The following is a 115,343-nucleotide window of genomic DNA, read 5'->3' on the forward strand; positions in this document are numbered from 1 at the left end:
GCCTGATTCACCTCGAAGAAAAAGCGATCGAGGACGAGCTGCGCGGTTACCTCGACGATGCCCAATTCCTCCCCTATCGCAGCGTTTTCAAACAGTTCGGATTCGGCGATCGCGTCCAGGCGATCGTACTGAGTCAGATTTACCCGTTTGAAAACTACCTCGACAACGGTAGAGCGATCGTGAAAATACGCAAGGGACGCAAATCTGGCAAGCCTACTAAACGCTACTTAAGCCTCCGACGATTCATGAAAGCATTGGGCGTGGCACCCACCGAAAATTCATCGGGTGACAAGCAGAATCGTTCAGTGGTCGGAGGTTCAGATCTGTGCCGTCGTAGTTTATGGCAGTGGATTTTTACTCGGGTCGAGCCTCATAAGTCAAGGGGAACCAACCCCATACTCAACGAACTCGGTAAAGACCTGGATGAATATAAAGCGATGGGCAGGCCGATCAAACTAGCCAGAATCACCGTTGCCGCTAAAGCAGTCAAGTTATTATTTAAAGAACTCCTACTAACCCAACGGGATTAACAGATCTGTACGCCAGTCGAAAGGCTGGCTTTTTAATAAAATGGAAATCGTCTACAGTGAACAAGTAGATAAATAACATCGAGATTGAGATGTTATTACTGTTTCCGAGATTAGCCACGAGTAGCACTGTTTTTTCTGGAAACCTGACCGTCTGCTCCAAAATCTCACCAAGATTACGAAAATTACCTTTTGTAGAAAAGATGTGATTGTCAAGCTCAGAAAGAGTGATGAAGTCTTTCGAGATAACCTTAGCGACAGTTTCTTGAAGCTCAAGCTCAAAGTCTTTCAACTTGATTTTCTTAACCCTATCCAGAATCCGAGGGAAAAGTGAAAAAAGAAGAACTACAACCGATGCCCAAACCATTATAAGGGCTGGTGTTGTCGCAATAGGTGGTGGAGCAACTATCTTCAGAAATGCATACCAAGCTCCAGCGATGATCGCTGCAACAAGAAGGAATTTAAGTGTCGACTGGATATATCGCCAAAGGACTGGCCCTCGCTTCTTAAAAAATGGCCATAGCTTCATTTTGATCCGCATGATTTCGTGGAAATTTTATGGCGTATAACGGCCTGCGGCTCACCGGACGCCAATACACTTGCATCACAAACGATTGAGTAACAACGTTCCGTGTGAAGCCGCTTGTTAGCTACTAAGTTTTTTCTCAGAAATTACCTCACGCATAGTTCTCGAAATTTCTATAAGTAGATCTAACTTTTGAACTAGATCTCTCAAGGCAACCCTAGTAATTTTTGCAAACCTTATTTTCTCAATCAATTCGTCATTGTCTGGGTTTTTAATCCATGTCCTGTCAAGTTCCTGCTCAAAATTATTACTTTCTTTTGTTCTGTCAAGTTCAAGTTGACTATTGTATTTTTCATGATTAACTAACAATGTATCGTAATTTTCTAGCAGCGTAATTGCAGGTCTCACGGAAATCATTTCTACTCTTTTAAAACAAAGAGAGTGCAAATTAACAACGTAGTCTAAAATATTTCTTGGTACATGCGGTCTTACGGAACTCCACGCTTCCTCCCAAGGTCTTAACTGTTTCATGAATTCCACATGATTTTCATTAATTAATTTTACCGATTCCTTGGGAGAATCTATCCATCGGTCTAGAACTCTTTCTATCCACCATTCATAGCTCATACATCGTATTTTAAATAATTCAGTTTGTTTTTCAAATTCCTTAAATACTTCATATTCGGACTTAGTTAAGCTAGCATCAATCTCTAAACCTAGTCTTCTGTCAGAAGATTTCAAAGTTTGCCTTGAAATGTATATGTTTCCAATTAGTGTTATCAAAGAAACTACTGCCGCAATAATTGCAACAACAATGGCTACTTCCATATGTTATTTCAACGTATTCACTCGTGACATGGGCTTATTATTTACGATGGTTGTTTTTAATTTTCTGAGTAGCGGCTAACTATTTATTACTATGCAAAATGCTGGATAAACAACCCTTATGGGTTGTTATCCTACTATCTGCAGAATAAATCAACCACTGGTGTTATTATCCATGCTTTTGTTGGGTAATGTCCCGATCTAGGGTTTTATTTAACAAAATGCAAAATAACGTACCAAAACCTATCCTGAAAAATAAATTAACCGTAACTGCAAATACTGGCTTGCGATCTGAGCCTCCACCCAAAAAACTCCTCGATCGCGTGCGGGATGCAATTAGGGTCAAGCACTATTCCTATCAAACTGAAAAGAGTTACGTGCAGTGGATACGGCGCTATATTTTGTTCCATAATAAGCGGCATCCCAGCGAGATGGGTGGCAATGAAATCAATGCTTTTTTGACGCACCTGGCTGTTGTCGAAAATGTTGCGGCTTCCACTCAAAACCAGGCTCTAAGTGCCATTCTTTTTCTCTACCGCGAAGTTTTGCAACAGGAACTCGATCTCAATCTTGATGCTGTGCGTGCTAAGCGTCCTCGCAGATTACCAACGGTTCTTACCATTGAAGAAGTGCGTGAGGTATTGCAGAACATGGACGGAGTTTGCCAACTGGTAGCAAAGTTACTCTATGGTAGTGGTTTACGTGTCAATGAAGCCTTGGGACTACGAGTCAAGGATATAGATTTCGCCCAAAAACAATTGCAAATAAGGGATTGCAAAGGCATGGAAAGCCGCATAACGATGCTGCCAGATTCCCTTGTTGAATCTTTGCAAGATCATTTGCATTCCGTGAAGTTAATTCATCGCCAAGACCTGGAAAGGGGACGTGGAGAAGTACATCTGCCGTTTGCCTTAGAGCGTAAGTATCCGAATGCGGCAAGGGAATGGATTTGGCAATATGTTTTTCCGAGTAATAACCTTGTGAAAGACCCACGTTCAAAGGCGGTTCGCCGTTATCATTTACATGAAAGCAACATCCAACGGGCATTAAAGGCAGCAGTCAGGAGTACCAATTTAACAAAACGGGTGAGTTGCCATACGTTTCGCCATAGCTTTGCCACGCATTTGCTGCAAAATGGCTACGACATCCGTACCGTGCAGGAATTATTGGGACACAAAGATGTCAAAACGACGATGATCTACACGCACGTCCTCAATCGTGGGGGGCGAGGCGTACGCAGCCCGCTAGATGCATAGGCTCAGCCTACTCCAGGCAACGTGCTAAATTTAAGGCTGATTAATATGTAAAAGGTTTTCATGGCGACGGTGCGCTTGTGTGGTGTGTCCAAAGCATTTGGGCAACATGTGGTTCTTAAGGATATAGATCTGACGATCGCAGATCGCGAGTTTATGGTGCTGGTAGGGCCGTCAGGCTGCGGCAAAAGTACGCTCCTGCGCCTGATTGCCGGACTAGAAACGGTTACCGATGGGTCGATTTATCTGGGCGATCGCGCGATCGACGGTCTGCCCCCCAAAGCCAGGGATATTGCCATGGTGTTTCAAAGCTATGCCCTGTACCCGCACATGAACGTGTACGACAATATTGCATTTGGCCTACGCCGCCAACTAAACAAGGGCAATACGATCGCACCCTTCAGCCCGCAGAAAAAAGCCGCAATCGATCGCCGCGTGCGCCAGGTGGCGGAGTCGCTACAAATTACCGCATTACTCAACCGCAAACCCAAGGAGCTATCGGGCGGACAAAAGCAAAGAGTTGCCCTCGGTAGAGCGATCGCCCGCGATCCGCAGGTTTTCTTGATGGACGAACCGCTCTCTAACCTCGATGCCCAACTGCGCTACGAAACCAGAGGTCAGATCGTACAGTTGCAAAAACAACTGCAAACCACTACGATTTACGTGACCCACGACCAAACGGAAGCCATGACTATGGGCAACCGCATTGCCGTACTCAAGGATGGCAAGATCCAGCAGGTAGACACCCCCCTGAACCTCTATCGCAAGCCCGCCAACCAGTTTGTCGCTGGCTTTTTGGGTTCTCCCACCATGAACTTTCTGCCCGTGCATGTTGATGCAGAGGGTTATCTCCACAGCGATTATTTCGCCCAGGGAATAGAACTAAACGAACTACAAAGAAAAGCGATCGCCCCCGATCGTCCCCTCATCCTCGGTATTCGTCCCGAACACCTCCAACCTGCCGATCTCCAGAACGCTCATCTCTGCGGATTCGTGCAATTAGTCGAAGCGCTTGGCTCGGAGACTAATTTGGCGATTGAGATCGACGATCTTTCGGTAAATGCTAAGGTGTCTGCCGATCTTACCTATGCGATCGCGGAAAAATCTGGCTGGCGTTTAGATGTCAGCAAGCTATACCTATTCGATCGCGAGTCGGGAGATGCTTTGCTTCACGCTTATTAACGTGAGGTCTGTTGACTCCCCTTCTCCTGCCTTGGGAGAAGGGGTTGGGGGATGAGGGAGTATGAGGTTCGGATTGGCAGCTACAAAATCTATGGCGATAAAGGCAATGTCACATAACAGCTCGTACCCTCGCCACCCTTACTAGTAATATTAATGTTACCTCCATGCAAGTCTACGCATTTTTTAACTACGAGCAGTCCTAGACCTGCACCAGGGATTTTACCAACGTTCTTACCGCGATGGAATGGCTGATATAATCGCTCGAGATCTTCAGGTGGAATACCGATTCCATTATCCTTAATTTCCAGGTATAGATTGTTTGCTCTCAAGTTCAGGCGAATATGGATCGTGCTTCCTCGATGCGAGTATTTAATTGCATTGGAAATTAAATTAGACATAATTGAACGCAACAATTCTTTATCTAAGCAAACAGATGCTATTTCGGTGTGACAGTCGAGGACGATCGCGCGATCGCTAGCACTTGCTCGCATCTCTTCCATCAAATGATGGCAAAAAGATTCCAAATCGATTTGTTGGGGTGTAAATTCCAAACTGCCAGTTTCAGCCCGGTTGATTGTTAAGATATCATCGAGGAGTTGAACCATGTGCTTGGCAGCGCTTTGAATGCGATGCAGGTTGCGCGATCGCTTGGTGATGTCATCCCACTCTCGATCGTTACTCTCTAAAACTTGTGCGGCAGCTAGAATGGTGCTGAGGGGAGTACGAAATACATGAGATGCCATTGAGAAAAAACGGTTTTCGATTTGACTCAGTTCCTTTTCAGGTTCTAAAGCTAACCGCACCTTATCCAGATACTTCTGCTCATCTGTGGCTTGCTTTGATTCCTGATTTTGCTCTGGGACATCCACAATTGCTGTCCTTAGACTGTCATTTAGTAACTGGGTCGAATAGCGGAGCGATCGCCGATCGTTGCTTTAGCCAGGTTGTAGCTATAGCCGTAACAGATCGATTATTACAGGGGGGGTGGGGGCTGCGCCCCCACGCAGGGGTGCAACCCCTGCACCCCATCCTAAGCCTGTCGGCTATAGCTATAAGTACTACAGCCGATTGACTGAAAAAGTATCGCATTGTTTGATGTCGCCGGACTCAAGTCCGCGCCTGAACCAGGTTACTCGCTGTTGCGAGGTACCGTGGGTAAAGGATTCGGGCACCACATGACCCTGCGCCTGCTTTTGCAAATAGTCGTCGCCAATCTGAGTTGCCGTGTCTAGAGCTTTAGCAATATCGCGATCGCCAATTAACCCGCGCTGCGCTGTAAAGTGTCCCCAAACCCCGGCATAGCAGTCGGCTTGCAGTTCGACTCGCACGGATAGCTCGTTGGCTTTTGCTTTGCTGGAGGTTGATTGCAATTGCCTGACCTGGCCTGACGTACCCAATATGGTTTGGATGTGATGCCCTACTTCATGGGCGATCGCGTAGGCTTTGGCAAAATCGGCATCGTTACCCGTAGCTGTTGCTTGCAGGTGTTCAAAGAAAGCCATGTCTAGATATACTTTCTGGTCAGCCGGGCAATAAAATGGCCCAGATTCCGTTTGAGCCGAGCCACAGGCAGAGTTAACAGCGTTACGAAACAGGACTAGCTTGGGTGGTTGGTAGCGAGCTTTGAGTTGCTGTTGAAAGATCCGATTCCAGGTATCTTCGGTATCGCCCAGTATCGATCTGACAAAAGCCGAGTCGCGATCGTTGATGGGTTTGGTTTGCGTCTGCTGGACGGGGGCAGTGGAATTGCCGGAAACCAGACCCAGGATCTCAAGCGGGTTAACTCTGAAAATTAGCCCGGCAAGCACGGCGATCGCAATAGTGCCAAGACCGACTTTCCCGATCGCCTGCCGAGGTGCCTGGCCGGACGAACCGCGCTCATCCTCCACATTGTCGCTCTGGCGCATTTCATCCCACTTCATAATGACCACCTGTCCTGCTTAATGCCACTTTTATAGAGAATAGCATCGACCAGCAGGCTGGAGCCTGTGCGATCGCTTTTCCTTAAAGTGTCAATAAATGGCGATCGATTAAATAGGCTAATTAAGGACGATCTCGGCTTTAACGAGACCGGAATCCCGTTGCAAGCGGAACCCGACTTTTTCGGCCACTCGCTGCATCGCCTCGTTCTCAGGCAAAATATCCGCAGTGATGCGCTCCAGGCGTTCGTCTCGCCCGACCTGGATCAATTGGCGCAGCACCTCGGTACCTAATCCTTGCCTTTGAAAGGCATCGCTGACCATCAGTGAGAATTCCGCTTCATTCACGCCATGTAGTTTGCTCAAACGGCCTACCGCCAGAATTTCATGCATCTCCGTTTCTGGGTTCTTGTAATCCGCTACCAGGGCCATCTCGCGATCGTAGTCGATAAAGCAGAGGCGCATCAGCCGTTCGTGGGCAATCCGCTGGCTCAGCTTCATCAAGTGGAAATAGCGAAGATAGACGCTTTGCTCGGATAGGGTTTTATGGAACCGCACGGCAAGCGGTTCGTCTTCTGGCTGAATCGGTCGAATAGTCACTTTCGTACCGTTATGCAATTTCCATGCCATAACGTATTGGGTGGGATAAGGTCGAATCGCCGATCTGGGCAAGTCCTCTAAGTTTAGATGTGGCTCGTGGATGACGACGCGGGCATCTAAGGCGAGCAGCGACTCGCGATTCTCTTTCTTTACCGTTGATGCCAGCAAAGGATTGATATCTATTTCCTTAATCCAGGGCTGCTCTACAACAAGCTGGCTGAAGCGTACCAATAGTTGCTCTAGGGCTGCGAGATCGACGGGCGGGCGACCTCGCACGCCTTTAAGCGCGCTGTAGATGAGAGTTTGTTCCAGCATCCGTCTTGCCAGGGTTGTATTGAGAGGAGGCAGAGCGATCGCGCGGTCTTTGAAAATCTCTACTAATTGACCGCCCGTTCCAAATAAAAGAACTGGGCCAAACTGAGGATCGAGACTGCTGCCAATAATCAATTCATAGCCGCCATCGAGGTCGATTGTGGGTTGTACGGTAACTCCAGCAAAGTGCTCCAGGCCAACCTTCTGACTGACCGCAGATTTAATAGCTCGGTAAGCCCAACTGACAGCATCGGCATCCATGAGATTTAACCGCACGCCTCCCACATCGGTTTTATGGGTAATGGTGTGGGAGTAAAGTTTGAGCGCCACTGGATAGCCGATCGCATTGGCACGATCGATTGCCTCAGCTTCGCTAACTGCGATGTAAGTTTTCACGGTGGGAATACCGTAGGCTTCCAGAATTTGCTTGGATTCAAGTTCCGTCAGTAAAGTGCGTCCTTCCCGATGCGCCCGATCAATTAATTGCTGCGCTAACTGACGATCTGGCAATCCATCGCGATCGTCTATCAGGATCGGCGTTTCGTAGATACCACGCAGGTTATAGCTGTATTGCCACATATAATTAAACACCCGCGTTGCCGAATCAGGGTAGGCATATGTGGGAATGCCAGCGCTATTGAGAATAGCTTCACCTGCCATCACCTCAGCCCCACCCATCCAGCTTGCTAAAATCGGCTTGCCCTGGAAGTCTGTAGAGCGATCGCGGACGTAGGATTTTAAATGCTCCGCCGTCTGGGTGGGATCGGTCATGGACTGGGGCGTGAGAATAACAAGCGTGCCATCGCTGCCCTCATCTTTGACGATCGTTTCCAAAGTTTTGGTAAAGCGCTCCGGCTCTGCATCTCCTAGAATATCGATGGGATTGCTATGGCTCCAATAGGTGGGTAGTACTCGATTGAGATTGGCGATCGTATCTTCCGAGATTTCTGCCAATTCACCGCCGGTAGAGATCAGCATATCGGTTGCCAAAACTCCCGGCCCGCCAGCATTGGTAATAATTGTGAGGCGGGGGCCTCTAGGACGCGGTTGTTTTGCCAATACTTCCGTCATATTGAACAGTTCGGAGACGCGGGTGACTCTAAGTACTCCGCAACGGTGAAAGGCAGCATCCAGTACTTTGTCGCTACCAGTGAGCGCTCCTGTATGAGAAGCAGATGCTTTTGCTGCCGCTTCAGTACGTCCGGCTTTAATTACGATAATTGGCTTGGTCAACGCCACTTCTCGGGCGGCGGAAAGGAACGATCTGGCATCCCCAATCGATTCCATGTAGATCGCAATACTTTTAGTGTGCGGATCGTCGCCGAGATAATAGATCAGATCGCCCCACCCCACATCAAGCATGGAGCCAATTGAAACAAAAGCACTAAATCCCACATTTTCGCGGAAACTCCAATCAAGAATGGACGTACAGAGCGCGCCACTTTGACTGATAAATCCCACATTCCCCGGTCGCGCCATGCGCGGGGCAAAAGTGACGTTTAAACCAGTATGGGGATTCATGAGTCCCAAACAATTGGGCCCAACAATTCGCAGCCTGCCCTTGCGGGCTCGCTCCAGGATTTGATGCTCTAGTTCGATGCCCACTGGCCCGATCTCTTTAAAGCCAGCCGATACGATAATCGCGCTCTTAACCCCAGCATCGACGCACTCTTGAATAATGTCGGGTACTGTGGCAGCGGGCGTAGCGATCGCTACTAGATCGATAGGATCGGGTATGGCAGCAATCTTGGGATAGGCTTTGATCCCCATCACGCTACTGTGTTTGGGGTTAACTGGGAAAACAGTGCCGCCAAAGGGACTGCTAATGAGATTCCATAAAAGGGTGCGACCGACGCTGCCAGGGCGATCGCTAGCACCGATTACAGCCACGGTTTTGGGCGCAAAGATCGAGCTGAGTGGTTGGCGCTCGGAACGCAGAATATCGTAAACCGGATCGGTCGTGAGTGAGATAGGAGTCAGCATAGAAGTCCGTGTATTTGTGTCTGTATATGTTAGATCTCTAAATCGACTGAAAACTTGAAGCCCTGCTAACTGCAATTCTCCTGGAATAGCATCTGATGCTACTATATAATGCCAATTCGCAAGCGATCGCGATAGATCCTACAGACTAAAGGGGTAACACCCCTTTTGGGGGACGCACCCCCTACACCTTATCTGAAACTTCAACTATAAATTAATATAGTCTGTAGTGAGAGACGAAGGTTGAGGATTGTATGACGAAACAAACACAATCGTAGCAATTATACTCAATCAGTTTGCAACGGTTTATACACCCGCTCTCGGCACTAAATTTGCTGGAGCATTGAAGTTTTAACCACCTTCAACACCCAATACATCATGAGTTAGGCCGACCAACCCTAAACCTGAGAGTTGCGGATGACATCGCGCCAAGCCTTGACTGCTTCTGGTTCTTCTTCTGGTCTGATGTAGGTTGGCAAAAGGTTGATATCCAGATTGGGGAATAACTCGCTGCGGGTGATGGTGTCGTAACCAGTTCGATCTTCGCGTAGACGGTACAGAGCTAGTTGTCCGTCTTGCCAAAACCAGACTTCAAGCACCTGCAAACCCTTATAAATTTCTAGCAGATCGATATTGCCGCTCGTAACCACAATCTCGATCGCTAGATCGGGGAATTCTTTACGATTGCCAATGCAATAGCTTTCATCCGGCTCTAGACCTCGCATCTGAGCCGCCTGCTTAAATGTAGCCGAGCCATAACTGTATAGAGGAATATCTACCTCCAGGGCGTAAATTTCCAGAAGCCGCGCCAGGATCTTCTTGAGGGCTTCATGCTCTAAAGAAGTAGTCATAATCTCCAGGTTTCCCTCCAGGTAGGTAAGTCGGAGATGAGGGCGATCGCGAAATATTTCGACCAACTGCTCGTAGGCTTGCCAACTAATTTCGTGCAGCAGAATACGCGATTCCGCGATCGCTGGACTAACCAACCTCTCTAGATCTGCCTGAGGAATATCTAAAGTGACTCTCATAGGCGAATGTAAAACAACTATAAAGCTGGTAGCTAAAACCTACTAATATAGCTATAGCCAACAGGCTTAGGACGGGGTGCAGGGGTTCCACCCCTGCATGGGGGCGCAGCCCCCACACCCCCATGTCCTAACAGATCTGTCTATGGCTATAACTAAACTCTACAGTAACAGAGGTTTGAACTCTTTGTTCGCCACCAATTACAGGCTTTGATGGAGCAGCATCGGCGGCTTGCAGCGCAGCGCGATTAGTAAATACTGGTTGAATTGGCGAAGCATTATTTACCTGGATGGTGCGGACGGACTGCTCTTTGAGATTGAGCGCGCCGAGCACGGCATCAGCTTGCGCGTCTTTGACCGCATCTTGCAACGAGGCATTACGGGTTGCACGAATTGCATCTTCGGGTGCAATAAAGCTAATTTGATCGACGCGATTGGCACCAGAGTTAACGGCTGCATCCAGGGTGGTGCCCGCTTCGTCGAGGGAGGTGACGAAACTAACGCTGGCTTGTCCCGTAAAACCTACCTGGCGCTGGCGATTATTTTCGAATTGTTTTAGTCCTTGCAAAACTTGGATGCGTCGATCGGTATTTTCCATGAGTCGATAAGTTTGCGATTGGCTGGGTTGAGACGAACTTTGACCGCTTTTATCATGAGTTTTGATAGCCGTTAAGGTAAGCTAATCAGCCCGCGCTTCAGCGCCACAATCACGGCTTGAGTGCGATCGCTAACATTCAGCTTACCGAGAATATTGTTAATGTGAGATTTGACCGTTCCTTCTGTAATTTGCAGCGTTGCGCCAATCTCCATATTGCTCATCCCTACTGGGATCAATTCCAGAACTTCGCGTTCTCGCTTACTCAATACAGGGCTACTCATCCGTTCTGCTAATCTCATGCCGATATCGGGTGGGATGAACGATCGCCCAGCATGGACTGTCCGAATGCACTGTAATAGCTCCTCAAGGGGAGTATCTTTGAGGAGATAGGCTTTTGCCCCTGCCTGCAAGCCTCGGTAAATATCCTCGTCGCCATCATAGGTTGTGAGGATAATCAGGCGAGCTTCGGGGAACTGCGAGCGAATCTGCGCGATCGCTTCTGCTCCGCTCATTTCTGGCATCCGCAAATCGACTAATCCGATATCAGGTTGGAGTTGCGCAAATAATTCCACCATTTCGCGGCCATTCCTGGCTTGACCGACAACGTGAAGGTTTGCCTCTGGGTCAATTTCGAGCATTGTGGCAATACCTGAGCGTACCACCGGATGATCGTCGGCAATTAAGATGCGGATGGGAGGTTTCTGGCTCATAATGCACTGTCCTCTTTCTATAGAACTTTTATCTTGCGCGTCGTTGGCAAGGGTGCTGTTAATGGCACGATCGCCACCACTTCTGTTCCTTGCCCCACTTGGCTATTGACGATCGACTGCCCGCCTAGATTCTGAACGCGCTCCCGCATTCCCACTAGACCAAAACCCAAACCATTATGGCGATCGGGAGTAAATCCATCACCATCATCCTTTACTTTCAATCGAATGACTTGGGCATCAAAGGTCAATTCCACAGAAATTGAACTGGCATTGGCATGTTTGATCGCGTTAACAGTCGCTTCCTGCACAATTCGCAACAGATTCGTTTCGACATCGTCAGGGAGGCGATAAGGAGGGGCTTGAATCTGGCACTGAACTTGGAGGTTAGTACCCGTTGTCAGCCCATTGACCAGGCGTTGTAAAGTATGGCTCAAACCTTCTCGATCTAATAGAGGTGGACGGAGTGCCCAGACCGATCGCCGCGCTTCTGCTAACCCTTCTCGTGCTAAATCGTAGGTTGCGTCGATCATAGCTCGAACCTTCGAGTTGTTTGCTACTACAACTTTTGCCGTTTCCAACTGAAGAATTACCCCTGTGAACACTTGTGCGAGCGTATCGTGAATCTCGCGGGCAATGCGGTTGCGCTCTTCTAAAGTTGAGGCTTCTTCAGCGCGTTTGCGTTCGCGTAGTTCAGCCTCTCGCTGTTCGCTAATGTCTGCGATCAGACCATAGTATCCTTTCACTCGATTACTATGACCGAAGTCAGGGATTAAAGTAGCGCTGATATACTTTTCGCCCAATGGATTGGGAATTCTCGCTTCAAATGTTGTAATCTGCCCTGCCAATGCTCGATCGATAAACGGCTCAGAAATTTGATAAGCCACTTCACCCAGGAGGTCGCGGATATGCTTGCCCAGAATTCGATCGCGAGGACAACCAAACCAGACCTCATAGGTTTGGTTGACAAACCGAAAGCGCCGATTTGCATCGACATAACAGATACAAACAGGTAGCGCATCGGTGATCAGTCGCAGTTCCTGTTCTCGATGGCGCAGAGCCTCTTCAGATGCTTGTAGTGCTGCTGTGCGGTGCGCTACTTGATGTTCTAAAGTCCGATTGTAGTCGAACAATAGCTGCTCTGCCTGTTTGCGCTGGGTAATGTCTTGAAAGGCGGCGATCGCATAAGCGACATTGCCCATTCGATCGAAGATCGGAGTTCCCCGACCTTCTATGGAGACGATCCGGTCGCTGTGGCGGATTTCTAAATCTTCGGCTGTGGTTCGATCGCCTCTGAGCGCTCGCACGATCGGCAATGCTTCTGTGGGATAGTGACGATCGGTACCAGCCACATAGATTTGATATATCTCCGCGATCGCTTCAGTAGGGACTGATGAGATCGCGCCTTTGCCCAATAACTGAATCGCCTTCTGGTTTGTGTAATAAGGATGACCTGCTGCATCCAGCACCGCAATTCCCACAGGTACCGCCTCCAGGAATTGCTTGAGTCGGCTCTCATTCTGCGATCGAGCTTCGTTCAGAGCTTGCAGTTCGATAAAGGAAGTTTGAAGTCGATCGGCCATCTCATTGAAGGATGTGGCAAGTTCTCCTAAATCGCCCGATCGCTTAATTTCGACAGTCTGTTCCCATTCTCCTCTGGCGAGTGCTTTGGCAGAGCGACTGAGGCTGACCAGTGGGCGAGTAATCCATCTAGCTGTGAGAATACTAATAGCAGCTCCAACCATTAAAGCGGCAATACACAATAGGATAGTGATGTAGGTGTTGGCTTGGATGCGCTCCATGAAATCGGCTTCTGGAATCACCGTTACAATCAGCCAATCTAACCCCCGTGGATCTTTAAACGGTAGTACCTGGACAAACTGTTGTTTGCCATCCATATTGAAATCTAATAGCTGAGAAGACTGAATTCGGTCGAAACTACTAAAGCGATCGCGCAGGTATTTTGCCGTTGCCTGTACGGTTCTATTCTGATTGGACATTGCGTTGAAGCGTTGAGCCGGATTAGAATGACTCCCGCTAGTCGCTCTCTCAGTCGAAGTAGAGACTAGCATTCCCGATCGCTCGATGATAAAAGCGGTGCCGCTCTTGCCAATCTCCAGGCTTTCTAGAAATCGGTTCATCTCTTGCGGCAAGAAAAAATCGGTCGCACAAACTCCTCGCAACGATTTATTCGTCGGATCGTAGATTGGCATACTGGCCGTAATTGTGGGTAAACCCGTGGCGAAACTGGCATAGATAGGACTCCAGGTTGGCTGACCCGCAACCACTGCTGCCTTGTACCACGGACGCAGCCGTGCATCGAACCGTTTTGTAGCTTTGCGCAAGAGGAGATCGCGCTTGCCCTGGGAATTTAAGCTGTAATAATGCGAAATATTATTGGTAGTAGCGTTACTAATCCAAAGCTGCAATGAGCTTTCTCCTGCCAGTCTGCCAGTGCCAATAGCCCCTCCGATGCGATCGCTACCACAATAAATCAAGCTAGTGGAAGGAAACATCAGGGTTTGTTGCCAGAATTGATCCTCTCCCTTGGCATTGTCTACATCAATGCTATTCTGGGCAAAAGCGATCGCATTAAAGCGATTGATAGTATGCGGAATCTCCGTATAGGTTCTAAGTTTTTCTTCAATCCGATTTGTAATGCCGCGCCGCAGTTGACTGGACAAATCGCTAACAGTTTGCTGTCCATTTCTAAACGAAAAATAACCGACTAAACCAACGGTTAAAAGAGTTTGCCCTACAAACGGAAGAATTAGAACGGCTTGTAAGGGCACAGTTTTCGAAATTTGGAGGATTGCATGGTTAAGTCGTTTGAGTAACATAGCAAGCTTCCTCATAATTGTTCGCGAATCCAATTCGATCGCTATCGTAATTGTGAGCTATAATCGCGAATTCGTCAAATTATGAGGACATACACAGGCAACATATTTGACTTTAAAACCGTAATAAGTACATTCAACTCTTCAGCATATAGTTTCTCCCCAAATTTGTAAGTGATAAAAAGTGTGAATTTGTAAGTGAGAAAAAGTGTGAATTTGTGTGAGAAAAAGTTGGTTCATCTACCAAATGAATGTAAAAGCAAGTAAATAAACAAGCCCAGTATAGGTTTGAGAGTCGTATTGCACATTTTTACAGATCGGCCAAACTCTAACTTTAGTTAGAGTTGATTTTGCGCTTTAGTTGGAGTAAAAGATGTATCTCCCGCTGAATGTAAATTGTGAGTTAGTCATCTACTATGTAGCCATGGATGAGGAACAAGTCAGTGATTCTCAGGCTTGAACTCAGTTTGCAGTAGAGTTTGATGAATATATCAGGTTCAAACTTTCTATCTATCTTTCAAATCAACGATTTAACCTACAAGGAGTCTTAATCATGAAACTCACCTATCGCGGCATCTCTTACGAAGTTTCTGCCCCTATCCAGCCTAACTCCGTTCCTAAGGAACAACCCAAATTTAAACTCATTTATCGAGGCAACACATTCGACTACACTCCACGTCCTATGGTGGTGCCTGAAGCGGAAGAAACAGATTGGTCAACTGTAACCCTAATCTACCGAGGGAATACCTACGAGCGTAGACTTCCCCCGCCCAAACCCTATCAAAAGCCCCGTGCGATCAACTGGCGTTGGCAGTTTGAATAATGTATCGTCTAATACCTCTTCATCAGAATTGCTACTAATCCAATATTTCAAGTATGAGGTGTAAATGTTATGAGCTTATTTACGCAATTGCCTAAAATATCTGCTTTCACAGAATCAGATCGCCAGAAAGCAGACAAATGGCAAAAGTACAGCGACTCAGACCAAATTCCAACTGAACAGAGCGATCGCTCTGTTAGCAAAGTTCAGTCGATCCTAACTCTAATAGGGAATCTATGGCAGAACGCGATCGCATCCCTAACTAAAGAACCGGAAATACATGAACGGCAGGAAAAAGATCGCAGCGATTGGCATGAATACGACCCATGGACAAGCGAATGTTTCTTAAGAGACCGTTTCTTTAGAGATCAACTCAACGATCTCGATCGTTAAGGAGCCAAAAGTGATGTATACATTGAATCTCCAAACAGCCATCCAGTGGAAAGATTACTGCGACTTAGAATTAATTCCAACTGAACAGAGCGATCGCTCTGTTAGCAAAGTTCAGTCAATCCTAACTCTAATAGGGAATCTATGGCAGAGTGCGATCGCATATCTAACCAAAGAACCGGAATTAAAGTTATGGCAAAACAAAGATCGCTTGGGTCACATGCATTGGCACGCTAATGACCCAGTGACAGGGAAATCAGTTTCCTTTGCTTCTGAGTTGGAAATGCTGAGCTGGATTGAGAACCTTTATAGTCGCGATCGCTGGTAACGAACTATATGCTCCATTCGCAAAATGATTTGTTCTGAAGATGCGATCGTTAAACTCAGGCACGAATGCCGAACTTTATATTCCCAAAAACTCAATTTCTTAAAGGAGAAAATCATGACTCACGCAATATTGCAGACAAAAATCAATGCTACAGCAATTCTTGTTGGTGCAACATTAGCTGTAATAGGTGGTGTTTTACCTGCTTCAGCCAATGAACTCCTGAATGCCCACAACTCGTACCGATCGCAAGTCGGTGCACCACCCCTCACTTGGTCTAATACTTTGGCAAGGCAGGCTCAAGACTGGGCAAATCACCTCAGTTCCAACAGAAAATTCGAGCATAGCAGATCTGGTCAAGGAGAAAACCTTTGGATGGGTACATCACGTAAGTTTAGCTTTACACAAATGGTTGGGAGTTGGGGTGGAGAAAAGCAGTATTTTGTCAATGGAACCTTTCCTAATGTTAGCAAGACTGGTGATTGGGCAAAAGTCGGTCACTATACTCAAGTAGTTTGGAGGAATACTAAGGAAGTAGGATGTGCTGGTGTTGACGGGCGTGATGGAAATTATAGACTCGTTTGTCGCTACTCTCCTGGAGGAAATGTTAAAGGACAACGTCCTTATTAATTGAGTCAGCAACCTGTAGGATAAATCAGCAGGAATGTAATCATAGTGGGCATTCCTGCTGGTAGAGCTTTAGGAGCCAAATGCTTACTGGCTCTTACTTCTCTCGTTATCTTTTTAAATGTAATCTCACGTAGTGTAAGTTCATGAACGAGAAGTAGAGAGCATCTAGATGTGGAGAGAAGTAAGCACAAAGAGAACAGTGATTAACAATAGCATATGAGGTAGAGAAATGAATTTTGGTGACATATTTACAATTGCCAAGAATTTTCCAGTAAAAGCCCTAAAAGGTTTTTTCATTGGTTGCTTAATAGGTCTAATAACTTGGTTTGTAAGTAGTATTTTTAAGGGAACATTGTATTATCCCATGTTATTTATTGGGTCTTCTGGAGTTGGGTTATACTGTGGTTTGTTTTTTTCAAATCAATTGACAAAGTTTGGGGTAATCTTTGTGTTTACTACTCTAACTTACATAGCTATGAGTACTAACATTAGAGATGTGTTTGGAGGGAATGAGCAAGAACTTCTAAGTTATATAGCAACCTATGGTTTTCTTTGCCTCATCTTTGGTGGTGGGATAGATAGTATTTCCACCTGGAGTAATGATGAAAGCAAAAAATCTTGACCCATAAAGAAAATAACTGATTCTCAATTTTGCATAACCCCAAAGATATTTTCATCAGTCAATTGAAATTCCTTGGATAGTGCGAACATAATCTCGGAGGTTGAGCGAAAGAAAGTACGATCACCTTCCCAAAATTCTTGCAATAGAAATGCGATCGCTTCAAACAAACCGTCATCCAGAATACCTGGAGGACATTATCTTCAAGGAGAAGAACAATGACTACTATTAACTGTTTTCCAGTCGAATCGAAAAATAGACCAACTGTGATTCTTAATGCTCTTTCTGTTGGAGTGCTAACTTCAATATCTCTAACGCTGATTGCATTAGCTGGAGCACCATTGGTTTTGGCTCAAACCCCTGTCATGCCAAAGCCAGATCGTAATGGCGATTACTTTGGTAATGAAGCACTCATCCAAGGCACAGTACCGAGACCATATTCCGCCGGCTCGTTATGGCAAGTCGTCGTTCCAGGGGGGGTAGATTGTCATAGCGGTGTTGGGTTAGATTATGGAATTACACGACAGTTCAAGCGAGGAGAGCTTTTGCAGGCAGATTTAGGTCGTGGAGGTGCTGACGAAGTGTTAAGGAATGCAAAAGATAGGAATGGTAAACCCTGGATGCGTGTAAGAAGCGCTTCAGGAGAGAACTACAACTGTTATGTCAGAGCCAACAATGCCTCTATTCAGCCTTATCAAGGAAAAGGAAAAATATAACGATCACCACTTTCATCGAGTGCGTTAACGAAGTGTAGCGCATTCTCTAAATCTCTTTAAGGAACACATTCATGACTATTGCAAATGCAAACCTAGAAGGAAGTTGGACACTTAAAGCAGCAGTGCCTCCCGCTTCTACCAAACACGAAAATTACAGCTGAATTTAAGGATGGCAAACTTAGCGGCAATGGAGGCATCAATCAATATAGTACTATTTACACAGTTGAACCCCTAGATCGAACTTCTGGTAAAATCAAGATTGAGAAGATAACCCTGACAAAAGTAGGTGGTAGTGAGGAGGTGCTCGCACAAGAAAGCAGCTATTTTCAGGCACTAGAACAAGTTCGCGAATACAGTGTAACCGATCGAGGCTTAACCCTCTCATATACCTCCCCGTGGCATTATTTAGGATTCATTCAGCAGTAATCGATCGTGCATTCGACTAAACCGCAACAGAGCGATCGCCTTCTCAAAACTTTTGGTACAGAAGTGCGATCGCACCACTTGTTGGTCTAGATTCGGAAGGGGTGCGATCGCCAGTTGAGGTAATTATTACTAAACTCCAGTTATCATGGAAATGAAGCAGATCGAACAGAGGTTTTAACCATGAAACAAATAACTCTACCTATTAATTTATCTCAAGAAGGAATTAAACAATTTTGTCAACGTCACTCGATCCGCAAGTTGTCTTTATTTGGCTCAGTATTAAGGGATGATTTTACCAGAGAAAGTGATGTTGATATTTTAGTGGAATTTGAACAGGGGAAAACTCCGGGTTTAGCTATTATTACGATGGAAGATGAGTTATCAAATATGATCGATCGCCAGATAGATTTAAGAACACCAGCAGATTTAAGCCGTTATTTTCGCAAACAAGTCTTAGCAGAAGCGATAGTTATCTATGAGCAGAATTGATGATTTGACTCGGCTAAAACACATCAGAGATTCAGCACAAGAGGCGCTTTCTTTTGCAAATAATCGCACTAGAGAAGATTTGGATTATGATAGGATGCTATCTTTAGCTCTAGTAAGATTAGTTGAAATCATAGGTGAAGCTGCAAATAATGTTTCTGAACCATGCCAAACTAAGTATTTTAAAATACCTTGGCGACAAATTATTGGCATGAGAAATCGCATTATTCATGCTTATTTTGATGTAGATTTAGATATTGTCTGGCAAGTAATAACTCAAGATTTAGGTTCACTTTTGATTGAGGTTAAAAAGGCAATAAACGATTTAGAGATATGAATTATGATATATTGCTCCGGCAATGAAAAAGAAAGCATAGGATAATAGAAGTAAAGGCACAAGGAGGTTTGACATGGATAAACCAGATGGCCGACACCTATCGATAGAGACGCAAAATTACCTTCGACAGCAAGCGATCCGGTTGCGAGAACAAGGGAAACGAGTATGTGATATTAGTGAGTACCTGGGGATTCATCGTAACACGATTACGGAGTGGTGGTGGGCGTATCAAGATTACGGAGAAGCAGCCCTGTTTCAGCAGCGACGAGGACGAGAGGTAGGGGAAGGGCGCAGTTTAAGTGCCTCAGAGGAAACAACGATTGAAGCAATGCTGCGGGGACACAGCCCGGAGGAATACCAGATCGAGAGCGCCTTGTGGAGTAGACGAGCCGTAAAAGCCTTAATCGAGCAAGAATTAGGTGTGGAGATGCCAATCCGCACAGTGGGGAATACCTCAAACGATGGGGCTACAGCCCCCAGAAGCCGATCGAACGTGCCTATGAGCAAGACCCCGCTGCCGTGAAACACTGGTTACAGGAAGAATATCCCGCGATTGAGCAACGGGCACAAGCAGAAGGTGCCGAAATCGAGTGGGGAGATGAATCGGGACTCAGTTCTGATGAGTATGGGGGGCGAGGTTATGCACCCAAGGGGCATCCCCCTGAAATTCGTCCTAGTAAACGCGAGCGGACACGGTTGAATTTCATTGCTAGCATCAGTAATCAAGGCACGATTCAATTTATGCTTTACACCTGTACCTTGACAGCCCCAGTATTTATTGAATTTCTGCAACGGTTGATTGACAAGCGTTCAAGCAAACTGTTTTGGATCGTGGATCGCCATCCCGTCCATCGAGAGCGCCCCGTGCAGCAATGGTTAGAACAGCACTCCCAGGAGATCGAGTTATTTTATTTGCCTTCCTATGCGCCGCAGTTGAATCCAGTAGAGTATTTCAATGGTGATGTGAAACAGGGAGTTCACGCCAAACCTCTGACGCGAAACCTGGGTCAATTAAAACATAGATTGCTATCTCAACTGCAGAAATTGCAGAGATTGCCTGCCCACATTAGGAGTTACTTTAAGCATCCATCTATTATTTATGCTGCTCTATAGATTGCATTCTATTTTATTGCCAAGGCAATAGCTATAGCCAATAGGCTTAGGACGGGGTGCAGGGGTTCCACCCCTGCACGGGGGCACAGCCCCCACACCCCCTGTCCTAACAGATCTGTCTAGGGCTATAATAGAGAACAGGTTAGAACCAATGATGATGCGCGAGCGCACTCTCGTTACTCTAGGTTCAGTTGTGCGATCGCCCTCCAAAAACTTGTAACACAAAAGTGCGATCGCATCTCTCAGTATGTAGAAGTGCGATCGCTGGCGGGATTTTGTTGGCATCAAATACTTCTCTCATCTGAGGCCACTAATAACTAAACTCTACAGTAACAGAGGTTTGAACTCTTTGTTCGCCACCAATTACGGGTGTAGGCGGAGCGGCATCGACAGCTTGAAGCGCAGCGCGATTAGTAAATACTGGTTGAATTGGCGAAGCGTTATTTACCTGGATGGTGCGGACGGATTGTACTTTGAGATTGAGCGCGCCGAGTACGGCATCAGCTTGTGCTTGTGCGTCTTTGACCGCATCTTGCAACGAAGCATTACGGGCGGCGCGGATGGCATCTTCGGGCGCAATAAAGCTTATTTGATCGACGCGATTGGCACCAGAGTTAACGGCTGCATCCATTGTATTGCCCGCTTTGTCGAGGGAGGTGACGAAACTAACGCTGGCTTGTCCCGTAAAACCTACCTGGCGCTGGCGATTATTTTCGAAGACGTATTTGGGGTTGAGCGTGATATTTGTAGTTTGCAGTTTCTCGACATTAAGCTCTTGCAGCTTAGCGACGATCGCATTAGCTTTACGGGCAATTTCCACCTGCACATCCTGCGCGGTTTTGGCTTCTACTTCCACACCAAGCTGGACGCGAGCTTTAGTAGTTTGCACGGGGCGATCGCCCTGTCCGGTTACAACTAAAGTTCTGGCAGGACGAACTTCTTGAGCGATCGCCGCAGGTAAATCCATCACGCTAAAACAAATTAATAGAGGCAAGACTGCGATTCTAGCAGCTTTGGCGATACTTTCCATATTTTGCTTTACTGGCTTCACAGGTCCGTTCATAAATAATCCCCACTAAAAATTTTCTACTAAATCTTATATCTACGCAATCTGATTTGATATGGGTGTGTGGGGGCACAGACTCATGCAGGAGTAAAACCTCTGACCCCGTCCTAATACTAACTTGTTGCTATAGCAATTAAAAAGGCAGGCTGCTTGCCTGCCCCCCTGTGGTTGCCGAGTGCTCAATCAAGTGTTTGACAAATGGTTGCTCACTCTACTTGACAAATTCACAGAGAAAAACTACATGTGCTGAAATGTTAAGTCGCAACTGGGAAGAATTTGTTCCCAGTTCTTGCTCTAAATCGCAATTAACAATTAAGCAGTTACAGCTTTAGATTCAACTCCACCTAAAGATTCCAACACGATATCTGCAAGGTCGTTGATAAATAAGGGATGGACGTTGAGTGCGGGAACGCGCTCAAAGTGGTGAATGCCAACAGATTCAGCAACTTCACGGTATTCCATATCAATTTCTTGTAGCGTCTCGATATGCTCTGAGATGAAACTAATGGGAATTACGAGCAAATCTTTGATGCCGCGCTTAGCCAACTGGGCGATCGCTTCTTCAGTGTAGGGCTGCAACCACTCAACAGGGCCGACGCGACTTTGGTATGCCAGAGTATGGGCGTTAAAGCGTCCGTAGTGCTGGCGCAGCGATCGCATGATCAGGTCAACGCAGTTTTCGATTTCGACTTGATAGGGATCGCCGTACTCGCTTACGTACTTCTTGGGTACGCCGTGGGCGCTGAAAAATATATGTACGCGATCGGGGTCGTCAAAGGCGTGCATCTTCGTATCGATCGCCTCGCTCATGGCTTTAATATATCCGGGACGGTCGTACCAGGATTCAATCGTGATGCGCTCGATCTTTTGCAGTTCTTTGTCATTTTCCCAGAGCCGATCGATTAGCTTAAAACTGGAACCGCTGGTACTGATTGAAAACTGAGGATAGAGCGGCAATACGATCAGCTTGGTGATTCCATCCTGCTTTATTTGCGCCAGAGCTTCCTCGGTGTAGGGCTTCCAATAGCGCATTCCCACATATACTTTAACAGGCTGCCCGCGATGTTCTAAAGCGGTGGCGATCGCTTCTGCCTGCGCCTCAGTAATTTCGCGTAGTGGAGACTTACCACCAATAAGGGCATAGTTTTGTTGGGACACGGGTGCGCGTGTCGCTGCAATCAGTGTAGCAATGGGTTTTTGCAGAAATCTTAGCGGAAGGCGGATCAAATCCGGGTCAGAGAACAGATTGTAGAGAAACATGTAAACATCCTCTAGCTTATCTGGCCCTCCGAGATTTAATAGCAAAACACCAACACGGCTACTCATGCGGCAGATCCTGAATCTTAGATAATTATTAATAATAGCTTAATACTTGTTAATAATTATTGTTATAAGTGATTTGTTATGGTTTACATGCCGGGCATAAACAAAAGTAAGTAAGAAAGTGATTCCAGGGTTGTGAGTGCAAATCTGACAGCAACAATTATAGGGTTGGTCGTTGCCTTATTCGGGCCAGTGTTATTGGCTGTCGCAGACGCTCGATTTATTCCACCGCAGTCCCCATTGTTTCTGCAGATGCTTGCGATGGGCATGTATGTTGCTATTGTCGGTTATGGCAACGCGATCTCGTCGCGATCGTAATTGCCCATGTTATTACAGATTTGTCGGGTATCGTTATTATGCCATTGTTAGCAAGGTTGAAAGTATAGCGAAGTAGATATCCTATAGCGGTTTTCAGATGAAAACGAGAAGGGGGTTTGGGGGCAACGCCCCCAAGAAGGGGTTTCACCCCTTCACCCCGTCAATAAAACCTGTTCTCAATTGAAAAACGCTATATTTTCCGGCTAGTCCCTTATTGAGATTGGTGCTGTAGTAGAAACCATAGCTGCTGTTAGTTGGCTGGGAGAAACCGTAAAGGGAAGGCGATGAATATCTGATTCCGGTCGGCAAGCGACGATAGCCGCAGTTTCTAATTCCCGTAATGTCACGTCCGCTAAACCTAAATCTGCTAAATTTTTGGGTAGTCCGATATCATCGTAGAACTTGAGTAGCTGGTGTCTGGCAGTGGTAGCTAATTGGCTGCCTTGAAATTCTTCCAGGCGTAACTGCACGAGAATACCATAGGCTACCTTTTCACCGTGCAAAGTGCCGTGGGATTGCAACAAATGCGTCAGGCCATTATGGACGGCATGGGCGGCAACTGTGCGACACTGAGCGCCACCAACCCCACCAATTACACCTGCTAGGCAAACCGTGGCATCTACAACCTCGCGCCAGACATCTCCACCCAGATTTTCGATCGCTTCTTTGGACTTTTGCAACAGAATATCGCGCAAGATCCTGGCTTCCTGCACCGCTGCAATTACCATGGTGCGATCGCTGCTACCACTACTGACTGATGCTTCGTACCATTTGGCGATCGCATCGCCTATCCCTGCCACCAGCGTACGCTGTGGTGCCGTCGCAATCAGATCGTAGTCCACTACCATTAAGTCGGGACAGCGACCGAGCGCCACGTCATAACTAAATGCCCCTGCTTCGCTATAGACATTACTCAAAGCCGTCCAGGCCGCGCAGGTAGCACCTGTTGTCGGAATCGTCACTACAGGCAAATTAGCTAGATCGCCTGCAAGTTTGGCGGTATCTAAGGCTTTACCGCCGCCCGCACCAACAATTGTGGCGATCTGATGGGTGGAGATTTCCTCGCGTAAAATGGCGAGGTTAGTTTCCGTACAATCCGCGATCGCGGGTGCATAATGAATTGTTGCCTGAGTTGCGATCGCGGCACGCTCTAGATGGGGAGCAATTAAATCTTTTGCCCTGGCTCCCGCCACGACCAAAATACTACGACTAACCCCATACCGCCAACGAGATAAGTAATCGCCAAGTTGTGAGATAATTCCCTGACCGCGCCAAACTTGTGCTGGAGCGATCGCCAGCATTGGTAAGCTATCAATAGTATTTGCGACCATTTTGGAGTATAAGCTCATTTAACCTAATACAGAAATTATATCGAAACTATATCCAGCTTAGTTATCCAGCTTACATAATTAGCCATGCATAATCTAACTTCTCGTCGGTGGTTTTTAGGCAGCGTGTCGGGCGCGATCGCCATGACCGCGCACCAACTAGTCGGTCAGTTACAGGCAAGTGCTGAGTCCCAAAAAGCAAGTACCTCTGGCGTAGCGATCAAGCCACCCATGCTCAGGTCGGGCGACACAGTGGGAATGGTAGCACCTGCGAGTAATGTCTACGAGCAAGAGGAAATTAAAATTGCGATGGAGACGATGGAGCAGTATGGATTTAAGGTCGTATTGGGCAAGCATATCAACGCTCAATATGGATATCTCGCTGGCAGAGATAAAGAGAGAGCTGAGGATATTAATGAAATGTTTCGCCGCTCTGATATTCGCGGTATAGTCACGTTTTCCGGTGGCTATGGCTGCAGCCGCCTGTTACCTTTTCTGGATTACGATCTAATTCGCCAGAATCCCAAAGTCGTGGTCGGGCATAGCGATATTACGGCTTTGCTAATCGGAATTTATCAAAAGACAGGTCTGATTGGATTTCACGGTTCGTCGGGTCTAACGGGTGTAGGCGACTATGCGATCGCCAGTTTCCGCCAGGCAATTATGAACTCTGGCAAAATTGGTAGAGTTGCGGCACCACCAGCTAATGGTAAATCGGTAGAAAGGGATAATCGTCTAGTCACGATCGTTCCGGGTCGGGCTACGGGGCAACTAGTGGGAGGGAATCTCACACTGGTAACGAATCTGATTGGTTCGCCCTACGAACCCGACACTAAGGGCAAAATCCTATTTCTAGAAGATGTGGGCGAAGAACCCTATCGCATTGACCGCATGTTAACGCAACTGTGGCTGACAGGGAAATTGCAGGATGCTGCTGGCATTGCCCTGGGACATTTTAAAGATTGCGTTCCCAAGGAATTCCAACCGAGTTTCTATCAGACGCTAAGTTTAGAACAAGTTTTGCGCGATCGCTTTGAACCCCTAGGCATTCCCACACTATATAACCTCATGTTCGGCCACATTCGAGAGAATGCCGTACTACCGATTGGTGCAATGGCAACCCTAGATGCTACAGCCAGAACCCTCACTGTTGAGGAGAATGCAGTTGTCTAGCAACTGCATTTATAGCTAAAATTAGCCGCCTAACCATTACAATTGACCGATTTCGACAATTTCGGAGAGCCTTGCATCAACATTTCAGCCAGCGACGTGATATATAGCAGTTTTCAATTCGCTTTTTTCAGTGACATTCGTCTGAGTAATACTAATAGCTACATCGCTGTTTGGGTTTGGTATTATTTTATTGAGTAATAAGAGATGAACCTATGACCACAAGTAACAATAAGAACGACAGAATAGATCGAATAGAGGAACTCATAATCAAACTTGCTAACACTCAGGAGCGACTGGCTGAGACAATGGGAAATAGTCATGAGTTCATGTCGGAAATCCGAACTACGATGACTGAAAATATTACGCTACTCACTCAGGCAATAGTCGATTTAAGACAGCGTCAAGATGAAACGGATCGGAGGTTTTATGTTTTACTAGAGGAGTTTCGCCATCTGAATCGCCGCAACCAAACCTCTCAAAACTAGGGCAAAATAGGCACTGCAACAATATCCTGGCCAAACATCATTTGACGAGTTTGACGAATTGCACGAGAGTCGTTCGCTTTATAATTCTTGACCGCAGAAAGAATTCGCAAACTAGAACTTTTCCAGCGATCGCCAGTAGCGACTCATTGGAAAGTGCAATACTGGAGACCAGAGACTACTAAGAATTGCAGATCCCAAAGCAACCCGTTGCTGAAGCATCCAAACCGCGACAAAATTTTTCTCTATCAGAGCTAGTTGAATTGCCAGTGATGTCTCAGTAATTACCGTCATGCCAAACACGATCAACGCTACAGAGATAAAGTCTTCTTGCATATAACGTTGCTTTTGCAACATAGCAGTCAGACTGCCTGCGATACCCATACCAATAGCATGGGTAGGAGCTAGTATCACCTGGCTCGGAATTGTAATTGCATCCTGCAGAAACCCTAACGCTACACCCGCGATCGCGGCAATTAAGACCGGACGCTTCAAACTCCATGCCACCAGCCAGATTAATAACCAGTTAGGTCCTAATCCCATCAAACTCATGCCGGGTAGCCTTGTATGTAAAGCTAAGGTACATAGCAAAACTGACAGTAAGGTAACCAGCCAACTAACTATAAAACGGGACTTTGCTCCAGGGGCCTTGAGGTTATGTAACGACATTAAATAGAGTTCATGAATTAACTTATTGTCTGGGGTTTAATCTATCTTCGGAATTGGATAGCTCGGATACAGATTCAGTGTAAGGGTAAACTCTCACAAACTCCAACGGCCCCATAGGTACAGAGAACTCTACTTGTGCTTCAGGCGCTGGTTGCTTATCTAAGTTGACAGACTTAATCCTGCCCACCGGAATTCCCGCTGGAAACATAGAACTAAAGGGTGAGGTGAGGACAATATCACCGGGTTTGACTCCCGGATCGCGATCGAAAAATTCCAAAATCGCCAGATCTTGCGCTTGACCGTGCAGCACCCCCATACTACGAGTGCGACTGATCGTCACGCCTACCTGACTAGTCGGATCGCTAATTAACAGAACGCGGCTGCTATTTGGCGAAACGCTGGCAACTCTTCCGACCAGGCCGCCTGGGCCAACTACTAACGCACCGATATTAATCCCATCACTGCTACCGCGACTGATTACAATCTGCTGCCACCAGGAGTCACCGCTACGACCAATGACCGAAGACCAGATACCGCGTCCTGCTAACCTCGATTTTGTCCCCAATAACGCCTTAAGCTGACGATTTTGATTTTCAATCTCAGTGATGCGGTACTGTAACTCGCGAATTTGAGCATTCGCAAGCACCTCCTTATCAGAATATTCAAACTGAAAAGGACGACTTAATAACTGGTAGATCTCCATTAGAGCAACGCCTTGGGTTTGCCTAATTGCCCAGGCAATTGCCAGCCCTAAGCTCGCAAGCAATACCTGTAACCTATAGCGCTCCCACCAACGGCGAATAGACTCCATAGTCTAGAAATTACGGATGCGATTCGTCAGGACGCGACTCAGTCTCTTATAGTCTTCTAGCACGTGACCCGCACCCATCACTACGCAGTTTAATGGTGCCGGTGCAATATGAGTAACGATACCAGTTTCATGACTGATCAAGGTATCGATACCATTTAACAAAGCACCACCACCAGCAAGCATAATGCCGCGATCTACAATATCCGCCGCTAGCTCGGGTGGAGTCCGCTCCAGGGTGCGCTTAACAGCCTCAACAATCACTGATAAAGGCTCTGCCATGCTTTCCCGAATCTCGCTGGCTTTAACAGTTACAGTACGAGGCATTCCAGATAGCAGGTGCAAACCTCTGACCTCCATCGAGGCATCGTCATTTGTGGGGTAGGCAGAACCTATTTTAATTTTGATTTCTTCAGATGTTCGCTCGCCGACAACTAGATTGTGCACTTTTTTCATGTAGTTCATGATTGCTTCGTTAAGCTCGTCGCCAGCGACCCGCACCGACTCGCTAAGTACGATGCCCTGTAAGCTCATGACGGCAACTTCTGTGGTACCCCCACCGATGTCGATAATCATATTGCCAGTTGCTTCAGTTACTGGTAACCCCGCCCCGATCGCCGCTGCTACCGGCTCGTCGATCGGATACACTTCTCTGGCACCAGCCCGACGCGCCGCATCCATCACTGCGCGCCATTCCACGCCAGTTACTCCACTGGGAATGCCGATCGCAATGCGCGGATTAAATATGCCGCGTTTGACGCGCTGGATAAACGCCCGCAGCATCATTTCTGCCGCATCAAAATCGGCAATTACGCCGTCGCGTAATGGTCTGACGGCAATAATGTCGCCTGGGGTACGACCAATCATCTTATTGGCTTCATCACCCACTGCGTAGGCAGTATTGTCTCGCTTATCGATCGCAACCACTGAAGGCTCTTGTAAGACTATGCCCTCGCCTGAGACATATATAACAGTGTTGGCAGTACCTAGGTCGATGCCAATATCCTTTGAGAAGCTACGTAAGATACCCACGTCAGGTTATTCCAGAGAGTAAAAGTTAAAGTTCACCGGCAGATTCTAGTACGATCTCGGCACAAAGTCTAGTCGGTCGCCCCCTCCGCATAGGTGCGGAAACGCTCGAGATCGGCTTTCAGCGTGGACTCTACCATTCGCCCTAAAAATAAATTGTCCATGACTTGCCCGATGATACCAGGTATAGCGTAGGCAACTGTTAGCTTTACAATCGTACTATGATGGTGGCGATCGTAAAACCTGATCGCACCTCGGTTGGGCAGGCCGTCAATCGATTCCCATTGCACGATCTGATTTGGTATTTGCTTGAGAATGCGCGATCGCCAGGTAAAGGTAAAGCCGTTAGAACCCAATTCCCAATTAGATATGTCGGGGCGATCGGGCAATATTTTGACTGACTCGATCCACTTCATCCAGCGCGGCATCTTCTCCAGATCCGACCACATCGACCAGACGCGCTCGACCGGACGATCGACTTCAACTTGTACCGTATGCTCTAGCCAGTCGGACATGATTGTAATTATTGGGGGAGTATCGAGATAGTCATAACTGTTATTATAGCTTTCAGCAGCCAGCGGTTATCTGAAAACCGCTATATATGCCAGCTCACTTGCGTTGGGTTAGACCTTCACCTACTAAAGACAGGCTTACCACCATCAGCGTAATTGCGAGTCCAGGAAAAAATGCCGTCCACCAAATATTTTCCCCTGTAGATAGGGCATCTAAGGCTTGCTTGAGATCGTGTCCCCATTCTGGTATGTCATCGGGTACGCCCAAGCCTAAAAAGCCCAACCCTACCAAAGTTAAAATGGCATCCGCCGCATTTAGCGTAAATAATACGGGAATGCTTTGAATTACATTTTGTCCTAGATAACGCGTCAATACCGTCCAGGTGTTAGCTCCCAAAGCCTGCGCCGCTTCAATATATTGTTCGTTTTTAACGCTAACAGTTTGATTGCGAATCACGCGGTAGTACTGCGGAATATAGGCAACGCTGAGCGAGATTGCGGCATTCCACACGCCTCCTCCTACTACAAAAGCAATGGTCATGGCAAGCAAGAGACTTGGTAACGTATAAATGCTGTCCATTACAAACACCAGTCCTCGATCCAGCCAGCCACCGCGATAGCCGCTGATCGTACCGAGCGGAACGCCTATGGCGAGACTGAGCAGAGTAGAAGCAAAAACTACTTGCCACGCTACGCCCGCCCCTGCAATCGTGCGAGCCAGTACGTCATGACCGAGGGCATCAGTCCCGAACCAGTATTGACTGGATGGGGCGGCATTGGTGGGATTGCTGAGAAACTCATTGGGATCGGCCAGGATACCCCAAGCCTGAAAGATTGGCATCAGTAAAGGCATTAGCATGAAAGCTAAGGCAATTGCTATACCTATGTACGTCAAACGATTAGAAGTTGAAGTTTGGGACATTAATTCAGCGATCGATTATCCAGTTCGGTTCAGAGCGGTTGAGTAATTTAGCAAAACTATAGTAAACCAACGAGCCTCAGCTACGATAAATTCTCCTAAATTAACTATTACACCTCTCGAAATCTAGCGACAACCTGATATTGTTGAGATCGGCTGTGCTGCAATTAAGTACATCAGGCACGTCGGGATCGTCCCAGTTGCAATTACCCTTCCGCCTCCGGCACCTCCCCTTGGCAAGGGGAGAATGTGTGGGGTTATGAACCTGCAAACTTGAGATACCCCCAGCACGTTATCCTTCTAATCGCAACCGTATAACATGAATTCTCAGCAACTTGGCAGCAACCAGAACAAGCTAATGGTAGGCTGCTGGCAACTTGACGATCGCAGTTGGAAGAAGATCTCAGAACCCGATATTGCCCATGCCATAGATACCTACATTTCTTTGGGCGTTAACGCCTTTGATACGGCTGACATTTACGGACGCAGCGAGGAAATTTTGGGAAATTTACTCAAAAAACGCGACTGTCAAGTTTTTACTAAGGCCGTGTTTTTTAGTGGCATACCCTCTGCCATGCAAGTACGCAGCAAGATTGAAACATCCCTGCACAGGCTGCAAAGAGATACGCTTGACTCCGTGCAGGTTCACTGGCATGACTCTAACCTCGACTTTGCTTCTACCTTTGATACTCTGAATGAGTTGGTGGAGCAAGGTAAAATCCAGCAAATAGGGGTAACTAATTTCAATACCGCCATGCTGGAGAAAGCTCTCAAATTTGCCCCAATTCATACCCATCAAGTCCAATACAGCTTGATCGATCGCCGCGTGGAAGCCTCGATGCAAGCTTTATGCCTCAAGCATAATATTCAATTACTAACCTATGGCCCCCTGGCGGGAGGCTTTTTGTCCGACAAATTTCTCGGCATGAAACAGCCGCATCTTCAGTCAGATCACGCACGGTCGTTTTACTACAGCAATACGATCCAATCTCACGGTGGTTGGCCGAGTACTTTTAGCATGTTAGGGACTCTAGCTGAAGTTGCGCAAAAGTACGATAAATCCATTTCACAAGTAGCACTCAACTGGGTAAGTCAACAACCCGGAGTTGGTGCGGTAATCTCTGGGCTAACTCTGAGTCGCCAGCAGATTCAAAGTAATGTTGAGGCGTTTGGTTGGAACTTAGAAATAGAAGATATCGAACTACTATCAAGGCGATCTGCCGAGCTATTCATTCAACCTGGCGATATTTACTCCTACGAGCGCAATTGACGCTCATCATAGCAAGCTTTCTATGTCTCCACGTCGATAGCGACTGGTACCGCTGCGACTGCGGGAGCTTGAGGATGCCCGCGATCGCTTCATTAAACTGCTTACTTCAGACTCGCTGCATCCCAATAGGGCGGCAGCAGCGGTGGCATTAATCCACTGTTGGGCAAACATATCCAGTAATGCTTCATCGTCCATGTTACGGATCTCAGCGAGCAATTGCTTTGCCAGCATCCAACAGGCGAGCGTATCTGCCTCGGCACGGTGCGATCGCCCCACATCAAAATTAAAATGTTGCACGAGGGCGGGCAGCGATCGCGATCTTAATTCCGGTAACAGAAGGCGGGCTAGTGCTAAAGTGCAGAACTTTTGCTCGGGAGGAAGGACAAATAAAATTCCCAAGCGATCGTATTCCGCTTGCAAAAAAGCATAGTCAAATGGCAAATTATGTGCGGTGAGAATGCCCTGTTGTAACATTGGCAAGCACTCCCTCCACACTTCAGCCGCAGCAGGTGCACCATCCACCATAGACTGATAAATCCCAGTCAAACACGCGATCTGTGGCGGGATCGGTACTTGCGGATTAATTAAATAGGTAACCTGTTCTTGAAAGCCATCTCGAATGCTTGCCCGCAATACGGATACTTCAATTACACGGCTGCGATCGACACCGATTCCTGTGGTTTCCACATCGACGACAGTGAAGGGTTGCTCGCAGATATAGCGATAGTAGGCAAGTAAATTGGCCGAACTCAAAGCTGTTTGACTGAGGGTGTCGAGCACGATCTTTCTCTCACAATCCTAATACTAACTGTAATTGCTGGCGCGGTCTGACTCGCTCCGGTAATGGCTCGGGATTTTCCTTTACCGCCGCACAATACCTGGCATAAGTACAGCGATCGCACTGCTCCCCTGGTGTTGCCTGCCAGCGATCGTCATGGCGCAAGCGCATGGCTAACTCGCCGATCGTGGTTTCTACTCTTGCTCTTTGGGCTGGGGTAGCCTGAAATGTAACTTTCTCTCCCGTTCGCAGAAATATCAAACTGAGTTGCTTGAGGCTCTGGTGGTAATGCTGTTCCAGGGCTAAATAGTAAAGCCCCATTTGTAAATCTAATTCAATTGGTTCGGGTAATTTGGTTTCCTTAGTAGATTTATAGTCGATCAACTCCAGCCCCTCCTCTAGCCAATCCAGGCGATCGTAGCGACCCGCAAGCGCAAATTCCAGGTTATCGATCTGTAAGCTACCTTGAATTTTGCCCTCAACGGCAATTGGTCGCGCGATCGCTGTCTGGGTGGCAATATAGCGGTGGTAGTACGCGGTTAAGATGGATTGCCCTTCATGAACCTGGGCATCGGATAGTCCCTTGCAATTTTCCGCCCAGCAAAAATCTATCCACTCTAAACTTGGAATCGGATGGTGGTAGTGCCAGTCGCGGTAAATTTGGGCTAGAGCCTGGTGCAATGCCGTGCCTAATGCCGCCGATCCAAAAAAAGATACATTTTTTAATCCAAGCTCATACCTGTAATGATATGACTGGGGACAGCGGTGATAAGTTTGCAGTTTTGAAGCAGACAGAAAATACGTCATTAGCTTGTGTATTGGGCATTTGAGCGCTTGCTATCAAGCATTGTAACCGAGTTTTTGAGAAGCGATCGCCCCTTTTTTTGTCCTGGTTTTGTGGGAATAGAATGTAAAAAAACAGGCAAATTTTCCAAAAAAATCTATATCAATTCTGTAGAGTGCTTGACTCAGAGCGAAATTGCGGTAACATAACCCCATGAAACCTATGTATGAGAGTGAATCAACTCTATGAATAAAGGCGAATTAGTCGATGCTATCTCCGGTCGTGCGTCAGTCACCAAGAAAGATATTGAAGCTGTCCTTACAGCAACGCTTGAGGTAATTGTTGATGCAGTCTCATCTGGAGACAGAGTAACGCTGGTTGGTTTTGGCTCGTTTGAGTCCCGCGATCGCCAAGCACGGGAGGGTCGTAACCCCAAAACTGGTGAAGTAATGACCATTCCTGCCACCAAAGTACCAGCCTTCTCTGCTGGTAAGCAGTTTAAAGAAAAAGTAGCACCTCCCAAAGCGGATGCAAAAGGCCCAGCCAAGAAAGGCAAAGGTAAATAAGGTATCCGTTAAAAGGAAAGCCCCTGAAATAAATGCAGGGGCTTTTTTCTTAACATTCATGAATTGTCTTATAGCGGTTTTCAGATGAAAACGAGAAGGGGGTTTGGGGGCGTTGCCCCCGCGCAGGGGTGGAACCCCTGCACCCCTGAGCCTATTGGCTATAGCTATAAATCTCTATATCGCATTTGCAACGGTCAGTCGTCAGAGATGATATTTAGCGATCGCAAAAGCACTTGTACTTTGCCAGGGAACGCTTTTACGCATCAAATTGAGCGCTAGCAGATCTCGAATACTCTTTACGTCTGCATGGGAAAGTTTATGTCGCAGGCGATCGCTGTAGGTTGGTTTAGTTTCAGAAGTACCGAACCAGCGATCGATTAAGTCTGGCGTGACATACATCGGTGCGATATTCGTTTCTACCTCCATCTGTACCGATAAACCGTTTTCAGTAAATCCGCGCTCTAGATCGCCAGCGTCCCAGTTCAACATCGGATCGGATGCTTGCTGATAAATAGCTTCCTCGGCTTCCACCCAACGGTCGTAGAGTTTAGGCTTGAGATTTACCTCGATCGAATTTGTCTCCAGCAAACGATAGATACGTTGCGTATGGAGAGGGATAGCCTCATGTAAAGAGATCGCTCCCTCCGGTAGCAGAAATTTAGCCAGTATGGCGATCGCCCCGGATTTATCTGCTTCTCGCATCAGGGCATTGTGACCCACGATCCGATCGAACCGGATACCTGTTGCCAATTTAGCGAGCGTATTTGGCAATTCTGCGATCGCGGCAGTGAAGATTCTGGGTCGCGTTAATTCTGGTAAAGCGGAGGCGCGATCGCGGAGAGTATCTGCTTCTGCCTCGCGATAGGTGCAGGCATAGACCCCACCTTCTGGTACCTGGCGTATCGCTTCCCATGTCAGTAGACCGCTACCCGCATTCAAATCCAGGACAACATGATGGCGCTGCAATTTGGCTCGCTCGAACAGGCGATCGCGGACGGCAGCTAATTTCTCACCCGTACTTTCAATTGTACGTTTTAGCCAGCGTTCCACCGCCGCATTGGGGGGAGAAAGGGTTAATCCTTCTGGTAGATCTTCTTTTACGTTATCCGCAAATGTCGCTAATTGTGCTTCCCGCTGTCGCGCGACCCGATCGGCGATTTGTGCTTCGGCACCGCGATCGGATGGTTGATAGAAAACTTGTCCTTGCAGGCTGGCAGGTAAATATTGTTGCGCCACCCAGTGGTCGCGATAGGCATGGGGATAGAGATAGCCCGCTCCGTGTCCGAATCCCTGCCGATCGCGACTGGCATCCTTGAGAGGATTCGGAATATCTGCCTGCTGTTCCTTCTCTACGATCGCGATCGCGTCGAAAAACCCCATCACGCTGTTGGATTTTGGTGCGTTTGCCAGATAGAGCGTCGCTTGGGCGAGGTGATAGCGCCCTTCCGGTAGTCCCACGCGATCGAATGCCTCAGCGCAGGCATTCACGACAACTACAGCCTGCGGATCGGCCAATCCCACATCCTCGCTGGCGAGAATCAGCATCCGCCGAAAGATAAAATGCGGATCTTCACCTGCATAGGTCATGCGTGCCAACCAATAGAGTGCCGCATCGGGATCGGAGCCGCGCAAACTTTTGATGAAGGCACTAATCGTATCGAAATGAGCGTCACCTTCTTTATCGTAGAGAACTGCCCGCCGCTGAATCGATTCTTCCGCTACTTCTAACGTGATGCGAACAACTCCGGTGGCATCGGATGGCGTGGTCTCCACCGCTAGCTCCAGGGCATTGAGCAGCGCTCTGGCATCACCATTGGCAATATTAACCAGATGCTCTAGCGCGTTGGATTCCAGATCGATTTGTTTCTGACCGTAGCCGCGCTCTGGATCGGAGAGTGCCGTCGCGGCAACCCGCCGCAGATCCTCTAGATCGAGTGGCTTCAGTTGAAACAGCCGCGATCTGCTCACCAGAGCCTTATTCACTTCAAAAAAGGGATTTTCCGTCGTTGCTCCAATCAGAACGATCGTGCCATTCTCTACCCAGGGCAGCAATGCATCTTGCTGAGCTTTATTAAATCGATGCACCTCATCGACAAATAGAATGGTGCGGCGACTGTAAACGCCTTGCTGTTCCTGAGCCGCCTCGATCGCGGCGCGAATCTCCTTTACCCCTGACAAGACAGCGTTAATGGCGATGAAATGGGCGTGGGTGGTATTGGCAATAATCCTCGCCAGCGTGGTTTTGCCCGTACCGGGCGGCCCGTAGAAAATTAGCGACGATAGGCGATCCGCCTGGATGGCGCGGCGGAGCAATCTTCCCGCACCCAGAATATGCGACTGTCCGATAAAATCGTCCAGCGATCGCGGGCGCATCCGCGCTGCTAGCGGCGCTTCCTGTTCGGTTAATCGTTGCCGATTTTGCTCGAATAAATCCATTGGGTTAGGGCGATCTGCGGTCAGCCTGAGTACACGATCGGAAAGGATGGACATTGCCCACCTTACTGCATACCCAGTAATTCCATTAACTGAGTTTCTGATAGTTGCGCAATACCGTGTTTTTCTGCTTTAGCTAATTTATTACCAGGATTTTGTCCCACAATAATGTAGTTGGTTTTGCTGCTGGGCATAGAGTTAATGCGCCCTCCTGCCCCCTCGATTAGCGTTTTGACCTGTTCAAAGCTAAGCTTAGTAAAAGTACCTGTAATCGCAAAAGTTTGACCTTCTAGAGGCCGATCGGGGTTAGCTGTAGCTGAGGCTGCGGATTCGGGTTGCTCTGCCTTAGTCGGCGATGATTGAGGAGGAGCAGTGGATTCTGATGGTGTCGATCGCGCAGTTGTCTCCCCTGGCACCTGCTGTGGAGATGATATCTCCTTTAGCTGTTGTTCCAGAAAAGCCACCACATCCCTCGCCATCTTCATTGCTTCTTCCATCTCCCCCTTTTCTCGCTGGAGCGTCTTGACCTGCTGCTCCAAGCCATTAACTACCTGACTGGCCTCTTGTAGCCCCTGGCTCATTTTCTCGCGTTCCTGAGTAAGCACATCAATTTGCTGGACTAAATCCGGCGCGGGTTCGGCGATCGCAGGCAATTGGCGATTGCTTAATTCATCAATCTGCGCTTGCAGCGCCACCGCACGCTCTCGATCGCTCTGCAATTCCGCCACCAAGCGATCGCGCTCCTGTACAACCGCTTCCATCTGCGCGAGGCGGTTCTGAAGATTAGCAGCAGTCGATGTTTCAGTTTGGAGTGTCGATTCCAGTTGGGTTTTCTCCTGTTGCATCTCAGCCAGATGCGCTTGTGCAGTTTCTAGGGTGCGCGCGAGGCGATCGCGTTCCTGAGCAAGCGACTTTATCTCCTTCTCAAGTTCCTTTGGTTTCGCCTTACTTTCCTGGAGTTGTTGCGTAAAGGAAATCTTATCCTGCTCTAATTGACCGATCTGCGATCGAACCCGTGCTAAATCCGCTTGAGAAGACTGAAGATTGAGATTCAGTTGCTCTTGCGATTGAGTTAACTGCACAATTTGCGATTCCAATGCGGCAATAGTAGATGCCCGTTCCTGCGCGATCGCTTGTACATCCTCCTTTTCAGTTTGCAGCGCTTCGATCTGCGTTCTCAAAGGATTTAGCTCCGTCTCGGTCGATTGGAGGCTGTTTTCCAGTGACTGAATTCGCGTTTGGTACGAAGTGAGAGCTTGTTGAGATTCCGATAATTCTGCTTGCAGGCGCGCTTGCGACTGAGATGCCTGTTTAGCTGCTTCTACTACGGCATCGGCAGTAGCTTCCTGGGCGGCGTGCAGAGCCATCTCCAGCTCGCCATTTCGCCGTTCCAAGTCCTGGATTTGTTGCTGGAGCGTAGCAAGCGAGCGATCGCCAGTTTGCGTAGTTTGGCGCAGGCGCTCTTTCTCTTGGGTCAGCGTATTAATCTGAATCTGAAGTGCTTTCAACTCCCGTTGAGCAGCCTGTTGGGTGGTTTGCAACTGTGCTTCTAACTCCTGCACTTGCTGTTGCGCCCGTTCGGAATTTTGGGCGGCTGCTTGCAGTCGATCCTGAAGAGTTGCGATCGCAGTTTGATATTCCTGTTGCGCCTGCTGAATCTGTGCTTGCAGAGTCTGATTCTGCTCCTGTCGAGCAGATAAATTAGCCACAGCTTCCCGCTCCCGAGTTTCTACCGTTACGACCCGATCCTGTAATGTCGCGATCTCCTGGTGCGCCTGTTGTAAACCCAGATCGATTTGCTCCCGTTGCTGGCGTAAATCTTGAATTGCGTCCTCTAGAGACCGATTCTGTGCCTGACTGTGGGCTAGAGCATTCTCTAGATCGTTCTTTTCCCGCGTTATTGTCTCAATTTGCAACTCTAAATCAGCGACATTTTCCTCAGCTTGAGTTAGATTCGAGTTTACCTGCTCGTTGGTCTGAGTCAAGTTTTGCAGTTGCTGCTGTAGCTCTGCATTCGCAGTTTGTGCTTGGGCGATCGCGCCATCGAATTCTGCTTGCTTTTGTTGCAGTTCGCTCTCAATTTGTTCCTGCTGCCGCGCGATCGCGGTTAGTTGCTGTTCCAGTTCGGCAATTTGACTGTTGTTTTGTTGCTGGGCAGCTTCCAATTGCTCTTTCTCCTGTTGGAGTTGCAGCACGGTACGGCTTATTTCAGCAGTATCGTTTTGGGCGATTTGCAACTCTTCCTGCAAAGTATTTTGAGCTTGTGAGATGCTCTCCAAGTCCCGTTGGAGATTCCGACTGCGTTCTTGTTCTGCCTGCAAGCTTGTCTCCAGTTCGGCATAGCGTTGAGCTTGCTCTTCAAGCCGCTGCGCCAAGCTATTAGATAGCTCTTGAGCCTGTTGCAATTCGCTTTCAAGCTGTTGCTTTTCCTGACTGAGAACCTGAATTTCCGACTGCTGTCGATTTGACGTTGCCTTCTGCGATTCGCAATCTAGAGTTAGAGTTTCTTTAGTCTGCGTGAGGGTTGTGACCTCTGACTCCATTGCTGCAACAACTTGTTTAGCAAGGTTAACCGCTTCCGTTAGATTCTGGTTATCGCCAGTTAAAGTTTGGATTTGGCTTTGCAAGGCTGCTTTTTCCGCCTCTTGCTGTTGCCGCACCTGTTCTGCTTGCTCTGCTTGAGCCGCCTGGAGTTGTTTCTGTTGATGACGGCGAAAGCCATAGCCAATTAATAAGGCTACCAGAACTATCGAACCTGCTATGGCAGAGATAATTTCAGAATCCATGACTCAAAATACTCCAAAACTCGAACAGGGGTTCTCTATAGCGGTTTTCATTTGAGAACGGGTTTTATTTTTGGGGTGAAGGGGTTCCACCCCTTCTTGGGGGCAACGCCCCCAAACCCCCTACTCTTTCCGATCTGAAAGCCGCTATACCACCCATTTTAGCGCTCGATTGCAATTTGGATCGCAATACTAACTTGCGAGATGCTTCTACGTTTCCCCTTTCGCTTCCCGTCCAAACTAATTAACTTCGCCCTCCCCCCATCGCTCAACCACGATCGCATAGCGGTTTTCAATTTAAGAACAGGTCTTATGTTTGGGGTGAAGTGGGTTCACCCCTTCTTGGGGGCAACGCCCCCAAACCCCCTACTCTTTCCGATCTGAAAACCGCTATATCTATTTGTTTAAATAGTTCTAAGTTTGTCTGAGAGTTATCAATTACGACATCAGCAAGGGCAATTTTTTGCGCTAGTGGTATCTGGCTGGCAATGCGCTGCCGCGCTTCTTGCAGCGTGAGGCGATCTCTTTGCACGAGTCGTGCTAGCTGTTGCTCCGCCGTACAGGTAACTACCCAGATTTCCGTGACTAGATTCTCCATGCCCGCTTCAAATAGCAATGGTACGACCATAGCAACTGTTGAAGGTTGATATTGTTTGGCGGTTGTTTCTAAACGCTCTCTTACATAGGGGTGAATTTGCGACTCCAGCCACTGGCGCTCTGCGGCATCTTGGAAAATAATTCTACCGAGTGCGGCGCGATCCAGGGCGCGATCGCTTGTCAACACGCGATCGCCATAACGAGAGGCGATCGCGGCAACCAGCTCTACACTTAAGGCTTCGCGAGCATAAATATCGGCATCGAGTATGGGCAGATCGTAGGCTGTATGCAGATAATTAGAAACGGCAGTTTTTCCAGTCGCAATTCCACCCGTAATCCCAATAATGCGCTGTTGCATCGATCGATAAAAATTAACAATAAAAACAAAACAATATGTCCTTAGCAGAAGCTAAGGACATAATATCGTGACAGTTTTTAAAGAACACAGTCTACCAAAGCGCTGGGACGGTAATGCGCGGGCGTACGGGTGGCGGTGCTGGCGGTTCGTATCTGGGAGGCTCGGGAGCAGGAGCTTGTGCCTCTAAACAAGAATTATCTGTCCCCGCTGGCAACTCTAGTCCAACGGAGCGATAGTAGGTACAGAATGACGCTAGAGAGGTAGTGTAAGGACTGGTGAGATCGCGGGTGCGAATGTTGTCGTCATCCAGGGTCTGTAGGTCAAGCATCTCCCTGAAGATCGTCCGGAAAGCTGTAAACTCGCGCTCCATCTTCTGATCCATAAACTCAAACTGTATCCACGGTGGGGCTACGTTAGTAGATGAAGTTAAGTCTAAAACTTTGGTGATTGCCTCGTTATAGGTGGGCGAAAAATCACGAGGGTAGTAGTCCTGATCCGTTAATAACGGATCGGCAAAGGACGGAGCTGCTATAAGTGAGATAGCGGATATTGCTAGTGCTGAGGTCAGCAGATAAGAGCAAGTTCTCATAAAGTTCATCCTCACAATTTGTCTAAACCAGTTAGAAGGTTAATTATTTTTAATCAATCTACCAGATTAATTATATATCTCGCCATAAAAACTGTTAATTTGTACTAATTTCACCTTGATGGTTAGGAATTTATGACTACAGATACCGATGTGGCAGCAATTAGAGCAAAATTGCTGGAGCTATTTTGCCGTCTAGCTTATAAAAGTGGCAATTTTACACTTTCCTCCGGGCAATCTAGCTCTTATTATGTCAATAGCAAGTTGGTAACTTTGCACCCTTATGGGGCACTGTGGACGGGACAAATTGTGCTATCCATGTTGCCACCGGATGTAGTTGCAGTAGGTGGGCTAACTCTGGGAGCCGATCCCATTGTTTCTGCTGTCAGCGTCGTATCAGCCTATGAAAACCGACCGATTGCAGCTTCGATCGTACGCAAGCAACCCAAAGGTCACGGCACGGCTGATTGGATCGAAGGGCCTGTCCTAGATGCAGGTGCGAAGGTGGTAGTGTTAGAGGATGTGGTTACGACTGGTAAGTCGGCAATGCTAGCGGTCGAGCGGTTGCGGCTGGTTGGCTATCAAGTCGATCGCATTATTGCCCTCGTCGATCGCAACCAGGGTGGTGCGGAACTCTATGCCAAGGAGGGGCTAGAATTTAGCACGATTTTCACGATCGCGGAAATTCAAGCACATGTCGCACAACAGGGATAAACACGGGGATAGATCGAGCATAAAAGGTATGAATAAACATCGCTCCCGCCGCTCGGGATTTGGGGATTGGTTGGAGAGGCGGGCTTGTGTCCCTGAATTTGCGGGCGGCATGTTAATGGGAATGACCTTCTTCTTCTTCTTAGCAGCCACTAACACGCTAGCAGGCTGGCTCTATGCTATGAGCGGTGTGGGTCTTGCCATTATGTTAATCGGCGGTGTCTTGCCCGCTCGCATTCTGAGCAATATCCAGGTAGAACGGTTACCCATCGATCCCGTTAGTGCGGGGGATATTCTCACGGTGGAACTCTGGTTGCACAATGCTGGAAAGCAGAACAAGGCTCTATTAGAAATTCGCGATCTCCTGCCCAAAGGGATTACTCGCATAGAATCGCAATCCCATGTAATTGAGTCAATCGATATCGGCGATCGCTACCGTTGGCTCTACTCGATTACAACGCTACAGCGCGGTGTATTTCACTTCGATCGCCTGGAGCTAGCTACTGCTAGCCCATTTGGTCTTTTTCGCAGTCGGCGATCGCAGTCGGTACCGCGCCGCGCGATCGTCTATCCTACGGTGCTGCCCCTCAGTCAGTGTCCTTTAGTTGATTTCATTGGCAAAGATGATAGCCCCAGACTGTACAGTCTGGAAAATCTACATCACAGTGCCAATGAGGGCATTACGCGCACGCTCCGGCCATATCGTTGGGGCGATCCGATTCGATTGGTGCACTGGCGGACCAGTGCGCGGTTTGGGGAACTGCGAGTGCGGGAGTTGGAATTGACCGTGGGAGGACAGGAATTAGTAATTGCGCTGGATACACAGATAGGATGGCGATCGCCGGATTTTGAGGAGGCTGTCATTGCCGCCGCTTCATTATATTTTTACGCGCAGCGGCTCAATCTCAATGTCAGGTTGTGGACGGCTGCAAGCGGTCTGGTACATGGCAATCGCGTAGTTTTGGAGACCTTAGCAGCGGTTCAGATCGATGCAAATCCTGTAGAGATATCCGATCCATCGCAACTGCCACCCGATTTACCCCAGGTGTGGATTACGAGCCAGCCGCATAGCTTGGCAGAATTGCCAACGGGCAGCCGCTGGCTGCTATGGGGAGGCGGATCGCCCAGCAGCGCTAAATTCCCAGGCATCAGAATCGATTCTATCGACAAAAGCGATTCTGGCACCGATCCCAGCAACGACAAGGAAGCAAGCGATCTAACCTATCGTCATCTTCAGGCACAGCTACAGACGCAACTGGCAAGGACTGGTAACTAGGGCTTTCTGAAAATTGCTTGCCAGCGCGATCGACCCGCCGCTGTTATCCCACACAGCATGGCAAGGATATTTTGTCTATGGATCGCGATCGCTTAATCGCTTAATTGCGGTTTTCAGATGAAAACGAGAAGGGGGGTTGGGGGCGTTGCCCCCAAAAAGGGGTTCCACCCCTTCACCCCGTCAATAAAACCTGTTCTCAATTGAAAAACGCTATATCTAATAGTGGAAGAGCGATCGCAAAACTACTTCTCAGCCTAACTAAAGGAGGTGGCAATATTTTAGATAATATAAATAAAGTTGGACTTGCGAGGTGTCGAACCATGACCATCTCTTTAGAAAGATCTAGTAAACCCACTATACTCCAACGGTATGATGCCACTTGGCAAGACTATGTAAAGATACGAGATAGCTCGGATATCGACTGGATTAAAATTGCCTTTTATAAAGGATGGTTGTGGGTTGATATGGGTCATATAGGGCTGAGCCACGCTCGTTTTACCGATTTGATGACAGCAGTTTTCTTTATTTGGGCATTTCTGCACCCCGACCCGGCAATAGAGTCCTTTGGAGGGTGCTTAATCGATCTGCCAGAAACCCATGCTTGTGCCCCAGATTTGATACTTTACAAGGGTGACAATATTCCCCAATGGCAGGCAGATGAACCACGACGAATTGATTTGACGCGCCATCGACTGCCCGATCTGGTGGGGAAAATTGCGGACACGACGCTCAATATCGACCTCGACGAGCAAAAGCAGCTTTATGCCAGTTTAGGGATTCCTGAATATTGGGTAATTGATGTCAAAGGAAGGCGGCTTTTTGCATTCGGGTTAGGTTCTACAGGCGTTTATGAGATAATTCAGGTTTCGCAGGTGTTGACGGGATTGCCGATCGCCCTCGTAGAGCAAACAATAGAGCGATTAGTCACAGAGACAAATACAGCAGCAGCAAATTGGTTAATGCAACAGTTGCAGAAGAAATAGATTGCATTTTTCAGACAATCTCCCTGCCTTCAAGCAGCTTGCACGTTCAAACTACTGCCATCTTCCAATTAACCATCCCAACCCCAGTCCCACCCAACTACTGAAAGTAATCGTCCAGAAAATCTGGATGCGGTGAAAGCCTTTTTTAGTCATCTGCCACTTCGCCCAAAATAGTGGCGAGAACCAAAAAGCTGACAGGATAAACGTCATCACGATAAAGGTAATACCGCTACCTAATGTATTGACCAGGGCTATTACCCGATCGTCATCTCGACTCCAGGCCGTTCCCTTAATTAAGGCAGTATTTAAAGCTAGCGGCAACCCTACCAGCCATGTTGCGGCGAGAATGCCAGGGATCGCTAATAATAAAGCGATGTTGATGGCGGCAGCTAAGAAAGCAGCGATCGCGGCGGCAATCAGCCAACTGCTCAATGGCGAGACAACTACTGACAATTCCCAACCGTAGAGGGTATACCAAAGAACGACTGCTAACGCGGTTAGCCAGGGTAGCTTTTCGATCGAATTCTTCACTGACAAAATTTACCAATAAAATTATAGCCGTATGCAGATCTGTTAGGACAGGGGGTGTGGGGGCTACGCCCCCCCGCAGGGGTTTCACCCCTGCACCCCGTCCTAAGCCTGTTGGATATGGCTTCTATAGCAATAACCAAACAGGTTTGAGATGTAATTATGAGGGTAAAACCCCAGCGCCTCGTTCCGAACAATCTTTTAGTTACTACGAGATTACAACTGACGAAAACTAACCCGCAAAAGATCCTTTGGATGTGGGGTTGGTACTGTCACCATACTTAAATCCTGGTCTGGCAACAGTTCCCAATCGCAACTACGCAGTAACATTGTTGCAAATATCTTCATTTCTAATCTAGCAAATTCTTTGCCCAGACACTCTCGCAATCCGCCACCAAAGGGGACATAACCAAATAATTTTTGTTTGTCAGCAGCGCGATCGCTGTCGAAGCGATCCGGGTCGAATTTCTCACATTCGGGGTATAGCTCTTCTAATTTGTGAGCCTGGTTAATTTGGTAAAGTATCGTCCAACCTTTGGGAATCTGGTAGCCGTTAAACTCACAAGACTCGATCGCTTCCCGAAACCCGCCGCCCACAGGTGGAATTAAGCGCAATACTTCCTTTAAGACGCGATCTAGATAGGTCATTGATTTTAAGTCGTCTAGAGTCAAGGAAGGCGATCGCTGTAATTTTTGCAATTGTTGCTGTTCGTTTCTCGCCTTTGCCATCACTTCTGGATGTTGGGCCAGGAGCAGGCAAAATGAAGCGATCGCCGAAGTTAAGGTTTCATGTCCGGCAAATAGCAACAACAGAATCTGATCTTTCAGTTCCTCCAAACTCAAGCTATTTCCCTCTTCATCCCTGGCTTGGAGCAAGATCCCCAGAGCGTCGTTGCCAAAATCCTGAGCCTGTTGGCGTTGCAGCACGATTTGCTCGATGTAATTTAGTAATAACCGCCGACAACGCAAGGCCCTACCGAACTTCGTCCAAGGTAAAGGTAAGGGGATAGTAAACAGACCATCGCACCAATCTTTAAATAGTTTGCCCAAAGGGGTTTGCGAGCCGTTCTCCGTACCGACTAACAATGCACTGGCAATGTCGAAGGTGTAGTTGCGCAATTCGGGGTACCAGGTTAAGGAGCCAGCCTGTTGCCATTTGTCCAGGTAACTGGCAGTAATCTGCTCGATTGTGGGAATATAGCTGGCGAGGGCGCGGGGTTGAAAGGCTTGTGCCAATAATTTACGGCGGGCAGCGTGCAAACTACCTGTCTGCGTTGCCAGAGAGGCAGAACCAAGCAGCTTTCTGGTGCTGTACGGCCAGGTGGCGACAAAATATTTATTTTCATTCGTAAAGAGAAACTGATTTGCTTCCGCACCCACAATAAAGACGGTGACACCTCCAAAAATACGGGTTTTGAAGATCGGGCCGTATTTAGCTTGTTGCTTGCTGGAGAAATCGGGGTCGATCAGAAAGTTGATGGTTTCACCAATGACTGGCAATCCTAAACTACCAGGTGGTAATGGCAGAGAGTCTGGCGATCTTGGCGATCGCTCTCGGGCTTCTTGGGTGCTGGTGCTTTCTGTCATCTTTGCTTCTGATTTGAACCGATCGCTATAGCTATAGCCAACAGGCTTAGGACGGGGTGCAGGGGTGAAACCCCTGCGTGGGGGCGCAGCCCCCACCCCCCCTGTCCTAACAGATCTGTCTATGGCTATATCTACTCTAGCCTGGAACGATAACTGGTATTGCCTGGGGAATGACGCGAAACTGAGCTGGCGTGTATGTGGTTAGCTCGCCATCGGTGTTAATTGGGCGCGGCTTGCGGGTAGAGATAGTAACCTCTCGGCAATGTAGCGATCGCACGTTGCTCGCCCTACCGTGTTCGCCGCGCCACAGTGACGGCAACAGGAAAGCAATTTGCCACCAGTGCATCACCTCCAAGCTATAGAGATCGAGCCTGTGGTCATCAATGGCAGCGTCGGCAGCAACCGCCATACCACCACCATAGAACCTGCCATTACCAACGGCAATCTGGAGGGTTTTGACCTTAACTGATTCGCCACTCTGACTGATGATGGCGGAAAAGGGGCGAGATTGCCAGATTGCTTGCAGGGCAGCTTTGGCATAGGCAAGTACGCCCCAGCGACTTTTGGCTTCTTTGGTCAAGTGGTTGGTAATTTTGACGCTCAAACCGAGGCTGGCTACGTTAAAGAAATACTTGCCATTCACCCAACCTAGATCGATGCGGCGAACCTGACTCGTGGCGATCGCTTTACAGGCATCAATGGGTGAGGCTGCGATCCCAAGCGTTCGTGCCAGGTCATTGGCAGTACCGAGCGGCAGAATTGCCAGAGGAATTTGGGTGTCTACCAAACCAGCCGCCGCTGCATTCAGCGTACCGTCACCGCCTCCTATGACGACTAGATCGACGCGATCGCGATATTGGCGAATTAAATCCGATAAAGCTTCAGGATGCTTGATGGGTTCTTCAATTAGTTTGAGACCTAGTAATTCCAGTTGCGCTGCGATCGATACAGCATAGCGCTGCCCGTTACGCGAATGTCGGTTTACCAGTAATAAGGCATTGTAATAGTTCATGACACTCGAAAGCTATAACTAGATGGACTTTTACTCTTCAGGCCAAAAGGTGTCGGTTAGTACTGCCGCCCTGCCCTCAACAATTCAATCGTCTGCTCTATCCAGAGATTAAAGTCTTCTTCATACGCGATCGCAGGCTTGCTGAGTGTCATTTCACTGCACCCCAAATATTTTAGAAATTTATGGTTACTGTAAAAAATCCGTTGACGTAGGGGGCAGGTTTGGCCAGAGAGCTATTGATACAAGTCAACAACTTTTAGCCAAACCTGCCCCTACATGCAGACATCAACGAAAATTTTATAGGTGGAATTTATTTTAATATGTCCGGAGGGGCATCTATTTTTCCGGAATTGTAGTCATCCCATACTTGATTCAATAATTTGCGCCTGTCTGGGGTGACATCATCGTAGGCTTGGAATTCTGCTTTGAGCAACTTCTTAAATAAAGGCCGCTTGGCAAGACTCAATAATTCTTGCAATTCCGCCTCGGTAAAATCGGACTCCAGGCGAGCAACGTATTTAGCCTCAGTGCGTTTCCAGCCCGCACCCTGCACTAAAACCTGATGCAGCCAGGTATAAAACTTGGGTCTGCTTGTCGGCCCAACTCCCATATCCACAATACCCATGAAGTGTAGATCGTAGCGCTGAGCTATACCAAATTCAGTAAGAACTTCTCTAGCCAATTCTTGTTTTGATTTAGTTGCTGCGGCCACTTCCGAGCGCACTTCCTTTGGTGTTTGCGCTTGGGATACTTGTTGGGAATTAGCCGTACATGCTGTCAGCAAAAGACAGCTAGCTAGCAAAACTTTTGGTAACCAAAAACTAACTTCGATTGCCTTCATAATTCAGTAAGTTAGGATCTCAAGCCTGATAATCTAGTTATTAGCCGTACTCGTTAACAATTAAATTCCGTTTTTACTGTCAGAATTTTAGATAGCTCATGTCTCTTAGAGTATACGGCGATCGCCCGATCCAAACATTACCAGGACTAAAAACGCGCCCCACGCCCAGCCGCGTTCGAGAAGCCGTATTTAACATTTGGCAGGGTAGAATAGAACATTGCCGCTGGCTGGATATATGTACGGGATCGGGAGCGATGGCAGCGGAAGCTTTGTTGCGCGGTGCAGACGCAGTCGTAGGAATCGAACAATCGGGGGGAGCGTGTAAACTAATTAAACATAACCTGGAAAAGATCGTTAGGCCAGCTCAGTTTTTTAACATCCATCGCGGTGACGCGCTCAAAGTTATTCCCAAGTTAGTATCTCAACCATATGCTCAATTTGACCTGGTCTATTTCGATCCGCCCTACCAAAGCGATTTGTACGAGGCTGTTCTTACCGCCCTTCCTCCCCTACTCGCTACCGATGCCACAGTTGCTGTGGAACATTCTCCCTCTCGCTATTTAGCTGATGCCATTGGCGATCTGGTCAAGCGCGATCGCCGCAAGTACGGTCAAACAGCCATCACCTTCTATGAATTAACACAACCCATAGCTATCATCTAAGCAAATCTAAATTATGTCTTCAGTTAAGTTCAATTTATTTAGTTGGGAATTGTTAAGAAGGGATTGGCGTGATATCGATCTCTTTTTGATATTTATTCCAGTGGCTTTGACAATTGTCGGCGCGATCGCCATTCATAGCTCTGCCATCAACTATTCCAATTTAAATTCCTATTGGTTGCAGCACCTTATCATCGGCGGCATCGGTCTATTTATTGTGATGTCACTGGCGCGCTGGCAATACCAGCAACTATTGCATTTACATTGGATTACCTACTTTATCACCAACGTATTTTTAGCGCTCGTGCTGGTAGGAGGTACATCCGCCAATGGGGCACAAAGCTGGCTGACAATCGGTGAATTTAATTTTCAACCTTCTGAATTTGCCAAGGTGGGAGTGATTATTACTTTGGCAGCGCTGTTGCATAAGCATCCAATCAAGCAACCTTCAGATATCGTTCAGGTGATTTGGCCGCTACTATTACCCTGTGCCTTAATCATGAAGCAGCCGGATCTGGGCACTTTCCTCGTGTTCTGCGCGATCGCTCTCGGTATGCTGTATTGGGGCGGTACTAATTTGGGGTGGATATTACTGATTATTTCACCCTTAATTTCACTGATCCTATTTAGTGTTTTCATTCCGGCATGGCTGGGATGGGTGGGGTTGATGGGAATTGTTGCTTGGCGAACGCTACCCTGGATGAGAGTAGTCGGCTTTTTGAGCGCGGTGGCAGTAAATCTGGTCTCAGCCCAAGTGGGAACTTTTGTCTGGTCTTTATTGCATGACTATCAGAAAAAGAGGCTTTTGTTGTTCCTCGACCCCACACAAGACCCCCTGGACGGTGGTTACCATTTGATTCAGTCCCGCATTGCGATTGGGGCGGGAAAAATTTGGGGACGCGGAATTATGCACGGTACTCAAACCCAACTGAGTTTTATCCCCGAGCAGCACACGGATTTTATTTTCTCCGCGATCGGCGAAGAAATGGGGCTTGTGGGTTCTATGCTCGTCCTGATTGCATTTTTAGGAATTTGCTGGCGTTTATTAGTGATTGCCGTTAAATCTAAGGATAATTTTGGTTCTCTGCTGGTAATTGGCGTTTTTTCGATGGTGCTTTTCCAAGCTACGATCAATATCGGTATGACCATTGGAGTTGCCCCCATTACGGGCATTCCTCTACCGTGGCTGAGTTACGGGCGATCGGCACTGCTCACTAACTTTATTGCCCTCGGTTTAGTCGAATCAGTGGCAGCACATCGACGTATGATTAAGTTTTAGCCTGCACAGGCGATCGAGATATTAAATGAACTGCAAAACAGTCTTTCTTAGCTTGCTGCCTGCATCCAGTACAAGCTCAGTGAAGTGGTTGAGCCTGTAGCCACGCATAATTGAGAACGCACAGGCAGATCTTTTATTCATTCAGTCGCAGCAACTGTGAATACACCCTGACAAGAACATCTACCGTTTGAGACTATGAGGCTATCCAGAGCAAACTGGTCGCCAAGCTTGAGTAATAATCTTTCCAGTAAAGCTTTAATATCCGGGTCTGAAGATGGTTGAGGTACTTTATCGCCTAATGCGTCTGTCACGATCGCCGAGCTAAGACACTGCTGCAAATCCTGCGGTTCAATTGTTAAATCCAACTGTACTTGAATTGGGTCTAGCAGTTTTAATGGCTGACCTTTGAGGATTTGGGGAATATTTAAATTAATGCCCGCCGCCACAAGACTAATGGTACTGAGGCTAAGACCTTGGTAAACAATGCCTTGACCGCTGACCTCCGCTTGCGGTACCTGACCTTGCAAAATCTGGCGATTGGCACCAAGAATTTTTATGTCCAGTTCTTGTAAGGCTTCAACCTGCGATCGCAGCCACAACTTAATTACCGGACAGAGGACAGAGCTAACAATCGAAGCCATAGGGTATAAATTAACTTTTGAGAACTTGCGGGCAAATTGAACCTGGTAAACAGTTAAGCAGTCATACTTTTATAGCTTTAGACAGATTATTAGTACAGGGGGTGTGGGGGCTGCGCCCCCACCGCAGGGGTTCTACCCCTGCACCCCGTCCTAAGTCTGTTGGCTATAGCTATAACAGCTTAAGGTTACATGAACTCGATCGCATGCGCCCTATGAATGAATCTAGTTTCCAAGATCGTGGCTAGAGGAGAAAGCAGCGAGCTATCCGATCGCCAATTGGTAGATCTGTGCTTGCAAGGTAATACCCAAAGCTTTGCTAAACTCTACCAACGCCATCAACAGCGAGTGAGGTCAACCCTATATCAGCTCTGCGGTGCTGAGGCACTCGACGATTTGGTACAGGAAGTATTTCTGCGCGCCTGGAAAGGTCTAAGTAAGTTTAGGCAAACAGCACAGTTTTCCACCTGGTTATATCGCATTGCTTGGAATGTTGCCTGCGATGGGCGCAAATCGATCGCCAGGACGCGATCGCGCACGGTAACAACCGATGATGACCAGATCCAAAGCATACCGGATCGCTCGGATGCCAGTACATCTAATCCCGCTCTGGCGAAATTGCACTACCAGGATCTCGTTCAACGAGGTCTGGAGCAACTCAGCCAGGAACATCGCACCGTAGTCGTACTGCACGATCTAGAAGAATTGCCGCAAAAAGATGTAGCAGAGATTCTAGAGATACCTGTGGGTACGGTTAAGTCACGTTTATTTCACGCTCGCACTGCTCTCAAGCAGTTTCTGGAATTGCAAGGGGTCGAAATATGAATCGCAATCGCACTAATTCTAATAATGACTCTGGCGATCGCCTCGATCGCGATCTCAGTTATGAAGATCTGCGACTGGTTGCTTTTCTGCGGCAAAACAAGCCGATTGCCCCAGAGCCTGTCATTAACCTGGAGCAGCGCATTATGGGTGAGATTAGCAGACAAGCTATGCCACCACAAATTAAACCCGCACGAAAACTTTGGCGTAAAGGTTTGCTAGTTGCCTCCGGCGCGATCGCGGCAGGCATCATGTCTGTATGGGCAGTCAACCGTCAAATGCAGCCAGCCACAATTAGCGAAGCAGATCGCACTCAAATCGAAGCGTCTCTGATCGAGAGTTGGTCGGCCTCAGTTGGTGAAGATATCGATGAGACTACCAATTCATATCTGGTTAAGGATCTGCATAAAGAAACCAATGAAACCTTTGAATAGACTTTACCGCGCCAAAACTAAATTATGGGGGAATCCATGAACCGTAAATTCCATCAATCTATTGCTGCTGCCCTAGCAATAACTATAGCTACAGGTATTCCTACAACCCATACCTTGACCCAGCCATCTCAAGCTCAAGAGATTGGCGAAGCTTCTGGCAAACTGCTACAGCAACTAAACCTGAGTAACGATCAGTTACAACAAATTAAAAATATTCGCTCTAGAAATAACTCGGAAATCAGATCTAGCAGGCAAAGAGTGCGCCAGTTGCAACAAGAAATACAAGAGTTGATGTCTGGCACTGCCTCCAGCGAGCAAGTAAGAGCTAAGTTTAATGAATTGCAATCCGTAAGACAACAAGCAGCTAAATTACAATTCGAGCAAACGCTAGCAATGCGAGAAGTTCTAACCCCCCAGCAACGCGCTCAATTAGCCCAACTCATAAAGCAACGCCGAGAAACCAGACACAACCGTCGTTGATAGGGGTTGGTGTACTCCTTACAGTCTTGCTATACTGACCACCCCCTATCACCTACCCCCCGATTCAACTAAGGGAGTTGCAGGTTGATAGGATACCAATGTAGGGGCGAACGGCCGTTCGCCCCTACTACAGAGGCGCATTCCCGATCGTGGTAGGTTATTTAATTGCGGATCCCTAACCCCCAAATCCAAGAATATTGTTAAAGACTCAGCCATATTTGTGAATTTCTCTTAATATGTGCCATAAGTAACTGCTCATAGCAATTAAACATTTAATTATGGGTAGCTATCGTGGCATGTATAAAGTTCCTAAAAGCTTGATATGGCTGATTCATTTTTGTTCAAATCCGTTTCTGAACCTGTAGTTCTAGTCCGTCGCTTTGCATTTTCACTGGCGATCGCTACTTTCTTTTTGATGGCACTGGGTAGCGCTACCAGGGTGATGAATGCTGGGTTATCCTGTCCTGACTGGCCGCTTTGTTATGGCGAGCTCGTACCTGCGGCGCAAATGAACCTGCAAGTGTTTTTGGAGTGGTTCCACCGCCTGGTTGCCTCCACTGTAGGTCTACTCACGGCAACATTTTTGGGCATAGCGCTTTGGTATCGCAAGTCACTGCCTCGGTGGTTGCCTGTCGCAGCAGGCTGGGCATTTTTCCTAGTGCTATTTCAAGGCATTTTGGGCGGTCTCACAGTTACAGAACTACTGCGTTTCGATATCGTGACTGCCCATTTAGGTACGGGCTTGATGTTCTTTTGTACCTGGTTGGTCATTACAGTAACCCTTTTACCCTATCAAGCCTACAACACTGTGGGTAAGCTACCCTGGTTTGGTAGTGCGGCAGCAGCGTTTGTTTATCTGCAAAGTATCCTGGGGGCTCTGGTTGCCTCTCGCTGGGCAGTACACCAATGTCTCGCTGGAGCTGAGCTATGCAGTGTCGTCAACACGCACATAGCTGGAGTTGTTCCTGCTAGTCTTTCTACCTTAGCGGTTATTTATCTATCCTGGCGCACGACCGCCCTGCATCCCGCACTGCGCAGGCTTGCCTATACCGCTGGCATATTTTTGTTAATGCAAGTGGCGATCGGTATCGGCACCTATATGCTGCATCTCCAGATTGAACCCCTGACAGTTTTGCATCAAGCGGTTGGCGCTGCTTTGCTCGGTACATTAGTTGCCTTTACCGCTTTAGCATGGCGCGATCGCACCGAAGCTGCCTGAATCGCCATTCGGGATCGATTATCCCTAGCTTACCTGGCGACTAGAATTCGCGGCTATACAAGCAAAGTCCGCGCAGCCGGACTTCAAGGACATCCGATCGCTGAAAGCTGAAAGCTAATCGCTATAAAAACTTACAACTGAAACCATGCAAGAAATTATTTGTGCTGATGCGCCCAGACGCAATCAAAACATCGGAGAGATCTTTCTGAGTTATTACCAACTAACTAAGCCTCGCATTATTGTTTTGTTGTTGATTACGACAGTAGGTGCGATGTGGATTGCAGCCCAGGGGAAGGTCGATCCTTTGCTGTTAATTATGACGGTAATTGGTGGCGCGCTAGCGGCTGCGTCGGCGAATGCGATCAACTGCCTTTACGATCGCGATATCGACTACATCATGGAACGCACTCGTTTCCGCCCGATTCCCTCCGGGCGCGTTAGTCCTAGAGATGCTCTGTTGTTTGCGATCGCGCTGGCTGCGATTTCTTTTACGCTGCTCTACACGTTTGCCAATCTTTTGGCAGCACTGCTGGCTATGTCCGGGATCGTGACCTATGTCGGCGTATATACTTGCTGGCTCAAGCGTTCCAGTACGCAAAATATCGTGATCGGCGGTGCGGCTGGCGCGATTCCACCGTTGGTTGGCTGGGCGGCGGTGACCGGCGATCTGAGTTGGGCGGCATGGGCTTTGTTCGCAATTATCTTTTTCTGGACTCCGCCGCATTTTTGGGCATTGGCACTGATGATCCGCGATGAATATGCCAAGGTAGGCGTACCAATGCTGCCTGTGGTCGTGGGGGATGAGCCGACCACGAAGCAAATTTTGCTGTATAGCATTTTGCTGTTACCCATCTCTTTGCTGCTAGTTTATCCATTGCACGTGATGGGCCTGGTTTATGCTGCCTTCGCTCTTTATTTAGGTATTAGCTTTATTGTCAAAGCATGGCAGCTAGGGAAAACTCCTAGCGATCGCACCGCTGCCCGTTCTGTTTTTAAATATTCGATTCTATATCTCATGTTCCTCTGTATTGGCATGGCGATCGATAGTCTGCCGATTACACATACGGCGATCGCAACCATATCGCAATACTTAGCCTCAATTATTCCCCAGTCCATAAACTCCTAAATTTACGCTCGCCCTTATGCAACCGAATCTAGCGCCATGCTGGTTCGATTTCTTGCTAAGGACTGAATTCGCTCCGTAAAGATATAGCTATAGCCAACAGGTTTAGGACGGGGTGCAGGGGTTCCACCCCTGCGTGGGGGCTGCGCCCCCACACCCCCATGTCCTAACAGATCTGTCTATGGCTGTTAAACTAAGATCGACAAAGCGAGCCGATATGGTTATCGCTGCCTTAATGGCGATCGTGCAGGTATGCTAGAAACATTGATTTCTGCTGGATAACCAAACATGTCCTCGATCGCTCTCGAAATTCTGTTAATTCTCCTGTTAACTATTGTCAATGGGATCTTTTCAGGATCGGAGATTGCAATGGTTTCGGCCCGCAAAGTTCGATTGGAGCAGTTAGCAGACCGAGGCAGCCGTAAAGCACAAGCTGCGCTGAAGCTGGCAAACGATCCCAATGATTTTCTCTCAACCGTGCAAATTGGCATTACGCTGATTGGCATTCTCAGTGGTGCAGTGGGCGGTGCCACGATCGCTCAACGATTAAAGGTTGGATTTGATGCCATTCCTGCTTTGCATCCTTACAGCGAGGGAATTAGCGTTGCGATTGTCGTAGCAGTTATCACCTATCTGTCGCTGACGATCGGCGAATTGGTCCCAAAACGGATTGCCCTTAACAACCCAGAGCAGATTGCCTGTAATGTTGCCAGACCCATGCGTTTTCTTTCCCGCTTGACCGCACCTATCGTTCATATTCTAGGTGTTTCAACAGATACCTTGCTCGGGCTACTGGGGATTAGACCTTCAAACGAACCCGATATTACTGAAGAAGAAATCAAGGTGTTGATTCGGCAAGGAGCGGAATCTGGGATGTTTGAGGAAGCCGAGCACGAGATAGTGCAACGGGTTTTCCGGTTGAGCGATCGCCCGATTAAAGCAATTATGACTCCTCGCACCGAAATTGATTGGTTGGACATTGAGTCAACTCTGGAGGAAAACTTGCAAGAAGTGATGAACAGCAACCGCTCTCGCTTTCCGGTGGGGCGGGGTAGCCTGGATCGCTGCATTGGCGTAGTTCGTGGTCGTAATTTGCTAGCCGCGCAACTGTCCGGTCGAGCAACTAACCTGGAGGCGATACTTCAGCCACCTTTGTATGTAGCAGAAAGTGCCCGTGCCCTCAATGTCATCGAACAGTTTAAGCAAACAGGAGTTCATCTGGGGTTAGTGACAGATGAATACGGTGGCATTGAAGGCTTAGTAACTCTAAATGATTTGATGGAAGCGATCGTGGGAGATCTGCCTTCTGCGGAAAACCAGGAAGAACCCTTGATTATTCAACGGGAAGATGGCTCCTGGCTGTTAGATGGTTTATTGGACATCAACGATTTGAAAGACCTGCTCGAACAAGAGTCATTACCAGACGAAACCACGGGCAGTTTCCACACTTTGGGTGGGTTTGTGATGCATTTCTTAGGTCACATCCCCCAATCTGGCGAGTATTTTGAATGGAGCGGACTGCGCTTTGAGGTCATGGACATGGACGGTAAAAGGGTTGATAAGATTTTAGTTACGATACTGGTTTCTGGGGGACTTTCCAAAGATTAGCAGCCCCGGAAATTACCTCTAGCTCTTTACCCTGGGCGCGAAAATGCGCGCGGAGCCTGGCTGAAGGGCGAAATGCGAGCCAGTCCGAGTATGATGGCGATAAGTTTGGTATGCCAGTCTTACTCAAGAGTTCTAAACTGACGCGATCGCTCAATAGATAGCTGAGCGATATTAGATCGCCTAACATCGTACCGTCGTCGCCTTCGTCAACAATCAGTAAAGGTTTGGCTCTCTGATTCACTAATCTGGCAGTTTCTGCATTAAAGTAGCTAGGGATATTACTCCACCATGTTTCTGCCATTGCACTCACGGTGCAGGAGGCAATGCTACAGGCAAATAAACTGACCAGAACTAAGCGCCAGAAAAATTGGCTGTAGGTTTTGCCATAGGTCTCGATCTTAGTTTGGATATTATTCCAGACATTATTGAGGGGCGATCGCTCCAGATTGCTACCGATTAAATAAGCTACAGCTAATTGAACACCCGGATAGCAAGAGATCAGATAGCGGCTGACCGAACTGCGCCGTCCGCCCAAAAGCAGATCCGGCAGTACCAACATCAAAAAAGGCACGAAAATTGACGTGACTACAAATAACCAGGTTTGTCGCTGCGTTTGACGGCATACTGCCCAAATTCCTGCCAGAATCGTTAATAGGATTGGTAATCGAATTACATACGTCCACGCATTATCAAAACCAACATCGAGATCTAGAAACAAAGCTGTAAAGCTGAGCATCCACAACTTGAAATTAAAAAACCAGTCTGTAGCTCCCGATGCCCAATTCGTCGAGCTTAAGGCACGCTGATAGTTGCCCATCAGTACCAGGATCCAGGGCAGATATAAAACTAGCGATCCTATTGATGCCAGTAAATACCTGTAAAAGAAATTTTGCGATCGCAGTAGCTCCACTTGAGAACGTCCAACTTCTGACTTCACCCTCAGGCGATGCGATAGTGGCAGTTGCAGCAGCAGCAAATAAATACCGTGACCGATTATAGTAAAGCTAAAAAATGGGTGCGTATACAGTCCCAGAGCATTAGTCGCAGCATAAACACTCCAACTACTGACACGCTTTAATCGCATGGCTCTTAGCAGACACAAACTACTGGCGATCGTGGTGACGGTCAGCAAGCTATATTGCCTGGCAATTTGAGCAAATAGCACGTCAAACGGCGACAGAGCTAGTAATGCTACAGATGTAAGTGCAATTGGGCGAGAACTGAATAGCTCGAGTGCCAAACTATAAATTAATGGCAGCGATAGCAAACTAATCAGAACTGCTAAAAGCCTCATCATGGCAATGTCGCTACCAAATACCTGCATCCAGGCACGAGACATCAGATAGTACAAGGGCGGGTGCTGCGGATCTTCTTTGGCCAGCGAGGCGATCGTATCGCCAAAATCGCTACCTGGCTTAATCCGCTGAAATTTCAAGAGTTCGTTGGGCTGTACGTTCTGGTTACTAAAAATCTGCTGACCCATTTCAAGGCCAGTGTAGCCTGCCGCACGTAAAGAAGTGTAAACTTCATCGTGCCAATACAATTTACGATCCAGTGGATATAGCCTGAACCCAACTCCAATTACAATTGCTCCGATCAGGACGATTAGCAGTAAAAGATGAGTTATTTTGCCGCGTCCGCGTTCTTGATGTGGAAACTGCATTTTTGGATTAGTTATACTGGCCAAAAATATAGACGCAAACTTTGTAAATTTGGGCAAGCTTATAAATTACGGTACGATCTTCGACATCAACCAGAACTTTCAGCCATGTTGAATGCTGCCGTTGTGCGATCGAAACCCCACCGCAATGAGCATTCCCATGCTAACTCTTCGAGCACAGTGCAGGGCTTCCCGCATGGGTTATATTTAATGTTTATATTTCAGTTTGACTGGGAGGATTAGTTTTTGGCCAGCAGTTGCTTATTTACATCCGAGTCTGTTACAGAAGGTCACCCAGATAAAATTTGCGACCAGATCTCAGACACAATTTTAGACGCTTTGCTCAGTGACGATCCCACATCGCGGGTTGCGGCTGAAGTAGTAGTCAACACGGGCTTGGTATTGATCACTGGTGAAATTAGCACCAAAGCTCACCACATTAACTATGCAAACCTGGTACGCAAAAAGATTGCGGAGATCGGTTATACAGATGCAGAAAACGGGTTCTCTGCCAATAGCTGTGCCGTGATGATTGCCCTGGACGAGCAGTCGCCAGACATTGCTAAAGGTGTAGACGAGGCAATGGAAAAGCGCGAAGGTCTAGAATCTGATGCTGCCCTCGAAGCGATCGGGGCTGGGGATCAAGGCATTATGTTTGGGTTTGCCTGCGATGAAACCCCCGAAATGATGCCCATGCCGATCGCTCTAGCCCATCGCATTGCCCGCCAGTTAGCAGCCGTGCGTAAAAGTGGCGAAATTCCCTACCTCCGACCTGACGGCAAGACTCAAGTAACCGTGCTCTACGAAAATGGTAAACCTGTCGGTATCGATACGATCCTGGTCTCCACGCAGCACGCGCCCACCGTGCACGGAGTCAGCGACGAGCAGGAAATTCAAGCCATCATCAAAACAGACCTCTGGCAAAAAGTAGTACAACCTACATTTGTCGATACCATCGTCATTCCAGACGATCGCACTAGATTCCTGGTCAACCCCACCGGGAAATTTGTCATTGGTGGCCCCCAGGGCGACGCAGGTTTAACCGGACGCAAAATTATCGTCGATACCTATGGTGGGTATGCCCGTCATGGCGGCGGTGCCTTCTCCGGTAAGGATCCCACCAAAGTCGATCGCAGTGCTGCCTATGCCTGCCGCTATGTAGCCAAAAATATTGTGGCAGCAGGATTGGCAACTAAGTGCGAGTTGCAGGTGAGCTACGCGATCGGGGTTGCCCGTCCCACCAGCCTCACGGTTGAGACCTTCGGTACAGGTACGGTATCCGATGAAGTGCTCTTGCATCTAGTCAAAGATAATTTCGATCTGCGACCCGCTGCCATCATCAAAAACTTTGACCTCCAGCACTTACCTGGCCAACGCAACGGGCGCTTCTACCAAAATGTCGCCGCCTACGGCCACTTTGGTCGCAACGATCTCGATCTACCCTGGGAAAAAACGGACAAGGTCGATATTTTGCGAAAAGCTCTTTGATGGAGCGTAGGGAAAAATTTAGGTGAATTGTTGCCCTAATTCGACGGGATTGTGCACGGTGATCCGTTTTTTAGAGATGGAAATCATCTTGTCTTTACGGAGATCGCCTAGCAGCCTGGTTACGGTGACGCGGGTGGAGCCGATCGCTTCGGCAATTGATTGATGTGAAAGTTTTAGATCGATAGTGACACCGTCGGCACTAGGGGTACCAAAATCGCGACAGAGAATCAGTAGGAAACTGACCAGCCGCGATCCCATGTCGCGGTGCGCTAAAGTCTCGATCATCATTTCAGTTTGCAGAATGCGCGAGGATAAACCGCGCAATAGCACCATTGGTAGTTCGGGATCTTCTTTTAGAGCCTTTTCAACATGTTCGATCGGTACTGACAGCAACTCTACCGGCGTAAAGGCAACGGCGTGGTAAAAGCGATCCGATCGGTTGCCGGTAATCAGTGAAAGCACCCCAAATACACTGTTCTCGCGCAGCAAGGCGACAGTAATTTCTTCGCCTGCTTCATATACTCGAGACAGCTTCACCGCGCCGCGTACTAAAAAGTAAAATCTTTCAGCAGGATCTCCAGGGAAAAAGATGGTCTTACCACGTTCAAAGGTTTCCACCATCGGTGGAAACTTTCCTCCATTCATTTCACGGAAGACATCGGCTAAAGGACGTTCTTGCGTTATTCCCATTTATCCCTAAAACTATCTGTTTAACAATACTTAAACTTACTACATAAATGTATTTTGTATCATTATGTACTTTTCTGTTGTAATTTTAAGCACAAGTGCTTATATAGCTATAGCCAACAGGCTGAGGACGGGGTGCAGGGGTTCCACCCCTGCGTGGGGGCGCAGCCCCCACACCCCCATGTCCTAACAGATCTGTCTATGGCTATATCCCCGTGTTGTGTGAAAAATTCTAAGTTTGTTTGTGACATTACCCCCTCAAAACTAATCGATTGATTAGAATACAATCTAGAGCGTTCATTAGATATGTGCGAGTGTTGGTATTTTGTGCCTATTAAGGGAGGCGCGTTTAAATAATGTCCCCACTGTAGGATGCGTTAGGCGATAGCCGTAAAGCATTGTGGGTATCTTATTTTCATGCAAACCCCTAACCAGCTAATAATTGGCATACAGCAAGATAGACACAGTCAGTGATATTACAACAACTTCAACTTTAATAATCGCAGAATTAACTATAAAGCTTGGTAGAGGTAACTGTGGAACATATTCCCATCCCATCTCACATTCATTACGAGCTATTGCTACAGTTGTTAGAGCGGCAAACTCTGCCAGCGATCGCATCGTCAGATCGCTTCTCTAGAGAGCAGATCCAGTCAACAATCGTCATGCTACGCAAAGCACTGGCTCTGCAAAAGCAGTTTGAGTCAATTTGCGAACAGCAGGGCAAGAACATTAGCTATCGTTGGTCGCTAAACGATCTCCCCCTTGACAGTGGCAGGGATCTGGCTGAATACACTGCACAAAAAAAACATTAGTATTCAGCTATCATAGGACTTGCCAAAGTTAATTTGCCAAATTGCCACACTGCGCGTGAAACCAAATCAAAGTCAAACTAATCTGGAATCATCGCTAGACGCAACTAAGCCCACATCTGCTTCCTCTGGCGATCCGCCCGACCAAAATACCACTCTAAAACTGGGGGTGGACAAAGTCGCGACGACAAAAAGCAAGCGGCAACCCGCCAGATCGGGGCTGGGGCAAGCCACACAGTTGCAGTTGCTCACCGTGGGTTTATTGGTCTTAATTGTGGGATTGCTGATGGGCGTGTTTGCGAGGCTACTTACTATTAAGAACGATATTGGTGGCGAACAACCATCCCCAGTTACCAATAATCGCGATCGCGCGCCTTCAGGCAATTCTCAAACTACTAGCAGCAATTTGAGTGCAGCCCCAGAGAAAATTAATCGCGATCGCTTTAACCAGATTCAAAAAGGCATGACGCTCAAACAGGTGGAGGAAATTATCGGTTCTCCTGGCAAGCTAATTGCCGATAGCAGTACCTCAGAGGAAACGGGACAGGTATATTCCTGGAAAAATCCGCAGGGCAGCAACGCTATTATCGAGTTCAAAAATGGCAAGGTTGTGGCCAAAGCCCAGGCGGGACTATAGACCAACCCCCAGCCACGCCCGCAAATTTTCACTTTGGCGAGCCGAAGGCTCAGCAATGGGAACGAGATTGTAGCGATCGCTCGCGGGAGGCTGTAGTTCCAGGTTGGTGCGATATACCAGATCCTGTTTAAACAGAGTCAGTTCGACGCTCGCGCCAGGTTCAAATTGCCGCAGGCGATCGTTCAGCGTATCGATAGCAACGCGAATGCCATTAATGGCAAGCAGTTCGTCCCCCGGATCGATGCCAGCAAGCTGCGCGGGAGAGTTGGCCTCTACGGATTTAACTGCCGATATACCGTTGCCTGGTTTGAGGGTCATGCCAGTATAGGGAGGGAGATCCTGGGTAGGTGCTGGTTGTACTTCCAGTCCAAATGGCTCCAGATAGAAGTTATAGTCCAGTTCCTGCGTACCGTATAAATAAGCCTGCCAGAAAGATTGCAGATCGATGCCCGCAACAGAGGCGATCGCTGCTTGTAAATCTGCTTCTGTAAAACCAATCTCGTCCTTGCCAAACCGTTCCCACATCAAACGCATGACGTTATCTAAAGAAGCCCGATTTTGAGTTTGCTGCCGGATCGCTAGATCTAGAAGCATGGACACCAATTCGCCTTTGAGATAATAGGAGATCTGGTTGTTGGTGCTGTTGGCATCGGGGCGATACAGCTTAATCCAGGCATCCAGACTAGATTCGCTTAATGGTTGTACGTGCCTGCCGTAGGTGGTTTGCAGGCGCGTAATATTATCGCTCACCAGTTTGAGGAAATGCTTGACATCATAAATTCCAGCTCTTAGGGGGATAAGCAGATCGTAGTAACTGGTCGTACCCTCGCAAAACCAGAGGGAAGGCGTATAACTCTCGCGATCGTAATCAAAGGTTTCCAGGGCTTTGGGGCGAATCCGCTTGACGTTCCAGGTGTGGAAAAACTCGTGCGCCACTAAATTCAGAAATCGCAGGTAGCGATCCTGGCGAAATCCTAACCGTTGATAGTTCAAGCAACAGCAGTTTTTATGCTCCAGGCCGCCGTTGCCGCTGGCAGACAGATGCAGCAAGAACATGTAGCGATCGTAGGGCAAGCCGCCAAACAACTCCGCCTCAGCGGTAATAATCGCCGTGGTATCTTGAATCGTGCGCTGCGGCTCCAGGTTGCCCTCTCCCCAAATTACAAGAGAGTGTGGCTTATCCAGGACGGTAAAGTCATACCGTTTGTGGATGCCAATTTCAAACGGGCTGTCCACTAAGGTATCGAAGTCTGCAGCGTAGTAGGTATGCGGTTCCCCTAACACTGGCGGTAGAACTGTGGCGACTGCCCAGTCTGGATGAGGTGGTACGATTTTAACGGTTAACGGTTGGCGTTCTCGACCTGGGACAAAGAGAAAAGTGGCAGCACCATTAAAATAACCGTGAGTGCGATCGAGGTGATTGGTTCTGACGGTTAGCTCGTTCGCAAAAATTTTGTAGCTAATTGCAATGCGATCGCTGCTTTCAATCCGCCATTGATTCTTCGAGACTTTTTGCCATGCTAGTGGCTTCCCCTGCCCATCTACAGCTTGAAAGTCTTGCAAGTGCTTGGCATATTCGCGCACGAGGTAGGAGCCAGGAGTCCAGACGGGTAGGCGTACCTCTAGATGCTCTCCTTGCCAGCGATCGACTGTAAATTGAATGTGGAATAAATGCGTATCTGGCTGTGGCATGGAGACTACAAACTGCCAGGGAGTAGTTTGCAGATCTGCTTGCGGGTCTTCAGGTCGATCCGAAGGCAAATTATTTTGTCTTGTCGATCGATCCGCCAATAGTTCGTCTTCTTTATCCTTAGCCATGAGTGCTCCTTACAGTACAGCGCGATTGACAGTGCAAAACGGAAACAATTACTGAAGCGATCGCAACTGTTCTCGAAATGCCATCACTGCATCAAACTGTTCTTCAGGTTTAACGTAGCTGGCTAACAATTGAATATCGCAATTGGGTAGTAATTCACTGCTTGAAAGCTGCTCGTAACCGTCCTCACGCAAATGGTTAATCCGAAACTGTCCCGCTTCCCAAACCCAAACTTCCTTAACGCCCAAACCCCGATAGATTTCCAGCTTATCAACCAGACCGCTGGTTAACACAATCTCGATCGCCAGATCGGGAAAGTCTTTCTTTTGCCCTAAGCAATAACATTCATCAGGTTCTAGCCCCCGCTGTTTGGCCATTTTCCGAAACGTCGCCGAACCGATACAGTGATAACGAATCCTAAAAGTTTGAAAAAATGCTTCCAGTAACATGCGAATTGTGCTTTTCAACTCTTCATGCAACGGGGATGTGGTCATAATTTCCAAACTTCCTTCTAAGTAACTTAACCGCAATGCCGGAAAATCATCCCCTAGGGTAGCTAGTAGCAATTCATACTGCTGCCAACTCACCCCTTCCAGGAGGAGGCGCTGTTCTGCCGGAACCTGAGCGATCGCGGGTGTCATTACTTGGACGGTCATGACTCATCTCCAATAGGTGCCTTCATTTTACTATTTTCTCTTCAAAAGTGCATGGCTGCGATCGCAGCCATGCACTGGCAAAAGCTTATCTCACTTCCACGCTCTCGATGATATTGGTGCGAGGGTTGTGATTGAGCGTAACGCGGTAGCTGCCATCGGGGTTAACCAGCGTGAAAACTACACGACCTCTACCGTCAAGGGAGGGTTGGTAGCCAGCAAACCGAATTTGCGAGATCGCCTGCTCGATGCGTCGCCCCACAAATTGCCGTTCTACTCTCTGCCTGAGCCGTTCTGCCGAGGGATTGGGGGAATATTGAGGATCGTCGCTATCCTCACCAATCCGTCGAATTACCGCCGATGCGACCGCATCATTGAAGTTAGTCAAATTGTGACGACCGGGTTGCAAGGTAATCGAGTTTCCACTCTGGTTGTATCCCGTATATAAAGTGACTTCGTATCCCTTCGGTACGATGACGCTGGATATACGCCTGGTAAAGTAGGGCGGGACGGCATAATAGCCAGTTCTGTCCACTACCAGGCGATCGCCTCTGTAATTAAAGTCATCGAAAAACTGTACTTCTCTGCGACCTGGAATTGGAGCATTATCAGGATTGTTTGCCTCTTGTACGTCTCTAACCACGAGCGATGACACTACGTCATTGAACCCGGTCAAATTATGGCGACCAGCCCTGAGTACAATCGATCGCCCCCCCCGCTCGTAATGTTCGTAGAGAGTGACCTCGTATCCCTTGGGAACGATAATACTAGAGAGGCGATTGTCGAAGTAGCGGGGAATAGCATAGTAACCCGTGCGATCTACTACCAGGCGATCGCCCTGATAGTCAAAATCCTGATAGAGTTGCACTTCTCTGCGACCGGGGATGGGAGTGGGATTCTCAGCACTAATCTGTCTAATTACGACAGAGGAAATTCTGTCATTGAATCTACTAACATTATGACGGCCAGCCCCTAGCTTAATAGAGCGCCCAGCCTGGTTGTAATCTTCATAGAGAGTAACTTCGTAGCCGCTGGGGACGATCAAACTGGAGATCTTGTCGTTGAAGTAACCGGGCATGGCGTAGTAACCCAGAGTATCGACCTTTAGACGCTCCCCAGTAAAATCGTAGTCGCTGAAGAATTCCACTCCTGGCTTGTCATTCTCATTTGGACTTTCAGCTACGCGTCTAACAAAGACTGAGGTAGCAAGATCGTTAAAGTCGTTCAGATTGTGGCGACCGCTTCCCAAAGACACGGCACGACCAGCCTGGTTGCGGTCTTCGTAGAGCGTAATAGAGTAGCCATTGGGAACTACTATGCTAGATACCTGACGGGTAAAATAGCTGGGCAAAGCATGGTAGCCAGGACTATCCAGTCTCAATACTTGCCCGCTAAAGTTGTAATCCCTAAATAACTCAACTGCCTCCTGCGCGCGCGCTGGAAGCGCTCCCCCTATGGTTGCGCCAGCTACAGTAGTCAAGACAGCCATTAGAAACTTCTTTGTAGTACTCATAACCCGTTTGTGTTTATTGTGTTTGCGTGCGTTTTTGCACCAATTATTGTGGAACAAAAGAACTCTATTTCAAGAGATATAGCTGCGTCAATAAAGATCGGAACAGAGTGCAGAAATAGAATCCCTGCATAGGATTTAAACCCCACACCCCTATACCTAAACTCAATTGAACTATTGCCGTAGTTGGAACTAAACCAGGTTGGTTAGAGTATTAGCTATCTGAACTTGTTTTTTGTTCCTTCAATTGATATCAAACTACTCGGAGCTAAGCAACCCAAGCAATGCTTTTGCAAGCAATCTTAAACTTGCTAATAACTACCTTATTAGTTGGGGGCTGCAAACATTGATATCCCTGTTTGCGTACCCACTAGCTAGTGACGCTGATGGGAATACTCAAGTTCCTTGAGTCTATGACTTCCCAAGCTTGTATTTCCTAGAGTTAGAAATTGCTACAGAGCGCGACCTTTGCCCTTTGTGTTTCTAGTTTGCCCGAGGCCGGAACGGCGCAGGCAGTTACCAGCGCGATCGAGGATCGCAGCTTTGCCAGTTAGTTTGGGGCGCAGGCCGCGACCCACCATCTTTAAATTGCCCCCAAAGCTTTTAGCGTATCTTTCTGGGCTTCGTTCAAACCCCGAGAATCCTTAATATTCATGCCTTCGTAGGGCTTCGGCGGAATTAGTGTTTTCAGGCACTCGCCTGTCTTGACATCCCAAAGGCGAATAGTTTCATCCTGGCTCGCACTGGCAAGCATGTGTCCGTTGGGATGAAAGCCAACACCCCAAATCCAATTGGTATGACCTGTGAGGGTGTGCAAATGTTCCCCTGTATGTCGATGCCAGAGCTTAATTGTCAGATCGAAACTGCCGCTAGCCACCGTATCGCCATCAGGGCTGAACCTGACCGCTGATACAGAACCAGCATGCCCTCGCAAAATTTGCGGGCTGGTTTCGGCGCGAACATCCCATACCTTCACCGTTAGCCCCATGCCGTTACTGAGCAGCGTTTGACTGTCTGCGCTCCAGTGCAGGGAAGATACCCAGCTTTCATCTTCTTCAAATGCTTTAAAACATTGCCAGGTGCTGGTATCCCATAGCTTGATGCAGCGATCGCTGCCACTGGCGATCGCTTTTCCGTCGGGACTCCAGGCCACTGAAAATACCCAGCCCGTATGTCCTTCTATGGTTCTGAGACACTGCCCAGTCTTGATATCCCAAATCTTAATCGTATTATCGGCACTTCCACTCGCCAGGGTTTGACCGTCTGGACTGAAGGTGACATAAAAGACAAAACCCGTATGTCCGCGCAAGACGATCGGGCATTGCCACGTACTGACATCCCATACTCGCACGGTGCGATCGTAGCTGCCACTAGCAAGCCAGCGGCTATCTGCGCTGAAAGCTAGAGACATGACAGCATTGGTATGCCCCTGTAAGGCTTTGATGTATTCCCCCTCGGCATCGTACAACATTACCGTCTGGGCATCGGTGCTACCTGCTAAGTATTGGCCGTCTGGACTGAACGTCACCGACCAGAAGTTGCTAGCATAGCCTTGAAAGGTTTTGAGGCATTGTCCGGTAGCAACCTGCCACAGCCTGACGGTATGGTCTTCTCCCGCACTGACCAGCGTATCCCCGCGCAGGCTAAAATCTACCGTCCAAATTCGCCTGCTGTGCCCCTGCCATGTCTGCACGCACTGACTGGTTTCGATTTCCCACAAACTAATGGCAGGCGATTCACCCGCCACCGCTAAGGTGCGACCATCGGGACTGAACGCCACCGACCAGACAAATCCAATTTGAATTCCTTCTATGGTTTTCCAGCACTCGCCCGTGCTGACCTGCCAGAACTTTACAGTTCTATCCCCACCACCGCTGGCCAGCAGTTTCCCATCAGGACTCCATGCTACTGCCCAAACTTCACGGGTGTGACCTTGCAAGACGTACAAACACTCCCCCGTGTTGACATGCCAAATCCTAATCGTTTGGTCTTCGCTGCCACTAGCTAGCAAAGTTCCATCAGGGCTAAAGAACAACGGACGGATGACGTTGGTGTGCCCTTCCAGAGTTTTCAGGCACTTTCCATCCTTGACATCCCACAGTCTAATCGTGCCATTGATATCGCTACTTGCCAGCAGTGTGCCATCGGGACTGAAACTGACGAGATTTCGCATGTGTGGTTCGTCTAGGGTATGCAAACACTGACCCGTACTGATATCCCAGAGTTTGATGGTGGCATCGATCCCGCAACTGGCGATGTTTTTGCCATCGGGACTGAATGTGGCAGAGAGCACCCAGCCGATGTGACCTTTAAAGTTCTGGATTTGTCGTCCTTCTTCTATACTCCAGAGACGCACGGTTCCAGTTCCATCGCTCGTGACTAAAAGTTTGCCATCGGGGCTAAATTCCGCGCAGAGAATGTTCAGCATGGCTTCGCTAAATGTCGATTTGGCGAAGTGGGCGTTGGAGAAATTGACGCGATGAAAGCGATCGCTCTGGAGTTGTGCTTGCCAAATCGCTAAATTGGAGAAGTCATAGCCTGTCAGATCGACTTGCATTTGGCACAAGAGATTGATTAAATTTCCACCAAGGTAACCAGGTGTATGAGAAAAATTTTCCTGCCAGTTAGCGATAATCTGCCTGAAGCACCTGTCAATTGCCGCGAGGCTAAAACTGGTTCGCAAGTTGGTAGCGATCGGTTCTAAAATGATGCGAATTTGGCTGGCTCTCACGTAGTCCTTCGCCGTAGCTTTCAATAAAGCATAACGATTCAAGAATTGAATGTCGCCAGTTTTTAGCTCTGCGATCGCGTTCTCGATTAAACGATCGGTGACGTATTCCATGACCACAGGTTGTTGGGTAAAGCCTGCCGCACTTTGTTCGATTAGCGATCGACGCACCAAAGATTCTAATGCTTCCATTAATTTCCTTTTGGATGCGGTCGGTACGATATCTTCATATAGCTCGGATAGCGCCACAGGCTCGCGATTAATTGCCAACCAGGACATCACCTGTTTCTCTAGATCGGTGGAGCGACCGAACTGCCGATCTAACATGCCCCAAATGCCGTTAAAGGCAGATGTCGCCTGTTCCAGAAATTCCTCAACCCGACCTGCAAATAATTCGTGGATGGAAGTGGCAACGATTTTTAAAGCGAGGGGATTGCCGCGATAGATTTCCACCAGGCTTTTTTGCGATGCTTCCGAACCAGAGAGTCCTTTTGCCCTCAAGACTTCTAGCGCTTCGTTCGATAGCAAACCCGACAGGTAGAGCGATCGCACGGATGTTGTAGCACCTTCTGACAGAGCGACTTCTTCGGGGCGATCGCGGCTGGTCAGAACCAGACAGCTTTGATGCTGTTCTTCGGCAATTCGGTGTAGGATGTCGCCATACTTTTCGTATCCTTCACGATAACTGCCTACGAGTTCGTTATCTTTGAAGAGGGATTCAAAGTTATCGAAGATCAGCAAACAACGGGAGGAACGCAGATATTCCATCAATCGTGCGATCTTGCGATCGGTTGAGTCTGAGAAGTCGAGGTCTTGCCCGTGGGAGAGGAATTTAATCAGGGAGGCGAGCAGATCGGCGATCGGGGGTGCGTTGCGGAGACTGCGCCAGATGACGTACTCAAATTGTTCTTCGATCTGCTGGGTTAGCTTGACGGCTAGGGAGGTCTTGCCAATCCCACCCATACCCAGAACGGCAACCAACTGAGCGCGATCTCCAAGTATCCAATCGCTCAGCGTGGCGATTTCCTCGGCGCGTCCGTAAAAGGTGACAACATTAACAACCTCTGTTAAGTCCTGAAAATTGAGCGGAACTGCGGGATGCAGCTCGCGGACGGGAGGAGGGGATGTTGAAATGGCGCGATCGCGGGCATATCGTTGCAGAGCGCTACGAATATTGCTTTTGCTAACTTTCCGCCCCAAAGCCTTTGTCAGCTTTTGCCAGAGATTGGCCCCAACCCGCTTGATGTGTTCGGCATCGTAGCCTGCCTGGACGGCAATTTCGGGATACCCCATACCCTCCCAAGCGAAGCGAAATACTGTTTCCTGGATGTCGGTCAGGTGTTCTGGTGCAAGGGCTTTGTCTACTAACTCAAGGGCAGTCTCGGTGTTCATTCTGTCACATCAGTGAGGTAATGCCGCACGTATGCCCAGAAACATTTAGGGACTAATTGCGATCGCTTCACCCAATTTTAGGGTTTTACACGGCTTTAAGATACATAATGCTACTTTCTTAAGCTTTTGTTAATCTAAACCTGCCACCTTTTGCCGCTGCTAATCTCAAACAGTTTTCATAGCATAAAGGCTGGTTAAGTTTTTCAGTACAAATGCAAGTTAGATATGAGGTGCCGCTACCTCTTGTCTAACAGTTTTACCCAGCGGCAGGAGATTCGAAATGCCAAAAACAAGCTACGCAAACGCAAACGTCGAATGGTCGGATACTTCAGTGCATGACACAGTAGCACTGCGCCCAGGTGGAGGGCCAGTGTCTCATTTCTGCGCCTTCACCAACCCTAAGAACCCATTTGGGAAGTCAAGAAAAGCTTCTTTTAGTCACATTGCTACCATGTAAGAAGTCAGCATTTCAGTACCATACATCCCCTGAAGCAGCAAAAAATACTAAGTATTTATACTTTCTTAAATGAGTTCTAAAGGTCTAATGGTCGCAGTGACTGCTGGCCTGCTAAGAAAAACCGTTGATTTTGAAACGACGGGTGAGGCTGGTGGGTTCTGGCAGAATGTCACGATAACTAAAGTCAATTAACGAGAATGCTTATTTGGCGAGATTTTCGATGGCGAAATGCAGTTGAATCAATACGGGCAAATTATCGCCGAAGAATGGCAGCGATCTTCCGTAATTCGGAATGAAATCGAATTGGATTTGTGGGTGGTTATGCCCAACCATTTCCACGGAATTGTCATCATTACCGATAACGTAGGGGCGAACGGCCGTTCGCCCCTACCACCATCGATGCAATCCGATTGTTCATCCCTGCCCAATCGTTCGTTCCCACGATCGTCAATGCAACCCAAATCCCTATCATCATTGGTTGCAGGATTCAAATCCGCCACCACCAAACGTATCAATATTGCACGCAATTCCCCCTCTTCCCCAGTGTGGCAGCGCAATTATTACGAACACATCGTTCGCGATGAATCGTCATTCCAAAAGATTCGTCAGTATATCCAAACGAATCCGATCGCATGGAAAATTGACCAACTGCATCCCGATTGTCCGTCTAAATGGTGAGGAGGCAATCGCATTATTATTGGAGAGAATTTAGCGATCGCTTTTTTATTTGTTGAGACGGAAAGGGCGATCGCTGTAAATATTTTTTCAATCTGGGTATTCTCGTAATTGGCTAGCTATCGCTAATATGAAATACGATCTAGAAAAACACCATCGTCGCTCCATCCGACTCCAAGGATACGACTACTCCGCCGCAGGCAGCTATTTCATCACCATTTGCACCTACCAACGCGAATGCCTGTTTGGGGAAATTGTCGATGGGAAAATGCAGTTGAATCAATACGGGCAAATTATCGCCGAAGAATGGCAGCGATCTTCCGTAATCAGGCAGGAAATCGAATTAGATTTGTGGGTGGTCATGCCCAACCATTTCCACGGAATTGTCATCATTACCGACAACGTAGGGGCGAACGGCCGTTCGCCCCTACCACCACCGATGCAATCCGATCGTTCGTCCCTGCCCAATCGTTCGTTTCAACAACCATCAATGCAACCCAAATCCCTATCATCACTGGTTGCAGGATTCAAATCAGCTACCAACAAACGTATTAATATTGCACGCAATTCCCCATCTTCCCCAGTGTGGCAGCGCAATTATTACGAACACATCGTTCGTGATGAATCATCATTCCAAAAGATTCGCCAGTATATCCAAACGAATCCGATCGCATGGGAAATTGATCGACTGCATCCCAACAATCCGTCTAAATGGTGAGGAGGCAGGTCTTCTTATTGGAGAGAATTTAGCGATCGCTTCATTGTGTTTTGAGAAGGGCGATCGCACATGTAATTAGGGAGCGATCGCAAGACAACAACTATCAGAGGGAATTAATTTAATCCCTTTCATGCCAAGGGCGATCGCCTTCGTGACGACCTATTGAGGTTCTGATACAATCAAGTTAGTAAGCTAAAACTTGATATGACGTTAGTAGTTATTGCTGAGCCTGCACCCTTAGAAACTGATGCCGATGGGGTAGTACGAGTTGGTAAAACTCGCGTTACCCTTGATACTGTGATTACAGCTTTCAAGCAAGGAGCAACGGCTGAAGAAATTGTCTACCGCTATTCATCGTTAAAGCTAGCTGACGTATATGCTACGATCGCTTTCTATCTCAACCACCAGCAAGAAGTCGAAGCCTACTTACAACAGAGGCAACAACAGGCAAAAGAGATTCGCAAAATGAATGAGGCAAGGTTCGATCCGCAAGGACTGCGAGATAGACTACTTGCCCGCCAAACAGAGCGATCGGCATGAAATTCCTCGCCGATGAAAATTTTGACAACACAATTGTTCGAGGATTACTGCGCCGCAAACCAGACATTGATATAGTTCGCGTTCAAGACGTTGGCTTGTCCGGCAAGGACGATCCAACAGTATTGGCTTGGGCAGCTCAAGAAAACCGAATATTGCTCACCCATGATGTGGCTACAATTACGCACTATGCCTATGAGCGACTTTCAGCATAGCAATCAATGCCAGGAGTTATTGAGGTTACTTCAGACACTTCTATCGGAAGAATAATCGATGATATTCTCATAATTTTGGCGTGTAGTCTGAAGGGAGAATTAGAAGGTCAAATTCAATAGACCTCTTGCAGATTAGGTTGAGGTTGAGTTGCCAAAGAACCCCAAGATAGGAAAATATCAGGACATAGCAATAACGAAAAAGCGTCCTGATGATGAACTATATAATAGCGCAAACCCTACCTGCTGCACACTTTAAGCGTCGATTTGGTATCGAGACTAATACGTTCAAAGCAATTGTGAAAGTGCTTAAACCAGAGTGGCGAGCAACGCCAACACCTGGAGCCAAGCCTAAACTCGGACTAGAAGACCGCATATTGGTTGCCTTCGAGTATTGGCGGGAATATCGCACCTACTTTCACATCGCCACTAGTTGGGGCATCAGCGAGTCTACAGTTTGTCGAATAGTGCATTGGGTAGAGGAGACTTTAATCCGCTCACGTCGCTTTCGACTACCTGGGAAGCGCCAGTTGGTGCGGGGCTTTGGGATACCTACAGTCGCGATCGTTGATGTGACTGAAACTCGCATTGAGCGTCCTAAGCGGCACCAACGTGCCTTTTATAGCGGCAAACAGAAAGGGCACACGCTCAAATGTCAACTCATAATTGACGCTCTTACTGGGCAGATTATCTGTACGTTTTTCGGCAAGGGGCGACGGCATGATTTCAAGCTGTTCAAAGCTTCTGGCATCCATTTCCATCCTCAAACCGAGAGTTTGCAGGACAAGGGTTATCAAGGCATCCAGAAACTGCATCTCTACTGCCGCTTACCCCACAAGAAACCGAAAGGTGGTCAGCTTACGCCTGAGCAGAAAGCGTTCAACCGCCAACTTGCGCGCCAACGGGTTGGCATTGAGCATGTTAATCGCCGCTTGAAGATCTTCCGCATCTTATCTGGACGCTATCGCAATCGTCGTCACCGCTTTGGTTTGCGTTGCAATCTAATTGCTGGTCTCTACAATTTTGAACGCTCTCAAGGCTCCTCAGTTGGCTAATTTGCAAGAGGTCTAATACCTTCCTTGGTAACTGGTTGTAACAGCCCCCTTTATGCAACTGATGGGCCATTGGGAGCGATGAACCAACAATCGCTATCCATTATTTCAAAGAGAGGAGGGGATCGCATTATTACCTTTGGGGAGAATTTAGCGATCGCTACAAAATTAAGGTTGAATAATGTCGAAGGAATCGCGATCGCTAATCCGATAGAACAAAAAATCCGAATCGAGCGTGAGAATTTGATGATATCCCGTTTTCTCAGCAGCCAGAACTAGAGTTGCATCAGCTAAATCCATTGGGCGATCGCGATACTGTTCCATCAACTCTATTAAACGACCGTAATCGCTTTCCTGAACTTCGTAGACTACCAACAGTTTCTCTAAAAGAAGTTGTCCCAACTTTTGCTGCATCTGCCATCCACTACGGTGAAGCGCAAGATACATGGCTTCTGTCAAGCAAGGCCAAGTTGTGACGAGCGGTTTTTTAAGACGTGAAATTGCGCTCTTGTAAGGATCGTGTTTTGGCTGAGTGCGATCCACTAGACACAGCAAGACTCCTGCATCGCAAAGAATCATAACTCAAGACCTTGTTGACGAAACTTGTTTAGCAGAAGTTGCTGATATTCACTGGTTAACTTAGTTGGAGACACTTCCAAGCGCTCGACAGACTCAAACCATTGCGTCCATGCTTGTGAGATGTTCTCCTGCGACTCGTCGTTGTTTTTTTCGCACTTATGTTTAAGCATTACAAAGTCAATAAAGTCACTGACTTCCTGCAAAATTGATTCAGGCAAATGCTGTAACTTAGCAATTGTAGCTTCGCGAATGGCCATGAGAAAAACCTCTCCTAAAATCCTTTATCTTCATCAGAACTATAAAGATTAATAACGACTCTACTAGACCTATAAATACCAGTTTACATTAGCAATTAATGTGCGATCGCTATTTGTTGCAACGAGAGGGAGCGATCGCTTTAAATATTTTTTCAATCTGGGTATTCTGATGATTGGCTAAATACCGCCAATATGAAATACAATCCAGAAAAACACCATCGCCGTTCTATCCGACTCAAAGGATACGACTACTCCGCCGCAGGCAGCTATTTTATCACCATTTGCACCCATCAACGCGAATGCTTGTTTGGTGAAATTTCCAATGGTGAAATGCATTTAAATCAATACGGGCAAATTATCGCCGAAGAATGGCAGCGATCGTCCGTAATTCGGCAGGAAATCGAATTGGATTTGTGGGCGATCATGCCCAACCATTTTCACGGAATTGTCATCATTACCGACAACGTAGGGGCGAACGGCCGTTTGCCCCTACTACCACCACCGATGCAATCCGATCCTTCTTCCCTGCCCGATCGTACGTTCGCACGATCGTCAATGCAACCTAAATCTCTATCATCATTGATTGCGGGATTCAAATCCGCTACCACCAAACATATCAATATTGCACGCAATTCCCCATCTTCCCCTGTATGGCAGCGCAATTATTACGAACATATCATTCGCGATGAAACATCATGCCAAAAGATTCGCCAGTATATCCAAACAAATCCGATCGCATGGGAAATCGATCGACTGCATCCCAATAACCCGTCAAAATGGTGAGGAGGCGATCGCATTATTATTATACGTAAGTTCGATGAAACTCAGTATCTAGAAGCTTTACAAAATAAGGGATTCAAAGATATAGCCTAGATAAACTTTTCAGGATTTATTGAGCATAAGTTCAACAACATACGAAATGGGAATACTCAAGTTCCTTGAGTCTATGACTTCCCAAGCTTATATTTCCTAGAGTTGGAAGTTGCTACAGAGCGCGACCTTTGCCCTTTGTGTTTCTGGTTTGCCCGAGGCCGGAACCAGGACTGCCAAACCCAGTTGAGGATGCTTTGCAGCATCTCTGCCAGTTCTTGGGCTGCTTTCCCAATTTGCCTGATGAGCTTTGGTTTTGGAGTTGGCGCTGAATTAGAACGCGGACGAGCGGGATTGCGCCTTACCCGCTGGGCTTGAGGATTTGCAGCAGAGCGATTCGATCGATCGCTGCTATAACTATACGAATTAGAGGGCAGTCGCTCTGCATCTTCACCAAATTCATCAAATGCGCGGGGTTGGCGATAGGCAGCATTGGCTAAGTGCGTTTCCAATTCCTCGTTTGTGGGTATATGGTGCAGGTTGGAACCCGTTTCAAAAATCTCAGTCTGGCGTTTGGGAAACTCCGGTAGCATCAGAATGGGTAGCTGCACTGGTGGTGCGATCGCGGCCTCTTGTATGGTTTCTGATAATGTTTCATCGCTCAGACCTTGCAGAGTCCAGTTGCGATTTGCTTTCGGCCCGCCCAGGCGCAAACAGTTACCAGCGTGATCGAGGATCAAAGCTTTGCCAGTTGGTTTGGGGCGCAGGCCGCGACCCACCATTTGCAGGTGCAGGGCAACGGATTGAGTAGGACGGCAAAGCTGAACTACTTCAATTTCTGGTAAATCGAAGCCTTCTGTAAACAGGTTGACATTCGTGAGTACCTGCGTAGAACCCCTACGAAAGCGATCCAAGATTTCCCGTCTTTGTTTGACTGGTGTTTCGCTGTCAATATGTTCGGCGGCAATTCCAGCTTTTTGGTAGCTGGCGGCGATCGCTTTGGCATGGTCGATATTAATCGCAAATACAACGCAGCGTTTGCCTCTGGCGTGCTTGAGATAGGCATCGATGGCGCGACCCGCCACGTAACGGCGATCGATTTGGGTTGCCAGATCGCCAGTATTAAAGTCCCCGCCTGTAATCCGAATGCCCTCTTGAGGTAGAAAACTATCCGGCGTAAGGACATCGTAGTCAGCCAGATAACCATGCCAGATTAGTTCTGGCACCGATGGCCCCAAGACTAAGGCATTGTAAAGGCGATCGAATCCGCGCCCGTCTAAGCGCGAGGGTGTAGCGGTTACCCCTAATACATAGGTATGGGGCAGGCTAGCCAGAATTTTGAGATAGCTGGGCGCAAGGGACAGGTGAGCTTCATCAACGATTACCAGACTAGTATCAGGTAGTTCGATCTGCTGCTGCTCGATGCGCTTGACTAAAGTTTGCACGGAGGCGCATTGAATTAAGCGATCGAGGTTAAGCGATCGTCCTGCTTTAATCGTGCCGACTCGCGACTGAGTCACCTGTTCGAGTGTTGTTTGTGCCTGTAAAAGTAATTCTTCGCGGTGCACGAGCAGGAGAACGCGCTCCTCGCGATCGAAAAAATCGCGGGCAATCTGGCTAAAAGTGCGAGTTTTGCCCGACCCAGTTGGCATTGACAAAAGCACAGAGCGATTACCACTGCGCCACTCGCGATAAATGTCCTGAATAACCCTAACCTGGTAGTCACGCAGACCTTTCATAATTTGCTTAACCTAGTTGCTGCCAGTTCGACAGAACAGGATACTGCATAAAATCAATTTCAACCATTGCCGTATAGGGAACCTATGCCACTAATATGATTTTGCGCTATTTCACAAATTTTTCAGTACGACAGATCGGTAGTTTCAGCAATAGTGGGATAAGTTCGGATGTTGTTGGTTTGGAAATTTGTAAAGCTCGGACTACCCCGTAACACTTTCAACTGACTTTGCCACCCCGTCAGCTACTTTTATAGCTATAGCCAACAGGCTTAGGACGGGGTGCAGGGGTTCCACCCCTGCGTGGGGGCGCAGCCCCCACACCCCCCCTGTCCTAACAGAATCTGTCTAGGCTATAGTTAAGGCGGCGGCAATATGCTTGTGGGTGCTAGTCGCGGCATGTGGTTGCGCAACGGAAGATTCCAGCATTTTATGAGTTGATGGAAGCTGTCTATCAGGTGAAGCTTCTTGATGGCTGATTCCACCGACTTCGGTTCCCAATCGATCGATGATGCTTCTTCAAAATGGTAAATTGGCACGATCGCTTCCAGGCTTGAGAACCTTTCGCGATCCGATGCATGTCCGGAGGCGCTATTTTGCGGGTAAAATACAATAACCGGAATTCCCATCGCAATAGCAGGCAACGCACAGTGCAGCATGGTCGTTACTATCAGTCTCGCACGGTTTTGATAGGTGTTTAATAGGGGAGCATCTCAGTTTTGCAAGGCAAGGTTAAGAGAGCCATTAAGGTAAGCAGAACGGTGTTTGAGGACTTGTGGCACATTATCACGGTTCCATTGAGCGCCAGAGATTTTGATGCGTCTAGCGATTTGCTTAACAGCAGATTCCACTGCGCCAGAACCAATAGAGCAAATCTGCTCGGTTTGGAAATACCAATAATCAGGAATACGATGGCGATGCTTGTGCAGATAAGCAATAAAATTGATGCTCTGAGGACTAGCTAAGTGATTGAGCTCAGCAATAGCTGCAGTCACATTACCCCGCCACAAAAAAGCTTCGACCCCAGTCAAAAGTTGAGCTGTAGCCTCAATTTTATGCAGGTTTTCCACCAAATGGAACCAGTCCAAGATTTCATAGCGACTATCAGGTATAGAGATCTGGGCAATAATATTCCAAATCCCATCATGTCCATCCCCAATACAGGTAACCATATCTGCTAAAGGCTGTCGATTTACCCAGTCTGTTAAGGCAATGTTATCTTGAAATGTGGCAAATATGGCTTGTCCATGCAAGTTCACAGCTTTATAGTCCTTCCACTCACTTGGCTGTCCAAGTGGCGTGCGCAGTCTGATTCTGCCTCCATCGACACTTAATTCCTCGACCGACTCTTCTACCTCTAGGGGGCTAAATTCATGGCGATGCACCAGGCGCTGTTGTGTACTGCGCGATATTTGCACTCCCATCAACATGGCTAAGTCTTTGGCGGCTTGTTCGTAGGATACATTCGCACTCAAGATCAGGCTACATCTTTCCACATACGGGCTCACCTGGCTATAGGGGGCTACTTTGAGCTTCTGCGCTTGCTTTTGCGTGAGGTGGAGCTGTCCGATGCTGCTTTGCACTCGCCTGCGGCGTCCTGCTTCTGTGCCCGTAACTGTGCGGATAAAAAACTCCCTATTTCTGGGCTGACATGTTCGAGGATTTGCTGCCGCACAGCGATTTCGATCCCTTCCAAGCTGGTTAGTTGTTCCGATGGTGTATTCTGATAAAGGATGGCGGCAATAGCTTGAACGTGCGCTTGCATTTCTTTTTCCTGCTCTGGAGTCATGGTTGCTCTCCTTGGGGTTGGTTTCTCGTATTCCTATCTTCTGATTTCTTCCCCCTTTTGGCTACCCATCTATATTAAGCATTATTACTCAGTGCAAAGTTGAGATGCTCCCTTTAATAGACTGGTTGCCGCTTCAAGGTTTTGTTTAAATCCTCTTTGTTCGACGTAGTGACAAATATATGTCGCGTTTGATAGTTCAGGAGGTAATATCGATAGAATTTGCCGATCGCGAGAAACAACGAAAACCTCAGTCTGTTGTTTCGGATTTGCGATCCGTCGCGGGAAACTCAGTGTCAAGCAATCGCTGAGAAAGCATTCAATGCCATGAGAACGCAGCAATTCAAGCGTGTAAAGGTCTCTACAGCCTATCGGGGAGTGTTGTCGGTAATATTCGAGCGCTTGCTCCGATATCAGCTCCGGGCACTGGGATAGACGGATATGGAAACCAATAAAGACAGGGGCTAGGGCAGACCCCGGCGGCCACTGCAATCCGTTTGTCTTAAACCAACCGTTAATCAAAATTGGATAAGGCCCATGCGCTGCAGGCAGAGTCGAGCAGGAGAGAATGTCATTGTCGCGATCGACATAAAGAGTAGGTCTTCGCGATGTTCGCTCGATCAGTCGTCTAGCTGCCAGGATTTGGATATGATCGCCAAGATTCTGAGTTGAAACGCTCAATGAAGCGATCGGTTTAGTATTGACAATTCCGCTTATATTTCTTGCGGCTTCCGGCAAGAAAGGATCGGGGAGGTCTTGCATGAGTTGCGTTACAAGAGATTTGTCATTGCGTGCAGCTTCGTTGTATCGATAGGTGAGTTTGGATACTGCTGGAGGAGAAATAAGCGCTTTCTCGATCGCTTCGCTGCGATCCTCCAGTAGACCGATCTCCTGAAACCTGTGCGAGTCAACGGCACTGACTTTCGGCACCCGGTTCCAATGCTCGTTACACTGAGGATCGGATTTGCATAGATCGGCGAATAGGTCGTGGAACCAAAAATAGTTATCAGTTCGATCGTTGGTTTCCCAGAAATTAACGACTGAGGCATGCCAGCGCTCCATCAGTAGATTTCCTTCTACTGCTGCAATGAACCAGCTCGACAGCATGCGATCCGATGCGGGGCGATCGAATGCAAAGAATCCCTCAAGTGTAACGCCCCAAATCCAGGTGTCGAGCGGGCGATGGCAAAGAACGGTCGCATCGACCCAAATACCCCCATATTCGTGTAACAACAGGGATCGAACGATATCTGACATGGAAGCTGCCGTGATGGCTTTGCCTTCTAGACATGGCAACTCCACATACCGCTGGAAGGAGTTGGCATCCAACGCACGAATTTCCCAGTCAGGGTTGCGGCACTGCCAGCTTGCCAAGCACTTACGCACGAGCCAAGGAGCGCGATCCCACCCTTGTAACCAACACATCCATATTACCTTGTTGAAAGCATACCTCTGTAGCCTACTCTTTGCAGTGGTGGCGATTCTATGGGGCACTTTTTCAAAGGTGTGGATCGCCGATACGCTTGACTGCATGACTCGTCCGCGCGGTGCATTTATCAGGCAGTCTCGTCGCTCTATATCCAGTTTGTTAGGGTCTTGTCCGTACTCGATCAGTGGATAACGGCTGAGTTTGTCACCAATTGCCCTACGGATAGCTTGAAACGGTGGAGATTCGATGCCTCGCGTTTCAACCCAGCGATTCATTTCAGTAGCATTGACATAAAACATGACCAGAACCTCTCGGTCGATAGTCGATGCAAACCCATGATATGAATAGAAATGAGGTGCAAAAACGCACGCAGAATTGGAATGATATCGTGCGACATAGTGTGGATTAAGCTGCTTGTCGTAAAGAACCGTAGCATTGTACCGCTCAGTATCTTCATCTACTTCAAACTCAGGAACATAAAACACAAAGGAAAGGAATTTCGGCGGAATGTCAACGTGAATATTTTGGAAACGCCCAGCCGCCGTATACATATACTCAAACTCTGTGTGAATCTGGAGAGACGCGGCAAGCTCTGGCGTTACAGCAACGAAGAAATGCTGAAGGAACGCTGATTTCACGGTGTTGTCCGAGAAGATGGCGCGCAGGTACTGCGTCTCGATGTCTTCATTATTGACCAATGAAAATCGCTTGTTTACAAATTGGTCGCTGTCTTGCGTGCGGTCGATTAGTGCGCTGTGGTACTTGTGCTGAAGCATTCTCGATCGGACTGCTGTGTAAAGAGCAGGGGGCAGTACGCGATCGATGTAAAGGTGTCGAAAGGGATTTTTCTCAGGCACTGCAGATTCGACAGCCCCAATTATATATTGCTTGAATTCACCAAGCTGGGTTGGGTTTATTTTGTCTCCAAGCGGCGAGCTGACAGTTATTAGCGGATCGAAACCTGTTTCCACAAAATTATCCCTTCTATCTTAGAACTCTAAGGAATGCTGACTTGGCCAACTTTATAGGGTTTTTTAGCTAAGAATGGGTTTTATCGATCGGAGTGGAAGGGTGGAACCCCTTCTTGGGAGCAGCGCCCCCAACTCCCCTACTTCAATCTGAAAACCGCTATAAGTGCTACGTTGTCTGAACGAAATCTGTGATGACTATTGTACCTGCACTTTCCACGATCGCGCATTGGACGATGGAACATAGAAATGAGTCAGGAAGATATAGCTAAATTCGAGGCGATCGCTGGGGCTATGCTACGCGATCTTAGCTATGAAACTGGCAGACAATCGCAAGTACCTCGCCTAGCTCGAATTCAAGCAGATCTAGAACGATCGTGCTCTGGACTAAAATTAAACTAGACTTAGAACAGCTAAAGCTTAGATAAAAATCATGCTGGTATGATGTCAGCCCCAAAGCCGCTTGTAAGTGTCATTATTCCTGTCTACAATGGCGATCGCTACATTGCCCAAGCCATAGAGAGCATACTGGCTCAAACCTATACCAACTACGAAATTATCGTTATTGATGACGGTTCTACAGATAACACTCGCGATCGCTTGCAACCTTACTGGCATCAAATCCGCTACTTCTATCAAGAAAATCAGGGGGTAGCGGCAGCTCGCAATCGCGGTATTAGTGAAAGCAATGGGGAACTGGTTGCTTTTCTAGATCAAGATGATTTTTTCTTGCCCCACAAACTGGAGGTGCAAGTAGCTGGCTGGGATGCTAACCCTTTGTTGGCTATTGTAAATAGCGGGTGGCGCGTAGTCGATCTTGACGGTAGAGAGATTAGCGATCCGGAGATATGGCGAAATTTTCCTCATTTAACCGTCGAAGACTGGATAATTTGGAAGCCTGTATTTATAGGTGCGATGCTATTTGAACGGGAATGGTTAGCAAGGGTCGGCAGCTTTGACACTAGATTAAGCCAGACACCCGATATCGATCTCGCGCTCAGATTAGTAGTAACAGGCTGTCAGTCTGCTTGGGTAGCGCAATCTACGGTTTGCTACCGCCAGCACGACCGGAACGCCTCGCGAGATGTGCTAGCACAGGCGAAGGAATTGGAAATCGTTCTAGATCGGTTGTTTAGCCACCCCAATCTCACCCCTGAGATCGGATCGCTCGAACGGCGATCGCGCTATCAAAGTCTGGTGTGGAGTGCAGCTAAGCTATATCATCATGGTGATGAGTCTGGCACGATCCATTACTTAGAAAAATCGGCGGACTACAGTCCGTACTGCTTTACTGAAATGGTTCTAGATTGGCTCTATCAATTTAGAGACTATGCGCTAGCATATGGGCATCAATTCGACACCTATGCTTTAAGTAGTTCGAGGGGATGGATAAAGCTTATGAATTCTCTGCTTTGCACTGCCCCCACATTTGCTCAAACCTAATGGAGAAGCCTGTAATGTCAAAATCTTCACCTTTGATTATTGCCAGTATGCATCGCTCGGGTAGCTCTCTCGTAGCTTCTTTACTCCAGAGTGCGGGGTTGCAAATTGGTGAAAGGTTGATGGAAGCGGCTAGAGATAATAATATCAAAGGTTTTTTTGAAAATCTTGATTTTGTGGAATTTCACATGGAGCTACTTCGCTCTCATGAACTCGAGCGAAATGGTTGGACTCTCCAGAAAAAAATTAAAGTTAGCGATATTTTTATCGATCGCGCTAAGCAGATCGTCGATCGAAATTCAACAGATGAATATTGGGGATGGAAAGATCCGCGAACAACTCTGTTCCTGAAATTTTGGGCAGAATTACTCCCTGGAGCAAAATATCTACTGGTCTTTCGCTCGCCTTGGGAAGTAGTAGATTCGCTATATCGGCGTGGCGATCTACACTTTCAAACACAGCCAGAGTTAGCCGTCAAAATGTGGGCGCACTACAACAAAAAAATCCTCAAGTTTGTCAATTGCTTTCCTCATCGATGTCTGTTGGCAAATATTAGAACTATAGTCGATAATCAAAAAAGCTGGATCGAAGCAATTAACCAGAAATTTCATGTTTGTCTCGATGTGCCAAATAGTCAGATTTATGAGCCTTCCCTATTACAGTCTCAAACCACAAATAGTTGTAGATCCGCTTTAATCGAGCAGCACTTCCCCAAGGCAATAGTCCTTTACAAAAGGCTAAATACCCTGGCATGGTACCCCAATCGCCAAGCTTTTGCCGAACGGCAATCGGAACTATCCGATCGCGTTTCTAGCGATCGGTCTATGTTTTTTGCGGACTGGCGCAATCTCCGCGTGCTGGAAGTGCGGAATCGCGATCTAGAAGTGCAGTTGCAACAAACTGACGCTATGCTGAAACAGTCACAAGCACAAATATGTGAAACCCAAACAGCTTTAGAGCGATCGCAGGAACAAGTACGCGAAACTGAAACAGTTTTAGAACAATCTCAGTCTCAACTACACGAAGCTGAAGCAGCATTAGAGCAATATCAATATGAGTTACATGAAATAGAAGCAGTTCTGGAGCAATCTCAGACCCAATTACACGAAACTGAGACTGTTCTCGATCGATCTCAAATACAACTTCATCAAGCTTACATAGAACTGGAACAAACTAAAACTCAGCTTCAGCAGACCAAAGTAAACTTGGAATACAAAGAAGAGCAGTTAGAGCGATTGCGGTTACAGTATCTTATTGGGAGCGATTCAACAAGAGAAAAGCATATACAATACGAACTCTTGGTGTGGGATGCTTGGTATGCTTACCAAAGCAACGAGCTAACTAAAATGCAAGAACTCTTGAAGCGATCGCTGCGATGTACTCCTTTTTCATTGACTGAAACCCTTTTAAAGTGGCTAGAGAGCTTTACCAACTTCTCCACAGAGAAAGGTCATAGATTTGACTCATATTCTCTGACAAGCTCAGAGGAGTGGAAGCAGCTAACAAGGCGTGCTACGATCGTTAAGAACAGTAGTAATTTACTTGAGAAGGGCGAAGTTGTTACTATTCGATGAGAATACAAATTGATTCAGGGTTAGCGCGCAAATATTACCAATCGAGATTGCAAACATAAAATCTAAGGAGCAAATCTATGCAGGTCGCACTAAAGCAAATAGTTGTTCCCTCTGGCGAGAAATTACTGATGAAAGATGTCAGTTGGCAGATGTACGAGCAAATTTTAGACGAGTTGGGCGAACATCGTACGGCACGGATTAATTACAGTCAAGGAATACTGGAAATTATGTCATCTCTACCAGAGCATGAAGTGAGTAAGGTAATTATTGGTAACTTTGTAGAGATTATCCTGGAAGAACTGGATATTGAGTTTTGGAGTCTAGGTTCTACTACGTTCAAACGAGAGCTGATGAATGCTGGTTTGGAAGCTGACGACTGTTTCTATATAGAGAATGAAGCCCGCGTTCGCGGTAAGGACAGGATCGATCTAGAATCAGATCCGCCTCCCGATCTAGCAATTGAGATCGCTCTTACTTCTCGAACAAAGTTAGATAATTACGAGAAGCTTGGCGTTCGCGAACTGTGGCGCTTCAATGGCAAAAAGCTCGAAATTAATATATTGCAAGATACCAAATATATTCAGTCAAACAGTAGCTTTCATTTTCCAAATATTTCTGTAGGGGAAGCGATCCCTCGATACTTGGAGACAAGTAAAACTGAAGGAAGAAATAAAACAATGAAATCTTTTCGAGCTTGGATTCGAGAGCAAATTCAACACCTAAATAGAAATTAAGAAGGAATAACTTAAGCAATTACAAGGTAGTTGTGAGTCAAGGTAATAAGAGTAATATCTGACATCTGCGCAAAGTGAGGAGTTTAACTTATGCCGTATTTAATTCAGTAAAGGAGTATGCTATGCCTAGCAAAGACGATTTTCATAATATTGAATCTAAAAAGAATACTGACCCATTGACTGGAATAGATGTTACTTCTAGAATAAATCATTGGGTAGATAACCAAACTAAAGACCTACATGGTTTGGGTGCAGGTTACGTACAACAGCAGCCTGCTAGCGAAATGCTGATCGATTCGCTAGTAATGCTTAATCCGCATGAATTCACGGATGAATTTTTTATTCAGGCTACCCAAAGCCTTAGCAGTAAAGATTTCACGAGAGCTACCTACAAGGTTTATCTAAGACGCGAGCCAGAGCATCTCATACTTCCACATATTGATGAGGGAATCAATGCTCGAGCCCAATTTCTCGAAAGAGTTCGCGAGTCGCCCGAATACCGTTTTTTGTGGGTTTCTCGCAAGAAAAAAAGAAATCTTTTATTTCCATTTCTATACTTGCCTAACAAACTTGCCACCAACATTCTCATTATAGTTCTGTCAAGCTTTTCACCTTTTCGACTTAGCGATCGATGCTTTGCGAGACTAACATATGTTCTTGATGGTAAAAGTTTTGTTAGAGTTGCCTATCTCACCTACTTAAAACGCGAACCCGATCGCTTGATTACAATTGGGAAAGAAGTAGCGCAGCGTATGCAATTGCTCAGCGATATTAGACACTCTTCAGAGTTTATAAGGTATTGGAATCTTTCTTAATTCTATTCCCCAGACAAATTCAATATTTTTTCCTTAGCCACAAACTCCCTCCACTATATAACTCACCTCTGAGTAAATGCCTAACTAACTCAGGATACTTAAAAGCCGCATAAGAACAACTAAAAACTATATCAAAATTATACGAGTATGTTAAAAGAGCTCGTACAAGGTATTGCTCATTCCAACTCCTCCGTTCTTCAATAATCCATTGTTCGGGATAGTCTCTAGGAAGGAAAATGTCATGAATGTGAATAAACACGCCTTCGCTCAAGCGCGGCAAGATTTCAAAATATAGGTAATTTACATCACTTCCTGTTTTACTTACATGAGAGGAGTCAATAAACAAAACATCACCACTTTTCAAGTTTGCAAACGTAGATACTGGGAGATCTTCAACTTTCTCCTGAATAAGACAGCTAATACCTTGAAAGAGTATATCTTCTAATAAAAAACTAGGAGGATATGGTTCTATACAGATAAATTCCAGTTGACTTTTAAGAAAGCGACAATTTACATCCGCAATTAACAATGAGGAATAACCAGAACCAACTTCAATCATGCGCTGTGGGCTTAGATAGCGTAGCATTGCGAAAAGAACTCGGGAATCAAGCCATCCAAACTGGGGATTATTTGTATGGTAAATGGCTTTATCCTGTTTTTCAGATGGGTAATCATAATTGGCTAGATACTTCGGAAATACTTCAGATAGTAAGGTTTTGTGACTTAAATCATTAAAATCAATCCCCAAAACCTCAGGCTTAGACATCCAAATTTTATCTCTAGATTTTTTTACGTCCTCGATGTTAACAATCGGGGAGTAGAAGTGACCTTCTGGGAAGGGACATACTCCTACAATTTTAGGTCGCTCTAGAAAATTATTATTTGTGCATAATCCATTTGACGTTACATCAGGTAGGCGTACGCAAAATTCTGGAGTTAGATGTTTGTAAATCTTAGTTCTTGATACACTTACCTTAGTCATAGCTGCTATCATTTGTGTAGGTTTTATTTTGCCAATTTCGATGTAATAATTATCCAAACGAGCAACAAAATCTATAAAGTAGCAATCATGGGGATTGTCAACTTTGAAATTATGTCCGAAACAGCGATCTATAAAAACGTTGATTAAGTTTGCAAAACCTAAAAAACTATCAAACTTAAATTTTTTTAAAAGCAGTGGTAAGATATCTTGCGAGCGAATACCCTCAAACCCCTCTACAGAGCAATCCCAATTTTCATAGATAAATTCAAATCGATTTAGTAGGTGGTTCCACTTGTGTCTGTCTTCTAATACAGACCATAATGGAAGTAAGATTTCTAATGCTTCAGGCCAGTACATATGCCCGTTCCTACCAATCATATCATGACTTAAAAAAAATCCTAAATCATCTAATGCGACATAGATTTTGTCAAACAAGATCTCTAAATTTACAAAATGGTGCAGACTTTGATTAGCAATAATGATTTGATACTTCTCGTTAACTTCCCAGCTATTAATATCAGTTTCTATAAAATCAAATTGAGATAGTAAGTGGTATTCTAAAATAAGTTGTTTAGCTCTTTCCAGCATATGATGGTTAATATCTATGCAGGTAAAGGTAAAGTTAGTAATATTTTTCTTTAGAAGTGCCAGGGCTAAAGCTATTTCTGTATCGCAATTGCCAGCACCTAAACTTAAGATTGTACAGGTTGATGTTGGATCTTGCACCGCAACCTGTTCTATATAGCTTATATAGAAATTTTGAAGGTTACTAAAGCCAAGTGAATTGAGTCGAGGAAGTAAATAATTATGCGACCAATAATGAAAGATTGGAGGTAAATCATGAACATTTGCGACCTCTTTATAATACTCAATTTCCTGTTGGATTTTTTCACTATATGACATAAAATTTAAGGTAAGTTTGGGATAACATTCAAGCCAGAATATTTTATTTCGATAAATAATTGTTTAACTTTTGTTATTTCTTAGCATAAACGATTGCTAAGTTATCACCTAAAAATCCGTGAAGGTAAGACCAGTAAAAAACTGTCTTTGCAGATTGAAATCCTGCTTCTTTTAGTTCATCTAAGAGTTGCCAGCCAAAGATTTGGAAACATAATATCCCTTCATCTAAATTTAGTGGATTACCATGATACTCAGGAGGCTCTATATGATTAATCGATCCATCCTGATTTACAGTCGCCCGAATTAAATGCTCTTGCCTATTGGAATCAAACGGTACTGTTAAAAATAAATAACCTCCTGGCTTGAGAACTCTGTAAACTTCTGCATAAGCTTTATTGTATGATGGAACATGTTCCAAAATATCATTAGAAATTAAAACATCAAACATTGAGTCAGAGAAAGATAGATTTGTGATATCTTCATTTCTAACGCCATCTTTCTGGCTTCCCAAAGGAATAGCTTCACCCAGAAATTCACTCCCTACCATATAAGGGTTTAGATCGATTAGATACTGATAGAAGGGAGTTATGCATTCTGTCATATAGACGTTTCCTTTTGTCAGCAAATTCCATAGTCCTTTGTAATTAATTAGTCGAAGTAATCCTCGCAGTCTGTTGTTTAGTTTTGATTCTGAACAAACACACGTTTCACGGAAGTTTGGCAATCTTACCCCTTCAAAATCTAAATAGCTGTAGTTAAAATCAACTTCGTAGTCTACATATTTGTTAAGTAAAAAATGGTATCCTTTGAACTTAAATGGTTTACCAGATAAAGACAGTAGTTTTTCTAGCTGCCGACGCTTCTGGAAAGTGCGTTCCATTTTTTGCTCGTAGTCTTTATATTCACCTAGGCTTTCGACCTCATAATATGGAAAATCCAAAACGAGACCGTTGCTTTTCAGTTGTGTGTCTGAAAAGAAATTTAGTATTAGGGATTCACTTAGTAATTTTGGAAATGATTTTGGTCTGGATCGTATGTTAGTTTGTACACTACGATCTTTATTATCTCTGGCAATGGTACACTCAAGCCCAATTTCGAAGTTGTTCTCACCCACTAACACTATCTTATTATCTAATTGTCTAAACAGACTCTCCAAACTTTTTTGCGTGGACTCCATTGAAAAACATGCGATCGTGCTTTCTGAATTTTGCGCGAGGTGTTCCCATAAGTCTCTATTTTTGTATAGTCGAAGAATTTGTTTGGCGAAATCACTGACTGTATCTGCTACTAATGCATTTTGCTCATGAGTTAACCCCATTCCTTCAATCCCGATTGATGTTGAGACTATCGGTAGTCCATACTCAAGGCTTTGTCCGACTTTCCCCTTCATCCCTGCTCCGTAACGTAGTGGAGCGACAAACACCCTATGATTGAGGAAATATGGATTAATATCCCTAACATAGCCTATGATACTTACTCTGCCGCTTGCTAATCTTTGTACCTCTTGAGGTGGATTGCTTCCTAGTAGTGTTACTTTCACCTCAGGTAAAGCTTCCCATACAAGCGGCATAATAGATTTACATAACCATGTAACAGCATCTACATTGGGCGGATGATTGTAACTTCCTATAAATAAAATATCAGTACGAAGATCGAAGGGTGGTTTCGCACCTGGATAGAATTTATGGATATTTGGGATAACTGCTATTGGAGAGGTAGATTGCTGAATTAGTAATTCTTGTTCATCTTGAGAAACAGTTACGACTAGATCGGCTTGTTCAGCCATCTCTAACTCTAGAACTTGCATTTGCTGCCACAACCTTTTCGCGGTAGCTTTATGTATATCCTCAGGCATTAACTCCCAAGCTCTTCTTAACCTTACGTAGTGTAAGTCAACCGTATCGTAGATGATCTTTATGCTGGGGTTTTGACGAAGTAGCGGTGTGTATTTTTTATTGAGTTCTGGTCGACAAATCCACGCAAAATTGAGGAGTTCAAGCCTACTCTCAATTTGTTTCTCTAAAGGAGTACAGTAACTTTCACAAATATATAAAACCTCAACCCCTAGCTCTTGCAAGTCTGAGGTATAGGGTTGTTCAGGGAAGCAATTATCAGGTGCAAAAATGATGTGAAAATTCAGTCGCTTAAAAATTTCAATTAGTTGGAATAAACGTTTTGAGCCTGATTCCTTATCATATTGAGGAACATAACTGTCAATCACTAAAATAGTCTGTTCCCCTATAAGTCTTCTCGATGCCGGAGATAGATTGAAAGGATTGTTCTCAAAACAGTCTTCTAAAACTTTTTGCCACTTCTTTGCAAATTTTGTAGCATTAATGGTTTGATAGGATTTCACACCACATGTCATATCAGTGCCAGAAGTGGCTCCTTCGTAATGGATTACTTGAGATTTGGGTTGATAAACGACATTTAGGCCAAGGTTGTGCCGAATGAAGAAGCACAGATCGGTATCTTCATAATAAGCTGGTGCAAATAATCGATCGAAACCATTGTTAGCCTTAAAAATACTATTTCTTACTAGTAAACTTGCACCCGAACAGTAATCAACTGGTCTAAGATAGTTATATTCGGGAGCATTAGGATTTGAATTTCTACCATAATTACATCCAGTCGCATCACTCCAGATAATTCCACCAGCTTCCTGTAATATGCCACTAGGGTAAACTAGCTTAGATCCTACCGCACCTACTCGATCGTTAGACTTCAGTACCTCCACTAAGCTTTCTAACCAGTTGGGATAAATTTCTGTATCGTTATTTAGCAAACATATATACTCTCCATTTGCTTTGCTAATTGCTTGGTTACACGAACGCAGGAAACCCATATTGTTTAGATTGCGGATCAGAATCAATCCTTCAACTTTCTCCAAGATTTTGGCTGTCTGATCGATAGAGGCATCATCAACTACAATGATTTCAACAGGTATATCTCGGCTCAAGTTCTTTGCTAAAGATTTGAGACAGTTCCACGTGTATTCTATTTTGTTATATACAGGAATGATAATAGAGACTAGAGGACAATCGCTGCATGGCACTGTTAGCGTGAATGAGTGTGGAAGGTAAGTATTCAGTGCTTCATAAGGGAGTTTTTTTTTACTCTCTCCATCTGAGTGCGTGGGTCATGCAACTCCGGCTTAAATTGCAATGCGATCTGATAAAACACGATTGCCCCATCATCATTGCTTTGTCTAGCCAGTGCATTTGCCAGACCGACGTAAAGATCGGCATCATCGGGTTTGATATCTAATGCCTTGTGGTAGTTCTGCAACTCGTCGGGATTTTCTTGAATTGCCTTGCGGTAACAGGCCAAAGCTTCCTGTAAGTCCCGATTGGCACGTTGCTTCAGCACATGACCGAGCTTATGCTGGGTGTAGGGTAAATCTGGTTGTATCCTCAGAGCATTACGATAAGCTGCGATCGCTCCCTCCCACTCGCCTGAATGCGACAAAGCTTCGCCCAAATTGTAATGCGACCAAACGAAATCGGGATTTAGCGAGATCGCCCGACTGTAGGCATCTGCTGCTGCTTCCCATTCCTCTAGTTTACTAAGCGCATCGCCGAGATTATTGTGAGACCAGGAATAGCGAGGATTAATGGCGATCGCATTGCCATAAGCCTCAACTGCGTCTTCATAACAAGCATTCCGAGTCAAGAGATCGCCTAGTTTATGCTGGATGTCAGAGCGATCGGGATATTGCTCGACAATCTCCTGATAACAGTCGATCGCTGCTTCCCAATCCTCCTGTGCGGCAAAAATTTCACCCATGCCATCATAGGCAGGTAGGTAATTGACATCAACGGAGATGGCTTGACGGTAGCTAGATATTGCCTTCTCATAGTTACCTTGGGCTGAAAACACCTTACCCATACCACCATAGGAAGCAGCACTTTTGGGGTTAGCTTTGACGGCTCGATCGTATGAAGCGATCGCATTTTCCCAATCTTGTTGACTTGTAGCGATTTCGCCCAGATTGTGATGAGCTTGCCAGAGATCGGGATCGACCTGAATGGCTCTTTGGTAAGAATTTACTGTTTTCTCCAATTTTCCCTGTTGCAGTAGCATATTCCCTAGATTGAGATACTCCCTAGCAGTCGCCCAACCTGGCTCTAGTTGGAAGGCACGATACCAGTACTCAGCCCCCTCATTCCACTTCCCTAACTGCATCCATATCTCAGCTAAATGGCGATATGCAGGGGCAAACTGCGGATCGATTTTTATTGCGGTTTGAAAAGCTGTAACTGCTTGCGGCCATTGCTGTCGAGCAGCATGCAGACTGCCCAGGCAATCGTGCAGAACAGCGGAATTAGATTGTAGCTGTAGTGCTTTTTGGTAATAACGCTCGGCATCACCAGGCTTACCAGTGGCTTGGGCCGCTGCCCCTAAAATCCGCCATGCTTGCGATCGCTGGTGTGGAGTATAGTCAGAGCGATGAACCCCATCTTGACAAAGGTCTATTGCCAGATCGTATTGCTGTTTGGATAGATAAAACTCTGCTAAATGGAGAGATGCATCTGGTTTAAGTGTGGGAGTTGCTTTTTGAGGGGGAGGTACGACTTCTTTTCGCAGCGCTGGTGGAGAATTCTCCTGACCCTCGATCAGAGTTATGTCAGGCTGACTCATTCTCAACTCAAGTGCTTTACGGTAGCATTGATTAGAGGCATCTAACTGTCCCAGTTGACTGAGTACAGCCGCAAGATTGAAGTAGGCAGCCATATAGCGAGAATCTATTTGAATGGCTTGCCGATAGGCGGCGATCGCTGCATCCGCCTTACCGTGTCGCCATAAAATATTGCCAACATCGTTTAAGTCCGCTGGTTTTGCTCGCTTGGGTTCCAACTGCAAAGCTTTGAACCTGCACTCGGCAGCTTCGGCAAACTTACCGAGTTGCGTGAAAATTTTGTCAAGATTGCGATACGCGCCGCTAAAGTTCGGTTTTAGAGCGATCGCGCGTTGATAATGAGATATAGCCTGTTCCCAATTCTGCTGTTGGGCATACAGACTTCCTAAATTAGCATGTACCTCCGCAAAACTTGGTTCGATCTCTAACGCCCTAACGTAGTACCGCAAAGCTTCTGAGATCTGCTTCTGCACAGTCAGAGCATTACCCATGAGTTTAAGGCACTGTGCAGATTGGGAATTTATCTGTAGTGCTTTCTGACAAGTAGCGATCGCGTTTTGAGCGTTACCCTGCCGCAAATATGTCTCAGCTTGTTGAATTAAAGACTCTATTCCCACATCAAATGTCTCTGGATTTGCAAGAGTGGGAGATTCTCGCGATCGCAAATCTGCGGATGTTTTTTCTTCTTTACTAACTCCCTTGCTCGCACCATTCCTCCCATTTTCTATAGCGCGTTCTTTATGGAGCAGATTTTTATTTTTTACAGTACTTGCCTGGCGATATAAACCTGCTGCCTCGGCAACTTTTCCCTGCTGCTGCAAAATCTTTGCCAGTTTGAGATAGGCATCGGCAAGATTATTATCCCTCTCAATGCAGGCACGATAGCAATCGATTGCTCGCTCGATCTGTCCCTCAGCTAATAGAGTATCAGCTAACTGCATTAACTCCTGTGGTTGTCTTAGCTGCGCTATCCGTTGTTCAAAATTATTATTGAGGGACATATGCAAATTGCTATTTCTATGAATGATTACAGGACATTGCCGTGAGATTTAGGGCAGGTAGGGTTGGGAGTTGGAGGTTGGGGGTTGGTGCAGGGGGCTAGCATTTGCCATAAATTCTTGTGTTTGATGCCAAGATGGTCGCGCAAATGCTAAATCCTTACAGGGCAGGCAAGAGGTCGCTACCCCTACGCACCTAAAATTATCGGTATATTTTTTGCGCACATCACTCGATTAACTCCATAATTTTGTGTAACTCATTTAAATTAACCAGAATATCTTCGGTAAGCGGGCTAGGATACATAAGTTGCAGAAGGGGATAGCTGTTAAATTCTTTACCCAACAAGTAGTAATGCTGGAGTTGTAGCTGCTGGCTAATCGTCCAAAAATATTGTCTGACATAATGGGGTGAAAAAATCTCTACTATTTGCGTCCCAGCATGGCAAAAAGCAATGTTAGTGAGTCCGCTGCCGTGGGGCGCAACGATCGCTTTGGCACGAGCAAACATAGCAACCTGCTCTAAAAAACTCATGGATTCCAGTACCACGGAGACAAACCCATGCTGACTGAGAACTTGCATCACCTCGGCTTCGTTGAAAATTTTCCGAAACTTGGCCCGCTCGCGGCTGACATAGATGCGTTCGGGATAATGCCTGTCTGCAAGGGCTAAGGCGGGTGGGATAAACGCTTGACGCAAAAATTCCAAAGCCCAGTCGCTCAGCCACCCCAAATATCCGGCAAACGACGGCACGATTAATTGCTCGGCTTGAATGTAGGGCTGGCGATCGCTTTCGATAATTTTCGGCGCTGGTACGCCCAGAATTTCCAAGGTTTGCGACTGAAAGGCAGAACTGCAACTATTAACGACAAACCAATCGATCTCCGCCCAATCTACGCCACATCGTCGCAAAATCTCCAAACGCGGCAGAATATCTACCATCCAGTGAAAGTAGACATTACCAGATAAACCCGACAGCACTGCCACCTTGCCTGAAATAAATTCGAGTGGTGGCAAGGCCGTTTGCCAGAAGATAAGATGCTGCGATGGATCGTATCCCTGACAAATTGGCAGTTGCCCTGGATAGTCGCGCGATAGATCCGCTAGCAAATAATTATCGGCGGTTAGCGTGGCGATCGCGTTGCACACTTGCCAATAACTTTTATGCGGCACGCTCCAGGCTTTCCCTCTGGGAATCTGCTCCACATAAGGGACTCGATTGGGGACAGCATATGGATGCAGCTTTTGCTCGGCACAGCGATAAATGCCATTGCCTAAATGCCAAGGTGCAAACCACTGGCAAACTTCGCGCAGACAGGAATGGCAATTTAGCCCGCCACACACTTTGCGCGGTGGGATGGGTGTCATATCGGCTGGTGGCGACAACGGCGATCTCCCCTCTAACCAATGCGTGACATCAAGGTAGATTCCCTTAATATCCTGGCTCTCGGCATCGATATCCTGCTCCCAACCATCTATATTGGTACTATCCATTTGCCAAACACTTTCGTAACAAGCGATCGCCTGCTCGAACTGCTGTAACTGCTCCAATGTCCAACCCAATTTATATAGAAGCGTGGGAGAATTCGAGCGTGACAATGCCATCTGATAGGCGATCGCCCCATCATCGAGGCGTTTTTGTTTGACTAAACAATCACCCAATTTCTCATATAGTTGAAAAGTATCTGGATAAATCTGAAGTGCCTGGCGATAATAACTTTCCGCTCCTCCAGGATCGCCACTATCAAAGTAAATGTTGCCAAAATGTCGATAAATTGCTCCAAGCTGCCGATACATCTGATGGCGGGCAACTAATTGGTCTGATTGTGGATTTTGCTGGAGAATTTCTAGAAACCTGGCGCAAGCGGCGCGGGCGCAGTCCATCTCATCTGCACGATCGCTGAGATCGTTAGAACGACAGTAACTCAACACAAATTCACGATCCGCATCGCTGACATGTAGTCCCGCTTGCAGGTAAGAGAATGCTAGATCTAACTTTTGCATCGCGATCGCAGAAGCCGCGCATCTGGCATAAGCTTCTTTACAATCGGGATCTAGTGCGATCGCAGACTGGAAACTCGCTACAGCTTGGTCGTGATAGCCAGCCAATTGCCAAGCTTGACCGAGATTTTGGCGCGCGATCGCCATATCGGGCTGTAACTGAATCGCACGACTAAAAGCCGCGATCGCCGCTCCGATTTGCTTCAGTCCTAACAGCGCCCGCCCCAGATTATTATGCAGTGTTGCCCACCCCGCACTAAGCGCTAGGGCATCATGAAATACCCGCACCGCTTCTTGAAATTTCGCCTGCTGGATCAGCAAGCAACCCAAATTAGAGCGGGCATTGAGGTGCTCCGGCTGCAGATCGATAACCCGTTCGTAGGCGACGATCGCTGCATCTAGCCTACCTTGTTGCTCCAGAACTACGCCCAGGTTGTAAATCGCCTTGGTATAGTTCGGCGCGATCGCGATCGCGCGCTGATAACTATTTACTGCCTTGCCCAATTCCTGCTGTTTGTAAAGGGCATTACCTAAGTTGTGATGTAGCGCTGCCCAATCGGGACGTACCTTTAATGCTAGCTGGTAGTGCGCGATTGCCTCCGGCAGGCACTCGATCTGGCTGTACAAATCGGCTAAATAAGCATGTGCTTCGGCTAAGTCAGGCTGAATAGCGATCGCTCTACCATAGGCATCGATCGCATCTTCTACTTTGCCCTGCGCGGACAGAGCCTCACCCATGTACTGATAGGCGATCGCCCAGTTCGGGCGCTCTGCCAAGATTTGCTGACATAGCATCAAGGCTTGAGTATAATTGCCGCTAACTAAGGACTCCTTGACTAAGTCGATCTGCGTCCCTTTAGCTTTCATATCCGAGCAGTTCTGTTAACTTTTACCTACTCTACTGAACTACATGGCTGGCGAGCCTAAAACATTTCCAGCGCTCCCAACAATGCTTGCGTATCTAAACCAGTTGGCAACTGAGCAAAGGCAGTTTCGTTACCAGGTAAGCTATCGGCATTGGAGTACAGCAATCCAGTCGTAGGATCGTAGATTAGTTTTGCCGCACTAGTTCCGGCAACATCAGGAGTGCCAGCTTGCAAGTCATCAGCGGTCAGCGCTCGTGCTATATCGGTACCAAAAAAGATTTGCTTGTCGAGTCTAATTTTGTCTCCCTCAGTAATATTGAAATCTGTCAATGTATCCAGACCTAGCTGCGCGAGACTCGTAGCAGTAGCCCCACCAAAGCTAAAGGCATCTGCACCAGACCCGCCAGTTAGAACATCATTACCGCTATCTCCTGAGAGCGTGTCATTGCCCTCTCCACCCAAAACAGTATCGCTGCCCTCTCCACCGCTGACCACATCATTGTTCCTGTCACCTGAGACTAGATCGTTGCCAGCACCACCTTCTACCGTGTCATCACCCTGACCGCCGTAGACGCTATCATTTCCGCTTCCGCCACTGACCGAATCATTACCCCTATTGCCAAAGACCAGATCGTCACCAGCACCACCATCCAATGTATCGCTGTCTTGTCCGCCATAAAGCGTATCGCTGCCATCCCCGCCGTCAATTGAATCATTCCCCGCGTTGCCTTGCAAAGAGTCATTGCCCTGTTCGCCCGTAATGGTGTCATTTCCAGTAGATCCCCATACAGAATCATCCCCATCCCCAGCACTAACAGTATCGTCTCCTTCATCTGCATCCAGGAAATCGTTACCAGCTAAAAGGTTAATACTGTCGTTCCCACTGCTGCCATTTAGGCGATCGTTCCCATCAGTACCTTGGATGTCCAGTCCATTTTGGCTGTTGGTTACTGATGAACCTGGCTGAGTTGTATCGGTTATTAATGACATTTAGCCCCTCACTCCTAATATCAATAACGGGACAAGTTTAAGTATTTTAGGTTACTGCAACCCATTTTTCAACCAAAAGAGCAGGTTGATTGCTTTTCTAGTTAAGAATTCATGTGTTTATAGACTCATTTTTCGTGAAATTTGGTTCAAAGGTTCAAAGATCTCCACTCTTGTCAAGCTTACCCAAATCCTGTATGGTTAATCTACAGTAAGTAGATAGGATTATCGGAGTTTAATTATGCACCTGGTTTGGCGAAATTTCAGGAAGTGGCTTAGCTTGTTTGGCGTGGGACTGTTTCTTGCGGCGGCGATCGCCGCCTGTGGCCCCCAAGCAAACCAATCTTCCCCAGCCGACCAATCTTCCCCAACCGTTCGCTCCAGCAGCCCCAAAGAAGCCAAAATCACGCTCGTTTCCTATGCGGTAACTAAAGCCGCCTATGCCAAAATTATTCCCTTGTTTGTAGCAGAGTGGGAACAGAAAACTGGACAGAAGGTAACTGTCAAAGAAAGCTATGGCGGCTCGGGGGCGCAAACCCGAGCCATTATTGATGGTTTGGAAGCTGATGTGGTAAATCTAGCATTAGAAGGAGATGTTAATAAGCTGCAAAAAGCAGGCTTGATAGACGAAGGATGGCAAAAAGAGTTACCCAATGACTCCATTGTGACCAAATCGGTAGTGGCGCTATCCTATCGCGATGGCAATCCCAAAGGCATTAAGTCTTGGGATGATGTAGTTAAGCCTGGAGTTGAGATAATTACGGCCAATCCCAAGACTTCAGGTGTAGCGAAATGGAATTTCCTGGCGGTTTACGGTGCGGCTAGAGAAAAACTTAAGGATGATGGCAAAGCCCAAGAATTCGTCCAAAAGTTCTATCAAAACGCCAAAGTCCTGGCTAAAGATGCTCGCGAGGCTACGGAAGTTTTCGCTAAGCAAGGTCAGGGCGATCTCCTGCTCAATTATGAGAATGAAGTCATCCTGGCGGAGAAAGAAGGCAAAAAAATTCCATTTGTCGTGCCGACCAATGTAAATATCTCAATTGATACGCCAGCCACCGTAGTCGATACCAATGTCAAAAAACACGGTACAGAGGCAGTAGCCAAAGCTTTTGCCGAGTTTTTATTCACCGCACCTGCCCAACGGGAGTTTACTGCACTTGGGTTTAGATCTGTCCTGCCAGAAGTGGAAAGTGAAAATAAAGATCGGTTCCCCAAAATAGAGAAACTGCTGACAGTTAAAGACTTTGGTGGTTGGGATGGTATTGAGAAGCAATTCTTTGCGAAAGGAGCCGTTTTCGATCGAATTCAAGCCAGCTTAGGTAAGTAATTCCTAAGTAATTCCAAAGCTAGGGTGGGCAGTGCCCACCTTACTACATATATTCTCTAAGAACTGTAAAAGATAAACATACTTCAGGAGAATTATTGCCTTGGCAATAAAATAGAATGCAATCTATAGAGCAGCATAAATAATAGATGGATGCTTAAAGTAACTCCTAATGTGGGCAGGCAATCTCTGCAATTTCTGCAGTTGAGATAGCAATCTATGTTTTAATTGACCCAGGTTTCGCGTCAGAGGTTTGGCGTGAACTCCCTGTTTCACATCACCATTGAAATACTCTACTGGATTCAACTGCGGCGCATAGGAAGGCAAATAAAATAACTCGATCTCCTGGGAGTGCTGTTCTAACCATTGCTGCACGGGGCGCTCTCGATGGACGGGATGGCGATCCACGATCCAAAACAGTTTGCTTGAACGCTTGTCAATCAACCGTTGCAGAAATTCAATAAATACTGGGGCTGTCAAGGTACAGGTGTAAAGCATAAATTGAATCGTGCCTTGATTACTGATGCTAGCAATGAAATTCAACCGTGTCCGCTCGCGTTTACTAGGACGAATTTCAGGGGGATGCCCCTTGGGTGCATAACCTCGCCCCCCATACTCATCAGAACTGAGTCCCGATTCATCTCCCCACTCGATTTCGGCACCTTCTGCTTGTGCCCGTTGCTCAATCGCGGGATATTCTTCCTGTAACCAGTGTTTCACGGCAGCGGGGTCTTGCTCATAGGCACGTTCGATCGGCTTCTGGGGGCTGTAGCCCCATCGTTTGAGGTATTCCCCCACTGTGCGGATTGGCATCTCCACACCTAATTCTTGCTCGATTAAGGCTTTTACGGCTCGTCTACTCCACAAGGCGCTCTCGATCTGGTATTCCTCCGGGCTGTGTCCCCGCAGCATTGCTTCAATCGTTGTTTCCTCTGAGGCACTTAAACTGCGCCCTTCCCCTACCTCTCGTCCTCGTCGCTGCTGAAACAGGGCTGCTTCTCCGTAATCTTGATACGCCCACCACCACTCCGTAATCGTGTTACGATGAATCCCCAGGTACTCACTAATATCACATACTCGTTTCCCTTGTTCTCGCAACCGGATCGCTTGCTGTCGAAGGTAATTTTGCGTCTCTATCGATAGGTGTCGGCCATCTGGTTTATCCATGTCAAACCTCCTTGTGCCTTTACTTCTATTATCCTATGCTTTCTTTTTCATTGCCGGAGCAATAAAATGTTTGCTGAAACTCAATACAATTGCTCGTTTTCTGGATATGGCTCGGAAGATGCGATCGCTAATTCAAGCGATGTTGACTCAGACGACACAAGACCTACTCGTGCTAATATCACCGTTCGTATTGCTAAAGACTATCATCAGGAACCAGTAATTTCTCATCTCATCTCTAAGTACGGCGTAACTGTAAATATTACAGCAGCTCTATTGGGTGAGAATAAACAGGAGGATGGTTGGTTTAATTTAGAACTGCAAGGTACGAATCGACAAATCCGCAGTGCCTTAAACTACTTAAATGAACTTGATGTAGAATTTTGGCACCAAAATACTTCCGATCGCCATGAGGGATGGTAATGACAATATCGTACGACACTAAACAGCGCAAAATTCCCTATGCCTGGATTGTCACCTGGGTCTACTTGATCTTCATGCTGTTGATCCCAATAGCAGCTTTGATTCTCAAAGCTGCTACCGCGCCACCAGAAGAGTTTTGGAAAATTGTCTCCAGTCCGGTAGCGCTGTCAACCTACGATGTTACGTTTGTAACGGCCTTATTTGCCGCACTGCTCAATGGCTTATTTGGTACGCTTTTAGCGTGGGTACTGGTGCGCTACAGTTTCCCAGGCAAAAAGATTATAGATGCGGCAGTCGATCTGCCGTTCGCTCTCCCAACTGCTGTAGCAGGTATTACCCTAGCTACGGTTTACAGGCCCGATGGCTGGATTGGTGCCTTATTCGCCCCATTTGGCATCAAAATTGCCTTCACTCGCCTTGGCGTGTTCATTGCAATGGTGTTTATTTCCCTACCATTTGTGGTGCGGACGCTTCAGCCCGTTCTGCAAGAGATGGAGAAAGAAATAGAAGAAGCCGCCTGGAGTTTGGGAGCTACCAAATGGCAGACTTTCTGGCGCGTGATTTTGCCGCCGTTGATTCCTGCCATCCTTACAGGGGTAGTCCTGGGTTTTTCTAGAGCCGTGGGTGAATTTGGTTCGATTGTAATTATCGCTGCGAACTTGCCCTTTAAGGATTTGATCGCTCCCGTCTTGATTTTTCAACGACTGGAGGAATATGACTATGTCGGTGCTACAGTTATTGGCGCGGTATTGCTGGCAATTTCGTTAGTAATGATCTTGATTATTAATTTCCTACAGCGATGGGGACAAAAGTATGGTTTCTGAATCTATTTCTGCTGTTTCCGATCGCAGTAAAACTCGCGACTCGGGCTATTGGGTCAAATTTGCACTGATCGCGATCGCCGTTCTCTATCTCGGTTTAGTACTGCTTTTCCCCGTCCTCAATGTTGTAGTTGTAGCATTTTCCAAAGGTGTCGGTCCCTTCTTCAAAGCATTGACAACAGAAGATTTCCTGAGTGCCGCACGACTGACATTAATTGTGGCAGCGGTCGCTCTACCGCTTAACACCATTTTTGGACTGTGTGCTGCTTGGGTAATTGCCCGCAATCAGTTTCGGGGCAAAACTTTGCTGATCAGTATTATCGACTTACCTTTCTCCATCTCTCCCGTGGTTGCAGGTCTAATGCTCGTCATGTTATACGGCAGGGTGGGATGGTTGGGGCCATTCTTGCAGCAGGCTAACTTCAAAGTAATTTTTGCCCTGCCCGCCATCATTCTGGCCAGTGCATTCGTGACTATGCCGTTTGTAGCTCGCGAGGTAATCCCCGTGTTAGAAGAAATCGGTAGTGCTGAAGAAGAAGCAGCTAAAACTTTGGGTGCCAGCGATTGGCAAATCTTTTGGCGCGTCACCCTACCCAATATTCGCTGGGGGTTACTTTACGGTCTTCTCCTCACCAATGCCAGAGCCATGGGAGAATTTGGCGCAGTCTCAGTGGTATCGGGGGGTATTGCAGGCGAGACGCAAACCCTACCTCTATATGTGGAGGAAGCCTACAAAAACTACCAATCTCAAGAGGCATTTGCGGCATCTTTAGTACTGGGGTTGCTGGCATTAGTTACTCTGGTATTAAAGGAAATCCTGGAACGACGCACGCATCACTCCAGATCTTGAATCAACTATGCGTACGAGTAGGCTGGCCTTCCTAGGGTTGTGATGTAAACCACGGCTTCATCGACTGGAATACCCAGAACCTCATTGACTCGATCGTCGAAGAACCCTCCGATGCCACTGGCTCCCAGCCCCAGGTGAATCGCGGCGAGATTTAACCGCTGTCCCAAATGCCCCGCATCCATGTGCAAATAGCGGTAGACGCGATCGCCATATTTAGCCACTGCTTTATTGAGATCGGCAGTGTGAAATAGAACGACAGCAGCATCGCGGCCTAGATCTTGTCCCAAGCAGAGATAATGCAACTCTTGCTTGAAATTTTTGAAACGAATCTGGCGCAGTTCCTGTGCTTTGGGAGCGTAGTAATAACATCCCTCTTCCAAACCAGTTACGGCGGAGACCGCAATGAAAGTCTCGATCAGACTGAGGTCGAAATAATCGGGATGCGGAGATAGACCCTGCATCCCATAGTGATGGGGGTGATAGGTGAAATCCAATAGGGCATTCAGTTCGCCTAAATCTAGATGAGCGCCGCTATAAGCACGGGTAGAGCGTCGCCGCAAAATGCTATTTTCTAAACCTTCTAGTTGCTCGCCCCAATCAATGGGTGGCGAGACTGTAGATATCTTCGTACAGAAAGGGAAGTTATATTTGTCGGAGCGATCGGATGTATCTGGATCTGGTGCGTTGGTCTTTGATGTACCTGACTCTGGATCTAGTAGCGATCGCGACGCATCTGGCTCTAAAGCAGTTTCTGATGGTTCGGGATAAATCTGAGTGGCAAGATGAAGAAATTCTAAAAGCTGACCGTCGGGAATGCGCGGATATTCCGTAATTGTCTGCGAAGAAACCGCAGAAGATGCAGTTGCTGGGATATCGTCCTCATCTTCCGTCACATCCGTGAGGGGAACGATTGCGATCGCGCCTTCCTGCGATACATCAAGATAAAGTAATTGATTGACCGCCTCGTCGTCAAACCCCCCAATCAGATAAGGACGAAACCCATTGAGCGCGCAGGCTAGTTCGATATTGCCTAATAAATGGCCTGTGTCTAGACAAATACGACGATAGGCTCGATCTTGATAGCGCCATGCCGATCTAAAGAAGATGGCAGTAGTAACGATCGCCATGCGCGTGCTCTCTACGATCGGATTGCCCAGACAGGCTTGTTTAAAAGTACTCCAAACGCTGTTGTCCTCCCAAAAATGGATAAGAGAATGGGACTGGGGCTGATAGTTGTACAACCCCGCTGGCAAAATTGGCGTACCACCCGAGATCAGGTATACTTCCGCCGGATACAGTCCCCCGGCTGACGGTGCTGCCCGCAGAAAAATTGCTTCCCCCGTCATGGTTTGAACCCTTGCTGTTAGTCCATAACTGCAAAAGAGCAGGTGCGACAAGCGCCGCCACCTGCTAGTCAATAGACCGTCGCGATCCACTTGAATTTCTTCATTGAGATAGGTTTTGAGATCGTAAACCTTACCGAGTTTATACTCTTTATAGGGTTGGGGCTGAGTACTCCAATCTAAGCCGCGATTGTGAGCGGCTATAGTTTCGGGGGCGTACTTGGTACGTTCGTGATAGTGCTGAGCGATCGATGCTCTGGAGGCTGATGTGTCTGGCATGGTGAGGAGTCATTCTGGATGACAGATCTAGATGACGGAGGTGACCGACTTATGTTTGATAGCGGTGGGGTGATAAAATTATAGTCCCGATCGGCGTAGCTATAGCGGTTTTCAGATCGGAAGGATTAGGGGGATGGGGGCTGCGCCCCCAAGCAGGGGTGAAACCCCTTTACCCCAAACATAAAACCCGTTCTCAATTAAAAAACGCTATATATGGCAACTTGGCAATGTATTAAAAATTGTGGCGCATGTTGCCATCTTGCCCCCGACGATCGCCCGGATCTTGAAGAGTATCTGACCGATGAAGAATTGGCTCTTTATTTGAGCATGGTGGGCGTGGATGGTTGGTGCGTTAACTTCGAGCGCGCCACGCGCCTATGCCGGATCTACGACTCGCGCCCGCGCTTTTGCCGTGTCGAGCCTGAGATATTTGCAGATATGTATGGCATTGAACCTGAAGAATTAAATGATTTTGCCATTCAATGTTGCCACGAACAAATTGAGGCAGTCTACGGCGATCGCTCTTTAGAACAAATCCGCTTTGAGCAAGCAGTAGGTTTGCGGTCTCTATAGCGCTCCGATCTCGCAAAGCCTTCACGGGCTTCTTGCCAGGCAAGCTCGTAGATTACACATTACAATTTGTGATGTGAGTTTGAAAGGACGTACGGTGAGGCATCATGTGTCAGTTGCTGGGGATGAACTGTAACGTACCCACGGATATTTGCTTCTCATTTGAGGGGTTTTGCGCGCGTGGTGGTAAAACAGACGACCATAAAGATGGATGGGGTATCGCCTTTTTTGAAGGCTTAGGGTGTCGCGTATTTCTGGATGATAAGCCTTCTAGCCTATCCCCAGTCGCTGCATTCATCCGACAATACCCGATTAAATCCACGAACGCGATCGCGCACATTCGCAAAGCCACAATTGGGCCAGTGGGATTAGATAACTGCCACCCATTTCAGCGGGAGTTGTGGGGGCGCTATTGGGTGTTTGCTCACAACGGCGATCTACCAACTTTACAGTTCGATCGCGATGGTTTTTACCGCCCTGTGGGACAAACCGACAGCGAGCAAGCATTTTGCCTGCTCCTCAATCGCATGCGGCAGCAGTTTCCCGATCGCAAGCCCACCATCAAGGAGTTGTATCCTGTCTTGCAAGAAATTACCCAAGCGATCGCCAGTCATGGCATCTTCAACTATTTACTGTCTGATGGCGAACACTTTTTTGCTCATTGTTCCACCAAACTCTGCTATATTCTGCGTCAAGCTCCGTTTGCAGCAGCTCATCTGATTGATGAAGATATCACGGTGGATTTTCAAGAACTAACCACACCAAGCGATCGAGTAGCGATCGTTGCTACCACCTCATTAACCGATAACGAAGCCTGGATATCGCTCCAACCTGGCGAACTGTTAGTATTTCAAGATGGTTCGCCTCTCAATCTGAGAGCCTGATATTTCAATCTGGAAGATGGAAGTTTGTACCAGGGCAGGTGCGGGTTTTCATGGTGCTCCCAATGATAACCAAAGTGGTAGCAAGTAATAAACGACCAGAACCTGTTGTAATTAGAGCTTCTAGCTCGATGGCGATCGTCGAAACCTTTGTCCAGTTGTCTATGCGGCAAGAAAGTGCCAAAGTAAAATAATTGAATTGAACTGCATAACATCGGCAGAATCCAAAACAGGATTAAATTGCTGCTGGCAATATGACAGCCCATGCTTAAGATAGAAAAAACGCTCGCGATGCCAACGAGTACAATCCAAAGTTGCTTCCCATGTAGATATCCTTGCATAAACTTGAAATACCAGGGCCATAGACCATTTTGAATGTCTTTCTCAGGATCGATATGGTTGTTGCCGCGATCGCTTTCACAAAAATCTGGATCGTCAGCGCTGGCTGGGTAACGATGGTGCAGGCGATGTTTCTTCGCCAGGGCTTGGTAAGATAGAAGCGCGTAAACCGCTGTCGCAATCGAACCAATTAAATCGTTTATCTTACGATTTTTGGGCAACACAGTTCCGTGCATGGCATCGTGGGCTGTGATAAATAAGCCAGTGTGCAAGAAAGTACGAGCGAAAACGGCCACAGCTACTTCCCAAATCGTTATCCTGGATGTATCGATTAAGAGGAGCAAGACTAAGCTGACCGTCCACGAAAATAAAATTAACAGAGCAATGGAAATTCCTGCGATCGCGCTACAATCATAGGGCTGGCTTTTCAAATTCATCATCCCCCTTCGCATATACTATCGAGCGCGATCGCCATGTCGCCCTAATTTGGATATTTAACAACTTCTCAACTGGAGGCATCAGGCGAGTTTCGTCGATCGCTTTTCAAATTGGCACGAGTTTGAAACGAAGAGGTTTCTCTCCTGGTTCAAAGTTCAAAATATTACAAAACTTCACGAAAAGCAATAAAACTTCATAAATATCTCCCAAAAGGTTTACGAACGGGAGTTAGCTAGCTAGGTTATCGGTGAGGGGAGTGGCTGAACGGACATCTGGATTAAGTTCAGAATGCCACTGTGATATGGCTAAGGCGATCGACTGACTTGCGTTTAACTGTAGCCGGTGTCAAAAAAATCAGACATGTGTTGACATTGTGTATACAAAGCCTTTATATTATTTATATTAGAGGAGTCTCTTATTTAAAGAGGTAAGCGCTATGTACGACTCAGCCTGTGAAGGGTCAGTTAGCCGGACCCGCGATGTCACAATCAATATCCGAGCTAAACAAAGCCAACGAGATGTAATCGATCGTGCGGCTGAAGTGCAGGGCAAGAGCCGTTCAGAGTTTATGCTTGAGTCATCTTATCAGAAAGCCCAAGACGTTCTTCTAGACAGGAGTTTCTTCGGGTTAGATGAACTTAAGTTTAAGCAGTTTGTCGCGTTGCTGGATGCGCCACCTACGCAAGATGAGAAGTTACACACATTGCTAACAACCAAGGCTCCGTGGGACTAAGTCAAGATCGAGATAAGCTTTACCCGCCCGAAAAACTGAATTCGTCACATTGGATTGAAAGCTTTGACTCAGGGAACGGTCAACTAGATAACTGGCTGAAGCACCGTGCCCTGAAAAATGAGTTAGAGGGGGCTTCACGCACGTATGTACTCTGCACTGGCAAGGTAGTTGTTGCGTACTACTGTCTTGCCAATGGAGCAGTGGCACAAACTGCTGCAACAGGTCGAGTTCGGCGTAATATGCCCGATCCGATTCCAGTTATGGTGATTGGACGACTAGCGGTTGATAGTCACTGGCAAGGTAAAGGTATCGGGCGTGCTCTACTGCGAGATGCAATTCTTCGTACTCTGCAAGCTGCCGAAATTGCAGGAATACGTGCGATTCTAGTACATGCCATCTCGGAGGATGCGAAGCAGTTTTATGAGAAGTGCGGTTTTGCTGCTTCACCTCTCGATCCAATGACACTTATGGTGAAAGTTAACGATGCTCATGCTTCACTTGGTTTGCAAGCCTGACAGTGCTTCGGTGTTTCTAGGGATTCGATTGATTGTCGAGCGTTCGGGCGCTGAACCGGAACGGAGCATGGGTTATCTGCTAGGTCGCAAGCATTATCGCCGTCCGGTTAGCCCAGCCATTATACGGTCAAGTGAAAGAGGGAGGGGTATGACTTGCACGTTGCTAAGATTTAACTGCAAGCCCCTAGGCAGCACCGCCAAATACTTCAATATTCTCAAATAGACAGATTGGCGAGGCATGACCGACGCGAATTACTTGATTGGGTTCGCCTTTACCGCAGTATGGCGAGCCGTATGCTTCCACAGTCGAGCGATCGCCTACTTTGGTCAAACTCCGCCAGAACTGGTTGGTAATACCGCGATAGTTGGGATTGCGTAAGGTTTTTGTAATTTTGCCATTCTCAATTAATTGGGCATATTCGCAACCAAACTGAAACTTATTGCGATAGTCGTCGATCGACCAGGAGCGATTGGAGTGCATGTAAACTCCATGCTCGACCGAGCCAATCATCTCGTCAAGCGTGCTTGTATGCGGCTCCAGGTTAATATTTGCCATGCGATCGATGGCGGGTCGATTCCACGAGCACGCTCTGGCATTTGCTACGCCAGCAATTTGCGATCGCGCCTGACTCTCATAGCTACCCAAACCGCGCAGGAGCAAACCATCTTTAATCAAATACTCCCTAGTTGCCGCCATTCCCACATCATCAAAGGCATAGCTGGCATATTCCCCCGACACCGTAGGATCGAAGGTGACATTCATTAACTCAGAGCCGTACTGCAAGGTGCCAAAGTCGGAAAGCTTGACAAAGCTGCTGCCAGCATAGTTGCGCTCGTCACCCAAAATGCGATCGATTTCGAGGGGATGCCCGATACTTTCATGGATCTGGAGCAGCATTTGATCGGGAGCCAGCACCAACGCCGTCGTTGTATTGGGACATTCCTCCGCCGACAGTAGTTCCAACGCCTGTTCGCCCACCTGCCGAGCGCGACTTAAAACCACCTGGCCATCAAGCAGTTCCATGCCCGCTTGATGGCAGCGGGCAAGCTGACCGTTATCGCCCCGTCTTTGCACGATGCTGCCATCCTGGGCAGTGGCAGCGAAGTCGGTGGCAAGTAGGAGAAATTTTTGCTCGATATCGGAGCCATTACTGCTGACAAACCTCACTTCGGTTTCAGTGGTAACGGCATAGGCAGTCGTTTTGACAATTTTGTCCGACACCTTAAGCGCGTGGCAAATTTCAATTAATAGATCGTTAATTTCGCTGGCAGCGAGCGCGGAGATCGGCTTTAAAAATGGCGAACGATACGACCCCACAGCCTTCGGTCTTTGGGCAGCCGTGAATTTGTGAACCGCCCATTTAGAAGCAGCGATCGCCTGTTGGCAGGCACGCTCCGCCGCTGCTTGGATGCTGGAGCGATCGAGGCAATTCGTACTGGCATAACCAAACTGCCCGTTGGCAAGCACCTCCACCATGACACCGTGGGTGTTACTACGATTATTAGATTGAGGCTTACCATCTCTGATGTAACGTGAGGTATTGGTTTCCTGAACCTCACGCAGTCCTAACCACTCAACTGCTTGCTTGCCGGATAGATCGATGGCTTCTAGCGCTTGCTTAGGATCGAATAGCATTAAATCTCAGTATTTTGTGAACTAATTACATATTAACGAGAGCTATTACCCTAGTTAGCTTTTTTTCATCAAGCCCATCTAGATCGTTGAGGCTAAGCCAGCCTTCTCTCACCAATTGAGCAAAAACGAAGATGAGAACTGAATACCTGTAATCGTACTTACCATCTATATCATGCCTTTTAGCACTTAAGTAGTCGTGTAGATTCCACATGTCTTGCAGTGTAAAAGTGCCACTTACTTTTTCTCTAACTTCACCTAATAAAGCATTAATTTCTCGCTCGTATGCCTTATCAAAAGCCAATTTTGCTATTGCTTTCTCAGTCTTAGACCATTCAATATCTACTTGCATTTTTAAAAGTCAGAATTAAAATTAACAGATTTATATTGGGTATTCGGTTAAGCGCGATCGCTAGTTTTGTAAATTGTTATGTAAGTATAATAAGTTTTATTGCAAAATGCTATAGCTAAAACTTATATCTTTACGTTCCTCACCAAGAAATTATTTCCACCTGTAAACTGTTTATTGATGGACTTTATGTACGGGCAGGCTGGTTGACTGACAAAAGTCTACTGCCCTCACCTTAAATCCCTCTCCCAGGGTGGGAGAGGGACATGGATTTTTACAGCAACAATTATTTTGGTATACAGCGGTTTTCAGATCGGAGGTAAGTAGGGGTTTGGGGGCGTTGCCCCCAAGAAGGGGTTCCATCCCTTCACCCCGATCGATAAAATCCGTTCTCAATTGAAAAGCGCTATATCGCAACAAATTTAGATTTAGCGTAGGGTGGGCATTGCCCACCAGCCTTAATCCAGCGACATTCGGCTAAAACTTATTCTAGCGAGCCAGATTCAAAAGTTCTTTAGGAGAAGCGAGCAAATCGATCGCGACAAAGTAAATCTTGTTGCTGGGGCTGAGCAGAAATCTCCAGGCCATATTCATCCCTACACCAGCGCCAAACCAGGGGGTTTGCACTTTACCCGTGACTTTAATTTGGGTATAACCGTCAGCAGCAGGCTCAACTACACCCTTTTCTGGCATTAGCTTCAGGTTTTGACAGTCTTCTCTAAAAAAGCGATAGACGGCATCTTTGCCAACAATTGGTCTCTGGAAGGGAGGTTGCAGAGCACCGTCAGCCTCGAATAATTCAATCAAAGCATCGAAATCGTTTGCATTCAAATTATTCATGTAGCTCAGAATAGTTTGATTGTCAACACCATCAATCTTAACCTGAGTGCGGCTAGCCACATCCTGTGGCAGAACAATAGGTTCGGAAACTCTGTTATAGCCCCCCAGCTTATTCGTGTCGTATCCCATGTCAACCACGGCATTGCGCAAAATCGTAATTTGCTGACCGGGATCGCCCCCTCTAATTGCTTGCAAAACTGACGACGCATTGGCAGAGAGCTTATAGCCTTCTGGAATTGGTGCCACAATTCCCTGCTCCATCCACTGACCGAGTTGATACCAGAATCCTAGCTTGATGTTGGCCGACCAGGTGGCGTAGGTGCGGCAAATAGGGGTATCAGCGCGGTTTGCCAAATCGCACATGACCTGAGATTGTTGCTGGAATGACATTTGACGAATCTCATTCATCGTGATTTCCGCAAACTGCATATTTGCAGCTCCAGGAGCTGCAACGGTAATGCTTTTACCCATTTCCAGATAGGCGAACCAAATCAAAGCAAGCTGGTCTTCAGCGTTAAGTTGACTGAAGCGGGCGATCGTAGCGGGCACTACATCAGCAGAAAGAGTACCAGGGAAGATCCCACGGGCTGAATCAATTGTGAATGGCATAGTAGAATCCTTACTCTGTAGAGGGTTTAATTTAAGGTTGAGCGATCTCTTCAAAAGGCTCGTGCGAGCTAAAGTTGAGACCCAGACAAACTTTGTTACGAAACTTAACAAAGCCGCAATTAGAAACTTAATATATCTTTACAGTTTTGGGAATACTACTTTATCCATAGATATTAGCTTGGCATTCTAGACCCAGAGCAGTATGCAGATGAGAGACCGCGATCGCAGTCATAAGCCAGCAAATATCAATCTTATTTACATCTGTCGGATGAAACATTCTATAGTTAATACCAATTTGAACAGTAAACACAACAGATCGAACGGGGTGAAGGGGTAGAACGCGGCAGTGGCTCTAGCGGGGAACCCCCAAGACCGCCCTGCCTCCCCTTCGTGGGGGCGTTGCCCCCACCCCCCATCCGCAACCACAACAATTGAAATTGGTATAAGTTACGGTTAAGCCTGGTTAAAGTATTAGAGATTTGCCTGTAAGATCTCGATATAGCGCTTTTCAATAGAGAATCGGTTTTATCGTTCGGGGTGAAGGGGTTCCCCCCCTTCTTGGGTCAATGCCCCACCCCCCCTACCTGTTTCGATCTGAAAACTGCTATAGATTAACGATCGTTGAGCTTAATCAAGTGTTATGCAAGTTCAGCAGAGTCTTTACACTCCCGAGCAATACCTCAAACTAGAGGAGCAAGCGGAATCTAAAAGTGAATATCGTAACGGTGAAATCTTTCCAATGACGGGTGGCACGACCAACCACAATACCTTAGCGCTAAATATGGCATTGTTCCTCAAGTTGGCGCTGAAGGGGCAGCCATACAAAATCTTTATGAACGATCTACGTTTATGGATAGATCGAGATCGCATCTACACCTATCCCGACGTAATGGTAATTCGCGATCGTCCAATGTACCACGGCGAAGGCACGGCGATCGTCACTAACCCACTCGCGATCTTTGAAGTACTTTCAAAATCCACGCGCAACTACGATCTGGGTGAAAAATTTGGCTACTATCGCACGCTCGACAGTTTGCAAGAATATATTCTAATTGAACAGAGTCGCTACCAAGTTCTCCAATACGTCAAAGTTGATAAAACATGGGTATTAACCGAGTACGAAACGCCCAGTGATATCCTCCATTTTCAATCTATTCCCTGCAAAATATCGCTGAGTGAATTGTACGAAGAGGTTGATTTTTGTATTGGAGAAATAGGAACTTAATGCATCGTTTAGCCGCATTGCCGGGAGGATGGTCGCCCGAACAAGAAGGAGTAGTGTTTGTCGAGCAAACTCCCGCGCCCATTGTCATTCTCACTGCTGCCGATACCGACATTCAAACCCTCGCGATCGCCGTCCAGTCTCTCCCATCTGAATGCCCTACCTTACGAGTTGCAAATCTACTTAACTTGCAACAGGAACTTTCCATTGATACCTATGCCGAACAAGTTCTGGCTCGTGCCGACGCAATCGTGCTGAGGCTCTTGGGCGGACGCAGTTACTGGTCGTACGGCTTGGAAGTTTGCAAGTCGCTCGCCAGCGACACCAATAAAAAACTCATAGTCCTCCCCGGTGACGATCGCTTTGACCCAGAACTAGCCAGCCATTCCAATGTCGCCTTCAGCGATGTCGATTATCTCTGGCGGTACTTTCTCAATGGCGGCGTTGACAATGCGATCGCTGCCATTCAGTTCTTATGCGATCGCTACCTCGGCACCAATTACCAACCGCCACCACCCATTACCATCCCTCAAATTGGCCCGTACAAGTGGCAAGCCAAACTTTCTGACTCTTGGATTCCGAATTTCCAGCATCCCAAAGCAGGGATTCTCTTCTATCGCGCTCACTATCTAGCAGGCAATCTGGCACCTGTGGATGCACTCTGTCAGTCACTGAGCGATCGCGGGATCGCCCCCGTTCCCGTATTTATCTATTCACTCCAAGATCCAGATCTAGAAGCTGCCCTCAGCGAATATTTCCATGGCATCGACGTACTGCTGAATACAACCAGTTTCTCCCTGACCAAACCTGGCAACGAGGACAAGGGTGGCATCTGGCAGAGATTAAACGTGCCAATTCTACAGGTAATATGCAGTAGCAGTACGTTAGAACAATGGCAAGCTCGTAGCTTAGGACTCTCGCCTCGCGATGTTGCCATGAATGTCGTGCTGCCAGAGGTGGATGGACGCATTATTACCCGTGCCGTATCGTTTAAGTCGGTAGAGCAACGCAGCGAACGACTCGAAACCGATATTACCGTCTACGAGCCAGCCAGCGATCGCATTAACTTCGTCGCCGATCTAGCTGCCAACTGGGTGAAACTAAGACGCAAACCTATTGGCGATCGTAAAATCGCCTTGATCCTCGCCAACTATCCCACGCGCAACGGCAGGCTTGCCAACGGCGTTGGTTTGGATACACCCGCCAGTTGCGTCGAGATTCTCAAAGCGATGCAAGCAACAGGTTATGCCGTTCGCGATATTCCCAAAGATAGCGACGAACTGATCGGTCGTCTCACGCAGGGAGTGACTAACGATCCAGAAAGTCAGTTGGGGTTTGGGGTTTGGGGTGCGAGTCGGGACTGTAGGGGCAGTGCCCCCGTGCCTGCACCCAACCTGTCATTTCGACCGACCGATGAGATGGGAAATTGGATTTTGAGTGAGGAATACAGACGATTGTTTGACACCTTATCCGATGTTGTAAAAGAGCAAGTTCTGGAACGGTGGGGAGAGCCTGAATTTGATTTGAATGGTTCGGGATTTGCCATCCCTGGCCTGCAATTGGGCAATGTCTTTGTGGGGATTCAGCCCGCGCGCGGCTACGATCGCGATCCGAGCCTGAACTATCACGCCCCCGATTTAGAGCCAACCCACGCCTATTTTGCCTTCTATCTGTGGTTGCGACATGTCTTCCAAGCCGATGCGATCGCTCATATCGGCAAGCATGGCAATTTGGAGTGGCTGCCTGGCAAGGGAATAGCTCTCAGTGAGAATTGCTTTCCTGAAGCTACCCTTGGTGCTATGCCCCATCTCTATCCTTTTATTGTCAACGATCCGGGTGAAGGCTCGCAGGCAAAGCGCCGCGCCCAGGCTGTAATTATCGATCATCTCACCCCGCCCATGACCCGCGCCGAAACCTACGGCAATCTCCAAAAATTAGAGCATCTGATCGATGAATATCACTCCGCTCAATCCCTCGATCCTAGTCGTACCCCCCTCATCCAACAGAAAATCCTCGATCTCATCGCCCAGGAAAACCTCACCTATGACCTGCAAATTCAAAATCCCCAACCCCCAACCCTCGGTAAGGGGTTAGCATTTGTCCGATCGTCTTCGCATCAAACGCAAGAATTCCTGACAAATGCTAACCCCCTGCATCGCCCCCCTATCCCCCAACCCCAATTCTCCCAACTTCTCACGCAAACCGATGGGTATCTCTGCGATCTCAAAGAAGCTCAGATCCGCGATGGGTTGCATATCTTTGGGCAATGTCCCACAGGCAGACAACTGCGAGATCTGATCGTAGCGATCGCTCGTTATCCTGGTAATGGCAAGTTGGGAATTACGCAGGCGATCGCGCAGTCATGCCAATTAGACTTCGATCCTCTGACTGCCGATCCCAGCCAAGCTTTTACCGATCTGCCACCACAGCTACAATCCTATCTTGACGGTCAGTGTCGGATTGTAGGCGATGCCATCGAGGCGATCGAGAATTATGCCGCTGCGATCGTGGATAAGTTCTTAAATAAACCCTTGCACGGACAACATGATGATTTAGATAGAACCAGTCCTCAAGTCCCTCCAGGGATGCTGGATTTACTAAATTCCATTTATCAACCTCTGTGCCGAACTGGTGATGAGACCGCGAATTTTCTCAAGGGGTTGCAGGGGGAATACATACCCAGTGGAGCGAGTGGCGCACCCACGCGAGGTAGACTGGATGTATTACCGACCGGGCGTAATTTCTATTCCGTCGATATTCGGTCTATCCCCACAGAAACTGCCTGGGATGTGGGACGACGCAGCGCTGAGATCCTGGTGGAAACCTATACGCAGGAACATGGTGAATACCCCCGTACCCTGGGCTTGTCGGTATGGGGTACGTCTACAATGCGCACGGGCGGTGACGATCTGGCTGAAGCTCTGGCGCTAATTGGGGTGCGGCCTGTATGGGATGGCATTTCGCGACGCGTTGTAGATTTTGAGATTATGCCCTTAAGCATTCTCAACCGTCCGCGCGTGGATGTGATGCTGCGGATTTCTGGCTTCTTTCGCGATGGTTTTGCTAACTCGATCGATCTGTTTCAAAGTGCTGTAGAAGCAGTCAGCCAGCTAGATGAACCTGACGATCTCAATCCTATTAAAGCTAATATACAGCGAGATATTCAGATGTTTGCACAGGCGTTTGTACGGGAAGGTATAGCGGAATCCGAGGCGATCGCCCAGGCAGATACCCAGGCAAAATATCGCGTATTTGGCTCCAAACCCGGAGCCTACGGTGCGGGCTTGCAGGGATTGATCGAGAGCCAGAACTGGCAAAGCGATCGCGACTTAGCCGAAGCTTATCTCAACTGGAGTAGTTATGCCTATACAGGGTATGGTGAAGCCGCTACTGCCCCTCATGCACTGCGCCAAAGACTGAGCCAGATGCAAATTGTCCTGCACAATCAAGACAACCGCGAACACGATCTCTTGGACTCCGATGATTACTATCAATTTCAAGGGGGCATGACCGCCTCGGTGCGATCGCTCACCGGGCAAAATCCCCACACTTACTTTGGCGATAATGCCTTGCCGCATAACCCTAAGGTGCGATCGCTGTCTGCGGAAATTAGCCGCGTCTATCGTTCCCGTGTCGTTAACCCCAAGTGGATCGAAGGCGCGATGCGCCACGGTTACAAAGGGGCATTTGAGATTGCGGCGACCGTAGACTATCTGTTTGCCTACGATGCTACTGCTAACTGCGTAGCTGACTTTATGTACGAGGGCGTGGCAAATGCTTATTTATTCGACCCTGATGTCCAAGACTTTGTCAAAACTAAAAACCCGTGGGCTTTAAGAGACATGGCAGAGCGGATGTTAGAAGCACATCAGCGCGATTTATGGCAAAATGCGCCCGCACAAATGCTTAGCAGTCTGCGCGATCTAGTCCTATCAGCCGAAGCAGCGATCGAGGAACAGACTATTAATTTGGGTGGTGAAAGTAGGTGATAATATGGGCATAATTCTGATAAGCCTAACTTTATTTCAGATCGAGTAAACCTGCGAATTACCCGTGATTACTTTACACTTACTACATCCATTGCAATCCGTTACTATGCAAACATGGAATTTCACAGACGAGCCTGTGATCCGGATTGGCCGCGCTAGCGATAACAACGTTATCCTCTATAGCTCTGTCGTATCTCGCCATCACGCCGAACTGCGTCAAAATCCACACGGCTGGCAGGTAGTAAGTTTGGGGACAAACGGTACCTATCTAAATGAAAAACGCATTGATGCGGCTGATATTGTGGATGGTTCAATTATTCGGATTGCTAGTTCTGGGCCTAAGCTGCAAGTCAGAATTACCGACGAGCGGCTCGAAAGCCTACGGGACAGTGCCTCCGAAAATAAATTTCGCGAAGATCGCCCCACTTTCTTTGCTCCAGACTTTTTAAACAAGTAAGCGGAGATCCCGACATTCACCGATTTCTCCGCCGTCTCTACAAGAATGAATTACCTTTTTCGGAGCGATCGCTCTCGATTGTCAAGGATATAATGGTCGTAGAGAAGACTTCAGAGTATACCCTCAGAGATAAAGTTGAAAACTCGCAAGGGTAGCAAGCTCCTGCCATTTCTGGGATTCGAGCCTTTGCTCGATGCTCTCTATTAGACATCTCTGAAAACCGCTATGCCAAATCCGCGTTAATTATCCATCTATTTGGCGACTAGAAGTCGCGGCTACACAAGCAAAGTTTGACTGCGCAGACTGCAAGAAAAGAGGGGTAGCAACTCAGGATCTGGCATGAGATATTCGATATCTGCTTCTTATAACCCAAGAGCAATCAGGCTTGTTTAAATTAGCCTCTGATATACTTAAGGCATTGATTTCTAGTACTTATCTAGCAATATAGCCGTAGACAGATCTGTTAGGACAGGGGGTGTGAGGGCTGCGCCCCCACGCAGGGGAGGCAGGGCGGTCTTGGGGGTTTCCCCCTAGAGCCACTGCCGTGTTCCACCCCTGCACCCCGTCCTAAGCCTATTGGCTATAGCTATATATTAAAACCCTTCTGGCGAAGGATAAAGCTAATGGTTCTCCAAATCCTATCTACGCAACCTAATCCCACAATTACCTGGGAAGCCCTGCCAGCCGATTTTGTCTTGCCCGACGATCCTGTGGAAAATATTCAACAACCTACACTTGCCGCTGCCCTTACCGATGCTCTAGGTGCTGCCGGACTGATTCGACCGGATATGCTGATCGGATCTAACTTTGGTTTAGTAGCTACGATAAATCGAAAAATTGCCGTCAAGGCTCCCGACTGGTTTTATGTCCCCCACGTCCATCCAATTGCCGAA

The 115,343-nt window shown here is 47.3% G+C and carries 108 protein-coding genes and 2 pseudogenes (1 of these 110 running past the window's edge); 57 read left to right on the forward strand and 53 right to left on the reverse strand.

The features are described from left to right. Positions 1 to 530: IS110 family transposase (locus tag PSE6802_RS0100005; RefSeq protein ID WP_019498016.1), on the forward strand; the 530-nt coding region annotated here is incomplete at its 5' end. Here the strand turns inward: PSE6802_RS0100005 and PSE6802_RS0100010 are convergent. Next, the gene (locus tag PSE6802_RS0100010; protein WP_156815353.1) at positions 499 to 1,056 is read right to left on the reverse strand and encodes a hypothetical protein; all 558 of its coding nucleotides are present in this window, start codon (positions 1,054 to 1,056) and stop codon (positions 499 to 501) included. The two genes, PSE6802_RS0100005 and PSE6802_RS0100010, sit on opposite strands and share 32 nt — an antisense overlap. A gap of 117 nt (positions 1,057 to 1,173) precedes the next feature. After that, positions 1,174 to 1,881, reverse strand: coding sequence for a hypothetical protein (locus PSE6802_RS0100015; RefSeq protein WP_019498018.1), 708 nt, complete (start codon positions 1,879 to 1,881; stop codon positions 1,174 to 1,176). Between the two features lie 218 nt (positions 1,882 to 2,099). Between PSE6802_RS0100015 and PSE6802_RS0100020 the strand changes: the two genes are divergently transcribed. Together PSE6802_RS0100020 and PSE6802_RS0100025 are read left to right on the forward strand one after the other, a co-directional pair. Further along, the gene (locus PSE6802_RS0100020; protein WP_156815354.1) at positions 2,100 to 3,134 is read left to right on the forward strand and encodes an integron integrase; all 1,035 of its coding nucleotides are present in this window, start codon (positions 2,100 to 2,102) and stop codon (positions 3,132 to 3,134) included. A gap of 60 nt (positions 3,135 to 3,194) precedes the next feature. Further along, a complete protein-coding gene (locus PSE6802_RS0100025) occupies positions 3,195 to 4,313 on the forward strand; it encodes an ABC transporter ATP-binding protein (protein ID WP_019498020.1) in 1,119 nt (372 codons plus the stop codon). 89 nt (positions 4,314 to 4,402) lie between these two features. Here the strand turns inward: PSE6802_RS0100025 and PSE6802_RS0100030 are convergent, their stop codons facing one another. The 7 genes from PSE6802_RS0100030 to PSE6802_RS30580 form a co-directional block, all read right to left on the reverse strand. Then, a complete protein-coding gene (locus PSE6802_RS0100030) occupies positions 4,403 to 5,182 on the reverse strand; it encodes a sensor histidine kinase (protein WP_019498021.1) in 780 nt (259 codons plus the stop codon). A 189-nt stretch (positions 5,183 to 5,371) separates the two neighbouring features. Next, positions 5,372 to 6,235, reverse strand: a complete 864-nt coding sequence (gene ypfJ, locus PSE6802_RS0100035) for a KPN_02809 family neutral zinc metallopeptidase (protein ID WP_019498022.1) — start codon at positions 6,233 to 6,235, stop codon at positions 5,372 to 5,374. A gap of 117 nt (positions 6,236 to 6,352) precedes the next feature. Beyond that, a complete protein-coding gene (locus PSE6802_RS0100040; protein WP_019498023.1) occupies positions 6,353 to 9,127 on the reverse strand; it encodes a bifunctional acetate--CoA ligase family protein/GNAT family N-acetyltransferase in 2,775 nt (924 codons plus the stop codon). A gap of 395 nt (positions 9,128 to 9,522) precedes the next feature. Then, positions 9,523 to 10,152, reverse strand: a complete 630-nt coding sequence (locus PSE6802_RS0100045; protein ID WP_019498024.1) for a Uma2 family endonuclease — start codon at positions 10,150 to 10,152, stop codon at positions 9,523 to 9,525. A 127-nt stretch (positions 10,153 to 10,279) separates the two neighbouring features. Next, entirely contained in the window at positions 10,280 to 10,813 is a 534-nt protein-coding gene (locus PSE6802_RS27135; RefSeq protein ID WP_225902641.1) for an SIMPL domain-containing protein, read from the reverse strand. A 5-nt stretch (positions 10,814 to 10,818) separates the two neighbouring features. Continuing rightward, positions 10,819 to 11,457 (reverse strand): response regulator, encoded by a 639-nt coding sequence (locus PSE6802_RS0100055; protein ID WP_019498026.1) that lies wholly within the window; start codon positions 11,455 to 11,457, stop codon positions 10,819 to 10,821. 17 nt (positions 11,458 to 11,474) lie between these two features. After that, the gene (locus PSE6802_RS30580; RefSeq protein ID WP_019498027.1) at positions 11,475 to 14,294 is read right to left on the reverse strand and encodes a PAS domain-containing protein; all 2,820 of its coding nucleotides are present in this window, start codon (positions 14,292 to 14,294) and stop codon (positions 11,475 to 11,477) included. Between the two features lie 550 nt (positions 14,295 to 14,844). Between PSE6802_RS30580 and PSE6802_RS0100065 the strand changes: the two genes are divergently transcribed. From PSE6802_RS0100065 to PSE6802_RS27145, 11 genes are all read left to right on the forward strand, one after another. Then, positions 14,845 to 15,114, forward strand: coding sequence for a DUF4278 domain-containing protein (locus PSE6802_RS0100065; protein ID WP_019498028.1), 270 nt, complete (start codon positions 14,845 to 14,847; stop codon positions 15,112 to 15,114). A 69-nt stretch (positions 15,115 to 15,183) separates the two neighbouring features. Beyond that, complete coding sequence (locus PSE6802_RS0100070; RefSeq protein WP_019498029.1) at positions 15,184 to 15,504, forward strand: hypothetical protein; 321 nt, start codon at positions 15,184 to 15,186, stop codon at positions 15,502 to 15,504. A 13-nt stretch (positions 15,505 to 15,517) separates the two neighbouring features. Further along, entirely contained in the window at positions 15,518 to 15,829 is a 312-nt protein-coding gene (locus PSE6802_RS0100075; protein WP_019498030.1) for a hypothetical protein, read from the forward strand. Positions 15,830 to 15,943: 114 nt separating this feature from the next. Next, entirely contained in the window at positions 15,944 to 16,456 is a 513-nt protein-coding gene (locus PSE6802_RS0100080) for a CAP domain-containing protein (RefSeq protein ID WP_051050551.1), read from the forward strand. 229 nt (positions 16,457 to 16,685) lie between these two features. Then, entirely contained in the window at positions 16,686 to 17,078 is a 393-nt protein-coding gene (locus PSE6802_RS0100085) for a hypothetical protein (protein WP_019498032.1), read from the forward strand. 215 nt (positions 17,079 to 17,293) lie between these two features. Beyond that, positions 17,294 to 17,791 (forward strand): hypothetical protein, encoded by a 498-nt coding sequence (locus tag PSE6802_RS0100095; protein WP_019498034.1) that lies wholly within the window; start codon positions 17,294 to 17,296, stop codon positions 17,789 to 17,791. Positions 17,792 to 17,941: 150 nt separating this feature from the next. Further along, positions 17,942 to 18,217, forward strand: coding sequence for an META domain-containing protein (locus PSE6802_RS35685; protein WP_083901632.1), 276 nt, complete (start codon positions 17,942 to 17,944; stop codon positions 18,215 to 18,217). A gap of 180 nt (positions 18,218 to 18,397) precedes the next feature. Then, the gene (locus PSE6802_RS0100100; protein ID WP_019498035.1) at positions 18,398 to 18,706 is read left to right on the forward strand and encodes a nucleotidyltransferase family protein; all 309 of its coding nucleotides are present in this window, start codon (positions 18,398 to 18,400) and stop codon (positions 18,704 to 18,706) included. Then, positions 18,693 to 19,040: a HepT-like ribonuclease domain-containing protein gene (locus PSE6802_RS0100105; protein ID WP_019498036.1), complete on the forward strand. Its 348-nt coding sequence runs from the start codon at positions 18,693 to 18,695 to the stop codon at positions 19,038 to 19,040. The genes PSE6802_RS0100100 and PSE6802_RS0100105 overlap by 14 nt, the downstream gene beginning before the upstream one ends. Before the next feature lie 73 nt (positions 19,041 to 19,113). Next, entirely contained in the window at positions 19,114 to 19,563 is a 450-nt protein-coding gene (locus tag PSE6802_RS34570) for a helix-turn-helix domain-containing protein (protein ID WP_225902618.1), read from the forward strand. Beyond that, positions 19,527 to 20,153 (forward strand): IS630 family transposase, encoded by a 627-nt coding sequence (locus PSE6802_RS27145; RefSeq protein WP_263970299.1) that lies wholly within the window; start codon positions 19,527 to 19,529, stop codon positions 20,151 to 20,153. Before PSE6802_RS34570 ends, PSE6802_RS27145 begins: the two co-directional genes overlap by 37 nt. Positions 20,154 to 20,463: 310 nt before the next feature. Here PSE6802_RS27145 and PSE6802_RS0100115 read toward each other — a convergent pair whose 3' ends face one another. From PSE6802_RS0100115 to PSE6802_RS0100125, 3 genes are all read right to left on the reverse strand, one after another. Continuing rightward, complete coding sequence (locus PSE6802_RS0100115; protein ID WP_156815355.1) at positions 20,464 to 21,216, reverse strand: SIMPL domain-containing protein; 753 nt, start codon at positions 21,214 to 21,216, stop codon at positions 20,464 to 20,466. A gap of 315 nt (positions 21,217 to 21,531) precedes the next feature. Beyond that, on the reverse strand, positions 21,532 to 22,545 hold the full coding sequence (gene hemH, locus PSE6802_RS0100120) for a ferrochelatase (protein ID WP_019498038.1): 1,014 nt from the start codon (positions 22,543 to 22,545) through the stop codon (positions 21,532 to 21,534). Positions 22,546 to 23,063: 518 nt separating this feature from the next. Next, positions 23,064 to 24,191, reverse strand: a complete 1,128-nt coding sequence (locus tag PSE6802_RS0100125; protein ID WP_026102954.1) for an iron-containing alcohol dehydrogenase family protein — start codon at positions 24,189 to 24,191, stop codon at positions 23,064 to 23,066. Between the two features lie 84 nt (positions 24,192 to 24,275). On the opposite strand from PSE6802_RS0100125, the gene PSE6802_RS0100130 reads away from it, so the two are divergent. Together PSE6802_RS0100130 and PSE6802_RS0100135 are read left to right on the forward strand one after the other, a co-directional pair. Beyond that, positions 24,276 to 25,361: a S66 peptidase family protein gene (locus PSE6802_RS0100130; protein ID WP_019498040.1), complete on the forward strand. Its 1,086-nt coding sequence runs from the start codon at positions 24,276 to 24,278 to the stop codon at positions 25,359 to 25,361. A gap of 212 nt (positions 25,362 to 25,573) precedes the next feature. Then, positions 25,574 to 25,846 carry a hypothetical protein gene (locus PSE6802_RS0100135; protein ID WP_019498041.1) on the forward strand — a complete coding sequence of 91 codons (273 nt, stop codon included), beginning with the start codon at positions 25,574 to 25,576 and terminating at the stop codon, positions 25,844 to 25,846. Positions 25,847 to 25,957: 111 nt separating this feature from the next. Here the strand turns inward: PSE6802_RS0100135 and mreD are convergent, their stop codons facing one another. The 5 genes from mreD to PSE6802_RS0100160 form a co-directional block, all read right to left on the reverse strand. Continuing rightward, positions 25,958 to 26,512, reverse strand: a complete 555-nt coding sequence (gene mreD, locus PSE6802_RS0100140; RefSeq protein WP_071592238.1) for a rod shape-determining protein MreD — start codon at positions 26,510 to 26,512, stop codon at positions 25,958 to 25,960. A gap of 22 nt (positions 26,513 to 26,534) precedes the next feature. Continuing rightward, the gene (mreC, locus tag PSE6802_RS0100145) at positions 26,535 to 27,323 is read right to left on the reverse strand and encodes a rod shape-determining protein MreC (protein ID WP_019498043.1); all 789 of its coding nucleotides are present in this window, start codon (positions 27,321 to 27,323) and stop codon (positions 26,535 to 26,537) included. Between the two features lie 3 nt (positions 27,324 to 27,326). Beyond that, on the reverse strand, positions 27,327 to 28,352 hold the full coding sequence (locus PSE6802_RS0100150) for a rod shape-determining protein (RefSeq protein WP_019498044.1): 1,026 nt from the start codon (positions 28,350 to 28,352) through the stop codon (positions 27,327 to 27,329). Between the two features lie 68 nt (positions 28,353 to 28,420). Then, the gene (locus tag PSE6802_RS0100155) at positions 28,421 to 28,864 is read right to left on the reverse strand and encodes an SRPBCC family protein (RefSeq protein WP_019498045.1); all 444 of its coding nucleotides are present in this window, start codon (positions 28,862 to 28,864) and stop codon (positions 28,421 to 28,423) included. Between the two features lie 94 nt (positions 28,865 to 28,958). Next, entirely contained in the window at positions 28,959 to 29,720 is a 762-nt protein-coding gene (locus PSE6802_RS0100160) for an ABC transporter permease (protein ID WP_019498046.1), read from the reverse strand. Between the two features lie 379 nt (positions 29,721 to 30,099). Here PSE6802_RS0100160 and PSE6802_RS0100165 point away from each other — a divergent pair, with 379 nt between their 5' ends. Next, the gene (locus PSE6802_RS0100165) at positions 30,100 to 31,050 is read left to right on the forward strand and encodes an aldo/keto reductase (protein WP_019498048.1); all 951 of its coding nucleotides are present in this window, start codon (positions 30,100 to 30,102) and stop codon (positions 31,048 to 31,050) included. Positions 31,051 to 31,056: 6 nt separating this feature from the next. Here PSE6802_RS0100165 and PSE6802_RS0100170 read toward each other — a convergent pair whose 3' ends face one another. Together PSE6802_RS0100170 and PSE6802_RS0100175 are read right to left on the reverse strand one after the other, a co-directional pair. Beyond that, entirely contained in the window at positions 31,057 to 31,830 is a 774-nt protein-coding gene (locus PSE6802_RS0100170) for a 3'-5' exonuclease (RefSeq protein ID WP_019498049.1), read from the reverse strand. A 10-nt stretch (positions 31,831 to 31,840) separates the two neighbouring features. Further along, positions 31,841 to 32,635, reverse strand: a complete 795-nt coding sequence (locus PSE6802_RS0100175) for a RecB family exonuclease (protein WP_019498050.1) — start codon at positions 32,633 to 32,635, stop codon at positions 31,841 to 31,843. Positions 32,636 to 32,857: 222 nt separating this feature from the next. On the opposite strand from PSE6802_RS0100175, the gene PSE6802_RS0100185 reads away from it, so the two are divergent. After that, positions 32,858 to 33,178, forward strand: a complete 321-nt coding sequence (locus tag PSE6802_RS0100185) for an HU family DNA-binding protein (RefSeq protein WP_019498052.1) — start codon at positions 32,858 to 32,860, stop codon at positions 33,176 to 33,178. 201 nt (positions 33,179 to 33,379) lie between these two features. On the opposite strand, the gene PSE6802_RS0100190 is transcribed toward PSE6802_RS0100185, so the two are convergent. The 4 genes from PSE6802_RS0100190 to PSE6802_RS0100205 all read right to left on the reverse strand — a co-directional run bounded on the left by PSE6802_RS0100190 (position 33,380) and on the right by PSE6802_RS0100205 (position 39,938). After that, complete coding sequence (locus tag PSE6802_RS0100190) at positions 33,380 to 35,614, reverse strand: AAA family ATPase (RefSeq protein WP_026102957.1); 2,235 nt, start codon at positions 35,612 to 35,614, stop codon at positions 33,380 to 33,382. Between the two features lie 62 nt (positions 35,615 to 35,676). Continuing rightward, a complete protein-coding gene (locus tag PSE6802_RS0100195) occupies positions 35,677 to 38,397 on the reverse strand; it encodes a BRCT domain-containing protein (RefSeq protein ID WP_019498054.1) in 2,721 nt (906 codons plus the stop codon). Between the two features lie 307 nt (positions 38,398 to 38,704). Continuing rightward, on the reverse strand, positions 38,705 to 39,349 hold the full coding sequence (coaE, locus tag PSE6802_RS0100200; protein ID WP_019498055.1) for a dephospho-CoA kinase: 645 nt from the start codon (positions 39,347 to 39,349) through the stop codon (positions 38,705 to 38,707). Between the two features lie 91 nt (positions 39,350 to 39,440). Next, positions 39,441 to 39,938, reverse strand: a complete 498-nt coding sequence (locus PSE6802_RS0100205) for a hypothetical protein (RefSeq protein ID WP_019498056.1) — start codon at positions 39,936 to 39,938, stop codon at positions 39,441 to 39,443. A 132-nt stretch (positions 39,939 to 40,070) separates the two neighbouring features. Here PSE6802_RS0100205 and pyrE point away from each other — a divergent pair, with 132 nt between their 5' ends. From pyrE to PSE6802_RS0100220, 3 genes are all read left to right on the forward strand, one after another. After that, positions 40,071 to 40,649: an orotate phosphoribosyltransferase gene (gene pyrE / locus PSE6802_RS0100210; RefSeq protein ID WP_019498057.1), complete on the forward strand. Its 579-nt coding sequence runs from the start codon at positions 40,071 to 40,073 to the stop codon at positions 40,647 to 40,649. A 28-nt stretch (positions 40,650 to 40,677) separates the two neighbouring features. Next, positions 40,678 to 41,922 carry a DUF58 domain-containing protein gene (locus tag PSE6802_RS0100215; protein WP_019498058.1) on the forward strand — a complete coding sequence of 415 codons (1,245 nt, stop codon included), beginning with the start codon at positions 40,678 to 40,680 and terminating at the stop codon, positions 41,920 to 41,922. Between the two features lie 320 nt (positions 41,923 to 42,242). After that, entirely contained in the window at positions 42,243 to 42,905 is a 663-nt protein-coding gene (locus PSE6802_RS0100220) for a Uma2 family endonuclease (protein WP_019498059.1), read from the forward strand. Positions 42,906 to 42,956: 51 nt separating this feature from the next. Here PSE6802_RS0100220 and PSE6802_RS0100225 read toward each other — a convergent pair whose 3' ends face one another. From PSE6802_RS0100225 to PSE6802_RS0100240, 5 genes are all read right to left on the reverse strand, one after another. Beyond that, positions 42,957 to 43,436, reverse strand: a complete 480-nt coding sequence (locus PSE6802_RS0100225) for a hypothetical protein (protein ID WP_019498060.1) — start codon at positions 43,434 to 43,436, stop codon at positions 42,957 to 42,959. A gap of 213 nt (positions 43,437 to 43,649) precedes the next feature. Continuing rightward, positions 43,650 to 45,020, reverse strand: a complete 1,371-nt coding sequence (locus tag PSE6802_RS0100230; protein WP_019498061.1) for a cytochrome P450 — start codon at positions 45,018 to 45,020, stop codon at positions 43,650 to 43,652. A 136-nt stretch (positions 45,021 to 45,156) separates the two neighbouring features. Beyond that, positions 45,157 to 46,032 carry a lipid kinase gene (locus PSE6802_RS0100235; RefSeq protein ID WP_019498062.1) on the reverse strand — a complete coding sequence of 292 codons (876 nt, stop codon included), beginning with the start codon at positions 46,030 to 46,032 and terminating at the stop codon, positions 45,157 to 45,159. 56 nt (positions 46,033 to 46,088) lie between these two features. Next, positions 46,089 to 46,184: a DUF29 domain-containing protein gene (locus PSE6802_RS34575; RefSeq protein WP_162139180.1), complete on the reverse strand. Its 96-nt coding sequence runs from the start codon at positions 46,182 to 46,184 to the stop codon at positions 46,089 to 46,091. Between the two features lie 158 nt (positions 46,185 to 46,342). After that, entirely contained in the window at positions 46,343 to 46,873 is a 531-nt protein-coding gene (locus PSE6802_RS0100240) for a hypothetical protein (protein ID WP_019498063.1), read from the reverse strand. A 98-nt stretch (positions 46,874 to 46,971) separates the two neighbouring features. On the opposite strand from PSE6802_RS0100240, the gene rsmD reads away from it, so the two are divergent. Beyond that, positions 46,972 to 47,535, forward strand: a complete 564-nt coding sequence (gene rsmD, locus PSE6802_RS0100245; protein ID WP_019498064.1) for a 16S rRNA (guanine(966)-N(2))-methyltransferase RsmD — start codon at positions 46,972 to 46,974, stop codon at positions 47,533 to 47,535. 13 nt (positions 47,536 to 47,548) lie between these two features. After that, a complete protein-coding gene (rodA, locus tag PSE6802_RS0100250; protein WP_019498065.1) occupies positions 47,549 to 48,811 on the forward strand; it encodes a rod shape-determining protein RodA in 1,263 nt (420 codons plus the stop codon). A 137-nt stretch (positions 48,812 to 48,948) separates the two neighbouring features. On the opposite strand, the gene PSE6802_RS0100255 is transcribed toward rodA, so the two are convergent. Then, positions 48,949 to 49,452: an LmeA family phospholipid-binding protein gene (locus PSE6802_RS0100255; RefSeq protein ID WP_019498066.1), complete on the reverse strand. Its 504-nt coding sequence runs from the start codon at positions 49,450 to 49,452 to the stop codon at positions 48,949 to 48,951. A 216-nt stretch (positions 49,453 to 49,668) separates the two neighbouring features. Here PSE6802_RS0100255 and PSE6802_RS0100260 point away from each other — a divergent pair, with 216 nt between their 5' ends. The 6 genes from PSE6802_RS0100260 (at position 49,669) to PSE6802_RS0100285 (ending at position 55,135) form a co-directional block, all read left to right on the forward strand. Continuing rightward, positions 49,669 to 50,274: a sigma-70 family RNA polymerase sigma factor gene (locus PSE6802_RS0100260; RefSeq protein ID WP_019498067.1), complete on the forward strand. Its 606-nt coding sequence runs from the start codon at positions 49,669 to 49,671 to the stop codon at positions 50,272 to 50,274. After that, positions 50,271 to 50,705, forward strand: a complete 435-nt coding sequence (locus tag PSE6802_RS0100265) for a hypothetical protein (protein ID WP_019498068.1) — start codon at positions 50,271 to 50,273, stop codon at positions 50,703 to 50,705. The genes PSE6802_RS0100260 and PSE6802_RS0100265 overlap by 4 nt, the downstream gene beginning before the upstream one ends. Positions 50,706 to 50,741: 36 nt before the next feature. Beyond that, positions 50,742 to 51,185 (forward strand): Spy/CpxP family protein refolding chaperone, encoded by a 444-nt coding sequence (locus tag PSE6802_RS27150; RefSeq protein WP_019498069.1) that lies wholly within the window; start codon positions 50,742 to 50,744, stop codon positions 51,183 to 51,185. 322 nt (positions 51,186 to 51,507) lie between these two features. Beyond that, the gene (locus PSE6802_RS0100275; RefSeq protein ID WP_019498070.1) at positions 51,508 to 52,404 is read left to right on the forward strand and encodes a COX15/CtaA family protein; all 897 of its coding nucleotides are present in this window, start codon (positions 51,508 to 51,510) and stop codon (positions 52,402 to 52,404) included. Between the two features lie 145 nt (positions 52,405 to 52,549). Next, positions 52,550 to 53,530: a heme o synthase gene (locus PSE6802_RS0100280; RefSeq protein WP_019498071.1), complete on the forward strand. Its 981-nt coding sequence runs from the start codon at positions 52,550 to 52,552 to the stop codon at positions 53,528 to 53,530. Between the two features lie 285 nt (positions 53,531 to 53,815). Beyond that, positions 53,816 to 55,135, forward strand: a complete 1,320-nt coding sequence (locus PSE6802_RS0100285) for a hemolysin family protein (protein WP_019498072.1) — start codon at positions 53,816 to 53,818, stop codon at positions 55,133 to 55,135. On the opposite strand, the gene PSE6802_RS0100290 is transcribed toward PSE6802_RS0100285, so the two are convergent. Next, complete coding sequence (locus PSE6802_RS0100290) at positions 55,098 to 56,798, reverse strand: glycosyltransferase family 39 protein (protein ID WP_019498073.1); 1,701 nt, start codon at positions 56,796 to 56,798, stop codon at positions 55,098 to 55,100. The genes PSE6802_RS0100285 and PSE6802_RS0100290 overlap by 38 nt on opposite strands. A gap of 243 nt (positions 56,799 to 57,041) precedes the next feature. Between PSE6802_RS0100290 and metK the strand changes: the two genes are divergently transcribed. Continuing rightward, the gene (metK, locus tag PSE6802_RS0100295; RefSeq protein WP_019498074.1) at positions 57,042 to 58,283 is read left to right on the forward strand and encodes a methionine adenosyltransferase; all 1,242 of its coding nucleotides are present in this window, start codon (positions 57,042 to 57,044) and stop codon (positions 58,281 to 58,283) included. An 18-nt stretch (positions 58,284 to 58,301) separates the two neighbouring features. Here metK and ntcA read toward each other — a convergent pair whose 3' ends face one another. Continuing rightward, entirely contained in the window at positions 58,302 to 58,973 is a 672-nt protein-coding gene (gene ntcA, locus PSE6802_RS0100300; protein WP_026102960.1) for a global nitrogen regulator NtcA, read from the reverse strand. Positions 58,974 to 59,506: 533 nt separating this feature from the next. Here ntcA and PSE6802_RS0100305 point away from each other — a divergent pair. Continuing rightward, positions 59,507 to 59,785 carry a DUF5340 family protein gene (locus PSE6802_RS0100305; RefSeq protein ID WP_019498076.1) on the forward strand — a complete coding sequence of 93 codons (279 nt, stop codon included), beginning with the start codon at positions 59,507 to 59,509 and terminating at the stop codon, positions 59,783 to 59,785. A gap of 19 nt (positions 59,786 to 59,804) precedes the next feature. Further along, a complete protein-coding gene (locus PSE6802_RS32390) occupies positions 59,805 to 60,419 on the forward strand; it encodes a hypothetical protein (protein ID WP_019498077.1) in 615 nt (204 codons plus the stop codon). Here the strand turns inward: PSE6802_RS32390 and PSE6802_RS0100315 are convergent. The 5 genes from PSE6802_RS0100315 to PSE6802_RS0100335 form a co-directional block, all read right to left on the reverse strand. Next, positions 60,414 to 62,237: a M61 family metallopeptidase gene (locus PSE6802_RS0100315; protein WP_019498078.1), complete on the reverse strand. Its 1,824-nt coding sequence runs from the start codon at positions 62,235 to 62,237 to the stop codon at positions 60,414 to 60,416. The genes PSE6802_RS32390 and PSE6802_RS0100315 overlap by 6 nt on opposite strands. A 48-nt stretch (positions 62,238 to 62,285) precedes the next feature. Next, entirely contained in the window at positions 62,286 to 62,891 is a 606-nt protein-coding gene (locus PSE6802_RS0100320; protein ID WP_019498079.1) for a Uma2 family endonuclease, read from the reverse strand. Positions 62,892 to 62,976: 85 nt separating this feature from the next. Continuing rightward, positions 62,977 to 64,377 (reverse strand): peptidase inhibitor family I36 protein, encoded by a 1,401-nt coding sequence (locus PSE6802_RS0100325; RefSeq protein ID WP_225902619.1) that lies wholly within the window; start codon positions 64,375 to 64,377, stop codon positions 62,977 to 62,979. Between the two features lie 473 nt (positions 64,378 to 64,850). Then, a complete protein-coding gene (locus PSE6802_RS35130) occupies positions 64,851 to 64,979 on the reverse strand; it encodes a hypothetical protein (RefSeq protein ID WP_019498081.1) in 129 nt (42 codons plus the stop codon). A gap of 2 nt (positions 64,980 to 64,981) precedes the next feature. Next, positions 64,982 to 68,518 (reverse strand): eIF2A-related protein, encoded by a 3,537-nt coding sequence (locus PSE6802_RS0100335; RefSeq protein WP_019498082.1) that lies wholly within the window; start codon positions 68,516 to 68,518, stop codon positions 64,982 to 64,984. Positions 68,519 to 69,044: 526 nt separating this feature from the next. Between PSE6802_RS0100335 and PSE6802_RS35135 the strand changes: the two genes are divergently transcribed. The 6 genes and pseudogenes from PSE6802_RS35135 (at position 69,045) to PSE6802_RS0100365 (ending at position 72,172) form a co-directional block, all read left to right on the forward strand. Next, the gene (locus PSE6802_RS35135) at positions 69,045 to 69,167 is read left to right on the forward strand and encodes a hypothetical protein (protein ID WP_019498083.1); all 123 of its coding nucleotides are present in this window, start codon (positions 69,045 to 69,047) and stop codon (positions 69,165 to 69,167) included. Between the two features lie 36 nt (positions 69,168 to 69,203). Continuing rightward, positions 69,204 to 69,653 carry a transposase gene (locus PSE6802_RS32950; RefSeq protein ID WP_019498084.1) on the forward strand — a complete coding sequence of 150 codons (450 nt, stop codon included), beginning with the start codon at positions 69,204 to 69,206 and terminating at the stop codon, positions 69,651 to 69,653. Positions 69,654 to 69,780: 127 nt separating this feature from the next. After that, the gene (locus PSE6802_RS0100350) at positions 69,781 to 70,368 is read left to right on the forward strand and encodes a transposase (protein ID WP_019498085.1); all 588 of its coding nucleotides are present in this window, start codon (positions 69,781 to 69,783) and stop codon (positions 70,366 to 70,368) included. A gap of 204 nt (positions 70,369 to 70,572) precedes the next feature. Further along, entirely contained in the window at positions 70,573 to 70,908 is a 336-nt protein-coding gene (locus tag PSE6802_RS0100355; protein WP_019498086.1) for a DUF433 domain-containing protein, read from the forward strand. Further along, a pseudogene (locus PSE6802_RS35690) lies at positions 70,905 to 71,240 on the forward strand (DUF5615 family PIN-like protein). Before PSE6802_RS0100355 ends, PSE6802_RS35690 begins: the two are co-directional and overlap by 4 nt. Before the next feature lie 92 nt (positions 71,241 to 71,332). After that, positions 71,333 to 72,172, forward strand: a complete 840-nt coding sequence (locus tag PSE6802_RS0100365) for an IS5 family transposase (RefSeq protein ID WP_019498088.1) — start codon at positions 71,333 to 71,335, stop codon at positions 72,170 to 72,172. Between the two features lie 165 nt (positions 72,173 to 72,337). On the opposite strand, the gene PSE6802_RS0100370 is transcribed toward PSE6802_RS0100365, so the two are convergent. Both PSE6802_RS0100370 and PSE6802_RS0100375 read right to left on the reverse strand, forming a co-directional pair. Next, the gene (locus PSE6802_RS0100370; RefSeq protein WP_019498089.1) at positions 72,338 to 72,748 is read right to left on the reverse strand and encodes a type II toxin-antitoxin system VapC family toxin; all 411 of its coding nucleotides are present in this window, start codon (positions 72,746 to 72,748) and stop codon (positions 72,338 to 72,340) included. Beyond that, positions 72,745 to 73,005: a hypothetical protein gene (locus PSE6802_RS0100375; RefSeq protein WP_019498090.1), complete on the reverse strand. Its 261-nt coding sequence runs from the start codon at positions 73,003 to 73,005 to the stop codon at positions 72,745 to 72,747. Before PSE6802_RS0100375 ends, PSE6802_RS0100370 begins: the two co-directional genes overlap by 4 nt. A 192-nt stretch (positions 73,006 to 73,197) precedes the next feature. Between PSE6802_RS0100375 and PSE6802_RS0100380 the strand changes: the two genes are divergently transcribed. Continuing rightward, a complete protein-coding gene (locus PSE6802_RS0100380) occupies positions 73,198 to 73,788 on the forward strand; it encodes a transposase (RefSeq protein ID WP_019498091.1) in 591 nt (196 codons plus the stop codon). Positions 73,789 to 73,949: 161 nt separating this feature from the next. Here the strand turns inward: PSE6802_RS0100380 and PSE6802_RS27165 are convergent, their stop codons facing one another. From PSE6802_RS27165 to PSE6802_RS0100400, 4 genes are all read right to left on the reverse strand, one after another. After that, positions 73,950 to 75,554, reverse strand: a complete 1,605-nt coding sequence (locus PSE6802_RS27165) for a DEAD/DEAH box helicase (RefSeq protein WP_019498092.1) — start codon at positions 75,552 to 75,554, stop codon at positions 73,950 to 73,952. Between the two features lie 356 nt (positions 75,555 to 75,910). Beyond that, positions 75,911 to 76,210: a hypothetical protein gene (locus PSE6802_RS32955; protein WP_156815357.1), complete on the reverse strand. Its 300-nt coding sequence runs from the start codon at positions 76,208 to 76,210 to the stop codon at positions 75,911 to 75,913. A 54-nt stretch (positions 76,211 to 76,264) separates the two neighbouring features. Then, positions 76,265 to 77,340, reverse strand: a protein-coding gene (locus PSE6802_RS0100390; RefSeq protein ID WP_156815358.1) for an ISKra4 family transposase whose coding sequence is annotated in 2 segments (ribosomal slippage) — positions 76,265 to 77,182 and positions 77,185 to 77,340 — 1,074 coding nt in all. Because the reading frame shifts where the segments join, the coding sequence is not laid out codon by codon here. Positions 77,341 to 77,424: 84 nt separating this feature from the next. Next, positions 77,425 to 79,737, reverse strand: coding sequence for a capsular polysaccharide synthesis protein (locus PSE6802_RS0100400; protein ID WP_019498095.1), 2,313 nt, complete (start codon positions 79,735 to 79,737; stop codon positions 77,425 to 77,427). Between the two features lie 246 nt (positions 79,738 to 79,983). Here PSE6802_RS0100400 and PSE6802_RS32960 point away from each other — a divergent pair, with 246 nt between their 5' ends. The 5 genes from PSE6802_RS32960 to PSE6802_RS0100425 all read left to right on the forward strand — a co-directional run bounded on the left by PSE6802_RS32960 (position 79,984) and on the right by PSE6802_RS0100425 (position 84,297). Next, positions 79,984 to 80,136 (forward strand): hypothetical protein, encoded by a 153-nt coding sequence (locus tag PSE6802_RS32960; RefSeq protein ID WP_019498096.1) that lies wholly within the window; start codon positions 79,984 to 79,986, stop codon positions 80,134 to 80,136. A 39-nt stretch (positions 80,137 to 80,175) separates the two neighbouring features. After that, positions 80,176 to 81,177, forward strand: a complete 1,002-nt coding sequence (locus PSE6802_RS0100410; protein ID WP_202950661.1) for a glycosyltransferase family 2 protein — start codon at positions 80,176 to 80,178, stop codon at positions 81,175 to 81,177. A 14-nt stretch (positions 81,178 to 81,191) separates the two neighbouring features. Beyond that, the gene (locus tag PSE6802_RS30590) at positions 81,192 to 82,748 is read left to right on the forward strand and encodes a sulfotransferase (protein WP_019498098.1); all 1,557 of its coding nucleotides are present in this window, start codon (positions 81,192 to 81,194) and stop codon (positions 82,746 to 82,748) included. A 77-nt stretch (positions 82,749 to 82,825) separates the two neighbouring features. Then, on the forward strand, positions 82,826 to 83,482 hold the full coding sequence (locus tag PSE6802_RS0100420) for a Uma2 family endonuclease (protein ID WP_019498099.1): 657 nt from the start codon (positions 82,826 to 82,828) through the stop codon (positions 83,480 to 83,482). 122 nt (positions 83,483 to 83,604) lie between these two features. Continuing rightward, a complete protein-coding gene (locus tag PSE6802_RS0100425; RefSeq protein ID WP_019498100.1) occupies positions 83,605 to 84,297 on the forward strand; it encodes a hypothetical protein in 693 nt (230 codons plus the stop codon). A gap of 19 nt (positions 84,298 to 84,316) precedes the next feature. Here PSE6802_RS0100425 and PSE6802_RS30595 read toward each other — a convergent pair whose 3' ends face one another. The 5 genes from PSE6802_RS30595 to PSE6802_RS27190 form a co-directional block, all read right to left on the reverse strand. Continuing rightward, positions 84,317 to 86,182 (reverse strand): class I SAM-dependent methyltransferase, encoded by a 1,866-nt coding sequence (locus tag PSE6802_RS30595; RefSeq protein ID WP_019498101.1) that lies wholly within the window; start codon positions 86,180 to 86,182, stop codon positions 84,317 to 84,319. A gap of 73 nt (positions 86,183 to 86,255) precedes the next feature. Then, positions 86,256 to 89,237, reverse strand: a complete 2,982-nt coding sequence (locus PSE6802_RS30600) for a glycosyltransferase (protein ID WP_071592239.1) — start codon at positions 89,235 to 89,237, stop codon at positions 86,256 to 86,258. Positions 89,238 to 89,269: 32 nt separating this feature from the next. Further along, positions 89,270 to 91,822, reverse strand: coding sequence for a tetratricopeptide repeat protein (locus PSE6802_RS0100445; protein WP_019498103.1), 2,553 nt, complete (start codon positions 91,820 to 91,822; stop codon positions 89,270 to 89,272). Positions 91,823 to 92,045: 223 nt separating this feature from the next. Next, positions 92,046 to 94,685 (reverse strand): tetratricopeptide repeat protein, encoded by a 2,640-nt coding sequence (locus PSE6802_RS0100450; protein WP_019498104.1) that lies wholly within the window; start codon positions 94,683 to 94,685, stop codon positions 92,046 to 92,048. 56 nt (positions 94,686 to 94,741) lie between these two features. Further along, the gene (locus PSE6802_RS27190; protein WP_019498105.1) at positions 94,742 to 95,674 is read right to left on the reverse strand and encodes a calcium-binding protein; all 933 of its coding nucleotides are present in this window, start codon (positions 95,672 to 95,674) and stop codon (positions 94,742 to 94,744) included. Positions 95,675 to 95,912: 238 nt separating this feature from the next. Between PSE6802_RS27190 and PSE6802_RS0100460 the strand changes: the two genes are divergently transcribed. After that, a complete protein-coding gene (locus PSE6802_RS0100460) occupies positions 95,913 to 96,998 on the forward strand; it encodes a sulfate ABC transporter substrate-binding protein (RefSeq protein ID WP_019498106.1) in 1,086 nt (361 codons plus the stop codon). Positions 96,999 to 97,121: 123 nt separating this feature from the next. On the opposite strand, the gene PSE6802_RS0100465 is transcribed toward PSE6802_RS0100460, so the two are convergent. Continuing rightward, positions 97,122 to 98,162: an IS630 family transposase gene (locus PSE6802_RS0100465; protein WP_019498107.1), complete on the reverse strand. Its 1,041-nt coding sequence runs from the start codon at positions 98,160 to 98,162 to the stop codon at positions 97,122 to 97,124. 66 nt (positions 98,163 to 98,228) lie between these two features. Here PSE6802_RS0100465 and PSE6802_RS0100470 point away from each other — a divergent pair, with 66 nt between their 5' ends. Genes PSE6802_RS0100470 through cysW form a run of 3 tightly spaced genes read left to right on the forward strand, consistent with a single transcriptional unit; the run spans position 98,229 to position 100,253 of the window. Further along, positions 98,229 to 98,582 carry an NIL domain-containing protein gene (locus tag PSE6802_RS0100470; protein ID WP_019498108.1) on the forward strand — a complete coding sequence of 118 codons (354 nt, stop codon included), beginning with the start codon at positions 98,229 to 98,231 and terminating at the stop codon, positions 98,580 to 98,582. Then, on the forward strand, positions 98,582 to 99,406 hold the full coding sequence (gene cysT, locus PSE6802_RS0100475; protein ID WP_019498109.1) for a sulfate ABC transporter permease subunit CysT: 825 nt from the start codon (positions 98,582 to 98,584) through the stop codon (positions 99,404 to 99,406). The genes PSE6802_RS0100470 and cysT overlap by 1 nt, the downstream gene beginning before the upstream one ends. Next, a complete protein-coding gene (gene cysW / locus PSE6802_RS0100480) occupies positions 99,396 to 100,253 on the forward strand; it encodes a sulfate ABC transporter permease subunit CysW (protein ID WP_019498110.1) in 858 nt (285 codons plus the stop codon). The genes cysT and cysW overlap by 11 nt, the downstream gene beginning before the upstream one ends. Before the next feature lie 5 nt (positions 100,254 to 100,258). Here cysW and PSE6802_RS0100485 read toward each other — a convergent pair whose 3' ends face one another. After that, on the reverse strand, positions 100,259 to 101,875 hold the full coding sequence (locus PSE6802_RS0100485) for a SagB/ThcOx family dehydrogenase (protein ID WP_019498111.1): 1,617 nt from the start codon (positions 101,873 to 101,875) through the stop codon (positions 100,259 to 100,261). 213 nt (positions 101,876 to 102,088) lie between these two features. Between PSE6802_RS0100485 and PSE6802_RS0100490 the strand changes: the two genes are divergently transcribed. Next, a complete protein-coding gene (locus PSE6802_RS0100490) occupies positions 102,089 to 102,448 on the forward strand; it encodes a YkgJ family cysteine cluster protein (RefSeq protein ID WP_019498112.1) in 360 nt (119 codons plus the stop codon). 104 nt (positions 102,449 to 102,552) lie between these two features. After that, positions 102,553 to 103,329, forward strand: coding sequence for a class II glutamine amidotransferase (locus PSE6802_RS0100495; RefSeq protein WP_026102962.1), 777 nt, complete (start codon positions 102,553 to 102,555; stop codon positions 103,327 to 103,329). Here PSE6802_RS0100495 and PSE6802_RS0100500 read toward each other — a convergent pair. Next, positions 103,296 to 104,105, reverse strand: a complete 810-nt coding sequence (locus PSE6802_RS0100500; RefSeq protein WP_162139181.1) for a fatty acid desaturase — start codon at positions 104,103 to 104,105, stop codon at positions 103,296 to 103,298. The genes PSE6802_RS0100495 and PSE6802_RS0100500 overlap by 34 nt on opposite strands. Before the next feature lie 434 nt (positions 104,106 to 104,539). On the opposite strand from PSE6802_RS0100500, the gene PSE6802_RS0100505 reads away from it, so the two are divergent. Together PSE6802_RS0100505 and PSE6802_RS0100510 are read left to right on the forward strand one after the other, a co-directional pair. Then, positions 104,540 to 104,836, forward strand: a complete 297-nt coding sequence (locus PSE6802_RS0100505) for a type II toxin-antitoxin system TacA family antitoxin (protein WP_019498115.1) — start codon at positions 104,540 to 104,542, stop codon at positions 104,834 to 104,836. Then, complete coding sequence (locus tag PSE6802_RS0100510) at positions 104,827 to 105,351, forward strand: GNAT family N-acetyltransferase (protein ID WP_019498116.1); 525 nt, start codon at positions 104,827 to 104,829, stop codon at positions 105,349 to 105,351. The genes PSE6802_RS0100505 and PSE6802_RS0100510 overlap by 10 nt, the downstream gene beginning before the upstream one ends. Before the next feature lie 184 nt (positions 105,352 to 105,535). Here the strand turns inward: PSE6802_RS0100510 and PSE6802_RS0100515 are convergent, their stop codons facing one another. The 3 genes from PSE6802_RS0100515 to PSE6802_RS0100525 form a co-directional block, all read right to left on the reverse strand. Next, entirely contained in the window at positions 105,536 to 106,987 is a 1,452-nt protein-coding gene (locus PSE6802_RS0100515; protein ID WP_019498117.1) for a TldD/PmbA family protein, read from the reverse strand. Between the two features lie 25 nt (positions 106,988 to 107,012). Further along, positions 107,013 to 107,336: a hypothetical protein gene (locus PSE6802_RS0100520; RefSeq protein WP_019498118.1), complete on the reverse strand. Its 324-nt coding sequence runs from the start codon at positions 107,334 to 107,336 to the stop codon at positions 107,013 to 107,015. Between the two features lie 486 nt (positions 107,337 to 107,822). Continuing rightward, positions 107,823 to 108,782, reverse strand: a complete 960-nt coding sequence (locus tag PSE6802_RS0100525; protein WP_019498119.1) for an orange carotenoid protein N-terminal domain-containing protein — start codon at positions 108,780 to 108,782, stop codon at positions 107,823 to 107,825. Between the two features lie 640 nt (positions 108,783 to 109,422). Between PSE6802_RS0100525 and PSE6802_RS0100530 the strand changes: the two genes are divergently transcribed. The 5 genes and pseudogenes from PSE6802_RS0100530 to PSE6802_RS0100545 form a co-directional block, all read left to right on the forward strand. Next, on the forward strand, positions 109,423 to 110,007 hold the full coding sequence (locus PSE6802_RS0100530) for a Uma2 family endonuclease (protein WP_019498120.1): 585 nt from the start codon (positions 109,423 to 109,425) through the stop codon (positions 110,005 to 110,007). Next, complete coding sequence (gene cobN, locus PSE6802_RS0100535) at positions 110,007 to 113,993, forward strand: cobaltochelatase subunit CobN (protein ID WP_019498121.1); 3,987 nt, start codon at positions 110,007 to 110,009, stop codon at positions 113,991 to 113,993. Before PSE6802_RS0100530 ends, cobN begins: the two co-directional genes overlap by 1 nt. A gap of 64 nt (positions 113,994 to 114,057) precedes the next feature. Then, a complete protein-coding gene (locus tag PSE6802_RS27195; protein ID WP_036945095.1) occupies positions 114,058 to 114,450 on the forward strand; it encodes an FHA domain-containing protein in 393 nt (130 codons plus the stop codon). Positions 114,451 to 114,470: 20 nt separating this feature from the next. Then, positions 114,471 to 114,584 (forward strand): annotated as a pseudogene (locus PSE6802_RS35695) (class D beta-lactamase); the annotation flags it as partial. A gap of 489 nt (positions 114,585 to 115,073) precedes the next feature. Further along, a protein-coding gene (locus PSE6802_RS0100545) for a Uma2 family endonuclease (RefSeq protein ID WP_019498123.1) crosses the window boundary here: on the forward strand, positions 115,074 to 115,343 show its beginning. Its footprint extends 477 nt past the window's final position; 270 of the gene's 747 nt are visible here — the first part of the coding sequence; it begins with the start codon at positions 115,074 to 115,076; the stop codon falls past the right edge of the window.

Source organism: Pseudanabaena sp. PCC 6802, assembly GCF_000332175.1.
GTDB lineage: Bacteria > Cyanobacteriota > Cyanobacteriia > Pseudanabaenales > Pseudanabaenaceae > PCC-6802.

Excerpts from the sequence above, each read along its gene's own strand:
- PSE6802_RS0100465 (WP_019498107.1), bottom strand. The coding sequence starts at position 98,162 with ATGGATAAACCAGATGGCCGACACCTATCGATAGAGACGCAAAATTAC.
- PSE6802_RS0100260 (WP_019498067.1), top strand. The coding sequence starts at position 49,669 with ATGAATCTAGTTTCCAAGATCGTGGCTAGAGGAGAAAGCAGCGAGCTA.
- PSE6802_RS27165 (WP_019498092.1), bottom strand. The coding sequence starts at position 75,554 with ATGAAAGGTCTGCGTGACTACCAGGTTAGGGTTATTCAGGACATTTAT.
- PSE6802_RS0100495 (WP_026102962.1), top strand. The coding sequence starts at position 102,553 with ATGTGTCAGTTGCTGGGGATGAACTGTAACGTACCCACGGATATTTGC.
- mreC (WP_019498043.1), bottom strand. The coding sequence starts at position 27,323 with ATGGAGTCTATTCGCCGTTGGTGGGAGCGCTATAGGTTACAGGTATTG.
- PSE6802_RS0100410 (WP_202950661.1), top strand. The coding sequence starts at position 80,176 with ATGATGTCAGCCCCAAAGCCGCTTGTAAGTGTCATTATTCCTGTCTAC.
- PSE6802_RS0100070 (WP_019498029.1), top strand. The coding sequence starts at position 15,184 with ATGAGCTTATTTACGCAATTGCCTAAAATATCTGCTTTCACAGAATCA.
- PSE6802_RS0100450 (WP_019498104.1), bottom strand. The coding sequence starts at position 94,685 with ATGAAAGCTAAAGGGACGCAGATCGACTTAGTCAAGGAGTCCTTAGTT.
- PSE6802_RS0100265 (WP_019498068.1), top strand. The coding sequence starts at position 50,271 with ATGAATCGCAATCGCACTAATTCTAATAATGACTCTGGCGATCGCCTC.
- PSE6802_RS35135 (WP_019498083.1), top strand. The coding sequence starts at position 69,045 with ATGAGTTCTAAAGGTCTAATGGTCGCAGTGACTGCTGGCCTGCTAAGA.
- PSE6802_RS0100380 (WP_019498091.1), top strand. The coding sequence starts at position 73,198 with ATGAAATACAATCCAGAAAAACACCATCGCCGTTCTATCCGACTCAAA.
- PSE6802_RS0100285 (WP_019498072.1), top strand. The coding sequence starts at position 53,816 with ATGTCCTCGATCGCTCTCGAAATTCTGTTAATTCTCCTGTTAACTATT.
- PSE6802_RS0100040 (WP_019498023.1), bottom strand. The coding sequence starts at position 9,127 with ATGCTGACTCCTATCTCACTCACGACCGATCCGGTTTACGATATTCTG.
- PSE6802_RS0100320 (WP_019498079.1), bottom strand. The coding sequence starts at position 62,891 with ATGACCGTCCAAGTAATGACACCCGCGATCGCTCAGGTTCCGGCAGAA.
- PSE6802_RS0100020 (WP_156815354.1), top strand. The coding sequence starts at position 2,100 with ATGCAAAATAACGTACCAAAACCTATCCTGAAAAATAAATTAACCGTA.
- PSE6802_RS0100215 (WP_019498058.1), top strand. The coding sequence starts at position 40,678 with ATGAATAAACATCGCTCCCGCCGCTCGGGATTTGGGGATTGGTTGGAG.
- PSE6802_RS0100280 (WP_019498071.1), top strand. The coding sequence starts at position 52,550 with ATGCAAGAAATTATTTGTGCTGATGCGCCCAGACGCAATCAAAACATC.
- PSE6802_RS0100130 (WP_019498040.1), top strand. The coding sequence starts at position 24,276 with ATGCATAATCTAACTTCTCGTCGGTGGTTTTTAGGCAGCGTGTCGGGC.
- rsmD (WP_019498064.1), top strand. The coding sequence starts at position 46,972 with ATGTCTCTTAGAGTATACGGCGATCGCCCGATCCAAACATTACCAGGA.
- PSE6802_RS0100065 (WP_019498028.1), top strand. The coding sequence starts at position 14,845 with ATGAAACTCACCTATCGCGGCATCTCTTACGAAGTTTCTGCCCCTATC.
- PSE6802_RS35130 (WP_019498081.1), bottom strand. The coding sequence starts at position 64,979 with ATGGTGGGTCGCGGCCTGCGCCCCAAACTAACTGGCAAAGCTGCGATC.
- PSE6802_RS0100325 (WP_225902619.1), bottom strand. The coding sequence starts at position 64,377 with ATGGCTGTCTTGACTACTGTAGCTGGCGCAACCATAGGGGGAGCGCTT.
- PSE6802_RS32950 (WP_019498084.1), top strand. The coding sequence starts at position 69,204 with ATGCAGTTGAATCAATACGGGCAAATTATCGCCGAAGAATGGCAGCGA.
- PSE6802_RS0100290 (WP_019498073.1), bottom strand. The coding sequence starts at position 56,798 with ATGCAGTTTCCACATCAAGAACGCGGACGCGGCAAAATAACTCATCTT.
- PSE6802_RS0100530 (WP_019498120.1), top strand. The coding sequence starts at position 109,423 with ATGCAAGTTCAGCAGAGTCTTTACACTCCCGAGCAATACCTCAAACTA.
- PSE6802_RS0100525 (WP_019498119.1), bottom strand. The coding sequence starts at position 108,782 with ATGCCATTCACAATTGATTCAGCCCGTGGGATCTTCCCTGGTACTCTT.
- PSE6802_RS0100190 (WP_026102957.1), bottom strand. The coding sequence starts at position 35,614 with ATGGATTTATTCGAGCAAAATCGGCAACGATTAACCGAACAGGAAGCG.
- mreD (WP_071592238.1), bottom strand. The coding sequence starts at position 26,512 with ATGTCGTTACATAACCTCAAGGCCCCTGGAGCAAAGTCCCGTTTTATA.
- PSE6802_RS0100100 (WP_019498035.1), top strand. The coding sequence starts at position 18,398 with ATGAAACAAATAACTCTACCTATTAATTTATCTCAAGAAGGAATTAAA.
- PSE6802_RS0100350 (WP_019498085.1), top strand. The coding sequence starts at position 69,781 with ATGAAATACGATCTAGAAAAACACCATCGTCGCTCCATCCGACTCCAA.
- PSE6802_RS0100160 (WP_019498046.1), bottom strand. The coding sequence starts at position 29,720 with ATGCTAATGCCTTTACTGATGCCAATCTTTCAGGCTTGGGGTATCCTG.
- PSE6802_RS32955 (WP_156815357.1), bottom strand. The coding sequence starts at position 76,210 with ATGCTGCACTGTGCGTTGCCTGCTATTGCGATGGGAATTCCGGTTATT.
- PSE6802_RS0100505 (WP_019498115.1), top strand. The coding sequence starts at position 104,540 with ATGTACGACTCAGCCTGTGAAGGGTCAGTTAGCCGGACCCGCGATGTC.
- PSE6802_RS0100520 (WP_019498118.1), bottom strand. The coding sequence starts at position 107,336 with ATGCAAGTAGATATTGAATGGTCTAAGACTGAGAAAGCAATAGCAAAA.
- cysT (WP_019498109.1), top strand. The coding sequence starts at position 98,582 with ATGACAATATCGTACGACACTAAACAGCGCAAAATTCCCTATGCCTGG.
- rodA (WP_019498065.1), top strand. The coding sequence starts at position 47,549 with ATGTCTTCAGTTAAGTTCAATTTATTTAGTTGGGAATTGTTAAGAAGG.
- PSE6802_RS0100010 (WP_156815353.1), bottom strand. The coding sequence starts at position 1,056 with ATGAAGCTATGGCCATTTTTTAAGAAGCGAGGGCCAGTCCTTTGGCGA.
- PSE6802_RS0100155 (WP_019498045.1), bottom strand. The coding sequence starts at position 28,864 with ATGTCCGACTGGCTAGAGCATACGGTACAAGTTGAAGTCGATCGTCCG.
- PSE6802_RS30580 (WP_019498027.1), bottom strand. The coding sequence starts at position 14,294 with ATGTTACTCAAACGACTTAACCATGCAATCCTCCAAATTTCGAAAACT.
- PSE6802_RS0100500 (WP_162139181.1), bottom strand. The coding sequence starts at position 104,105 with ATGATGAATTTGAAAAGCCAGCCCTATGATTGTAGCGCGATCGCAGGA.
- PSE6802_RS0100205 (WP_019498056.1), bottom strand. The coding sequence starts at position 39,938 with ATGAGAACTTGCTCTTATCTGCTGACCTCAGCACTAGCAATATCCGCT.
- ntcA (WP_026102960.1), bottom strand. The coding sequence starts at position 58,973 with ATGGGAATAACGCAAGAACGTCCTTTAGCCGATGTCTTCCGTGAAATG.
- PSE6802_RS0100515 (WP_019498117.1), bottom strand. The coding sequence starts at position 106,987 with ATGCTATTCGATCCTAAGCAAGCGCTAGAAGCCATCGATCTATCCGGC.
- PSE6802_RS0100240 (WP_019498063.1), bottom strand. The coding sequence starts at position 46,873 with ATGAAGGCAATCGAAGTTAGTTTTTGGTTACCAAAAGTTTTGCTAGCT.
- PSE6802_RS0100175 (WP_019498050.1), bottom strand. The coding sequence starts at position 32,635 with ATGACGTATTTTCTGTCTGCTTCAAAACTGCAAACTTATCACCGCTGT.
- PSE6802_RS34575 (WP_162139180.1), bottom strand. The coding sequence starts at position 46,184 with ATGACACTCAGCAAGCCTGCGATCGCGTATGAAGAAGACTTTAATCTC.
- PSE6802_RS0100025 (WP_019498020.1), top strand. The coding sequence starts at position 3,195 with ATGGCGACGGTGCGCTTGTGTGGTGTGTCCAAAGCATTTGGGCAACAT.
- PSE6802_RS0100425 (WP_019498100.1), top strand. The coding sequence starts at position 83,605 with ATGCCTAGCAAAGACGATTTTCATAATATTGAATCTAAAAAGAATACT.
- PSE6802_RS0100195 (WP_019498054.1), bottom strand. The coding sequence starts at position 38,397 with ATGGATTCTGAAATTATCTCTGCCATAGCAGGTTCGATAGTTCTGGTA.
- PSE6802_RS0100365 (WP_019498088.1), top strand. The coding sequence starts at position 71,333 with ATGAACTATATAATAGCGCAAACCCTACCTGCTGCACACTTTAAGCGT.
- PSE6802_RS0100315 (WP_019498078.1), bottom strand. The coding sequence starts at position 62,237 with ATGGCTAAGGATAAAGAAGACGAACTATTGGCGGATCGATCGACAAGA.
- coaE (WP_019498055.1), bottom strand. The coding sequence starts at position 39,349 with ATGCAACAGCGCATTATTGGGATTACGGGTGGAATTGCGACTGGAAAA.
- PSE6802_RS34570 (WP_225902618.1), top strand. The coding sequence starts at position 19,114 with ATGGATAAACCAGATGGCCGACACCTATCGATAGAGACGCAAAATTAC.
- PSE6802_RS0100275 (WP_019498070.1), top strand. The coding sequence starts at position 51,508 with ATGGCTGATTCATTTTTGTTCAAATCCGTTTCTGAACCTGTAGTTCTA.
- PSE6802_RS0100220 (WP_019498059.1), top strand. The coding sequence starts at position 42,243 with ATGACCATCTCTTTAGAAAGATCTAGTAAACCCACTATACTCCAACGG.
- PSE6802_RS27150 (WP_019498069.1), top strand. The coding sequence starts at position 50,742 with ATGAACCGTAAATTCCATCAATCTATTGCTGCTGCCCTAGCAATAACT.
- PSE6802_RS27190 (WP_019498105.1), bottom strand. The coding sequence starts at position 95,674 with ATGTCATTAATAACCGATACAACTCAGCCAGGTTCATCAGTAACCAAC.
- PSE6802_RS0100375 (WP_019498090.1), bottom strand. The coding sequence starts at position 73,005 with ATGGCCATTCGCGAAGCTACAATTGCTAAGTTACAGCATTTGCCTGAA.
- PSE6802_RS0100080 (WP_051050551.1), top strand. The coding sequence starts at position 15,944 with ATGACTCACGCAATATTGCAGACAAAAATCAATGCTACAGCAATTCTT.
- PSE6802_RS32960 (WP_019498096.1), top strand. The coding sequence starts at position 79,984 with ATGAGTCAGGAAGATATAGCTAAATTCGAGGCGATCGCTGGGGCTATG.
- PSE6802_RS0100165 (WP_019498048.1), top strand. The coding sequence starts at position 30,100 with ATGAATTCTCAGCAACTTGGCAGCAACCAGAACAAGCTAATGGTAGGC.
- PSE6802_RS0100230 (WP_019498061.1), bottom strand. The coding sequence starts at position 45,020 with ATGACAGAAAGCACCAGCACCCAAGAAGCCCGAGAGCGATCGCCAAGA.
- PSE6802_RS0100015 (WP_019498018.1), bottom strand. The coding sequence starts at position 1,881 with ATGGAAGTAGCCATTGTTGTTGCAATTATTGCGGCAGTAGTTTCTTTG.
- PSE6802_RS0100045 (WP_019498024.1), bottom strand. The coding sequence starts at position 10,152 with ATGAGAGTCACTTTAGATATTCCTCAGGCAGATCTAGAGAGGTTGGTT.
- PSE6802_RS0100185 (WP_019498052.1), top strand. The coding sequence starts at position 32,858 with ATGAATAAAGGCGAATTAGTCGATGCTATCTCCGGTCGTGCGTCAGTC.
- PSE6802_RS0100105 (WP_019498036.1), top strand. The coding sequence starts at position 18,693 with ATGAGCAGAATTGATGATTTGACTCGGCTAAAACACATCAGAGATTCA.
- PSE6802_RS0100485 (WP_019498111.1), bottom strand. The coding sequence starts at position 101,875 with ATGCCAGACACATCAGCCTCCAGAGCATCGATCGCTCAGCACTATCAC.
- PSE6802_RS0100460 (WP_019498106.1), top strand. The coding sequence starts at position 95,913 with ATGCACCTGGTTTGGCGAAATTTCAGGAAGTGGCTTAGCTTGTTTGGC.
- PSE6802_RS30590 (WP_019498098.1), top strand. The coding sequence starts at position 81,192 with ATGTCAAAATCTTCACCTTTGATTATTGCCAGTATGCATCGCTCGGGT.
- PSE6802_RS0100445 (WP_019498103.1), bottom strand. The coding sequence starts at position 91,822 with ATGTCCCTCAATAATAATTTTGAACAACGGATAGCGCAGCTAAGACAA.
- PSE6802_RS0100420 (WP_019498099.1), top strand. The coding sequence starts at position 82,826 with ATGCAGGTCGCACTAAAGCAAATAGTTGTTCCCTCTGGCGAGAAATTA.
- pyrE (WP_019498057.1), top strand. The coding sequence starts at position 40,071 with ATGACTACAGATACCGATGTGGCAGCAATTAGAGCAAAATTGCTGGAG.
- PSE6802_RS0100055 (WP_019498026.1), bottom strand. The coding sequence starts at position 11,457 with ATGAGCCAGAAACCTCCCATCCGCATCTTAATTGCCGACGATCATCCG.
- PSE6802_RS0100115 (WP_156815355.1), bottom strand. The coding sequence starts at position 21,216 with ATGAACGGACCTGTGAAGCCAGTAAAGCAAAATATGGAAAGTATCGCC.
- PSE6802_RS30595 (WP_019498101.1), bottom strand. The coding sequence starts at position 86,182 with ATGTCATATAGTGAAAAAATCCAACAGGAAATTGAGTATTATAAAGAG.
- PSE6802_RS0100085 (WP_019498032.1), top strand. The coding sequence starts at position 16,686 with ATGAATTTTGGTGACATATTTACAATTGCCAAGAATTTTCCAGTAAAA.
- PSE6802_RS0100470 (WP_019498108.1), top strand. The coding sequence starts at position 98,229 with ATGTTTGCTGAAACTCAATACAATTGCTCGTTTTCTGGATATGGCTCG.
- PSE6802_RS0100370 (WP_019498089.1), bottom strand. The coding sequence starts at position 72,748 with ATGATTCTTTGCGATGCAGGAGTCTTGCTGTGTCTAGTGGATCGCACT.
- PSE6802_RS0100335 (WP_019498082.1), bottom strand. The coding sequence starts at position 68,518 with ATGAACACCGAGACTGCCCTTGAGTTAGTAGACAAAGCCCTTGCACCA.
- ypfJ (WP_019498022.1), bottom strand. The coding sequence starts at position 6,235 with ATGAAGTGGGATGAAATGCGCCAGAGCGACAATGTGGAGGATGAGCGC.
- PSE6802_RS0100095 (WP_019498034.1), top strand. The coding sequence starts at position 17,294 with ATGACTACTATTAACTGTTTTCCAGTCGAATCGAAAAATAGACCAACT.
- PSE6802_RS0100235 (WP_019498062.1), bottom strand. The coding sequence starts at position 46,032 with ATGAACTATTACAATGCCTTATTACTGGTAAACCGACATTCGCGTAAC.
- PSE6802_RS0100075 (WP_019498030.1), top strand. The coding sequence starts at position 15,518 with ATGTATACATTGAATCTCCAAACAGCCATCCAGTGGAAAGATTACTGC.
- PSE6802_RS0100135 (WP_019498041.1), top strand. The coding sequence starts at position 25,574 with ATGACCACAAGTAACAATAAGAACGACAGAATAGATCGAATAGAGGAA.
- PSE6802_RS0100125 (WP_026102954.1), bottom strand. The coding sequence starts at position 24,191 with ATGGTCGCAAATACTATTGATAGCTTACCAATGCTGGCGATCGCTCCA.
- hemH (WP_019498038.1), bottom strand. The coding sequence starts at position 22,545 with ATGAGTAGCCGTGTTGGTGTTTTGCTATTAAATCTCGGAGGGCCAGAT.
- PSE6802_RS0100490 (WP_019498112.1), top strand. The coding sequence starts at position 102,089 with ATGGCAACTTGGCAATGTATTAAAAATTGTGGCGCATGTTGCCATCTT.
- PSE6802_RS0100255 (WP_019498066.1), bottom strand. The coding sequence starts at position 49,452 with ATGGCTTCGATTGTTAGCTCTGTCCTCTGTCCGGTAATTAAGTTGTGG.
- cysW (WP_019498110.1), top strand. The coding sequence starts at position 99,396 with ATGGTTTCTGAATCTATTTCTGCTGTTTCCGATCGCAGTAAAACTCGC.
- PSE6802_RS0100355 (WP_019498086.1), top strand. The coding sequence starts at position 70,573 with ATGACGTTAGTAGTTATTGCTGAGCCTGCACCCTTAGAAACTGATGCC.
- cobN (WP_019498121.1), top strand. The coding sequence starts at position 110,007 with ATGCATCGTTTAGCCGCATTGCCGGGAGGATGGTCGCCCGAACAAGAA.